A 115,343-nucleotide genomic window follows, 5' to 3' on the forward strand; every position below is an offset into this window, starting at 1 on the left:
GTTAATCGGCTCGTCTAGCATTACCCCGTCTTATCGCCAGCAACTCGTCGGTTTCCGACAACAACTTCAAGACTGGCGCGCCGCCCGCTCCACCCTCAGTCAGGGCAATAGCTGTAGCACTGTTGCGAATAATATCCCGGCACCTGAGCAAGTTGAACCCGTTGCCTGGTCGATGTAGGGACTGGGACATGGGAAAGCTTTGAGGTTTAAATTTAACAAATTTGCTATGGCAACCATCAAGGTTATGTGAGAGAGTCGCGCGGCGCGCGACTCTCTCACAACCATTGCTCCATCCTGCCATTTGCCACGTCTTCTAGCAGTTGCAAATGTTTGGGTAGGAGGGTGGTGCGAGCATAGTGATTTAGCACAGTCTGGCGAGCGTTGTCGCGAATGGATTGCAGACGGGTCGGGTGATCCAGCGCTTCATTGATGCGATCGCTAATGTCTTGGGGATTAAAGAAATCGACCAGCAGTCCATTTTCGCCATCGCGGATGACTTCGGTCACGGGTGGAGTATCAGACGCCACCAGTAAGCATCCGGTAGACATGGCTTCGAGCATCGACCAGGACAGCACAAACGGTCGAGTCAGATAGACATGCACCGACGAAGCCTGGATCACTTTGCGATACAACTTGTAAGGCAACGTACCAATGAAATGAACCCGCGACAGATCGAGGGGCACTTGTTGCAGCATCCAGTCTTTGTAGCTGGTGCCATCAGGACGAGGTTTGCCATACGCCACTCGATCCGCAGCAACGATCGCCACATGGCAATGGGGACGACGTTCTAATACATGGGCGATCGCCTGAATAAATTGGGGAAATCCGCGATACAAGTCCATTCCCCGTGCCACATAGGTCACCAGTTCATCCACCTGCGATAGGTCAAGATCATGGTCAGGCAAAACCAACTTAGCGCCGGGTGCGGGATGGAAGTAGTCGGTATCAATGCCATCGTGCAACACGCTGATTTTGGGGTGGTAGTCGGCAGGAAACTGACGGCGTTGCCAATGGGTGGGTGAAAGTCCCCAATCACAGCTATGCAAGTCCATCAAGATAGCCGCATTGCTGGCACGGCTGCGCAGAACATCATCCATGCTGGGCGGATCGCTGGGGTCAAAATCCAGATCTGTACCCCGTGCATGAACAAACCACTCGAAGTAGCACAACAACGGTACATCAGGAAACACATCTTTGATAAACATGGCGGACCCCCAGCCCGAATGACCGCAGATGATATCGGGAATAAACCCGATCGCCTTAAGTTGGTCGGCTAAGCGAAACACGGCTTGCCCATGCAACACTGCCGCTTCAAACGGACGCACATAAAAGTGAATGTTGGCATGGGGTTCACGGCTGGGTGCAAAGATGGCTTTCGGGATACCCGGCAGTTCCGTCTCTGTGTTTTTGGTCGCAAACACAATTTTGTTCCCCGGATCCTGTGCCAATGCTGTTGCCACAGAACGGTACTGAGCCGGGAAATTATTGTGCAAGAACAAAACCTTCACTTGCCGCCACTACCCAAAATAAACAACCCCAGCATCGTGACGCTGTTCCACAAACTATGGAGCAACATCGGTGCCAAAAGACTGCGCGATCGCGTATAGACCAGGCCCAGCACAGTACCCAATACGGTCAGCGGCAAAACTTCCGATAAGCTCAAATGGGCGATCGCAAAAATCAACCCACTCAGGGCGATCGCTTTACTAACCGAGACATAGCGAGTTAAGGAGGGCAGCAAAAATCCGCGAAACAGCAACTCTTCAAACACGGGCGCGGCGATCGCGGCGGTAAATAAGAAAATCCCTAACGCCACTGGATCATTTTCCTCCAGGACAATTTGCAATAAGGGATTGCTGCCCCCTTCGCCTTGCCAGATGCGCTGATTCACCAGCGATACCAAAATCATCAGCGGCAGTGCTATCAGATATCCGCCAATGCCCCACAGCCACCAGCGACTGCGCAGCTTCACACGAAACCATCCTTCCGGCAACGGCAGCTTGCTTCTGATCGACAGATAAAGAATCAGCAGCGTTGCCCCGGCGACAAACACATAAGATGTCAGCACCGAAACGGCCTGGGCACGGCTGCCAAACATCGTAAAGTTAAACCCACTGGAGAGAATCAAACGCAACAACCGGGGGACAAACAGTTGCCCAACAAAGAAAAACCCCACAACCAGGACTTGCACAATCGTTTCCCAGTCCCAGGGGGTTTCCCAGGCAGTTTCCCCATTTTGAGCCAAAACAGCATCTTTCCCTTTGACCCCGCGTTGAATCAACAAAATCACCAGCAAGCCAATCCCAACCACAAACCCCAACATTGGGAAAACGCTGACCAGTGCCAGTTTTAGCAACGTTTCCTGGGCAATTTGCTGTTCAGCCGCCTGTAACGGTGCGATCGCATCGTTGCGTTGTTGTAATTGGTAGAGGCGATCTAACGTCTGATAGCGAAACCAGCCATCCAACGTTTCCTCAATCGTTGCCTCAGCATCGGGCAATAACCGGGGCGGATCACTCCATAACCCCAGCAACACCCGTGCCGCTTCCACAACCGCGCGCGGTTTACTTTCGGTTGAAAATTGCTCGGCGTCCGTCCGGGGCGTTTTTTCAGTGAGGCTGTCCCATAGCGTTAATGCTGGATTTAAGTCTCCCTGTTCTGCCTGAATAATGCCAATACGTAAATCAATTTGGGCGATCGAAATCTGTTGTTGTTGCAACGCTTTTTGCAGCGACTGGGCGATCGCCGGGTCTGCCTCAGCTTGTTTTAACTGCCGCTCCAGCTTTGCTAAATTATCTTGAGCCGATTGCCGAACCGATTGATATTGTTCTAAAGCTGTTTTTAAAGGATTGTCTCCCAAAAACGCTTTAATGGCAGATTGTTCCTGGGCTTCTGAAACGTCGGGGGTCTTAAACTCGGAGGCATGAAGGATCAGATCGGTTTGATACAGTTGCAAACGGCTGGTAATTTGGGGAGCATCCCAACTGGCGAATAACGAGACGCTAACTTGAACCACGACAATAACAGTTAGCAGTAGTAAAACCAACCGTTTCAGGGACGTTACCGATTCCTGTGAGCTATTGACCATTGATAGAAATCTTGCCTCCACGAAACTCTCTGAAACCCGTTGCTTCTTTCCTGTCTGGCATTATCGCACTCTTCCCCCAGCGTTGCTGATTTTGCAGCGCTTTTGAGCATGAAACCTCTGCCTGTAGCGCTTCGCGGGTAGATTGTGTTTGTTGTGTGAGAGCCGCGCGGAGCGCGGCTCTCACACAACACCGTGTATTTCATGCCCTGAGAATTGCCGTGAACGGATCAACAGGTTAAGCCGATGCGCTTAAGACAGGTTAGAATGCTTCTGATTACCCTGTGAAATGGACTTAAAAGATCAGAAATTAAATAAAATGCAGAAGTTTATTTTTGGCAGTACGGCACTATCGTGCTGCCAGAGGTAAACTTTCGGTTTTATAAAATCCACGATCTCGACGCCCTATGCGAACAGGGATGAGAAGAAGGGATCGCTTAATATCCCAACCCTACTAAAAATCAGCCGTTTAGATCGTCTCTGAATCGACAATATGGGTTTGAGCGTGGCGATGCAGGTATAGCACGGCTGAGCTGCACTACACCCGCATCCTCGTTCACAATCCATAGCAGGGCAGCGATCGCCCAACAGCGATCGCACACCCGTGGTAGATGGATCGAGCCGCCTTTATCCCGCGTGACTCGAATCCCAACATGACTTATTTCAAGGAGGACACAGCCCTGGCTACTCGCGTTATTCTTGTGCGGCACGGCACCAGTACTTTTAATGTTCAGCGAAAAGTACAGGGTCATTGTGATGAGTCTAACTTGACAGTCGAAGGGCGTGAAGATGCCGTGAAAGTCGGTCTTGCGCTACAAGGCTTGCAGTTAGATGCAGCTTACAGCAGCCCGCTGCAACGGGCAAAAACCACCGCAGAACTGATTCTGGCAAATCACAATCAGACGGTTCCACCTGTGGGCGATCTCCACTTCAGTGATGATCTCAAAGAAATCAACTTAATGCTCTGGGAAGGAATGCCCTTTGATGAGATCAAAGAAAAATTCCCAGACCAGTATCAGGTGTGGCACGATCGCCCCCATGAGCTACATATGTCTGTGCCCACCGAGACAGGCACCCTTGAGTTCTATCCGGTGGTGGATTTATACGAACAGGCAAAGCGGTTTTGGCAAGACACGCTCGGCAATCATCCCAACCAGACCATCCTTGTTGTTGCCCATAGTGCTATCAACCGAGCGCTGATCTGCACGGCGTTGGGGTTGGATGTCACCAACTACAAATCGTTCTATCAAGCCAATTGCGGCATTAATGTGCTGAATTTTTCTGGCGTCTTTGGTGATCCGGCGCAGTTAGAATCGCTCAACCTGGTGACACATCTCGATAAACCAATGCCAGGGTTTAGGGGCAAGCAGGGGATTCGCCTGTTGTTAGTGCGGCACGGCGAAACGGATTGGAATCGGCAGAAAAAGTTTCAGGGTCAAATCGATGTGCCATTGAATGAGGAAGGGCGATCGCAATCTGCCAAAGCGGCGGCTTTCTTGCGTGACATTCCCATTCAACGAGCCGTCACCAGCCCGATGCTGCGTCCAAAAGAAACGGCTGAAATCATTCTACAAAAACATCCCGACGTGCAACTGGAACTGGATCACGAACTGCGGGAAATCAGTCATGGGCTATGGGAAGGCAAGCTGGAAGAAGAAATTAACCAGCTTTATCCCGTAGAACTGGAGCAATGGAAGCGATCGCCAGAAGTGGTGCAAATGCCCGAAGGCGAAAACCTGCAAGATGTTTGGCAACGAGCGATCGCATCCTGGGACGCGATCGTTGCCTCTACCCCGGTTGAGCCCGGTCAGGTGACGACTGTTTTGGTGGTGGCACATGATGCCATTAACAAAGCCATCCTTTGCCATCTGACGGGTAAGGGACCCGATTATTTTTGGACGTTTAAGCAAGGCAATGGGTCGGTTACGGTAATCGACTACGACAACAGCAGCAGCCAACCGTTGATCCAATCCCTTAATATCACCAGCCACTTGAGCGGTAGTGTCCTCGATAAAACCGCCGCAGGAGCGTTGTAGAGAGATCGTCTATGTCTAGCGAACTGCTCCGCCAAGTCCGACTGCTGGATCCGCTGAACAATGCCGATGGTGTGGCTGATGTCTGGATCGAAGATGGGCTGATCAAAGCGATCGCCGATTCGATTGAGTCGGTACCGGAGTCCGTTCACGTTTACGATCGCCCTGGGTTGGTGTTGGGCCCTGGATTAGTCGATCTCTATAGCCATTCGGGAGAACCGGGGTTTGAGTCCAGAGAAACGCTGTTGTCGTTGATGCAAGCGGCGATCGCAGGTGGGTTTACGCGGTTAACCCTGCTGCCCGATACCGATCCCGTCTTGGATCAGCCAGCGGTGCTGGATCTGTTTCGCAATGCCCTGAAGCGCTATCCCGATCTGCCAATTGCTCTATCCCATTGGGGTGCCTTAACCCTAGCCACCGAGGGCAAACAACTTACAGAATTGATGGAATTGTCAGACGCTGGGGTGGTGGGCTTTACCGATGGCAAACCGTTGCCCCATAGCTTACTGATTCGCCGACTGCTGGACTATACCCGTCCCCTCCATCATCCTCTGGCTTTCTGGTGTTGCGATCGCGATCTGGCTGCCAATGGTGTCGTCCGCGAAGGCAGCGAATCGATTCGTCTGGGTTTACCGGGTAGTCCTGCCAGTGCCGAAACAACGGCGATCGCCAGCTTACTGGAACTGCTCGACCCCACGGCTCCGCCCATTCACCTGATGCGGATTTCGACGGCTCGGGGAGTGGAGATGGTGCGGGCTGCCAAAGCCAACGGCTTACCCATCACTGCCAGCGCAACCTGGATGCATTTACTGCTGAACATTACGGCGGTTGGTAGCTACGACCCCAACTTACGTCTCGATCCTCCGCTGGGTAATCCCGAAGACCAGGAAGCTCTGATTCAGGGTATCCAAGACGGCGTGCTGGATGCGATCGCCATCGACCATAGCCCCTACACCTACGAAGAAAAAACTGTCGCCTTTGCCGAAGCCCCTGCCGGTGCAATCGGGTTGGAACTGGCACTGCCCCTGCTCTGGCAAGAATTCGTTGTTTCTGGCACATTATCTGCTCTCACCCTCTGGCGCAGTCTGAGTACACAGCCTGCCCAATGTTTGCAACAATCACCCGCCAGCATCGCCATCGGGCAACCCGCCGAACTCACCTTGTTTGACCCCCAAGCCTCCTGGGTCGTGAACAAATCCAACCTGAAATCGCTGGCGACCAATACCCCCTGGTGGGGACACGAAATCAAAGGTCAAGTCGTCAAGACCTGGGCAAAAACCACTTAACGCTTGAGAGAGAGACGCGCGGAGCGCGTCTCTCTCAACAACCACTCTTAATCTATCCAGACGCGAAATGCTATAGTTCAGCCCACCTTGAGGAAATTGGTATAGGCGGAGTTTAGACGAAATGCGCGTCTGAACCCCAGGAACCCACAAGAAAATAGGATCCCAGTTTTAGGGTGGCGCGGCTTCGCCGCGCCACCCTAAAACTGGGATTTTATTACTACGATAAAGCCGACTGGCTAACCTCATAGGGTTGGGATGGTGATTGCGGTAGTTTTCGCTTAAGATGATCTGCCAATCGCAGGGCTAAGGTGACAATCATGAAGGTTGAATTGGCTTGCCCAGACGTAACAAAGTTAGAACTGCTGGCAACAAACAAATCATCAAATCCATGAACGTTGCAATTTAGCCCAACCACACCATCACTGGGATGCTCTGACATTCGGGTTGTGCCAATTTGGTGAAAGCCATCAGAGGCTTGCTCCCACACACTTGCCTCAAGGTCATCCGTCAGATATTTCAAATACCCACACTTATGCTTTCTCAGGTGTTCATCCCAATAGCGATGGGCACGCACCACACTATCGATGTCTTGAGCCGTGTAACGCAAATCGATATTCAGCTTTCGCATGCCTAACGCATCCGTTTCTGAACTCAGGCTCACCATGCTGTTTGGGTTGGGCACCTGTTCGGCATGGTAATGCAAGTAGTACTCATTCGAGGCGCTATAGACAAACAACGCCGGAATTTTTCGTTTGGCAATATATCGCTTGTACCCAAACGTCGGTGCAAAGGTCAGAGTATTGCCGAGATCCTGTAATACATTGCGAATGTGTGCCCAGGTTTCGGGTTTGGCATTCTCTCCAATTGCTGACTTGGCGATCGCCTTTGCCGTAAGACGCTTCCCTAATACCGGCGAACTCAATGCCAGATACGCCAGAGACAAGACACCGCTACCGTGGGATGGATCACCAAATTTGGGAGTTCCTAACCACGCCACAACATTGCTTAGCTCTTTCTCGTGCTGAAACTCACGGGTAAAGGAAAATCGCCGTCGCAGATAAATCTGATCTGAATCCTGGTCAAACCCAAACACGGTCTCTTTGGCAGGGGTGGTGAAGTGCACCATGGCAATATCTCCCGACAGGTGCCCCATGTAAAATCGCCCCAGCAAGCCACTGTGGTTGCCAATGCCCCCAGCCTGTTGGCGATCGGAAGCCAACAACAATCGGGTGGTATTCAGCGCACCCCCGGCTAAGATATATTTGCGGGCTTGGATTTTTAGAGACTTACCGCCCAGAGTTTTAGCCTGAAGGGCAGTGACGTGGGTTCCCGATTCAGCGGCTGAAATTTCTGTACAGGTCAACCCATACAGCAGCTTAATCCGTTCCGATTGCTTTAAGTCCTGGAAATACTCTTTGCCAAAATTGGTAGGCAGTGACCACCGCTCTAGCGTAGACGTCAGCACATCGCCGTCTGGTAACCCCGGCACGATTGACTTCTGCGCGATCGTCGGAACATGGTGAGCATCAAATTCTGATGTCCCGCAGAAAAAATAATCGCAGGCTCTTGGGAAATACTCCGTAACCTCGTCATAGGTGATCGGCCAAGACGAATGGGGAATATAGCTGCGTCGGTCAAAATCAACCGGATCATACGGCAAGCACCGCCCACCCCAAATAACGGAAGCACCGCCAACTTGCAGACGCGTACATTCCGACATCGGCGCATGAAAGTTGGGATCGAAGTGATTGGCATCACTCAGCGTTTGGATAGGTTCAGAAAAGTCCGGTCGCCCACTTTCAATCAAGGCGACATCATACCCAGCCTTCGATAATTCCAGGGCTAAGACAATTCCTGCGGGCCCTGCACCCACAATGGCGATGTCTGAACGGACGGTCGATTGGTCTTGAATGACTTCGGCATCAATGAGCATCAATCAAAATAGAGATACGTCAAGGACATCAAAAGCGTTGAAATACAGAATCTCAGCTGAAACCTTAGCAAATCTGCTTAGAGAATAACAAGGCTGACCCGTCATCACTTACATGAACTTCACAAATCAAGACAGGGTTCTAGGGAGATTTCTGAAAAAGATGTTACCCCCTGTGAGGGCAAAGCATTCGTTGGATAGTCTTTGTGTAAATGACGAAAATCATGATCCGAATGCTTCACCCCTACGATTTGCTGGGATGACCTTTTCTAGAAATCGTCGAGGATCGTGGATTGAGTCAGCCCGACGATGTATTTTGGGCATCACAATAGAGCCGTGCTACCAAACGTAAACGTCTGAGAGTATTTCAGTCGTGATCCTCAGGGGTCAGATTACTCTTCTTGCTCACCCTCTTCCCGATACGGTGGCTCAGGACCGATCGTGCCAATCCGTGCAATCGGCCAGAAGCGAACAACAGCACGCCCAATAATGTTTTCACGGGGGACATACCCCCAGAAGTGGCTGTCATAGCTATTGTTGCGGTTATCACCGAGGACCAGATAGGAATCTGGCGACACAACCTCAGGTCCCCACTGATAATCTGGAGCCGCCGCAATATAGTTTTCGTCGAGTGGCTCGCCATTAACAAACACCAGCCCATCTCGAACTTGAATTTCTTCACCCGGTAAGCCAATCACACGCTTAATAAATGCGTCTTTCAAACTCGGATTTTCTTGTTTCAATTTGTCGGTAGGCCAAAATACCACGATGTCGCCCCGGTTGGGACCACCAAAGTGATAGCTAATTTTTTCAATAATCAGGCGATCGTTAACTTGTAAGGTCGGCACCATCGATTCCGAAGGAATATAACGGGCTTCTGCAACAAACTGACGAATGCCCAATGCCAGGAAAATACTCAGAGCAACCGTTTTTAGAGCCTCCATCCAGGGGTTTTCGGCAACCGCTTGGGAATGAACCGGCCGAGGATTGGGCGGCTGCGGATTAAAATTACTGGACTGGGACAACAACTCTGAATTCGGAGATTGAGGATGGGCAGATGTAGCGTCCGGATCCGATTGAGCGTCGTGATTGGATGGCATTGGCGTTGGCTCAAGGGGTTGCTCAGGCATAGTTGCAAATTAACTTTAAAGGAATGGGGGCTGACTGGGTGCAGAGAGCATCTGGATCATCAGTTTAATCGAGGACATACCCGGTCAGCGAAAGACTTCGCAACGGTGAAGAGTATAGCGCTTTGCGCCTGGATAAGTTGAGGTTTTTGTGAGAGAGCTGCGCGGAGCGAAGTTCTTTCACAGCAACTTGTACTTCACGCAATTGAGAATTGCAATCGCAGATTTGTAAGCGATTTAAGATTGAAGCTTAATGTTTCATCGACCCGAGTGAGAACGACGAGAGGACGAGTAACCTCCGATACTGGCAAATTCTTAACCGCTAACATCAATCATAGAATATCGATTTTAATCAAACGTTTTAGGGTATGACAGTAATCGAGGGTGATCGTGACCAAATGAGAAGGCACTCAGTATCCTGACAACTCTAAAACCCATGAATTTTCGGGAGAGTGCGGCTCCACCGCACTCTCCCAAAGTCATTATTTACAGCGCTTCGCGCTTGGATATATTCAGTTTTTTGTTGTGTGCCGCGCGGAGCGCGGCACACAACAAAAAAACTGTGGCTTAAGCAATTGAAAATTGCTGCAAGTTACGTCCATAGCGCTTCGCGCCCGGATAGATGACCGTTATTGTGTGAAAACGGCGCTCCGCACGGCTCTTACACAACAGATCGCACTTCACGCTATTGAGAATTGCGATATGCGAATCCTTAATTCAATTTGTTAACTTTAACTTTACAGATAAATATTGACGATTGATATAGCGTTCACACAGTTAGGTTGTAAATCAGGGCTATGTCTGTCTCACCGAGTCTGCTTATTCGTCATGCCCGCATCTTATTGCCCAACGGGGAATTTTTAGTGGGGGATGTCCTCACTCAAGGACGAGCTATTGTCCAGGTTGCCAGTGCGATCGCCCTTTCTGATATCGGTTCAGTCGATCGAGAAATTGACGCCACTGGGTTAACGCTGTTGCCGGGAGTTATTGATCCACAAGTCCATTTCCGGGAACCCGGACTGGAATATAAAGAAGACTTATTTACTGCCAGCTGTGCCTGTGCCCGAGGTGGGGTTACTTCGTTTTTGGAAATGCCCAACACTCGCCCCTTAACCACGACTCAGGCAGCCCTCGACGACAAATTGCAACGGGCAGCCGCAAAAAGCTTAGTAAATTACGGCTTTTTCATTGGTGCCACAGCAGAAAACCGACCTGACTTGCGAACGGCGAACCCCGTATCGGGGATCAAAATCTTCATGGGTTCGATGCATGGCGATTTATTGTTGGATGAAGAAACGATTCTCGACCAGATTTTTTACCGGGATGTAACGGCAAACCCGCCTGCGGAAAATCGGCTGATCGCGGTTCATGCGGAAGATCAGGCACGAATTCGGCAACGCCGCGAAGAATTTGCCGGTCGCACCGATCCGGCGGTTCATTCTCAAATTCAAGACAATCTGGCGGCGCTTCAAGCCACCCAACTGGCACTGAAACTCTCTAAGAAATATCAGCGACGGCTCCACATTTTACATATGTCCACTGCCGAAGAAGCTGAACTGATGCGGATTGATAAGCCTGCCTGGGTGACATGCGAAGTGACACCCCAACATCTGTTGCTCAATACCGATGCTTACGCCACCATTGGTACGCTGGCACAGATGAATCCACCGTTGCGATCGCATCATGATAACGCCGTCCTTTGGCAAGCGTTGTTAGATGGCATGATCGACTTTATTGCCACCGACCATGCCCCCCATACCCTGGAAGAAAAAGCCAAGGAGTATCCCAATACCCCCTCTGGAATGCCAGGGGTGGAGACATCGTTGCCGTTGATGCTGACCCAAGCCGCACAGGGACGATGCAGCGTTGCTCAGGTGGCAAATTGGATGTCAACGGCTGTAGCCAAAGCCTATAAAATTCCCAATAAAGGAGCGATCGCTCCTGGCTCTGATGCCGATTTAGTTTTGGTAGATCTGGAAACCTACCGCCCCGTCACCCGCGAAGAACTCCAGACCAAGTGCGGCTGGAGTCCGTTTGAAGGATGGAATTTAACCGGATTTCCCGTGGTGACGATCGTGAATGGGCAGGTCGTTTATGATCACGGCAACCTCAACACCGAGGTGCGTGGCGAAGCCCTGCAATTTACGGCTGTTTAACCGCTGTTTAACAAGAGAGGGTGAGCCGCATGGCTCACCCTCTCTTTCGTGTATCAAACCGTGCTTAATTCACCATTTCCAGATAATCGGAGGCGACCCAGTTTCCGTCTGCAAGTTCTGCCCAATTGCGTCCTGCACTCAACACCGTCGCTCCTGTGAGCCGCACTGTATTCCCTTGAACCAGGGTAGTGCCGGTATCTTGCCCGTTGGGGGCATCCCGCACAATTAACGCATCGGCGACAATGCGAGCCGTCCCGGCGCGGGCAATGGGTGGTGTGCTGGTGCGGGTGGTTGTGGGGGTGGCAGTTGTAGACGCAGCCGTTGGGCTAGTGGTGGCAGCGGGGCTAGCGGATGAGGCGCTAGAGGGCACACTGGCACGGGCAGACGTCGATGAACTGCCTGTCGAATTGGAAGCGATCGCTAAATATTGCGAGGCAACCCACCCCGGTTCGCCTGCCAACCGCACCCAGGTATAACCATCCAGACGCATCTCTTGACCTGTGAGTGACACCCTTGCCCCATCCGGTTTAATGGCGATCGCTGTAGAGTCTAAACCCGGATTCGCCCGCACAGTCAAGCCCCCTACGGCATCCACTACCGCTGCACGAGGCGTGCTGGTAGTTGAGGGAGAAGGTGTTGACTCAGTGGTCAAAATAATACCGGGAGCCGTTGTCGCCGTTGTACCGGAACCAGGCGTTGCGGTAGACGTTGAGGTTGTGGGAGACGCTGTGGTGGTTCTAGGTTGGGTGGTGGTAGCGGGGGGAGTTGCACTGGCGCTGGTAGCCTCTCCTAAACCCAATGCAGCCAGGGTTTGAGGACCGACAATGCCATCCGCTTCTAAGCCTTGCGATCGCTGAAATTGCACCACAGCACTTTCGGTCGCCGGTCCAAAAACGCCATCAATTTCACCCAGGTCAAACCCAGACTCAACCAACGCGGCTTGAACCTCTCTGACATCTGCGCCGCTATCTCCAGACCGCACTAACGCCAGAGCATCGGTAGAGCTTGTCAAGATAGAAACTGCTGCCACGACACCTGCTAAACCAACACCAGCCGATTGAGTCACGGCTGCACCCATCTCTTCAACAGATCGAAGTTGAGGGGTGGGGGTCAAGTCTTCGTAGGCGACAGACGCGTGAACAAATGCCATGAGTTCCATAAAATCCTCCAACAGGTAGACCGACAACTAACGGGCACTAGGCGGACAACAGGTGCTATCACTGTATCGCAATCGCTTATCTCATTTCTTATCGCAAAGGGTTCACATGCTCTACTCTATAGGGCTGAATTGTCGTACAGTTGCCATTCGCTCAACGCAACAGATGGAGCGCTCTGATGCAAGTTGATGGGAGCGATCGCCACTGTATTGGCATAGAGGGTATTTGAACTAAATTTTGCCAACAGATGTATTTTATAAAGTGTAATCTTGCATGGTCACATCTCTGAGAGATGCAAAGAATTTCAACGTTTATCGCCGCTCTATCAAGCTATTCCAGGGCATGGATACGTTTAAATTGGAAGCAAAATCATAATCATTAGTTCCCAACCGTAATGAATACAGCAGTCCTAAATGAGCTGTCAGATAAGCGGCTTGTGGGAGGCGCACCCCGACGGGGTGCGCCTCCCACAAGCCATTTGGGCTTGCCATAGCAATTCTCAAGTGTGTGACGTTCAAGTTGTTGTGTGAGAGCCGCGCGGAGCGCGGCTCTCACACAACAACCGCAGTCTATCTGGGCGCGAAGCGCTATCTATAGCCTCAAGCAATCCAGTTAAAACAGGGGATGGATTGAGACGCGACGCGTTTCAATCCATCCCCTGTCGGGTTCTAAGTGCGTCGTGCTATAGCGAGAAGTTTTTGGCGCTGAGACTGGTTGCCGTTACCCCTTCTAGCGTGGCTAACAGTTTCCACTGATCTGTGCGATCGCCGCCGACATCAAAACTAACTATAGTTTTCGTGCCACTCTGCTGAAGTTGCACATAGGTTGTAAATGGTGTCGCACTGCGAAAATTAGATCCTGTGGTTAGAGCGCTGAGATCGATGACATCACGACTGGGATCCATATCCTTGAGGGTATCGCCAAAGTCTTGGGTGCTTTCGTACAGGATGCGATCGCGACCGTTGCCACAGAGCAGCGTGTCCTTGCCAAACCCACCCGTCAGCACATCATTGCCATTTCCGCCCAGCAATCGGTCATTGCCGCTACCACCCAGCAATTCATCTGCCCCATCACCACCATTCAACACATCATTGGCGGCAAACCCCAACACCTCGTCATGACCGCCATTGCCACTCAAGGAATCTTGTCCCGAACTACCGCTGAGGAGTTCATCCTGGCTACTGCCAACCAAAACAAACTTTCCCGACAAAAATTCATAGGCTCCGATATCTGGAGTCCCTGGGCGACGCGTGCCCCGCTCATCCTTGGTGGGCGCACCTGCTGCGATCGCTGCATTAATGGCAGGGCTACCCGACAACAGAGCATGGGTGAGAACGCCGCCACCATTGTCTTTTAGCGCTCCCAACTGGGGATCGATGAGTTGAATGCTGCTCGTGGCATTGTAATCATTCCAGTTAGTCGTCTGTTTAGGCGGCCACTGAATATTGCCACCCAAATCGGTCAATTCGCGATTCGTGTGTTGCTCAATGCCCCAATCATTCGTGCCGTTGTCGGCAGTATTTTGATAAAAAATGGTGTTTTTGACGGTGACGTTAGAGCTATCCGCCGACACACCCCCGCCAACCCATCCGGCATGGTTATAAGCAATGGTGGAATTGACGATGGTCGTCGGTCCATAAAGCGTCATGCCACCCCCGACCCGGTTGTAGTCGGTTCCCAAGGTTTGATTGCCAGAAAACGTGCTGTTGGTAATGGTCGTGGGAGCATCCATCATCCACAACCCGCCGCCTTGATTGTTGGCGGTGTTATTGGCAAAGGTTGTAGCCGCAATGGTTAAGCCTTGATTTAAGCCATTACTCAGCACCACCAGTGCGCCACCGTTGCCATCGTTCCCTTGAGGCAGGTTGAACACGCGATTGTTTTGGAACAGGCTGGATTCGATCGCAACCCGATCCTGGGTTCCGGTATAGAGGTAAGCTGCGCCGCCTTCGCCCCGTCCCCGGTTGCCAATAAAACGGCTATTGCGAATCTGAATACTGCCAGAGGCTTCGCCGCTGGCACTGGCGCGATCGGTATAAATTGCACCACCATAGCCCCGCAGGGTTGGATTGGCTTGTCCGGCATCGTAGGTTGCTGCCAGGGTGCTGTTTTTGACAAAGCGCGACTGTTCGATGGTGAGTTTGCCATTGAGGCTATTGATCGCACCGCCATTGATCCCTTTATTGCCAATAAACTCACTCTTGCGAATCGTGCAATTGCCGGGTCCCCAAAATGCGATCGCCCCTGCCCCCCGTTCATCGTTACCGGCGATCGCCTGATTGCCCGTAAATTGGCTATCCGTTACTGTAAGGGTTCCTTCAAAGGCACTGAAGATGGCACCGCCCCCCAGATCTGCCACATTGTTTTTAAACGTCACTCCATTCACCGTCAGTATCCCTTGATGGGTCGTACTGATTGCCCCACCGCGATCGCTGGTATAGCCATCGACCAGAATCAAATGCTTGACCGTTAAGCGGGTTGGTGTTGCCGACGTAGAGTTGAGCCAAAAGATACGAGAGGCGTTGTTGCCACTAATGGTTAAATTGTCAGCATCAGCACCGTCAATCGTGAGATTTTTGCCGACACTGATTTCAATCTGTCCTTTGGTCAGGGTAATGGTCTGATTGGCTAAGGTGCTGGAAAAACGAACCGTGTCTCCAGACTGAGCAGAGGCGATCGCCGCCCGCAACGAACCCTTACCGCTGTCTGCGGTACTTGTAACGGTAATAATAGCCATGCGTAATGTCTCTTAGGGGTTGAGTAGTGATAAGCAACAGCGCAGGATTAACTGTTCAGGCAGCTTCCATCCTTCTTTCCTGGCTGACTCGACCCTATCTGGAAATCCCTCAACTTTGAGCCGGAATCCACTGAACTTCATCCGGCACTCTCCCAACTTGCCCTGATTTCTCCGTGATTCCTCCAATTACACCTGCCAGCCTCTGATGGCGTCCCCAAGACCTCCGAGGTTTTGGAAACCTCGGAGGTCTAGTATCTTGCGTAAGGTTGGGGGCGATCGCAAAAACGGGAGGCTACCCGTCCTGATGTGTTCAGGCTTGGCAACCTCCCGTATTCGTCGCTTGCATCAAAGAGCGTGAACGCCACTCTCTCACAGCAATGCGTTAAGGTGTGTTTTGCAGTTCGGGTCTTTCTTCAGGCACGATCGCCCCTTCTACAGGACAAACCTGAAGACAGATGCCGCAATCGATGCAGGTGGCAAAGTCAATCCAATACCAGTCTGTTCCTTTGGAATTTTTACCTGGACCATCATGGATACAGGCAACAGGACAGGCATCGACGCAATCTGCAACGCCTTCGCAGACGTTCGTCACGATCGTATGGGGCACAGTGTTCTCTCTCTCAACGATAGGCAGGTTTAGAGCCTGAGCTACGCAAACCCAGGTCTGGTGGTTAGCCTTGCTTGGAGATATTTTGACATGGGAAAGCGACACTTTCACCGCCAAAATCATCTTTCGATTAAGAATCTATCCGAAGCATGATGAGACAGGTGATTCCACACCCGTTAAGGACACGAACCATCAACTTTCTGGATAGATGCTCAGCAATGCTCTTTTTAGCCTATCAGCTGACTGAAGTTTCGACTACGAAAACAACAGCGCTTCGTGTTGTGAATTTGATCTGACTGACTGACTGACAAATCTTTGTAAGGGCAGGTTTAGCAAATTCCTGATCGGTTTACAGTCAGCTTTTCGGCAAAACCTGCCCTTACGGTGGAATACGCCTTCTGGCACTTTTGTCAGTCAATCAGGAATTTGATTCAACCCCCGTTGTTTGACAGAGCGACGGCTCGGTAAATGCGATCGCTTTATCTAGCATTTGCATAGGATTGCTATCCTGAAAGGAAGTTGCCTAATCGATCGCCTTTTTTCCTCCTATGACTCAACCATCTAATCGCATCTGTATTCTCGGTGGAGGCTTTGGTGGTCTCTACACAGCATTGCGTCTGAGCGAATTGCCCTGGGAAGCATCGGAAAAACCGGAGATTGTGTTGGTTGACCAGCACGATCGCTTTTTGTTTGCCCCACTGTTGTATGAATTGCTGACGGGCGAACTTCAGACCTGGGAAATTGCCCCGCCCTATGTGGAATTGCTGGCGAATACAGGCATTCACTTTCAGCAAGCGATAGTGGATGGCATTGATGTCGAGGCACGGCAGGTGCGATTACAGACAGGTGACTCTATCCCCTACGATCGCCTGGTGTTAGCTCTGGGAGGTGATACGCCGATGGATCGGGTGCCGGGAGTGGCAGACCATGCGCTGGCATTTCGTACCGTCTCTGATGCCTACCGTCTGGAGGAAAAACTACGCACGTTAGAAACATCGGACGCTGAGAAAATTCGGATTGCGATCGTAGGTGGTGGCTATAGTGGCGTGGAACTGGCATGTAAGCTGGCAGAACGATTGGGCGATCGCGGTCGGCTGCGGTTGATCGAGGTTCAAAACCAGATCTTACAGACTTCGCCAGATTTCAATCGCGAAACGGCAAACCGCGTCTTGCACGACAAAGGAGTTTGGCTTGACCTGGAAACCAAAGTAACGGCGATCGACGCCCAGCAGATGACCCTGGAGTATCAGGGGCAATCTGACACCATCCCAGTTGATATTGTGTTGTGGACGGTGGGCACCCAGGTAGCAGACGTGGTCAAAGATTTGCCCCTGAAACACAACGATCGCCAACAACTAGTGATTTTACCTACGCTTGAGGTAGTCGATCATCCAGAAATCTTTGCTTTAGGAGATCTGGCAGAATGCTATGATGCCGAAGGACAGAAGGTTCCAGCAACAGCCCAGGTCGCTTTTCAACAAGCTGATTACGCAGGCTGGAATATTTGGGCATCGTTGACGGGTCGCCCGCTCCTCCCCTTCCGCTATCAAGCCCTTGGTGAAATGATGACCTTAGGCAGCGACAACGCGACCCTTGCCGGGTTGGGGATTCAGCTAGACGGGCCGTTGGCACATGTCGCTCGTCGTCTTGCCTACCTCTACCGGATGCCGACCCTCGACCACCAAATTAAAGTGGGTTTAAATTGGATGGCGCAACCGCTACGCCAATTTCTCTCGATGGGTGGACAATGATAGCAAACTTGTGATTCCCCAACGTTTAGAGTTGCATGAACCCTCCCAAAGTAATCTTTCTCGATGCAGTTGGTACTCTTTTTGGTGTGCAAGGCAGTGTGGGACAGGTCTATCGAGAGATCGCCCAAAAATTTGAAGTGGATGCCGATGCCGACGCCTTAGAACAAGCGTTTTTTCAAAGCTTTCGCGCCGCACCACCGATGGCATTTCCGGGTGAAGATGTAACTAATATTCCAGGGCGAGAATATGCCTGGTGGAAGGCGATCGCCATTCAAACGTTTAAAAAAGTTAGTGCCTTTCAACACTTTTCGGACTTCGAAGATTTTTTTGATGCCCTGTATGTTCACTTTGCCACTGCTAACCCGTGGTTTGTCTACCGCGATATCCCCACGGCATTAGAACATTGGCGAAAAGAAGGCATTGAACTGGGGGTAGTGTCAAACTTCGACTCTCGCATCTACTTTGTTTTGCAGGCGTTGGGGTTATCGGACTTTTTTTCTTCGGTCACTATTTCTACCGAAGTCGGAGCCGCCAAGCCCAATCCTAAAATTTTTTTGGCAGCGTTAGCAAAGCACAACTGCTCGCCAGAAGACGCATGGCATGTGGGAGATAGCTTTACAGAAGATTATGAAGGGTCTAAAGCCGTTGGCATGAGAGGAATTTGGCTCAAACGCAGAGATGGCTAGCACATCAGGGATCTGCGGTTGAATTAACTCTAGTGATTTGTCCGCATTAAAGTTTAGGGTTGCCGATCTGATCGCCCTCAGACCTCCGAGATTTTCAGAAACCTCGGAGGTCTAATGTCTCCCCATCACCCCATCTCTGCGTATTGACAACGCATCCGGCTCTTGGCTCCGGGGTATTCGGTTGAAGGGCGGCTTCGCCACGCTCCAACCTTAGGCTTTTGGCTATTGAGTATTTTGCACAATCAGCACCGAACAGGATGCATGGTGCAAGACGTAATTACTGACGCTACCCAACACGATCTCGGCTAAGCCCCGGTGTCCCCGGCGACCCATGACGATTAGATCTGCCTCCCAACTGGAAGCCACTTTGCAGATCCAACTCCCTGCGCTGCCCAATTTCCAGTCCCATTCTGCGGCAACACCCGCGGCGATCGCCTGTTTGCAAAGCCCTTCTAACCATTGACGATTACTTTCTGTCTCGCGGTCGATCTGGTCTTGAATCAGGCGCGAAAACTGATCAATATTGCCTCCATAAATATCGCCGTAGTCGTATAGGGATGGTGATTCGATCGGCATACAGTGAAAGATCATCAGTGTTGCGGCATCGTTTTTTGCTAGTTCTAGAGCTTTCTCGAAAATACCGGAAACCTCGTTATGCCGATCGAGTGCAACAAAAATCTTTTGATATCCCATAGAGCCACTCTATTCAGGAGACGGTGATAGTCCTACCCTATCTTGCGATCGCCATCGTCCTTTTACTCTGAACACGATTCTTAATTGCCGATTCTGCCTGGATCGCGCTACGCATCTGGAACCCGGAGGGGGATGGTGTGAAATGCGGCACGCCGCATTTCACACCATCCCCCTACCGCAACCGTAAACGTGGCAACGTTCAGATCGGAAGAATCGCTTCGATCGCTTTGAGCAGATCCGCTTGGTGCCAGTTTTGGTAAAGAGACGCAGCGATCGCACAGGCCCCAGCACCCACCCCTTCTTTGACATAGCCTTGTTCGTAAGCTCGTAACGCCGGATATCGCGAGTCAGCAAAGCTCAACTGGGTAGCAATCAGAGGCGCTTGAATCAACTCAGCTAACCCTATAGTGTCTCCGGTCGGATCGTCTGCCACCCAGCGGGTGGTACCGACAACGACCTGTTGCGGCTGCCAATCCAGATCATAGGCAGTCGTCAGGGTTTGGATTAACGCATATACCGCTAACATCTGCGTGCCCCCTGCCAACAACACCCCCGCATGACGACTGGCGGCGATCGCCATCCCTGCCACCACAATTTGCATCGGATCACCCAGGGCAGCAACTACCTTGAGGGGATCGGCAGCCGTACCTGCAACCAATCCAGCTTTCTCTAAGCCAGCCTGAACGAGTGCCCACTTTTGCTGATGATTGCACGTGGGATGGCTGCTATTGACTTTTCCGGTGGCATCCCATCCCAATCCGCTCAGCACGGCTAACGCTGTCGTCGTCCCACCCACCACACATTCCGCCAAAATGACGTAGCGGTTAGGCACCCAGCCAGCCAGCTTTTCCCCCCAGACCAATCCCTGGTTGAGCAAATGATAGACCAACGCTAACTCCATGGCGCGCCCCTGACTCAAACAATGGGCAGGCTTACCGCCCAGATCGATCACCGGCAGGGGCGGTGGCACGGGCAATCCCGCATTAAACAGGTGAACTGGAATCTGGAGTGCCTCAACAATCGCACGGGTAATCAACACGGGTGAGGCTCCAGCTGCCAACGGCGGCAGGGGATAGGTGGGATGCGGTTGGGCACCGTAATACAAAAATTCGGCATCCGCGATCGCCGTATAGCGACGCGATTCAGGAGTAGCTCCGGCAGCAGAGATGCCGGGAATCAACCCCGTTTCGGTAAATCCTAAAACACAGGCAAATAACGGCGATCGCCCGCGAAATTGGTCAAGCCAGGGTTGAGCGATCGCAGAGTTGGTATAGATGCGGAGGGCGTCTGACATAGGGCTTAATCTTCATCCATTAACACTTGCACCCAATGGGGTGGCTCTGGAATGGGATTGCCCAACCGTTCTAACAACAACCACGACGCCAGATGCACGGTGAAGAGATAAATTAAATCGCTCAATAAAATCGTTGCGATCGTCACCAGTTGCACCACCGTGATATCAACCGGCCCCAACACGCCGATGCCCAATATGCCAAAATCAACGAACTTACTTAACCCCCACTGGACAAAATCAGCAATTCGCCCGGTGAGATAAACCCACAGATCTTCGTCCAGGAAAATGGAGAGTAACCAGATGCGAAAGAAAAAGCCAAACGTCGAAATGAGCATTCCTGTCGGAATCGAAAACGACCAGGGCGCACCCCTGCGCCACATTGCCCCCAACTGCACCCCCAACAATCCATAAGGCACGATAAACAGCAAACTGAGATAGGGCCCCATCAGCACCGACAGCAACAGCCCAGTGACCACCGTGCCAATCCAGGCAGCTCGACTGCCCCACCGTAGATAGATCAGGGCGATCGGTGCCGGAAAAAAGATGCGCATCCAGGGCACCAGGCTGAGGTAATAGCTAGCCAGCCACAACAAGCTAGCAGTGCTCGCCAAAAACGCCGTTTCGACCAGCGAAATCGGCGGCGTTGTGGTTTTGATCTGGGGCACAACCAGGTCAGGCTGATGGGGCTCTGGGGCGATCGCCTCAGCATTCATCTCATTGTTTGCATCAGGCTGAATCGGGTCAGTCAATGGGTCGTCCGGGGAACCGCTCATGAAAAATCCGTAAAAGTCGCAGATCCACTCTATCGCTATCTCAAGCAACTGGATTTGGCGACGTGGAGTTTTTCCGCCGGAAACCCTCCAGATCATCCATCCGCCACCGTAACGCAGTAATCGGCAAACGTCACCTCAAACCCATTGCCCTGTGGCGAAGCACACATCACCCCCACATGCAGGGGTGCCGGACTGGGCAAATAGGTCATTCTCAGGGGAATCGAGTCAGAGGCAGCATTCAGGTAGGCAATATGGATGGCATCCTGACGACGCTCGACGCGCAGATGCAAAACCTCCGGTGGAGACGCTAACGGAATCACCGACCAATCGGAATAATCGTGCGTGACAACGGCACTCAGGTGTTGAACGCCATCCACATATTCAATCCCGGTTTTAATCCAGTGCGTTTCATCCGCCCGCAGCATAATGCCTGCCTGGTCGTAGAGATCACGGTACTGACCTCCGATCTTGACCTCAACGGTGAAGTCTGTGGCGATCGCCTGCCAATAAAAATGCCCCGTATCTCGAATAAATCCGTAATGGGTTTTGCGCCAGAAATCGGTTTTGGGCGCAGTTTTGACCACTAATTGATTGCCCAATTCAGACCACTGGGCAGGTGGATTGAGCCATTGCATCCCTTGCTCCTTGTGCTATTTCACGCTTGTTTCTAGAGAAAGTAAAAATTGCCGCAACAGCACCGTCAGGGCATCTGCCTCCTGCGGTGTGGCAAATTCTGCCAGCAGCCTTTTTTCACTCGCCAATAAAACCGGCAGAACGGTATCCACCAGTTGAATACCCTTGGGCGTCAGTTGCACGATCACCCCCCGGCGATCGTCTGGATCGCGCAAGCGCGTCACAATGCCATCCTGTTCTAAGCGATCAATCCGGTTGGTCATGGCTCCAGAGGACAGCATCAGCACGCCATATAAATCCGTGGGTTTGAGTTGATAGGGCGCACCCTGACGCCGCAAGGTTGCCAGCACATCAAACGACCACACATTCAGCCCATAGTCTGCCAACACCGTTTCTCGATGCTTTTCCAGCAATCGGGCGATGCGTAGCACCCGCCCCACTACTGCCAGCGCAGAAGCATCCAACGACGGCGACTCCTGTCGCCACTGTTCCAAAATTTTGTCGATTCGATCCGTTTCCATAGCGCCATTATATCTTGATGTCGAGATTCTTGACATTTACCTTTATGTTTACTATCTTGATATCAAGATAAATCTTGACGACTCTTCACCTGGAGGCAGACACCATGAACGTTTTACTTACGAGCGCAACGGGTTACATTGGCAGTGCGATCGCCACGGCATTACAAACGGCGGGGCACAAAGTCGTGGGGCTGGCTCGATCGGAAGCAGCTGTCCAACGGTTGCACGCGGCTGGGCTGGAGTCCTATCGGGGTGATTTAGCCGATGCAGCACGTCTGCGTCAGGCAGCCCTGCACGTTGATGCGGTGATTCATACTGCTGCTACGAATGATGCGCAGATGGCAGCGGTCGATCGCTCGGCAGTAGAGACATTGCTATCGGCATTGGACGGAACCCAAAAACCATTCATTTACACCAGTGGCATTTGGGTCATGGGCAACACGGGCGACACCGTAGCCGATGAAACGATGCCCTTGCATCCGACCCCGATGGTGGCATGGCGACCAGCGATCGAAGATTTGGTGTTAGCCGCAGCCCAACGTCAGGTGAGGGCGATCGTGATCCGTCCGGCATTGGTTTACGGACAGGGGGGTGGCTTACTGGCAATGCTGATTCAGGCAGGACAGACGCAAGGAGCCATCCCTGTAGTTGGCGATGGACAGAATGACTGGTCGTTTGTGCATTTGCACGATCTGGCAAGTCTCTATGTGAAAGCGATGGAACATGCGCCTGCGGCAACGGTGTTGATTGGAACAAATGGGGAGCCGCTGTCTCAGCGAACAGTCGCATTGGCAATGGCAGAAGTGGCAGGGGTAAGGGGTGAGCTGCAATTTTTAGCCCTTGAAGATGCCCGCCAAACCTGGGGCAATCTAGCCGATGCCCTGGCATTACATCAACAGGTATCGAGCGATCGCGCTCAGACGTTACTGAATTGGATCCCCTCTGCTCCGTCCGTATTGGCAGACCTGACCCACGGGTCTTATCGGTCACTGCCGATCGCTGCCTGACCCATGCGACCCGATTGCCCCAACTCACTCTCTAACTCGTTATGATCTCACTTCGGTTTAGTCGCTTACGGGCGATCGCACTTCGCTTCTATCAGGCGATCGCCTCTCATTGCCACATCTGCTTATTTTTACTGCTGGCATTATTGAGCGGGGCAGTCTTACCCATTCAAGCCAGCTTCAACGCCCAACTGGCGCGTTCATTAGCATCTGTTCCCTTAGCTGCCGCTCTTTCTTATCTGGTCGGGGCACTGGCACTGATTGCGGTACTGGTAGCTGGGCACGGACGACAGACCGATTGGTCTGTTTTGCTCAAAGCCCCCCGCTGGAGCTTAATCGGGGGCATCCTGGGAGCCTGGTACATTGCCTCCAGTGCCTATTTCACGTCTATCTTGGGAACCACACTGACCCTGGGATTTGTCGTCTGTGGTCAGGCGATCGCTGGCATCATCACCGATCATTTCGGTTGGTTAGGAGTCCCACAACGTCGTCTCACGCCCCATCGGCAAGTAGCTGTAGGATTATTGGCGATCGCGCTCTTCTTTCTGGCACAGTAAATCACCCGTCTTTTCACCCTGAGAATCGTGGATTAAATAAAACCGAAGCTTTATTTTTGGAAACGCGGCGGAGCCGCGTTTCCAAAAATAAACGTCCGGGTCTTATTTAATTTGTGATCCTAAGCATCGTGGTTCCCAAGAAATGACAGGATTGGCATCAAGGTAAATGGTATGAATGACCTTTTCCCCCCAGTTTGGCAATGGTTACCTCCCGCGCAATTGCAGGGCGATCGCAAAATTTTGGCGACTCTTCTGGTTCAACTGGAGGCAGTCGAAGAACAGCTTGAGGGCTTGCAACAATCCCGGTTAGAACTGCTAGAACAAATTTTGACTTTGCAACCGCACAGCTTATCTGATCCCTCAGCATTGCTTAATAGTGAGATGAATTTGAACATAAACCCCAAGGGTTCACGTTTAAATTCATCTCCCAAATCAGTGACGCCTATCCCCTATAGCCATCGAGGGGTTGAGTAAGACCAAGATTATGTGAGAACCCGCGCTCTGCGCGGGTTCTCACACAGCCTCCTGATTTAACCGTCTCGACGGTTGCGATACATCTAAACATTACGGTCAATCTATGGACATCTTCGTTGCCTTCATTGGCGTTGGCTCAGCCGGAAGTTTTCTAGCAGTCGGGGCGGCAGCTAATGCCCGTCTCAAACAAGTGCTCCGATCTGCGATCGCGGCGGCGGCGATTAATTTCACGGTGGGTTTCAGTACTCTTGCCCTATTAATTGCCCTCGGCGTCTTCACTGCTCCTGATATCACCAAACTGGCAGATGTCCCTCTATGGGCATTTTTAGGGGGCTTTTTGGGGGCGCTGTTTGTCAGTCTCAGCACCTTGACTATCCCTAAATTGGGCTTAACCACCTCTACGCTGGCAGTCGTGTGTAGCCAAATGAGCATGTCACTGGTGATCGACCAACTCGGCTGGTTTGGCATCACCCCCCATAGCATCAATCCTTCTAGAATTATTGCCATTAGTTTGTTGCTAGTGGCGATCGCCCTGACGCAACTAGATAAACCAATGCCTCAACCCAAACCCTGAATGCCATCCTTGTGACATTCAATTGCTATAGCAATTCTCATGAGTGTGAAGTACTCGGTATTGAGTGAGAGCCGCGCGGAGCGCGGCTCTCACTCAATACCAGAATCTATCCATGCGCGAAGCGCCATAGTCGTTTACCCAGGCAACTCAACCACGACTGGCGTATGGTCGCTGGGTTGTTCTAGCTTGCGGGGAGCCACATCAATCGTACAGGCGATCGCCTTTTGATACAGTGAGGGCGATAGATAATGGTGATCGATCCGCCAGCCCAAATTACGCCGAAATGCTGCTGCCCGATAATCCCACCAGCTAAACTGCCCACCATCTTGATTAAACTTACGAAACCCATCTGAGAAGCCCAATTCCAGCACCCGTTTGAGCGCTTCTCGTTCGGCATCTGTTGCCATCACCTGCGTCTCCCGTCCAGCAGGATTATGGATATCTCGATCTTCCAGAGCAATGTTAAAATCTCCGCATACCAATACGTCTTCATGTTGACTGAGTAACGTTTTTAAATACTCATACAAAACGGTTAACCATTGGAGTTTATAAAGGTATTTTTCACTACCGATAGACGATCCATTCGGTACGTATAAGTTCACTAAGCGAACGCCATTGAATACGCCTGTGATCACGCGCTTTTGTTCATCAAAGGCAATGACGGATTCTCCCAAAATGCCGCTGAACCCCATGCTGACATCTTCTAGAGGCGATCGACTGATTAGCGCTACCCCGTTATATGACTTTTGCCCAGAGATATAGGTTTGATAGCCCAATTCTATAAATGGCGATCGCGGAAACATCTCATCCATGACTTTGGTTTCTTGCACACACAACACATCCACTGGATTGTCTGTTAACCAGTTGACGGTATGATTCAGGCGAGTCCGAATGGAATTGACATTCCAGGTAGCAATTTTCATGGAGCAAAATAAGAAAGAACGAGGAGTGCAACACTTAATTTTGCCCTATCAGGGGACGGCTCATTCCTCAGAAATTTGATATCAACACACGGTAAGGCGATCGCACATTGATCCCATCGCCGTGAATCACTGTCTTGGGTCATCGACCGGCGGATGCCATCCTCCTTTAAGCCATAAACGTCGAGCGACAACGATCGCGCCGTTGTTGTGACGATCATCATTTAAATCTAGACGATTGCACGTTGCCCGTCCGATTGGCGTGGTTCCTATAATTTTTAAGCCGTCACTTGTCCAAATAAAGTGATCTGCCCAACCCTGCTCACGCGGGTTAAATAAAGGGGTCATTGCTTGAGTTTCAGGATCAATGCCATCTGTAAAGTTGTAGCGATAACCATTGCAACGTTGACACGCTAAAGCAAGATTATTGATGGTATTTGAACCCCCTAAAGAACGAGGAATCAGATGATCGATGGCAAACAATGCAGCACTAGCTTCTTCAGAAGAGTGACAGTATTCACAGCGATACTGGGCTCGTTCTCGAACGAATTTTCGTACTGCTTCACTCAATGTCATGATTCAGAAATAATCCTGGCATTCAGCAGTGTAAAAATTCTATCGAGCTCTAAAATTCCGGTTAATTCTGCTTCGTCTTGTGCCGTCAGACTATTCGCTTTCTGATGCTCTAAAAGCATCTCCAAACGGGCTTGCAATTCATCTGTAAATTTGAATAGATATAAGTCTCTAACTTTACTAATTCTAATTCCAGACTCTACCCAAGACGAGGGTTGAACCATGAGCTGAGTAATCATTTTAACTATCACCCAAACGAGTAGAACACGAACATAGTTTGTGTAATCAACTATTAAAAGTAAATCGGTTTATCATGATTTATCTTGAAGTATTTTTTGGGCATTTTATTACTAACATTGTTATCTTTTGACTAACCTGAACTAATTATAACAATCCTATAGCGATCCTATTTGATTTGTGAATCTGATCAGTTATGAAAGCGCCCGCCCTTCGGGCGGGCGCTTTCATAACTGATTTAGGATTGCTATATATAGCGATCCTATTTGATCCGTGAAAATGATCGGTTGTGAGAGGCTCACCCCGACGGGGTGAGCCTCTCACAATCCATTCGAGATTGCTATATTTTTTGATGACTTCTATCGTGTTTGTGTTGAATGCTTTCCCGATTCCACACCGAGTTTAAATCCGGAGATGCTTCAACAGAGCTTGGGAGCGCAAATCAATTAAAACCCGAAGCTTTATTTTTGGAAGCGCGGCGGAGCCGCGCTTCCAAAAATAAAGCTTCGGGTTTATGAAATCCACGATCCTTATGCAACGTTTCCCATAGTTTGGAGAAGATTTTTGAGATCGACCGTTTATTTGAGAGAAGATCTGGTTTAGCCCATCTGGCGATTGATGGCATCACCCTTCTTGAGACGGTAGCAGAGAGCGATCGCCCCAGTTCTGAAAACCCCAGTTCTGAAAAATGGTCTGGTAAGTTTGAAGTAAAAGCAAATAGGATGATGAGATAGGCATCTTAAACCAGTTGCATGTCTAATAGCGATTCTCCTCTAATTCAAACGCTGACTCCAGAACGCTGGGCGGGATGGAGCATGGATTTTATTGGGGCAGGCTACATGGGTCTGCTGATTAAAAATGGACAATTGGTTCGTAAGCTAGAACCGGGACGCCATTTCAGTTTTGCCATTCCCTGGATTGAGCAATGTCAGTTAGTGCTGGTCGATACCAAGATCCGCAATCTAGATGTGGTCTCGCGGGGTGATTTTCTCTCAAGGGATCAATATTTGGTTAACGTGTCGCTCAACGTCATGTATCAGGTGATTGACCCCAAACGAATTGCCATCGAGCTGTCTGATCCAATCGGGGCGCTTACCAGTGCGGTTAAAGACAATTTGGGCGTGGTGATCAATCAACTACAGTTAGATGAGTTGACCCAGGAAGGCAGAATCAGAATTCGCGACTATCTCCTCAGTCATCTCGATAGCTTTTACTTATTGGGATTCAACCTCGAAGATGTGCGGGTCAGCGACATCAGTTTTCCTCAGAGTCGTGGGGTAGTGCGTCAGGTCGAGGGCATGAGCGCTCGCCAGGAAGCAGAGCATGAAGCCAGCCTGAAAGTCCAGATTGCCAATGCCGAACAACGCAATCTCCCCTTCCAGCAAATTCATATTAGTTCTAACGCACCTGCCCCAAACACCCCGTCGCTACCCCAAACTCCTGTTCAACCCACGTTTGTGCTGCCGGGAGATGCAACCCCGGTAAAATTGCCAACGGCATCCACACCTTCTGCCTTGCCGCCGACCACGCTGGTTTCACCCGCAGATAACCGGGCAACTGCTCACCTGGTGCATCGGACGACAGGCGCGATCGCCCCTCTATCAGCCAATCCCTTTACCATTGGTCGCGAACCTGGTCATCACTTTGTATCGGAAAGCGCCCTCTGCTCCCGCAACCATGCCCGCATCGAGATGACCCAAGACGAACAGGGCAACATTCGTTATCAACTGGTCGATCTGGGCAGTTCAAATGGTACCTTTCTCAACAATCAGCGTCTCATCCCCAATTATCCCTACCTGCTCAAGACGGGCTGTATTATCAAGATTGGCTCAGATGAATGGGTCTTTGAAGCATAATCAAGAGGAAAATTGGCATTTATGGCACGTCTGGCACTGCTGAGTACATCGGATAAAACGGGACTGGTAGAGTTTGCCCGTCGCCTGGTCGAAGAGTTTGAGTTTGAAATTATCAGCAGTGGGGGAACCGCCAAAACCCTGGCAGCCGCAGGCATCCCGGTAATGAAAGTCTCGGATTACACGGGATCACCAGAAATTTTAGGGGGACGGGTCAAGACCCTGCATCCTAAGATTCATGGAGGCATTTTGGCGCGGCAAGATTTAGCCGCCGATTTAGCCGATCTCGAAGCCAACGGCATTCGCCCGATCGCTTTAGTTGTGGTCAATCTTTATCCATTTGAACAAACGATCGCCAACGCCAACGTCACCTTGCCAGAAGCCGTCGAACAAATCGATATCGGCGGGCCAGCGATGTTGCGAGCATCGGCAAAAAACTTTGCCCACCTGACCGTACTCTGCAATCCCAATCAATACGATCGCTACCTACAGGAATTGCGCGATAACTATGGCGATCCATCTCTGGCATTCCGTCAGAGCTGCGCCCAAGAGGCTTTCTGGCACACAGCCAACTATGATCTGGCGATCGCCACCTATCTCAGTCAGCAGCCATCTTCTTTCCAGGGGTCAGGGACAGACGCAAACACCTTGCCCCAAAACGTTGTCTTGAGTGGGACGCAGTTGCAAACCCTGCGCTATGGCGAAAATCCACATCAGGCAGCAGGCTGGTATCAGACGGGAACCGTGGCAACGGGCTGGGCAGCTGCCGAAAAGCTCCAGGGAAAAGAACTGAGCTACAACAACCTGGTGGATCTGGAAGCCGCTCGCCGGATTATTGCTGAGTTTGCCGAGGCAGAACCGACTGCGGTGATCATCAAACACACCAATCCCTGCGGTGTCGCCCTGGGAGATAGCATTTCAACCGCCTATAACAAAGCGTTTGCAGCCGACTCAGTGTCTGCCTTTGGAGGCATTGTGGCACTCAACCGGGCAATTGATGGGGCAACGGCAACGGCACTGACCAAAACCTTTTTAGAATGTGTGGTTGCGCCAGCGTGCGATGCAGATGCTCGGGAAATTTTGGCTGCCAAAGCAAACGTGCGGGTGCTGGTGTTGCCCGATTTAGTCAGCGGTCCCAAACAACTCGTCAAAGCGATCGCCGGTGGTTTCCTGATTCAAGATGCCGATGATCCCCTGATCGATCCAACCCAATGGAAAGTGGTCACCGAAAAAAATCCCACCACCGATGATATCGAAGAATTGGTCTTTGCCTGGAGAGTGTGTAAACACGTCAAATCCAATGCCATTGTTGTAACAGGCGATCGCACGACGTTGGGGGTCGGAGCCGGACAGATGAATCGCGTTGGATCCGTCAAAATTGCTCTGGAGCAAGCAGGCGAAAAAGCCAACGGGGCTGTGCTTGCCAGCGATGGCTTCTTCCCCTTCGACGACTCCGTCCGGACAGCGGCGGCGGCTGGCATCCGTGCCATTATTCAACCGGGCGGCAGTATGCGCGATCAAGACTCGATCAAGGCTGCCAATGAACTGGGCATCGTCATGATGCTCACAGGTGTGAGACATTTCTCTCATTAAATCTCGATGAGTTTGTCCGGGGACAAAGCCCCCGGACAGGGGTTCCACCCCTGTACCCCGTCCTAATTAACTATTTAATTGCTAGATCTCCTGTCCTACCGTTTTCCCTTCATCCTTTCCCCGTTCCTCTCTCATGACCCAAACTTCCCAAACTCCCCAAACTCCCCAGGTAGTCGATGTCACCGTATTGCTCACGGGTGGGCATCAGTTTACGGTACCAATGCCACCGGATGCACCACTGCTGCATAAATTATTTCAAGTCGTGTTAGACCCCAGTGGCGATCGCCAGCGAGAAGCATTCCAACTACCCATTCACAAAGGTCATGCGGCGCTGTGTTTCCGGGGCGATCAGTTAGTGGGATTGGTCACCGATCCACCGATTGTGATTCAATCCCCTACCGAACCAGAGACGCCCTCAGCAACGGTAGTGAGACAAACCCCTGCACCCAGCAGCAAACCGCTGGTGACATCAGACTATGTTCAGCTGGAAACCTTCCTGACACCGGCAGAGCATAACGCTTTAGTTAGCTATGCCCTCAAACGAGAATCAGACTTTGTCTCGACCACCACATCTACAGGTGCCGCCGACTATCGCAAATCCGTTGTCTTACACTTTTTCCCAGAATTTTCTGAACTGCTTCTAAAGCGCATTCAATCTGTATTGCCCGATGTCTTAAATAAATTTGGCATTCCAGTGTTTACGGCTTCTCAAATTGAGTCGCAATTAACGGCGCACAATGACGGCAACTATTACAAAGTTCATAATGACAATGGCAGTCCTGAAACGGCTACCCGCACTCTAACGTACGTTTATTACTTTTATAAAGAACCCAAAGCCTTTTCGGGCGGCGAATTATTGTTATACGACAGCACGATTGAAAATAACTTCTACGTCAAAGCAGATTCCTTTCAAACGGTTGAACCCCGCAATAACAGCATCGTCTTTTTCCCCAGCCACTACATGCATGAAGTGCTGCCGGTCTCCTGTCCCAGCCGAGCCTTTGCCGATAGTCGATTTACGATTAATGGCTGGGTTCGTCGCTAAACCAGCTCAATTAAAATCATTCAGGGTTGGTGAGCTATGCTCACCAACCCTGAATCACTCTATCCGGACGACATCTTTTAACCCCAGCCAGTTATAGCGCTTCACTCCCCAGGGCACCACAATCAACACAATCAGAAATAGGGAGATGAACAAGACGGCGGTTGGTAAGCCCAATTTAAAAGATGCCCCCAGATAGGTGAGGAAGAAGGTGCAGGGAATGATCCCCAACAACGTCGTCGTGGCATAAATCGGCAACGATAACCCCGAAATACCTGCGCCATAACTCATCAAGTCAAAGGGTAAAACGGGCAGTAAGTGCGTGATAAACATCAACCAGCCCAGATACATTTCACCCCGGTTTTTAGAGAAATAGATAACTTTGCCGGTTAAGACCTGAACTGCCGATCGCCCCAAGGTTCTACCGATAAAGTAGGCGATCATACAGCCCAGAAAAATGCCAATGATGCCATAGATCCCCGCTTGCATCGGTCCCCAAACCGCACCACCCGCGATCGTCAACGGGGTGCCAGGAATCGGACTGATCACAATTGCCAGCACCTGGAGACTGATAAACAAAACGATCCCCAACATACCCAGATGGTTTAACGAAACAATCAACGTACTGGGTGTCGATAGATTGAGATGAAAATAGCTCATCATCCACCAACCGGCGAACCCACACGCCATTAAGCACAGGAAAGCGATCGCATTTTGCAGACGAAACAACGTTCGCAGTCTTTTCAGCCGACTCATAAAGAATGTCATCCTAAATCAGCCTGGTTTGACTAAAAACAGTCAACAAAACGGGTCCCAGCAGGTAATGATGCCCCAAACAGTCTAGCCCCACCTGTTCTCCCAGGGTTTCCCGTGCCGCAGGGCTATAAAACTTGACCCCACCGGGTGAAATAGGCATCGTACGAACCAACGTCTGACGTTTAGCTGTCAGATCGGCTAAATAAAACCGTCCGTTGGTTCGCAACACCCGACTCACTTCTGCAAAAACAGCTTCAGGATTGGGGTAATGCAAAAAGCTAATGGTATTAAAAACCGCATCAAATTGACCATCTGCAAACGGTAGGTGTTCGGCACTGCCTTGCAGATAGATCAACCGGGGACGATGGCGATTTTGTTGGCGGGCTTGACGCACCATTTCGGCAGAAAAATCTAACCCCGTTCCCCAAACGTTTGGGAATGTTGCTACCAGCCGATTGAGCAAACGCCCCGTGCCACAGCCTAAATCTAAAACGTTGACATCCTCGTTGACATCATCTGCCGGTAACTCGACGTAATCCAGCAATCGCTGATGAATTGATTGGTAGATCACCGACGGAAATAGCCAGTCATAACTGGGTGCCCAGCGATCAAATAAGCGTTGTTTTTGAGAAAGGGGTGCGGACGGCATGAATGGATCGTGTCCTGATATTGCAAACCTCATTGCCAATTGTGAGTAGTGGTATTCATGTCATGATTTTTTGTGGCGCGGGCGACGCCCGCGCCACAAAAAATCATGACTTTTTTAGGACTACCCAATTTTGTTCTGCTCGTTCTAAGACATAAGCTGCAACCTGCTGAATTTCTCCAGGCGTCAGCCGATCGCGATAGGCAGACATATTATTTTTACCCTGGGTGACCAACTCAGCGATCGCCTCTAGAGACGCCACACCATTTTTCTCCAGTGCTTTCTGCTTCAGGGTTTTCCCACGCCGCACAATATTGCCGCCGTTGAGATGACATCCTGCACAGTGTAGCTCAAAAATCTCAGCCCCATGAGGCACCTCTGCGGCGATCGCCACAGGCACAAATCCCAAAGTAAGTCCTATGAGAATTAAGCCAGTCAGAAAAAATTTGACCATGATTGTTTATCACGCTTGGGAGTAACAGGGGCAGCATTTAGAGAAGGAGGCAGTACTTTACCTTTTGGCTCTAAGGATCGTGGATTTAATAAAACCCAATTCTTTTTGAGAGAGCGACGGCTCCGCCGTCGCTCTCTCAAAAAGAATTACAGGTTATTTCATTTGCGATCCTAAACACCCTTCCTCAATGTAGGCACACTTTGTAAAAACGGACCTGTTAACAACAGTACCGTCTCCGCATCTAATTCGCCTGTCGCCTGCACACCCATGGCATTCTGAAACCGTTGGACAGCACTACTGAAGTCGTCAGAAGCACGCACATAACCCAATTTTTGCAGATAGTCACTCGCCTGGGTAGGGGTCAGCAAACGGTCTGTAGGTCGAAAGATGGGAACGTATTGTCGTCGCCAGATACGGTCAAATTGCGATCGCCGTACATAATAAATCCGCCCAAATGCCGGATCGGCGATCGCTGCCATGTCCTTATCGATGCCAATCAATGCCACCGCATGGGCTTGTTTGCCATTCTCGCCAAATAGCCAGGTTGCCAGCACCCCCGGTCGGTTGATCTGCTGCATTTGCTCCCAACTGGGCGATAGTTCCATTCCATCCATGCCTAGTGACCGGGCTGCCACAATCAATTGCGGCATCGAAGTCCCCAACCGACTTGTACCTGCCAAGCGCGCCACCCCAGACTCTGTTGCATCCAACCCCCACCGCCGCAAAACTGTTGCCAGGGCAGAAGGCGCACAGCTGCTGGAGGAGGTCTGCTGAAAAATACCATTGGGCTTCAAATTATCGTGTAGAGAAGCATAAATGGGCTGCAAAAAATATCCCTCAGCCGCATTAAATCCGGCTAACCCCAACCCACCAATCAACACCACCGCCAACACTTGCAACCGAGCGGTTCGCCAACTGACGACCAACATGACCCCACAGATACCCAATAACGTGACGCGCAAAATTAGCCAGGTGACCTGCATTCCATACACTCGCCACTCCAACGGCAAGCTTTGCAGTTGGGGTAAATAGAGGGCTACCAAAATCAACCCCAAATAGAGGAGCAAAAAAGCCAACGACGTTGAGTTTTTCCCCTGAAATAAATCGTTGGCAGTTGCCCCTTTACGCACTAACACCCGCCCAAATCGAATGCCCCACCAAAAAGCTAAGGCACCTAGCAGTACCGTTGCAGCAACGCCCAGTGTCATAACACGTCTTAACTCCGCCTTTAGCAATCCATCTCAGCGTTATAGCGCTTCGCGCTCAGCTAGAACCCAATTACGGTTTGAACGCCATGCAGAGCATGGCGTTCAGGGATAGAACCTCTGCGTAGGGGCAGTACCCCCACCCCCCATATTGCAAAATTTAGTCGTTGCAACACTGGTGATGCCCATTTAATTAGCGATCGCACCGGATACCGTAGGGGCGCATCGCGATGCGCCCTTACAGAAGATTGATGTACCGTGCAGTCTGTTTAAATCGACATGAGATATCGACGTGATTTAGGTCTTAAACCGCCGCAGACCTCTGTCTTTAGATACAGCAAAGCAGAAATTTCACAAGCTAAAATCTTCCGGAAGATGCCCCCCAGGGGGATATGGCTATGATAGTATGTTAAAAATCTTGAACTAAATTATTAGAAATCCTTTGTCTTCCTACACGCCTGTCTCAAACACAGTTTATCCAATTCAACTAGAGCCTGTTGGTGTTGATCCCGCTTTAGTAAGACAAAGTCGTCAGAATTGGCTCATTTTCGCAGGGGCAGCTTTCCTGGTATCGGTGCCTGTCTTCGTCCAAGCTCCCCTGGTTAGGGCACTTCCCTGGCTAAGTCTGATGCTGACGCTAGCCTGGTTTGGTCTTAGCTTAAAATTGCGATCGCACTACAAAACGCGGATTTGGGGCGATCTACTGATTGGGTTTAGCTGGACCTGGCTAGCAGGGTCGATCTATTGGGGCTGGTTGCGTTGGGAGCCCATGTTGCATCTCCCGATCGAAGCGATCGGCTTACCCTTTGCTCTCATCTGTCTGTTTTCAGGACGATGCAGCATTGGCAGCTTTTTCTATCTGGGTTCTCTGGTCGGCACAGCCCTTACCGATTTCTATTTCTATTTAGTCGATTTAATTCCGTTTTGGCGTCAGCTGATGGTGACCGATGTTGAATCAGCACAGCCAATTTTTGCAGATGCCCTGAGACACATGCACACGAACTGGGGTGTTTTTTGCGCTATCAATATAGTAGGGATTCTGCTGATTTTAGGTAGTGTGCCTTTACAGTCAAAGCAGTTATACTGGTGGGCATTTGGGGGCGCTGTTTTGAGTACCATCTTAGTCGATGGTTTATTTTGGTTAGCCGCCAGCCTCGCCTGATAGAGGATATGATAAAGCGGAATGTTCAATGTTGATTCGGTTCGGTTGATTCCTCTATCTACTCTCAATGAGTAAATCGAAATCTTTGAGATTTTGTTGAGAAAATTGGCGGATATCCATTCACTAAGCCTGTTTTCAGTAAGTGTTTAGTGAAGAGTACCGACAAACCGTCTCAAGAGGCTTAAACTAGCAATAGACCCGTTGAGGAATCCATCCTAAGCCCAGTCGATGGAAATTTTAGGATGATTGATTCTTAAATAGGTCTCACAGCTAGGATGCGACAGGATGCATCGTAGGGAAACGTTAGCGGTTGTTTCTAAATAGTGGTGACTGCACAACCTGTTCCCCATTTGATACTTCGGACTGAGTCAGGTAATCGTTATCTCTCTCTCACCAGTAGCAATTGCTGGACGGTGGGCAGAGGAGAAGATAACAATTTTGTGCTCCCTGACCGCTGGATTTCACGTAACCATGCGATGTTACAGCGCATGGAAACTGGGGAGTTTTATCTAATTGATCTGGGTAGCCGTAACGGTTCGTTTGTCAATGGGCGACGAGTCAGTGTTCCTGTGACGCTGCACAATGGCGATCGCCTTACATTTGGACAAACCGAACTAGAGTTTTATTGCCCACCGCCTGAGCACATGACCGACCCTTCGGTCGGTATCGATTCCCAAGAGTTTACTGCTACTGCGACCCTGCATGTCCGTCGTCTGATCTCGGTATTGGTCGTCGATATTCGGGATTTCACGGTGATGACTCGCCAACTGGATGAAAAAATTCTTTCAGAGGCGATCGGCACCTGGTTCCGTCATGCTGGGGATATTATTCGAGAATATGGTAGCTGGGTCGATAAATATATCGGCGATGCCATCATGGCAGTCTGGATTCATGGCGCACAAGGCGTCAGCCATGAAGAAATGGTTCGGATTGCTATGGCGTTAAGTGCGCTCCATAAAATGACCAGTCAATTGCACGAGCAGTATCCATTGCCGTTCCCATTACGGGTGGGAGCAGGGCTGAATACGGGCTATGCCATGGTCGGCAATACAGGAACGGGCGATCGCCCCGACTATACCGCGCTCGGAGACACCGTTAATGCAGCGTTCCGGCTAGAGTCTTCTACCAAGCAAATTGGCATGGATGTAGCATTTGGGGAAACGACCTATCGTTATCTGACCTCTTCGGGGCTCAGCGCCAAATTGTTCAAACAATACACCGTCAGTTTGAAAGGGTACGATACCCCGACTGTTACCTATGCCGGGTCATTTGCAGACTTAGACGCATTTCTAAGTCTGAGCAGCAAAGGCGTCTAATAAACCCTATCGATAAATGCTAAAGAGCGCTTGAGGGTTGCCCCAGCTGGGGCAACCCTCAAGCGCTCTTGCGTTGAAATAGTTCATTAAGTACAGAAGCAGTGTTGTGGGGCGCGGAGCGCCCCACAACACCGTACTGATACCAATTTAAACAAACCTTTGGGCACATCGAAGTTCTGTATGGGCTTGGCACTGCCAAGCCCGCACAGATATCTGCCGTGCTCCTAATTCAAATGGGGATGAATCAACCCGCACAGCACTTCCTCAAAGTTGCAGCTTCATATTTGATGGGCATGGTTCTACGCAATCCAGTTAGGACGTTAGGGGGGTGGGGGCTGTGCCCCCAGACAGGCGTAGAACCCCTGCACCCCGTCTTTATTAACCATGCAATTGCTATAGCGATCCTAAATCAGTTGTGAAAGCGCCCGCCCGAAGGGCGGGCGCTTTCACAACTAATTATTTTCACGAATCAAATAGGATTGCTATATAGGTTCAGTTATTCGGTGATCCCAAGCACTTTGGCAAGATGAACCGATGCATCTGAGTAAGTCCTGAGCAATAAGCTCAAAACTCTACCCCCAAAGTGGTAGTCTCTTATTTAAGAGGCTGTGTATATATTTTTGATGACTTTAAATAATTAGATTGGGAGGAATCTAACCGATGAAACGACTGGTTAGCGCGCTGATGGTTTTGATGTTGCTGGTGGGTTGCCTGGGTCTATTTGGGCTACCCCAAAAAGCACTAGCAGCTAGCCTGGGTGGTGTGCGTGTAAATGCGCTGCCTACTGTTCTGGCAGAAATGGAATACCGGAATACGGTCGATGATAAGTTATCAACCGAGTTTGGAGAGAAAATTGATCTCAACAACACGAATATCCGTGCCTTTCTACGCTATCCAGGTATGTACCCCAAGCTTGCAGGCATGATCGTGAAAAATGCTCCTTTTGAAAAAGTCGATGATATTTTCGATATGCCCGGTTTGACGGAGCGTCAGAAGGATATTTTGAAAGATAATTTGGGCAACTTTACTGTCAGTTCGCCTGAAGATGCTCTGGTTGAAGGGGGCGATCGCTTTAACAACGGCATTTACCGTTAGTCAAAAGCAGATCAGATATTCATTAGAAACGCTTTCAAAAATCTCTGATTTCTCCAATCGAGTTTCATGGATCAGCCGTTTATTTCTATGAATTTTTCTGATAGAAATTAGCGTTTAGCGAATGCCATGCAACCTAAACCAAATTTATTTTTGTAGATGGAGTTTTTTTGACCGAAACGCTCCATCTGCAAAATTGAAAGAGGGATTAATTACATATTGGATTTGAAACCACTGGCGATCGCTAGTGGTTTTACGTCAATTATTTGCATTTGGCATTGGCTGAATCAACGTGTGAGTTTAGCCGTTTGAGTTTAGCGTGCTTCATTGCCTGTAAAACACGCTCAAACATTAAACTCAAATCCCAATTTAGTAACACTAGTACAGCAAAACGAACGTTTTGTCAGGGGTGAAGGGGTGGAATCCCTTCTTGGGGGCTTCGCCCCCAACCCCCATGTTGCAAAATTTGGTGTTTGCAACACTAGTGTAGTTTCTTTAGAAGAAACACTGGAATTTCAGTAAAGACCGGAAAAATTGTGTCGAAACCTGACCTGCCCAACTATTTCGACGTTTTAATTGTGGGAGGTGGCGCTGCCGGACTGTATGCCGCTTTGTGCTTACCCAGCCATTTAACAGTGGGCTTGATTACTAAAGACACGCTCTCCCTGTCAGCTAGCGACTGGGCGCAAGGTGGAATTGCAGCGGCGATCGCCCCTGATGACTCTCCTACCCTGCACTTAGACGACACACTGAAGGCTGGGGCAGGGTTGTGTGAACTGGATGCCGTCGATCTGCTGGTACGGGAAGCCCCACAATGCGTACAATCGTTAGTGACCATGGGGGTCGAGTTTGATCGACACGGCAAAGATTTAGCATTAACTTTGGAAGCGGCACATTCCCGTCGGCGCGTATTACACGCCGCAGATACTACCGGACGGGCAATTGTCACCACCTTGATTGCTCAAGTCTTTAATCGCAAAAATATTCAAGTCATTGCTCAAGCCTTTGCTTTAGATCTATGGCTATCGCCAGACCAAACAGAATGCCTGGGGATCAGTTTATTTTTTCAGGGCAAACTACTCTGGCTCAGAGCGGGAGCAACCGTATTGGCGACCGGCGGCGGCGGACAGGTATTTGCCCACACTACCAACCCGGCACCCAGTACAGGGGATGGCGTGGCGATCGCATGGCGAGCGGGGGCACAACTAAGAGATTTAGAATTTGTCCAGTTTCATCCCACGGCGTTGTTTAAACCCGGTGCACCTCGCTTTTTAATCAGTGAAGCTGTTCGAGGAGAAGGCGCGCATTTAGTGGATGCAGACGGGCATCGCTTTGCTTTTGATTATCATCCCGATGGCGAATTGGCTCCCAGAGATATCGTCAGTCGTGCGATTTATAGCCACTTACAAAAAACAACCGCTGATCCAGCCACTGCCCATGTCTGGTTAGATCTACGCCCCATTCCGCCTGACCGGATTCAATATCGCTTTCCCAATATCATCCAGGTTTGCCAGCAATGGGGCATTGATGTATTTCGCGAACCGATTCCCGTTGCTCCGGCTGCCCACTATTGGATGGGTGGAATTGTCACCAATCCCACAAGCCAAACCTCGATTCCCAACCTATACGCCCTTGGGGAAACTGCAAATACAGGGGTTCATGGAGCCAACCGTTTAGCCAGCAATTCCTTACTAGAGTGTCTGGTGTACGGTGCACAGTTAAGGCATCTTAAATTGCCAGATGTTGCCGCTCACTTGGTTGATAACAAGCATTTAGATGCGTCGGCAACAGACAACACCCCGTCTTTGCCACCCGATAGTTTTGCGGAAGATTTAAGCCAGATTAAAATTTTGTCTCAAGAGTTACCTCGGCTCGTCTGGCAAAGTGCAGGAATTTGTCGTGAACAGCGATCGCTTGACGAGGCGATCGCCCAAGTCAAAACCTGGCGCACCTGGTTCGACCACTTACCCCTGAGCCAGTTTTTTCTCACCTTGCCCCCCCCTCAGTCCCTGGAAACCCAATCATGTCTGCAAGAGTCAGATTTAAGACTGTGGGGAGAAATCCGCAACTTATTAGATGTTGCCTATCTCATTTTACAAAGCGCTGCCTTCAGAACCGAAAGCAGAGGCGGGCATTATCGATCAGACTATCCTCAAACCGATCCAAATTGGCAAGTCCATACCCTGGTACAAGGCTCGACCTGGTCAAAATCTTGATCATGGTTGTGGTTCAAATTGGTATGTAATGGCTGTGCCAAGCTCACTGCGTGAGCTTGGCACAGCCATTACATACCGATCTGGAAGATCACAGATACTGACCGCTTCTAGCTCAATCGTTTTCCGGTTTCTGGATCAAACACAAACAACCGATCGCCATCCAAATACAGCAAAAGGCGATCGCCTATTTGGGGACGAATCTGGGGAGCCACCTGAAAATGAATCTCCGTTGAGGTTTCTTGAGATGAGTTGAGTAAAACAGCTCTGACCAACGTCTCTCGTCCCAAGGGTTCCACAACCGTCACGGCTACAGCCAAATGTGCCTTCCTGGGGTCATCCGTAAGCTGAATATGTTCGGGACGAATTCCTAAATTAACAGCAGTTCCACCCGATCGATCGATCGCTTTAGGTAGGCGATCGCCCCAGCGAAAATTCTGTGCCCCAACCCTATAGGTTTCACCATCCCAGATAGCAGGCAAAATATTCATCGGCGGACTTCCCAAAAAAGTTGCCACCATTTGATTGAGCGGTTCCGCATAAATCTGTTGCGGATCGCCAATTTGCTGCACTTGCCCGCGATTGAGCACCACAATTTGATCGGCAAGGGTCATGGCTTCGACCTGGTCGTGGGTAACATAGATCGTGGTGATCCCAAACTTATGATGCAATTGCTTGAGTTCAGCACGCGTATCGTCGCGCAACTGAGCATCTAAATTAGACAACGGTTCATCCAGCAAAAAAACCTGTGGCTGACGGGCGATCGCCCGACCCAATGCCACTCGTTGTTGTTGTCCCCCCGAAAGTTGCTTTGGCTTGCGGTCTAACAAATGAGCAATATCAAGCGATGCCGCCACTTCTTCAACTCGGGTTTGAATCGTCTTGCGATCGCTGCCTCGCATTTTTAAGCCAAAGGATAAATTATCCGCAACCGTCATATGGGGATAAAGGGCATAGTTTTGAAACACCATTGCCACATCGCGATCGCGTGCCAACACGCCGTTAACTAAGCGATCACCGATATAAAGATTACCGGAGGTGGCTGTTTCTAAACCTGCGATTGTACGTAAGATTGTCGATTTGCCACAGCCCGAAGGACCCACCAATACCCAAAAATCGCCATCGGGCACCTCAAAGGTAATGTCTTCAATTGCAGTAGCCGCATTAAATCGGCGAGAAATATTCTCTAAACAAACTCTTGCCACAGTTCAGCACATTCACCCAAATTGCCATACTTCCAATTGTGACAGTTTAACGCCTTTCCTCGCCGTACTTTTACTCAGGGTTATCGGGTCAAGGTATGAACTTCAAGAAATTTCGGCGTTATCCCCAAGTCTTTACCGCCCGTTAAAGTGATAGCTTACAATTCCTACCCAAACGACAACGCAATCTCCTGAGGCACTTCCCTGAGGAAAATGAAGAGCTATGATTCCAGCCCCAGAACCCACTAACGAGACGACAAGACTCAACGTCCTTTACCAATGCAATATCTTAGATACACCTGCGGAAAAGGCATTTGATGATATTACACGTCTGGCTAGCTACCTTTGCCAAACGCCGATTGCACTGATTAGTTTAGTCGATCGCGATCGCCAATGGTTCAAATCAAAAGTGGGGTTAGAGGTTCAGCAAACACCCCGCGATCTGGCATTTTGTTCCCATGCCCTGCTTAGTTCAGAACCTTTGATTATTCCCGACGCCTTACAAGACAAGCGGTTTGCCGACAATCCTCTGGTGGCATCCTCTCCTTTTATCCGGTTTTATGCTGGCATTCCTTTAACCACCCCTGACGGCTACACGCTGGGCACGTTGTGTACGATTGACTATGTTCCTCGCCAACTCAGCCCTGAGCAAATAGACGCCCTCAAAACGTTGGCACAGCAGATTATTAGATTGCTCGATCTACGCCGTAACCTGGCAAATCTACAACGCACTAGCATCGAGCAAAAATCACCCGGAAAACGGCATAAAGGTTTCTTAACGAAGGTCGCACTTGGGTTTGGCGGCGCTGCGGCTATTTTATTGGCAACAGGTGTGGTTTCGTATCAGGGAATCAAAAATCTCACCCATTCTGCCGAACAGCTTGCCTTACAGCATCACACCTTAGATCAGCTACACACCATGCTGGAACAGTTCAGCAGTATGGAACTGAGCCAACAGCGCTACATTTTATCGGGCGATCAAAAAGATTTGCAACCTTACAGAGTTGCGATTGAAGAGATTAATCAGACACTTAAAGAATTACAACAAAGTTCCCAACACACACCGCAGCAAAACGCCCAGTTGGATGCCTTACATCGAGCGATCGCCACCGAACAAGCGAATGCTGAGTTCCTGATTTCACTCAGACGACAGCAAGGACTAGAAGCCTCACGGCAACTTTATTTAGATCGCAATCACTCCACCCTGAAAGATGAAATTCAGCTCGCCATCACCCACCTTGAAACGGAGGAGGCAGCAAACTTAAACAATTGGTCAGAAAAAGTTACTCAAGTGGCTCAAACGACCCTGCGGAACTCATTCGGTGGGGTTGCCCTCGATCTAACGGTCTTAATCCTGGTGTTTGGCTTAATTTATAGTGAAATTGGCAAACGGTATCGCACCGAAAAGAGCCTAAAACGGGAACGCGACTTTACCAGCACGGTGGTTGACACCGTCGAATCTCTGGTCATGGTGGTTGATCATCAAGGGCGCATTGTCCGATTTAACCGCAGTTGTGAACAAACGACGGGCTACACCTTTGATCAGGTCTGTAACAAACAGTTCTGGGATCTATTTTTGCCAGCTGAAGACATTAAAGTAGCCCAAGCAAAATTTGCAAATTTACAAATTCGCGACTTTCCCAATAGCTATGAGGGCTACTGGATCACCCGTTCTGGAGACTATCGGCTGATTTCCTGGTCGAGTAAGGCGCTGACCGATGCCGAAGAACAGGTGGAATATATCATCAGCACAGGCATTGATATTACCGAGCAAAAGCAAGCAGAAGAGGCGCTGAAACGCCAGAATATGCGATCGCATCTATTTTCTGCGATTACGTTGCGCATTCGCCAATCTCTCGATCTACAAGAGATCCTGACAACAACGGTCGCTGAAGTGCGCGACTTCCTTCACACCGATCGCGTTGTCATCTATCAATTTCATCCAGACTGGAGTGGGCATATAGCAGTCGAATCGGTTGAACCGAACTGGACTTCTTCGTTGGGCATTAAGATCGAAGACACCTGCTTTATAAATGGGAATTGGCAGGAATACTATCAAGGGCGTCTGTTAGTAGTAGATGATGTGGAGAAATCTGACCTAACGGACTGCCATAAACAGTTGCTTGCCCAGTTTGAAGTCAAAGCCAATCTGGTCGTTCCCATCATTGAGAGCGATCGCCTGTGGGGCTTATTAATTGCCCATCAATGTTCTCAACCTCGCCATTGGCAACCCTTTGAGGTTGAATTACTCAGCCAACTGGCAAATCAGGTAGGCATTGCCATTGCTCAATCGGCTTTATTGGAACGAGAAACCAAACAACGACACCGACTAATCCGGCAACGACAACGACTGGTGCAGCAAAACGTTGCCCTCAAGCAAACCCAAATTGCAGCCGAAAAAGCGCGCAAAACTGCTGAAGAAGCAACCCGGATGAAAAGTGTGTTTCTGGCAACCATGAGCCATGAAATTCGCACACCCATGAATGCGGTTATTGGCATGGCAGGGTTATTGCGCGATACCCAACTTACACCCCAACAGCAAGACTTTGCTGAAATTATTCGCACCAGCGGCGATAGCCTACTAACGCTGATCAATGACATTCTCGACTTTTCTAAGCTCGAAGCAAATGAAGTGGAGTTAGAAGTGCTCGACTTCAACGTCATTACCTGTGCCGAAGAAGTCGTTGATCTGCTTGCCACCACAAGCTTTGCCAAGGGCTTAGATCTAGCAACACTGATCCATCCCAATGTTCCCAGATATTTAAGAGGCGACGTCAGCCGCCTGCGGCAGGTATTAACCAATCTGGTCAGCAATGCGATCAAATTCACGCACACCGGCGAAGTGGTCATTGATATTTCGTTGGTAGAAGAAACAGACACCTCTGCCACCCTCCAGTTTTCAGTCAACGACACAGGCATCGGCATTCCATCGGACGCTCGTCAGAAGCTGTTTCAACCCTTCTCTCAAGTAGATGCCTCCACCACCCGCAAATATGGCGGTACAGGTTTGGGACTTGTGATTTGTAAACAGATTGTCGAATGTATGGGTGGCAGCATCGATGTTATCAGCGAACCGGGTAAAGGGTCACAATTTTGGTTTAAGCTCCCATTTGAAAAACAGCGAGAGCCGGTCGATACTAACAGCGTTGAAACACGAGATGCCGCTGTGCTCAAGGGCTTAAAACTTTTAGTGGTCGATGATAATGCAACGAATCGAAAAATCATTTACTACCAGGTTTCGGGCTGGGGCATTGAGGTTGAGCAAGCCAGCGATGCAGCAGAAGCATTAGCAATGTTACAGGCGAGAGCAAGACAGGGACAGCCCTACGATCTAGCGATTTTAGATATGCATATGCCTGAGGTAGATGGCGAAATGCTGGGTCAGCAAATATCGGCAGATCCACTCCTGTCGTCAACCAAATTGATTATGCTGACCTCGCTAAATCAACAAAAAACGACTCAGCAACTCGTAGAGATGGGATTTTCAGCCTATCTGGTCAAACCCGTCAAGCAAAATCGGTTATTCGATTGTCTGTTACACGTAATGAATCAACAGACCTCGTTGGCGGTCACGGGGAATTTGTCCACGAATGGCGTCGTTCCTCTAGATGCGTCGGACAATTTAGACCCTGGTAAATTAAAAATTTTGCTGGCAGAAGATAGCCCGATCAATCAAAAAGTAGCGCTTAACCAATTATGGAATTTGGGATACGACGCCGATGTCGTGGCGAATGGGCAAGAAGTTTTGGATTTAATGCAAAAAATCAACTATGACTTAGTGTTGATGGATTGCCAAATGCCTGTGATGGATGGGTATACAGCAACGCAGCAAATCCGCCAATTAGAAGCAGGACAAAAGCATACCGTAATCATTGCGATGACAGCCAATGCGATGAAAGAAGATCGAGAGAAATGTTTGCAGGTTGGTATGGATGATTATCTTAGTAAACCCGTTCAAAAAAATCATCTGGCAGAAAAATTATCGTATTGGAATTGGATTATCCAAACCCAAGTGCCTGACCCATTAGCCGATGCATCACAAAACTTATTATCTGAGCAACAGATTTCTTTTGAACTACCTTTAATTGATTGGAACTATCTCCATGAAATTTCGGGTGGCAATCAGCAGTTTGAAGCAGATCTATTACATACCCTAGTTGCTGAAATACCTGCTAAAATCAGAAATTTAAAGCTCGCGATCGCAGCTCAAAACTATCACAATATTATTCGAGAAGCTCATTACATTAGAGGTTCTAGCGTCAGCATGGGTGCCGCTACTATGGCGGAATTGGCAGCTCGGATCGAGCAGCAAGCTTTGTCTAATGAACTGGAATCTATGGATTATTTGGTGCTAAGACTTGAGAAAGCTTTTAGCGAAGTTTGTACTCTTGTGACATAAACACAACACAATTTAAGCAACGTTACATTCATAGAAAATCGCGTCAACCATCAGAATCCTGTATAACTTGTGAGATAAGCATTTCAGGATTTTGGATCAGGGTTTCAACAATGAGTTTTAATAGGCTGGTTTCAATATTTTTGGGACGATGTGCATCTATCGCGATCGCAACTTAGCCAACAGATAGCAGCCGAAAGGACTGGTTAGGAACAGGGGCGTGGGGGCTGTGCCCCCGGACGGGGATAGAACTCCTGCACCCCTTTCTAATTAATCCTTCAACTGCTATGGAGTCTTCTTGAACTTTATTATTTATGGCTCATATTTTAGTGATTGATGATGATCCAATTATCCAATTAGTGTTAAAAAAAACACTCCAAGATCAGGGCTATGAGGTGAGTGTTGCTCCCAGTGGTGAAGAGGGTCTGACTCAGATTCAAAAAATACATCCATCCCTCATTATTTGTGATTGGTTGATGTCAGGAATCGATGGCTTAGACGTTTGTCGTCACGTCAAATCCGATCCAGATTTCGCCAATATCTTTTTTATTCTATTGACATCACGCACCAGCGTAGAAGATAAGGTGCAAGGCTTAGATCGGGGTGCTGATGACTTCCTTTCAAAACCGATCGAAGTTAATGAATTAAGAGCCAGAGTTCGAGCTGGATTGCGGCTCTGCAAAGCCAATCAAGACTTACAAAAAATATCTCAAGATTTAAAAGCACAGACTCAAGTTTTAGAGGCAGAGTTAGCGGAAGCCGCCGACTATGCCAAATCAATTCTTCCGGCTCCGATGCAGGGTGAAATCTCTATCGACTCTCGATTTTTACCCTCGCGTCAATTGGGCGGAGATTGCTTTGATTATTATTGGTTGGATGCCGATCATTTGGTCATCTATTTATTAGATATGTCAGGGCATGGGTTAGGTGCCGCACTGCCATCTATTTCGATCCAAACCTTATTGCGATCGCAGTCCTTACCCGATGTTAGTTTCTATCAGCCTGGTTCCGTTCTCAAGGCGCTAAATGAAGCATTTCAAATGACCCAAAAGAGCGATCGCTATTTTACGATTTGGTATGGTGTTTATAACCGCTCTAACCAACAATTGACCTATGCCAGTGCAGGGCATCCACCAGGTATTTTAATTACCGACGGTTCCATTCAACAATTAAAAACACCCGGCTTACCCATCGGTATGTTTTTAGAAGCCAAGTATTCGCCTAGTGTTTGTCAAATTCCTCCCTCCAGTACGCTGTATGTTTTTAGCGACGGATTGTACGAAATTGAACAAGCCAATGGCACCGTATGGACGATTGATGGCTTTATTCAACTATTAGCCAAACAAAATCACTGCCATGACGAAAATCTAGATCGCATTGTCCAAGCAGTGCGCACACTGCAAGGCTCAGACACATTTGTGGATGATTGTTCTTTGTTAAAAGTTCAATTCAACGTCAACTAGTGGTCTGTCCATTAAAAATTGACGGTTGAAATGGGTGATGTGCCGCGCTTCGCGCGGCACATCACCCGTCAGAAAATACTTGACACCGCACTCGTGTTGCAAACACGAAATTTTGCAACATGGGGGTTTGGGGGCTGCGCCCCCACGCAGGGGTTTCACCCCTGCACCCCGCTGTAAAACTTTTAATTGGATCTACTAGACCTCTTTCTCTGCCCGTTAAAAAATGCTAAAGATTGTGCAGACCTGATCAGCAGCCAACCGTCCATGCCTGGTATCCGCATCACCTCGTCTACCGTCAATTCAAACCCACGCCTGTTTTCAGATATCGATGACCATTGGGCAAAACACTGTATTGAAGAACTTGCCAGCCAAGATCTGGTAACAGGTGATCCGGACGGTCACTTTCGACCCGATGCCCCAATTACGCGGGCTGAGTTTGCTGTCTTGATGTATTGGCTGTTTCCCAAGGCTCTGCCGGTACGGGAGACTGCCAGTTTTAGTGATGTGCCGCCAACCCATTGGGCAAACAAAGTAGTGCAGTGGGTGTCTGAGCGGGGGTTATTTTCTGGATACCCTGACCAAAGTTTTCGCCCCGATGCGTCTATTTCGCGTGCCGATGCTATAGCCGTTGTGGTCAAAGGCTTGAATTACGTGGTGCCGCTCCAGTTTCAGCGGATTTTGGCACAGTATTTTGATGATGCGGCTGATATTCCTGCCTATGCCAAAGGGGCGATCGCTACGGCAGCCCTGTCCAGTCTGGTGGTCAACTATCCCGATGTGCGTAAGCTCCGACCTCGACAACCCATGACCCGAGGTGAGGTTGCCGCGTTAGTATGCCAAACTTTAGGGCGAACAGAAGGTGTACCCGCCTGGTATGTCACCTGGTCGAGCCAGCTCAAAGATATTCAAACAGAGACCGTCATTCCTTTAGAGCAAATCCGTGGCAATCCCACCTTAGTCAGAGAAATTCAGACCCGTCTCTATGCCCTGCGGTTGCATCCCGGTGACGAGGCGATCAATGGCATCTACAGTCCGCAAACCGAAGCTGCCTTAATCGAACTCTGCCAAATTTTAGAATTGCCCAATCGCTACACCTATGCCCTGGATCAGCCGCTTGCCCAAACGCTGCTTGCGATTAACCCAATTGAGTTTGTCCTGACCCAGGCGGGCGATCGCGAACGGGTATTTAATGAATATTTGCGCCATGAGGTCGGCTATGACTCATCCAAACTGGCGTTTTTAGACAAAGGCATTCAAACGTCGCCCTATCAATCTGAAATCAAAAACTATCCCACCTATCTCGCTCAAAAACTCACAGACCAGGCGATCGCCGTATCCACTGCCTCTACCATTCAACATGGATTGGATCAAGCCGTCAGCTTCAAACCCTTTCCCAAACGCGGGAGCCTACCGCAAATTGATGCATCGGGGCTTGCCTTTTTACATGCCGATGTGCAGCAAGCGTGTGTTTGTGTGAGCAACGTTGCAGATGGGCAACTCAAAGCCCGCTGGCTGGGCAAAGAGGGGTTAGCCAATGTCGAACTGTGGAGTGCGACCAAATTCATTCCTCTGCTCAATATTGTCTCTAAGGTCAACACCACCTTTGCTGCCGCTGATATTGATAACGAACTCATTCGCCCCGGTCGAAGCAGTAAAGGCTTCAGCTTTTACGACCTGGCAGTAGACATGATCAACTACAAATCTGCCATTGGTAGCTCTAATTCTCTGGCGGCAATGTTTAAGCAGTTCGAGACGCCGCAGAATTTAGAGAATTGGGTAAAAAATATTACCGGAAATACCCAATTGCAATTTCGCGGTCGCTACGGTGAGGGTGCCTTTATTCAAGTACCGCAACTGTGGGATCAGCGGTTACAAAAAGTCGTCTTGAGTGGGGCATCGGGTGGCTATGGCGGCAGCAATGCCGTTTCTACATACGACTTAACTCGACTGATCACCATGCTGGGGCTACATCCTCATCTGCCAATGGAGGCACGATTGCCCGGAGCGCAGTGGAATAGCCTCGAAAGTGTCATCAGGGCGATGGGGGCAGACTCGGCGCGTTATGTAGACGTGGCACTAGAGCGCTTGGGATTAAACGATGTTTTAGAAGCGCCGGTGATTATTTCTAAATTAGGGTTTGGTCGCAGTGGCATCCGCAACCGAACAGAGTTGGTCTACTCTGTCTTTGTTCGCTTTGTTGACAAGCATCGAGCGGCACTATCGGGGCAACCCCAAGCCGCTGAGGTAAGGCTGATCGGCATGACATTGCTGGTGGCGAAAAATTTGGGGAATGGCGATCGCGAAGCCATTGAACTCGACGCCAGAATGGCAGCTGAAGTGACCGAGATTTTGCGGAGATTTGTCTTAGGAACCCTGTAGCTTTTTTTGCGTCTGCATGGTGGGCAGTCACTTTCGTAGATTGACGCTATAGCAATTCTTAATGGCGTGAAGTCCAGGTTATGGCGAGAGCCACGCGGATCGTGGCTCTCACCATAACCGTAATCCATTCGGGTGCGAAGCGTTGTCTATAGCACTGTGCAGGTTGATTCAGTCCGGGGTTGTGGGGTGCGGAGCGCCCCACAACCCCGTTTCTGTACTGAACGAACTTGGACACCGCTATATCGTCAATACCAGGGATTTTACGAGGATTCATACGGAGTAACTTTATTACACCAAATTTTCAAACCCGTATTTGTACGTATTTGCTCTATCATTACTCTTAATACTGAGCCAACTTTATCCGAATTTTCTAGGACGCCAGAGCAATTTTGGCAGGATAGGCTGTAAGCTGCACCTCTTGTGAGGCTTTATCAATCATGAGTGATTTTACGGTAGCAATTCCTACCTATAACGGCGAGCATCGCCTTCCCGAGGTACTGGATCACCTGCGATCGCAAATCAATCTAGAACAATTACGCGTAGAGATCATTGTTGTCGATAACAACAGTAACGACGGCACAGCCGCCGTTGTGGCACGCTATCAACGCGATTTTCCTTTCCCTCTGCGATATTGTTTGGAAACCAAGCAAGGAGCTGCCTTTGCCCGTCAGCGTTCGGTAGAAGACGCCACGAGTGAACTCATCGGCTTTTTGGACGATGACAATATTCCTGCGAACGATTGGATCGCCCAGGCATATCGATTTGCCCAGCAACATCCCCAAGCCGGAGCCTGGGGTAGCCAAATTCATGGCGATTTTGAAACACCTCCCCCTGCCCACTTCAAACGAATTTTGCCATTTCTGGCAATCACCGAACGAGGTTCTCAACCCAGGCTTTATTTAACCAGTCAACGCATCTTGCCGCCCTCCGCCGGACTGGTCATTCGACGACAGGCCTGGCTCAACAGTGTGCCTGAGAAACCTGTCTTGTCGGGTCGGGTCGAAGGCAGTATGTTAACCGGCGAAGATTTAGAAGCGATCGCCCATCTGCAACGAGCGGGCTGGGAAATCTGGTATAACCCAGCGATGGCTTTAAGCCACAAAATTCCTCACTGGCGCTTAACCCGCGAATATCTATTGCCCTTCTTTCAAGGGGTTGGGCTGAGCCGTCATGTGATTCGCATGTTGAGGGTTGAACCCTGGCAACGGCCGCTGATGCTGCTGGCATATATGGCTAATGATCTGCGCAAAATTGTGTTGCACCTGGTCAAACATCGATTTAACGTCACCACCGACATCGTAGTCGCGTGCGAGATGCAACTGTTTGTCAGCAGTCTGATCAGTCCTTTTTATCTCTACACAAAAGGTTATTTAAAGGAGCCTCAGCCCCGTTCTGCTAATTCTATCGAAGTCAAGTCTGCGTAGGATGGAGAACGATACCTCTGAGTTAACACGATATTGCAATGACCATTGACTTTACCGTCGTGATACCGGCTTACAACGGGGCTGAGCGATTACCTCTGGTGCTAGATAAGTTGCGATCGCAGCTCAACCCCAGCCAAATTCGCTGGGAAGTCATTCTTGTTGACAACAACAGCAGCGATAACACTGCCGAATTGGTTCAACAATGGCAGACCCAATGGCAGGATGAGGTGCCGTTGCGATATAGCTTTGAGCCTCGCCAGGGGATTGCATTTGCCCGTCAACGGGGGGTCGAAGAGGCGCAGGGCACTTACATCGGGTTTTTGGATGACGATAATTTCCCAGCAGCAGACTGGGTCAGTCAGGCGTATCTGTTTGGGCAAAACTATCCCCAAGTCGGTGCGTACGGCAGCCAGATTCAAGCCGATCTAGAAGGTGAACCCCCAGAACATTTTGAAAAAGTTCAATCGTTTCTGGTCATTCGCAACTACAGCAAAACACCCAAGCCCTATGAACCTGAAAAACTTAGACTGCCTGCCGGAGCCGGACTGGTGGTTCGCAAACAGGCTTGGTTGGAAAGCGTACCCAACCAGTTAGTCCGAACAGGACAAGGTGGTGACGACTATGAAATTTCTCTGCGTATGCATAATCACGGGTGGGAGATTTGGCATAACCCAGCCATGAAAATTTCTCATCGCATCCCCGCATGGCGCATGGAAAAACAATATCTCTGTAAGCTTGCCCATCTCTATGGTCTTTGTACCTGCGATTTGTTGATGATTACGGTCAAACCCTGGTGGCGACCTTTCATTTGGTTTAAAAGTCTATTGGGAAGTCTCCGTCGAGTAGTGATACATCAATTGAGATATCATCAGCAAATAAAGACGGATCTCGGTCTTGCCTGCGAAATGGCATTTTTCATAGGCGGACTGATTAGTCCTTTTTATTACCTTAAAAAGCAACTCCTCAAGCCAATTTCTAGCTTTTTTAGCCAAGCTTCTCCGTTACAAGCCGACTCATCTTCTAACCCCCAACAAAAATCACGCGACTAAACCCCAATGCCCCTGATCTCGGTTATCATCCCGCTCTACAACAGCGAAAAAACGGTTCAGCAAACCATTGAATCTGTCCTCAATCAGACGTTTACGGATTTCGAACTGATTGTCATCGACGATGGCTCTACGGATGCCTCGTTGAAAGCTGTTTGTGCGATCGCAGACCCCAGGCTGAACGTTTTTTCCTATGCCAATGCAGGAGCTTCTGCAGCTCGAAATCGCGGCTTTTCTCACTCAACAGGCGAGTTTGTCGCGTTTTTGGATGCGGATGATTTATGGACTCCAGATAAATTAGCGGAGCAGTTAGCAGCCTTACAAGCCAACCCGGAAGCAGCCCTTGCCTATAGTTGGACAACCTATATCAATGAATCTGGGCAATTTATCTATTCGGGGCATCGAGTCACCATTAGCGATCGCGAAGCTGCCTACAACCAACTTTTAATCTTTAACTTTTTAGAAAATGGCTCTAACCCGTTAATTCGGCGTTCTGCCTTTGTCGAAATTGGCGGATTTGATGAATCTCTTAAAGGTAGTCAGGATCAAGATTTATATTTGCGTTTAGCCACCCATTATGACTTTGTAGCGGTTCCCAAGCAGCATATTCTATATCGGATGTCGTCCCAATCCATTTCTGCCAACATCGCTCGCCAGGAAACTCAATGTCTACAGTTTCTTGACCGGGCATATGCACAAGCCCCTGCCTCTGTTCAACATCTCAGACAACAAAGTCTGGCACATCTCTACAAATATCTGATGTTTAGAGGCTTAGAAGGGCAACTGACGCCGCTCAAAAGCCTTAAGGTGGCACGGCTGTTTTATTACGCGATTCACTACAATCCTGACTTAATCAAACAACACAAGCGGTTAATGTTGATTGTCTCCCTCAAAATTTTGGCGGGCATTTTGATTCCATTCCCCCAGATCCGCAACTTATGGACAAAATCTAAAACATCCCGGCTACAAACCCTGAAGGGATAAGAGACTAAAGATTGTAACGCGTCACAACTGGATAAATGACGTACAAGTTATTGAGAGAGCCGCGCTCCGCGCGGCTCTCTCAATAACTTGTACGTCACGTCTACGTCACACCATTGAGAATTGCCATAGTTTTGTGGTGGCGCGGCTTCGCCGCGCCACCGCAAAACCAGGAGTGTATTAAACCGCAGATTCCTCAGGAACCGAGATTGAGTAAAGCCGATTAACCATCAGGTTCAAACTGCCAGGGGTAAAGAAAACTTGAATGTTGTTCCCTGACCCACTTCGCTGTCAACCTTAATTTTGCCGCCCTGAAGTTCGACCAATCGATGACAAATGGCTAGCCCAATGCCACTGCCCCCCGAATGGCGATCGCGCGATCGATCGGCTCGCCAAAACCGTTCAAAAATATGGGGCAAATCTTCAGCAGAAATTCCAGTTCCGGTGTCAATCACCGCCAGCCAAACGGTGTTTACCTCTCGCCACACCTGAATCGTGATTGAACCCGTTGCAGTGTATCGCAATGCATTGCTGAGTAAATTCACCAAAATCTGCTCGACCCGCTCTGGATCTGCCAGGACGGGGGGTAGATCAGGTGGGTATTTCAGCTGAATAACGGGGCTATTTTGCAAAACCAATTGATCAGAAAAGCGGCGAACTAAAGACGTTAATAGGGGTTGCAGATCAAACGGACGGGCATCGATGGGCAAATACCCCGCTTCCATCTTGGACAATTCTTGAACATCATTCACCAGACGTTGCATTCTCGTGGCTTCTTTTGTAAGAATTTGGTACACCGTTGGGGAAGCCTCAATGGTGCCGTCTGCCAAGCCCTCCAGATATCCCTTTAAAACAGTCAGCGGGGTACGCAACTCGTGGGTGAGATCGCCCACCAATTCCCGCCGCCGATTTTCTACCCCTTCCAGACCCGCAGCCATGCGGTTAAAACTCGTTGCCAGTTGATCTAATTCTGGAATTTCGCTCTGGGGTACCCGCTCTTGCAAATGACCAGATGCAAATTTTTGGGTAATTTCTTCCATGTGCACCAAAGGGCGGACAATGCGCTGCGTCACCAGGTAACTCAGACCCGCCGCCGCACTCACCCCCGATAAAATTGACCACACTGCCCCCCGACTCCAAGCCAGCTCAAAACCGCGAACCAGTTCCTTGCGAATTTGTTGCACCCGAATGCCTTGAACTTCAATACTTTCCAGATACACGACAAAAAATCGGGGTGAAGAAATTTTGCCAATCACCGTTAGCGTAATCACGCCGACCAGCATGACAATTACATGAGAAAAAAACAAACGCGATCGCAACCCAAACTTAGACATGAATGGTGGGAAATTAGTGTTGAATTGTCAGTGTTGAATTCTAAGGATCACACACTCAATAAAATCTGGACGTTTATGGGTTTATGGTGCTGCGCACTTACGTTAGAAGGGGATGTAGGGGTGAAACCCCTGCGTGGGGGCTGCGCCCCCACACCCGCTTGTCCTAACTTGAATGCATCAGGCTATAGAAATGCGGCGACGTCGCGTTTCTACACATCAATCGTCAGTATTATTCAATTGATGATCCTTAAGGATGACAAATTAATTAAAACCCGGACGTTTAATTTTGGAAGCGGCGGCTCCCGCCGCGCTTCCAAAATATAAATCTTCGGTTTTATTAAATCCACGATCCTAAGTTCAGGTGTTGAATGCTATAGAGATTACGAAATCGCCAGATCTTCAAACTTATATCCCACGCCAATAACCGTTTTAACAAACATGGGACTCGCTGGATCTGGCTCAATTTTTTTACGCAGACGGGCAATATGGGTATCAACAACCCGCTCATCCCCAAAAAAATCATTGCCCCAAAGCTTTTCAATCAATTGACTACGATTCCAAACTCGACCAGGGTAACTCATAAATGTGGTCAATAGATCAAACTCTAGCGTTGTTAGATCCAATTCTTCCAGATCTTGCGGCTCTAAGCGACGATGGGCAATGCGCTGATCGATATCAACGGTAAAGTGCTGCGTTTGATAAATTTGGCTGGGATTGGCATGACGCAAACTCCGCCGCAACAGCGCTCGCACACGTGCTACCAATTCTCTAGGGCTAAACGGCTTCACCATGTAGTCATCTGCCCCGGTCGATAGCCCAATAATCCGGTCGATTTCTTCTCCCTTTGCCGTCAGCATGAGAATGTAAGGATCTTTAACGCCCGATTTTTGTCGAATCCGAGTACAGACTTCTAGCCCATCCATTTCTGGAATCATAAGGTCAAGGATGATGAGGTCGGGTTGTTGATCTTGAAAGATCTGAAGCGCTGTTAAGCCATCTCGGCAGGTATGGCAAGAAAACCCTTCCTTTTCCAAGTAAAGCTGAATCAACTGAGCGATTTCAGATTCGTCTTCAACAATCAAAATATCCATTACCGTCGCCATAACCTTCAAAGATCCAGTTTAATAGGCAAGAGAGGGTTAGCACGTTTTGTTCACGTTTGATCAAACAGGCGATCGCAATTCGGCATAAAACGAACCACTAGACGCAACAAGCCGTTAACCTTTCTAGACCATTTTCAGAACGAGAGAGTTAAAATGGCTCGATGAATCCATCTGTGCTCCAAAATCAGTTACACATTTTTGCTCAGCAGCTACAACGTCAGCTGACCGATATTCCTCAATACGCATCTTTGGGGATTCGTTCTACTATCAAGCAAAATATCTTGATGATTTTGATCCAGCATCCGCCAGATGTATCCGTCGATGCCTATCAGACGTTTTCAACCCTCGAACACGTCCTTCAACATCAGCCTTGGGATGAGCTGAAAGGCTGGCTGGGAGACGCTCAAAAATTTACCGTTCGGCTCTATTTGCGAGTATTAGGGCAACGTCAAGCCTACGATTCACGTCAATTTACGGTTGAACCCTTAGAATCGTTGCCAGAGTCTTTGCCGCTGCCATTACATCATCCTTTATCTGAAGAATTCACCTCAGCTCATTCCGAGTCAGAACTAGCTGAGTCAGAACTAGCTGAGTCAGAACTAGCTGAGTCAGAACTAGTTGAGACTAGGGCTGAACTTGAAACCCGCGAGGAAGCGGAGCATGAAGCAGAAGCCAATGACGAATTTCTAGCTTTATATGGAACAACGGATCAGGCGACATCAGACCTGGATCTGACAGAAACTCAGACCCTTGAGTCTAACGATCGGCGTTTGCGCTTGCCATTCATTCCTGCACACCTCGTTCCAGCAGCCGTTTTAGGTATTGCTATAGGTTCATTTGTGCTGGTCGGGGGCATATTTGCCTTGACTCGTCCGTGTGTATTGGGGCGTTGTGTGCAACTAGAAACGGCACAGAAATTGAGTATTCAGTCGATGCAACGCATTCAGACGACTAGTTCGGCAGATGAGGTCTTGGATGCCTATGATCAGCTGGTAGAAGCCAGCTATCTATTAGGCACAATTCCACCCTGGTCTAGTCATCATCGGTCTGCGCAACATTTGCTAGTAGATTATGAAGCAGAAACCACGGCATTGGAACGGGTTGTCGCTGCCTTACAAAAAGGTAATGAGGCTGCTCAGACTAGTCAGAATCCCCCCCACCCTCTGCCCGAATGGCAAACGGTAAAAAATTTATGGCAACAGGCGATCGCCCTGTTACACAATGTCCCCGCCAATAGTCCGGTGTATCCGTTAGCCCAGCGCAAGCTCAAAGAATATCAACAAAATTTAGCCGTCACCAACCAACGGTTAACGCTGGAGCAAAAAGCGCAACAAGAAGTTGTTAAAGCGCGCGCTATGGCACAACTGGCAGAAACCCAGGAAGGGATTGCGGTAGCATTGGCAGACTGGACGTTAGCCTACGAGACCTGGCAAACTGCCGTCAATCAGCTTCGGCAGGTACCCGACACGACGATGGCATATGCAGAAGCTCAGCAACTTCTAGATATTTATCAGGCAAAGTTGGCAAAAGTGGGCGATCGCCATACCCAGGAAGAAATTGCCCAAACTGCCTACACTCAGGCGATCGCTCTGGCAGAACAGGCACAGAATTCAGAACAAAATAACCAATGGTCGCAGGCAGTGGATGCCTGGCAAGAAGCCGTCACCCATATTCAGCAAATTCCTCAGGGTACGTCTTACGCTGCCCAGGCGCAAACGATGGCATCTTCCTATCAAACCTCGTTAACATCTGCTCAAGAGCATCTGCGGGTAGCCATGGCAATGCAGTTAGTCGCCAATGACCTGGAACGCGCCTGTTCTGGGATATCGCCTGTGTGTAGCTATGCACTCGTCGATAAGGTGGTTCGCCTGACGATCATGCCTGAGTATGTACAAACGGTAAAACAGGCAATGGTCTATGCCCAACCGGAGGCAGGAACCTCGTTTGAGGTCATTGCTCGATCAAACTATCTACTGAGAGCGATCGCTAGCATTAGTGAAGCGGCGCAACTCCCCATTGAGCTATATGACTCCAACGGAAGAATTTTTGGCAAATATGACCCAGACTTGTCGGGGTATGTCCAGCAATAAGCAACCGTTTCTGTTGAGAGAGCCGCGCGGAGCGCGGCTCTCTCTCAAGATTTCATAGTCGGGAGCGCGCGGCAAAGTCGCGCGCTCCCGAAAATTAGCGATCTTTAGTGGAGAATCAGCTGATCTGCTGAACTAAAAAACTGGCGATAAATTCCCTGGGTAATTAAAATTGTGACGACCAGGGTAGTAAACGCCAGCATAAACATAATCAACATTTGATAGGCAGCCGCATTTAGCGGACTGACTCCACTCAACATTTGTCCGGTAATAATTCCCGGCAACGTCACGACACCCACCACCATCATGGCGTTGATCGTGGGGATCAACCCAGCTTTAACGGCATCCTTGCGATACTGCGCGATCGCCTGCCAGGAGGTTGCCCCCAGACACAGGTGGGTTTCAATTTCTAATTGACTGCTATTCAGCGTATTGACAAAGCGTTCTCCGGCGATCGCCGCTCCATTCATGGCATTACCCAGCAAAATGCCCGCCAGCGGGATGACATATTGCGGCTCATACCAGGTGTCTGGATGGATGACAATGAAATTGACATAGGTCAACGTGATGACCGTGCTAATAAAAATAGACCCGCCAACAATGGGAATTAACCCCGGCACTTTTTTGCCAATGCGATTGCGCGCCACGACCGTCGCGATCGCCATCATTACCAAAATCACAGCTAACACCATCCAGGCACTACGCAACGAAAACACGATCGCGAGTAAATACCCCACAACCAAAAGTTGCACAACCGTGCGAGCCGTCGCGATCGCCAGATCCCCTTCTAATCCCAATCGTTGCCATGCCGATAACGCGATCGCCACAACTACCAAACCCATTGCCAGCAACAATTGCAGTAGATTTAGCTCGATTAACGAATCCATGGGTATCTCACGCAATTGAGATTTAGTATAGGTTCAACCGGGTGCGAAGCACGCCACTCGAAGCCGCAGGACATATCTATCGGGGCAGCCCCCAATAGGTGATTCGTTCCTGAAGCCACCCATTGTCGTACCACTGGGCGATCGCTCGATTCACCTGCTGCCTCAGATCGTCGTATTGTAAGCCGCGTGGCATAGCAATACAAACGGCATCCCCGTCCAGTAACGTTGGCAACAAATGATAGTTGGGATACTCTTGAATCCATCCGGCTAAGACGCTGGCATCTGCCGCAAAAGCACGAACCTGATTGGACTCCAGGAGTGCATACGCTGCTTGATAGGAATCGACGCCCACCAGGCGGGTACTCGGAAGTTGCGATCGCACGACAGCAATGGTGGCAGAGCCATTCAGCACCGCAATCGGCTGTTGTGACAGGTCAGACAAACGTTGAACGGCTGGATCACGCGCGACAAACGCCGTTCCGTCTAAATAATACGGCACACTAAAGTCTACTAGCCGCGACCGAGGTCCTGTTGAAGAGATATGGGCGATCGCTAAATCTACGGTGTCGTCTAAAACAACTGCCAATCGATCGGAATTGGCGACAGGACGAAACTCAACGGCTTGCGGATCGCCTAACAATTCCGCAGCCAGTTGTCTCGCCAGATCAATTTCCAACCCTTCTAACTGCCCTGTTTCTCCTCTAAAACCTAACGGACGAAGATTATCTTTGACCGCTACAATCAAATACCCTCGTTCCCGAATCTCATCTAACTCTGCCGTTTGGGCAGACGACAGCAGAAATAGAGGCGCAGCTACCTGCGCCCCTATCAACATTAATCGCATGACCCATTTTAGATGTCGGAAACGGTTTCGCATGAACCGCTTAACGTTTAGACTGATTAACTGCCGTTTCCACGACTTTACCAAAACCAGTCGGGTCTAAAATTGCCATTTGTGCCAGCATTTTGCGGTTGATCTGAATGTCAGCTTTTTTCAGGCTACCAATCAATTGGCTATAGCTAATGCCATGAGTACGAGCCGCCGCATTGATCCGAGTGATCCAGAGACGACGGAAATCGCGTTTACGCTTACGGCGATCGCGGTAAGCGTTCCGCAACGCTTTCATGACCTGCTGGTTAGCAGTCCGAAACAGCCGAGAGTGAGACCCTCGAAACCCTTTAGCCAGCTTGAGAATTTTTTTGCGGCGCTTCCGAGCAACATTGCCGCGCTTAACGCGTGTCATGAGATATTCCCTTATCTAAGATATTTAGCCATCATTTGGTATCTGGAATGAGTGCTTTGTCAATTCCCCTTACAGATAGGGGAGCATCAATTCCACATTTTCAGCATCGCGCTCATTCACCACAGCCGCCTTAGAAAGACGACTTCTGCGAGTTGCAGATTTGTGTTCCAACATGTGATTTTTGAAAGCCTTGCGGCGCATGATCTTACCGCTACCACTGCGTCTAAAGCGCTTCGCAGCAGCCTTACGAGTCTTGAGCTTGGGCATGAGCTTGCCTAAATTATCCAAAATTTTCCACAGTCTATAATCTTACTCGTAAGAGTTACTTTGCCGCAAGTCCAATTGAACAGCTTCAGCAATTCATCGATGTGTTGAATAGCGATCTTCAGTAGAGTAGGCTAGTTTGGGGGACGAGAACAGGAACAGGATTCTTAGCTTGACCGTCTTCGCCCTATCCGCATAACTACTTTCATTTCTTGCTCAAGCAATCACCATGCAAACTAGAGGTCTAAACGTTAAGGTCGGGCTTGCAGTTTTTGGGATGCTTCTGGGTTCTAATGCTTGGCTCAAGATTCCTGCATACGCTCAGTTTGGTCAGGAAGAACCTAGAACGATTTTTGAAAATGTGACGCTAAGTCCTGGTTTCACTCCCAATCCCACGACCGTCCATGGCATCAGTGGCGGACCTCAAGTTGCTAGTGAGGTTTCAAGGCGGACAGAAACAGCAACGGGCGCATGTGCCGGGTACATAGACAGAACCCCAGATCATGTCATGGTCTTGACTGAATTTTTTGACTATTTGCAGTTGCACGTTCAAAGCCCGGAAGACACGACACTTGTGATTCGAGGTCCCGGTGGCAGTTGGTGCAACGATGACTATGAGGACAAAAATCCTGGAATTGCCGGACAATGGCTGTCGGGAACCTATCAAATTTGGGTCGGCTCTCATGAGAACGATCGCTACGATCCGTATATCATTCGCATTACAACAACCCGCTAAGGAATGGGAATTAAATAACTCCGATAATTTGTTGTACGGGCGAACGGCCGTTCGCCCCTCCAAACGATCCAAATATTCGATCTTATTTAATCCACGCTCCTAAGGATCGTGGATTAAATACACCCGAAGATTTATTTTTGAAAGCGCGGCTCCGCCGCGCTGCCAAAAATAAACGTCCGGGTTTTAATTAATTTGTGATCCTAAAAACAAGTGCAGATTGCTTGAGTAACGATTGGTATCAAAAATGCTGAGGCAGAGGGGCGATCGCTGCAAAACTAGTTCATTCCTTAATTCATCAATTAGCCTAGTGCTGCGAACGCTGGCACTGTGCCCCTGACTGAATTCGCTTGCAACCTGATGCGATCGCGTTAAGCCAGGTGATGAGCTGAAATACTCTTTGCGCAACCCAATTGCGATTTAATTGACAGTACTGTGGATTATTGTGGCCTCGAACATTGCATTGCCAAAGGTTCAAGAGAATGACTCGCTCGTCGGATCGTCAGATTGCTTTATCTCCTACCATCCCATCTCCGTACCTCTGCAACGGGCTGATTTGCAGTAGCCTGCTGAGCTTCTTTGGGGTCTTCAGTCTCAACCTGCTCTATTCACCTGCCATCGGACGAGAGCTAAACGCTGCTCACCAAACCCAGATTGGGGGTCAACCGACAGCTGCATTAGTCTCCCAAACTAGTTCAGACACCGCCGCCGCTCGACCTATTTTGCAAATCGGTAGTACTGGCACGTTTGTTTCTGAAGTACAGGGGATGCTGAAACTGTTGGGCTACTACGATGGACCGATTGATGGTCTTTATGAGGCTGAAACGGCGCTTGCCGTTTCGAGTTTTCAGCAAGCCGCTGGTCTAGCACCCGATGGGATTGTCGGTCCTGTCACCTGGAGTCGGCTTTTACCGTCTACGTCAACCACTACGCCAGCGACCTCTGGCAGCAGTCCCTCATCCACACCCTCCGCTGATCCGACTTCCCCGTCTACATCAGAAACCCCGCCAACGGAAACAAATCCAACGCCTCGTCCTACCCCTAGCCCCAGCCCCAGTCCATCACCAGCGCCCACCCAATCAAATCCATCAGCCGCAACGGGCAACCCCAGCTATGTCGAATTGCCCATCCTCAGAGTGGGCATGAGGGGACCCGCCATTACCCGATTACAAGAACGACTCAGGGCGGCAGGTTTTTTTGACGGGGTTATCGATGGTGTTTTTGGTGCTGAAACAGAAGCTGCTGTGAGAGCCGTGCAACGGAATTATCAATTAGATCCCGATGGAGTAGTCGGACCTGCAACGTGGACTGTTTTACTCCGATGAGATCAATATCAGCAAGATTGCCACAGGTCAGTAGACAAACCCTTATGAACCAGTGTCAACAAAAGATTCAGCAACCCCACTGATTCTTATTTTTTGCCAAACATGTAAATCTGGATGAGAGTGGTTGTGTTGGGCATCACCGACAACACAACTGAAACTCTTTACGATGGATTGATAAAGACGGTAACAAGATGCTGCCCCTGTGAAGAAACTTCTTTTGCTATCTTTGCTTTTGCTGTTATCAACCTATAGTGTTCTGGGATATTTTTTGGCTTACTGGACTGTCCCCTGGATTGTCTGGTTAGCCGTTATGGTATTTGCGATCGCCCAGGCAACGCTATTGGCAAGTTTTTCTCAGGACTTTAAAGGATCAATTCGTCAATGGATTGATTCAGAAATGGGTCATTTTACAACGATTTCAATTGCTGCCCTGGGTATTGCCGTCGCCCTAATGTGGTTTCAACTGTTTCAATATGTGCTGATGATTGCCGCAACAGAGCTATTAGCACGGGTGGAACTGCAACACGCTGGCTACAATCGTTCGACAATTTTGGGGATATTGACGGGTCTATCTCTGGTCGGGCTAGGGGTTGGGTGGACGTGTAGCGGCTGGGTTTAGCCACCTGGAGAAGCGCTTGAAGAAACACTGATAGACATGACATTCTGTCAGGCCGTCTCCAGCCAATCAAACACTCGATCCAGTTGATCTAACGTAATCAGCCCATATTGCCACAGCACTAATGGGATTAGATTGGCGGAAAGAGGTTCTCGATGATGAAGAGCGATCGCGACAGAGTTCTCAGGAACTGCCAATTCGTCCTGCAAAAATAAAATGAGCCGAGAGTGAAGAGAGGAGTTCATAGCCTTTTACCGGAATAGATTAGAATCAAATTCGTACGGCCTAGGTCTAGCTCTCAAGCTCCCTCTGGTTCGATACTGATGTAGAGAACTTGAAACTTTATCAAGTTAATCGGTAAAAGACAATCTACTCATCCTTCTCATGGCTCATCCGATTGGATGATTATTGATCCCAGCGATGGACTATGCGATCGCAGTACACTACCTGAAGCAATCAGATCCAATATTAAGCGCCTTAATCGAACAGGTTGGGTGTTGTCAGCTCAACCCGTTGACGCGGGATAGCGACCTGTTTTTTGCACTATCCCGTGAAATTCTCTATCAACAGCTCTCGACCAAGGCGGCGGCTACGATTCACAGACGATTTCTCCAGCTTTATCCCCAGACCTCTTATCCCCAGGCGATAGAAGTACTCAACACTGCCGACGACGTTTTACGCAGCGCAGGCGTTTCCCGACAAAAAGCAGCTTATATCAAAGACCTGGCACAAAAGGTGTTGGATGGCTTACCGACCCTGACGGAACTGGCAGAGATGGACGATGAAATCATCATTCATACCCTGACTCAGGTCAAAGGGATTGGTCGATGGACTGTGCAAATGCTACTGATCTTTCAACTCGATCGCCTGGATATTTTGCCGACCGATGATTTGGGACTGCGATCGGGAATTCAAAAGGTTTATGGACTGGATAGCTTGCCCAACAAAAAACAAGTCGAGCAGTTGGGTGAAACCTGGAAGCCTTATCGGTCAGTAGCGTCCTGGTATTTGTGGCGCAGTTTAGAACTAAAAAGTTAGGCGCAAGCAGGTCTATCACCTACTCACGCCTAACTCAACATCACTTTAAATAATAAAAAAGTTCCTGGGCGTCTTGCCATGTTTCGACTCCAGGAACTTTTTCACCTTAGTTCACTCCTCACGCTTCTGAGTATAGTGCACAGGCTACGGAATGAAAAGCAAATGATGTGGAACTTCCGCAACTGTCACGTGACCAGGAATTGGCGTGAGCTTACTCAAGCGTAAAGCACTGTAATTGACAGACCACTGGAGACCTCAGCCTATTTCTCAGTCAGCGTCCAGACGCCTTCATCCCAGGTTTCATCGCTGGGCGGATTTTGTAGCCAGTACTGGCAGCGTTTGAGATGCATAGAAGCAGGTTTGTCGTGGCTATCAATTTCTTCTAAAATCGTGCCAAATTCCATCATAGCGCGGGTAAATTTGCGATTGAGATAGTTCTCTCTACCCTTGTGATAGAGCTCAATTAACTGCTTGGTCTCATCCGATACGGGAGCTTCGTTAAGTCCAACCAATTCGTAAATACTGACAGGTTGGTTTTTGCCTTTGACCCGAATGCGATCGAGTTCTCGAACCAAAACCTTATCTGCACAAGGTTTGTAGGTAGATTCGCTCAACAAAATATCGCAGCCATAAAGTTTGCTGGCGCTTTCCAAGCGGGAGCCAAGGTTAACACCATCTCCGATAGCCGTAAATTCCATGCGCCGACTAGAGCCAATATTGCCACTAATCACGCTATCGGAATTAATGCCGATACCAATTTTGATTTTGCGATTGTCTGGACGAGGTTCGTTAAACAGGGTCAGCCGCCGACGCATTTCGATCGCCGTTTGCACTGCCATCCAGGCGTGATCTTCAAGCGGCAAGGGTGAGCCAAAAACCGCCATAATGGCATCGCCAATATATTTATCCAGAGTCCCTTTGTACGTAAAGACGGCATCGACCATTGCCTCAAAGTAGTCATTCAGTAAGGCAACGACCTCTTCAGCTTCCATACTTTCAGTCAGCGTCGTGTAGCTACGGATATCAGAAAAGAGTACCGAAACTTCTTTGCGATCGCCTCCTAATTTGGCATCACCACTGCTGAGCAACTGCTCTGCCAATTCTTGGGTCATGTAGCGATACATCGTACTCTTCAGCCGCTTTTCATCGCTAATGTCATCCATGACCACCAGCACCCCAGACACCTTCTGGCTATCATTGGCATCGGCGATCGTGTTGATTGAAAGGTTGACGCTGTGCTGCTCCGCTTTGGTCACCGATTGCAGAGTCTGGTCAGGATAGTATTGCTGGCGACTTTTATCTTCTTTCGCTTCTAAGGCTGAGTTAAACCACTTTTGGAAATCACCCTTTTCCGTCCAGATCAATTCGCAGATCGAGCGACCTTCTAAACTCTTGTCATCTGAAAATCCTAAAATTTCCTTCGCACTTTCATTAGCGGCAATAATCAATCCCTGTTTATCGGTTGAGATCACGCCATTGGAGAGCGATCGCAAAATATCGCGCTGCATTTGCTCTTGCTGCTTGACCGTGGCAAATAGCTTGGCATTTTTTAGCGCCACCCCTGCCTGAATATTAAATGTTTCCATAAACTCTTGGTCGGTGCGGTTAAAGCTCGCCCGCCAACATTCAGGGGCTTCCGGCCAATTCACCGGATCGTAAGCCGGAAAATCGCCCTGTCTTTTCTTATTCACCAGCTGTGTCACGCCGATGAGTTCATCGTCGGCATAAACGGGCATACAAAGCAAACTACAGGTACGATAACCAGTTTGCTCATCGGTATGGCGTGCCGTATCAGAGTCGGGATTGGTGTAGAGATCAAAGGGAATATTCAACACATTCCCGGTTTCTGCCACTCTACCGGCAAACCCAACTCCCACGGGTAAGCGAATTTCTCGCAACGAGCCATCCTGACTCGGTAACTTTGTCCAGATTTCATTGCGATCGCGATCCAGCAACCACAGGGTACTGCGATCCGCATTCATCAGCTTTTTCGCTTCGTCCATCACCCGTTTCAGGGTGTCATCTAAATCTAAACTACTGCGGCTCAGCGACTCAGTCGCTGCAATCAGGGCACTGGCAGCCCGCTGTTTTTGGGTGGCTACATAAAATGAACGCGACGACTCTAAAATCAACCGAATCGAAGGTGCAAAATCTCGAAAGACCTGCTCATCTTCCGCCGTAAACCCTTCTAGATCAATTTTTTGATCAAGTGGCAATGCCGGCTCATTTCCGGGCTTCAGCTTGTTGATCAACTGAACCACTGCAACCAGATCATTCTGATCATTCAGCAATGGCAGTGCCAGCATCGTATACGTGCGGTATCCCGTTTCCAGATCTTTACTTTTAGCAAACGCTGAACGCGAATCATTATAAAAATCAAACGGAATATTGACGCCTTCCTTAGCCGTTGCCACTTCTCCAGCGATCCCCTGATCGGCAGGGATCCGGATTTCTAACGTGCCACCCCCTGCGCCCTGAGCAACGATGGAATAGAGTTCATTTTTTTCTTCGTCTAGCAAGAAAATACTGGCGCGATCGGCATTCAGCAATTCAGCGGTTTTGAAGGTAATGGAACTGAGCATTTCTTCCAGAATGGTTTCAAAGCCCTGTACGTCGAGCATCGACAGGGTTTGATTGACCACTCTCAGCTTTTGTTCGACATCACTAACAACTTGCTTGAATGTGTCTTGGGTGAGCGGCGCAAGAAACGACGAGAATGAGCCAGTCGAAGGTGCCAGCGCACTCCCTGGATCTTTGGGAGCGTTAAACACTTTAATCTCAGTCACCCGATCGGTAACCAAGCCAGAAAATATTTCTTGTTCGGAGGATGATATAACGTCGATCTCTACGGAGGCAACGGTTACGTCAACCACATTTCCAGCAGAGGCCTGTTTCGCATCTACTTTTCGAACGGAAACATCAACGACTTGATCGCTAGAGGAAATCTCAGCATTGATGGTCGGAACAGCATCGTCTGCGAGGTTAGAATTTTGTAGATGCGAGGAGGGAGCTGTCATAAATACTTACAAAGTAAGGAGCTTCCAATTAAAACTTACCCTAATCTTGCGGCTCACCCCACAAAGATGGCAAGCAACTCAGTAGAATTAGTGAGCCATCTTTAAGGGTCGCAACATAATTAGTCTTTCAATAAACTAAAAAATAAGATTTCCATTGGACTGATATGGGATCCCATTTTTTATGGGTCTGAGCCTTATCAGAATGGAGGACGAGATCTGCATTATTTAGGAGCTACTTTTTTGATCTTGTTGAGGATGTTGAGTGCCAGGCAAAATTAAGGGCAGATTCGTCGGTCAACTGGAAATGATCAATATATTCATGATTTTATAAGTTTGGCAAGCATGAACGGGATGGGGTAACCCTCATCTGCCACAGTTGCCAGGGTTGGAGAACCTCTCAAGATCTGATGATCCACAGCCGTTCTCACGCACTCACTATAACTATCTTGGCGATCGCTACAGAAGGTTGTAAACTCAGCTCCACTCGAGTTCGATATTAAAAATTTATATGCTCATCGGCTTTTTAACAAGCATATGCTTATACCAATCTCAATAATTTTGAGCACAGCCCTGCGATATCGAATCAGGCAGGGTGAAGGGTTGAGACGCGGCACGGAGTGCCGCGTCTCAACCCTTCACCGTTCAGCTTCTGGGCGTATTTTTCGTGCCTTTCGCGGATCAACAATATCTGTCTGACCTAGGTTTTGATTGCCGGGATCAGGTTATGCAGCCGTTTGCATGAATTGAGACGACAGCACGGTCTGGTAATAGCGTTTGAGTTGACGGGTTGCCGCTGCCCATCCCCAACGCTCGGCTTCTTGTCGAGCATTTTGGCGCATGATTTCGCGCTCTTGAGATTGATTGAGTAATCGTTGCGTTGCGGCGATCGCCCCCTGATCATCGTGGGGATCAAACAGGTAGCCATTCACTCCATCCGTCACGATATCTGGAATACCGCCCGCATTAGCAGCAATCACTGGACAACCCGCGGCCATGGCTTCGAGTAACACTAAGCCCAATGTCTCAGTGCGAGATGGAAAGATAAACGCATCCGCCGATGCAAAGACGGCTGCCAGGTCTTGCCCGGTGCGATAACCCGCAAAATAGGTGGGTGTACCCGCAAAGATTTTCTCTAAATCTTGTCGATAGGGTCCATCTCCAACCAGCGCCAGTCGAGCATTGGGGATCGCTTCTAAAACTGGCTTGATCCGATCGATTTCTTTTTCGGCAGACAGACGACCGACATAGAGCAAAAGCGGACTATCGGGATGACCTTGGGTGAGCTGCGATCGCACCTCTTGACTTGCCCAATGGGGTTGAAATAGTTCGGTATCGACCCCGCGTTGCCACAGTTCTACGCGCTCGATGCCGTGGCTCGTCAGCTCCTCTTGCATCGCCGTTGAGGTACAGAGATTGAGCTGAGCTTGATTATGCATTGCCTTGAGGATCTCCCAGAGCAACCCTTCCAGCATACCTAACCCATAATGTTCCAGGTATTTGGGTAGATGGGTGTGATAGGACGCAACTAACGGCACCCCCTGAGACTTGGCATAGTATAGACCCCCCAAGCCCAGCACCGCAGGATTGACAATATGAATTAAATCCGGGCGAAATTCTTCTAAAACTTGACCGATCGATGGTCGAGGTAATGCCAGCTTCAACTCTGGATACAGCGGCAGCGGAAACCCCGGAACCCCATAAATTTGAGCGCCTTTATATTCCCTCAATCCACCATCCGGAGACACGACCAGAACTTGATCTCCCATCCGTTGGAGATGTTCCACCGTGTGACTTAGGCGAGTTACAATGCCATCTACTTTGGGGAGAAACGTCTCAGTAAACAGGGCAATTCGCATATATTCGGGAAATAAAAATAGTGGGAAAAATCAGGCAGACAATCAGACCTTGAGGATGATTCATTAATGAACCTGTGATTGTGTTTGAGGGAGTGAGAGCAGAGCCGTCGCTCCCCCAAACATCATTAGGTTTTATTAAGTCCACGATCCTGAAGGTCAGGAAACAGCGGCACATGATCTATGAGGACGAAGGCTAAACGATCACACGTTATCCTCTACCTTTTAGCCTTGATCCTGGCAAACAGTACAGATCTAAGCACGCCATTTAACTTTGGGCAGAATCTCTTTGTGATCAACTCGGCTCTTATATTTGACGGCAAAGTTTAGCAGCGAGTCTAGCAAAGAATCAGAGAGATAATGCGGTTGCAGACCCAGATCAAGCAACTTCGTGTTCTTAGCATTGAAGTAGTGCTCTTCTAGCTCAACCCGTGGGTTTTCCAGGTGGTTGATTTCAATATCTAACCCCAAGGAGTTACCCGCTTGTTTCACTTTTAGCGCCAGATCGCCAACGCTAAACATTTCAGTGAACTGGTTGAAGACGCGGAATTGACCGGCATCTGCGGGAGTGGCGATCGCCAACTCTACACAACGCACCGTATCGCGAATATCCAGGAACCCACGGGTTTGTCCCCCCTTACCATAGACTGTGAGCGGATGCCCGATCGCAGCCTGGATACAAAAACGGTTCAAAGCTGTGCCAAACACACCATCGTAATCCAGGCGGTTGATCAACAACTCATCCATCCCCGTTTCTTCGGTCAGCACCCCATACACCACACCCTGGTTCAGGTCGGTTGCCCGCAGACCCCAAATTTTGCAGGCAAAGTGGATATTGTGCGAGTCGTGAACCTTGCTGAGATGGTAGAAAGAACCGGGCTGCTTGGGATAGGGAAGGGTATCTTTACGCCCATTGTGCTCAATGGTGATGTATCCCTCTTCAATATCAATATTGGGAGTGCCATATTCACCCATCGTGCCCAACTTAACCAGATGGCAATCGGGGAAATGCTCGTGCATCACGTAAAGCAGGTTCAATGTGCCGACCACATTATTCACCTGGGTTAGCACAGCATGTTCCCGGTCAATCATTGAGAAAGGAGCCGAACGTTGTTCGCCAAAATGCACGACGGCACCTGGCTCAAATTCCAGCATGGTTTTCTCAAGAAACCCATAGTTATTAATATCGCCAATAAAGAGGTCGATGGTTTTACCTGTCAGGTCTTTCCAACGTTGGAGGCGTTGTTGAATAGGGGCAATTGGTGTGAGCGTTTCAACACAAAGTTCTGCATCCCAGTGTCGTCGCACCAAATTATCTAAAATCGCAACCTCGTAACCCCGATTTGATAGGTGAAGCGCCGTTGCCCATCCGCAATAGCCATCACCGCCAATAACTAAGACCTTCATCTCTCGAACCTTGCTTACGGATACTCCGCTAAATCTATCAGGTTTGTGTCCCCTTTGAGTCACTTACGAGAGGAATTGATCCCAATCCCTGTTTAAGTAGATGAACGGAAATAATGACACGCCTAATTTGGAGGAAGTGCGAGCCTTCGGCTCGCACTTCCTCCAAATTCGATGATTTATTTTGTCTGGGCACTTCTTATTTTTTTAGAGGCTACACAACATCCCTTCGGGGGAAAATTAACCCTGTCTTAACCTAATGATCAGAACTTACGAATCCAATAGCTATGGAGGGTTGAAAACTTAACCTGATCGGGGGTTTTCCAGAGATACAAATGCGGTATAAATTTGCCATGGTGTTTAGTCTGAAGGCAATTTAAAAACCTGTCTAAAAGGCTAATGTTATAAATTCGTGGAACACATCCAATTCGCGTTATCGCCAGTTGTCATAAGAGGATGTTTAAAGCGTCCTACTATTAGCAGCAAACGAGTAAACCCAACTAAAAGTTTTACGACAGGGGTGCAGGAGTTCCATCCCTGCGTGGGGACTGCGCCCTCAGCCCCCATGTTGCAAAATTGAGGGGTTGCAACTCTAGTATTAATCTTGAACGATCGCTCAGCGTATCTACCATGCGTGAACAGGTCAAGTTTTGGCGATGGCAGAGTTCTTCTGGGTCAGGAACGTCTCAGGCTCCCCAGATAGAGTTGCTGCGAGCGCATTACATTACCCACTCGTTTAATCGTCATATTCACGACACCTTTGCGATCGGCATTATTCAACAGGGTGCGGAAGAATTTTCCTATCGGGGTGCCACCCATGTGGCTGGGGCAGGCAGTATTGCCCTGATTAATCCGGGTGAGGTTCATACCGGACACGCTGCCTCTGAAGCCGGTTGGATTTATCGGATGCTGTATCCCGATGTCAGAATTTTGCAGCAAGCCGCCTCGGAAGCAGCCGGGAAAGCCTGTGCGATGCCGTATTTCCCCAATCCTGTTGTCTACGATGAAGAACTGACAGGGCTGATTTTGCGGTTGCACATCGCGCTGGAACAGCAACCCTCTCAGTTAGAACAAGATGCTCGCGTGTTGTGGACAATGACCCAACTGATTGCCCGATATGCTGGCGATCGCCCTACGCTTAAAACAGCGGGTCAAGAAGCTCAAGCTATCCGCCATGTGCGCCAATATCTTGATACCCATTACGCCGACAATCCGGCATTAGCAGATCTGGCAGCGATCGCGAACCTCAGCCCTTACTATCTCCTGCGCAGCTTTCGGCAGCACGTCGGACTACCACCCCACGAGTATCTGACCCAGGTGCGGTTGTATCGAGCCAAAGATTTGCTGGCAGCGGGTTACTCAATTACCGACGTTGCCCAGCTCACAGGATTTGCCGATCAGAGCCACCTCACCCGACAATTCAAACGCATGATGGGCGTTACACCCGGTCAATATCGTCGCTGACGCCATAGTCCCCCTCAAGGGTGCGCAGTAGAAGGTATTGAGAGAGCCGCGCTCCGCGCGGCTCTCTCAATACCCCTAATCCAGTTAGACGGTCAGCAATACTTTTTTCCGATCAGCTTCAACAGGGGCAGACAGGGCTTCCTCTAGGGGCGCACAACCAAAGCGTTGTTCCAAAATCTTCATCACCTCGCGCCCAAAGTCGTCGGGATTTTGCCTCCAGGCTTGCAGACAGACGTCACCAAACATAGAACCGAGGGGTTCTGGATTCCACAGCAATTTTTTGGCAACCCAGGGCAAGTGAATCGCGAGGGGATCGTAGCCGCGCTTGAGAATGTTGTGTTCAAAAGCGTAGTCTTCTAGATGGGTGTGGGGTTGCAGCCCAATGAAGAAAATGGCTGGCTCTACTTTATCGGCACCAAAAATTCGCTCTAACTCGCGGTGATAGGCGATCGTCTGGCGAATCGTTTCCGGACGTTCATCGATCACATTAAAAGAATAGTTGACCGAAACCAGAGCATCGAAGCCTGCGGTTTTGAGATCACGGCAGTTTTCTAGCACTGTGCGCAGGTTATAGCCCATTCGCATCTTGCGCACCAGCTCTTGAGATCCGCTGGTAATGCCGATCTCAAAATAATTCATGCCGGTTTTTACCATCAGATCGCAGAGTTCGGGCGTGAGATTATCAGCTCGAATATAGGCTGCCCAGTGGATATCTTCCATGCCAGCCTCTAGAACCTTTTGCAGCAGGTCTACCGCATCGTCGATAAATTTACGGGCGGGGATGAACTGAGCATCCGTAAACCAGAAATTGCGCACACCCCGATCGTAAAGTTGGCGCATTTCTTTGACCACTTCGTCTGCCGGATTAATCCGAACTTGCTTACCCTCGACCACGGTATAAACGCAGTAGCAACAGTTATGAGGACACCCCCGTTTGGTTTGCACCCCGACGTAAAAGTCTTGTTCTTGCAGGTAATACTCAAATTCTGTCCAGATGCTACCGATGTAGTCGTAATCGCAAGCCGTTTTTTCAATCGGGGCAGGTTGTTCGTGAATCATGCGATCGCGAGGTTTGGTTTCGCCCACGACATAACACCGTTCACCCGAAAAATCGTCTGCGTTCAACAATTTTTCTAATAGGGCTTCGCCTTCACCCACGGAGATGATGGTGCCTTTGGGCAACATCGTTCCCAATTGTTCGTAAAACACACTGACCGCACCCCCACCGACGACGGTACGAACTTCGGGATGATAGCGCTTTGCTCGTTTGGTGCCGCGTCTGATCAGCCCTAAATTTTGCTGAAGTTCTGCCAGATAAGACGTCACCATCCTCAATCCCCCGATCGCACCCCGCAGTTTTACCAGAGGATTGAGGGCGTAATAAAATTCAAACGCGTTTTGTAGGGGATTGCCACCCCGACCCCCCACAGGCGCATAGATCTGAATATCGCGCCAGGAGAAGACCAGCAAAGTGGGGCGAAAGTCATCAATACAGCGATCGAGTGCCGAACCAAAATCTAGTGGCGGGATCGTTCCCAAATCAAAAATCCGTTGCTCTACGCTGGGAAACTGTTTGTGAACGTGATCTGCCAGATACACGACCCCGATCGGAAAGATCGGATTACAAGGAAGGCGGACGTAGAGGATACGATTTTCCATGGGGATTTATCCTGACTCACTATAATTTTGCGATCGCCCCAGGACAAACCAGGGAGGGGCAGTGCGCACACAACTCGTTTGCAGTCATCCGGTGGGGATGAGAATTCTGAAAGATTGTTTATATAACTTCACGATACCACCGACTCTCCGGGACTGCATGACGTTTCTGCGAAACCAGGAGTCTATGAAGCAGACTGTCAGGATAAATTGCTTTACTATTCTTAGTATCTTGTCAGCAGGAAGCGCTTGGTAGTCGGGTTTACAGCCCGTAGGGATCGCAGATGTTAAGGTTCATAGGTAAATGCAAATCTTAGATGAAGCTCCTCCTAAGCTTATGTCTCAAATCTTTGATCCCTTACCGTCTGATTTTGGCGACGGCGTCCTCTGCTGCTATGTCAATGCCACCAGCAAAATTCAGATCGTTCGCATCACCAATGTCCCTAATTGGTATTTTGAGCGGGTGGTCTTTCCGGGACAACGTCTAATTTTTGAAGCTCTGTCTTTAGCGATGCTTGAAGTTCATACAGGTATGATGGCAAGTGCAATCTTGTCAGATACGATTCCTTGCGAACGATTGCGGATTGAAGCTGAGCTAGAAAGTTCCCTCAACGTTCCCGATCCCCTTTTAAGCACCACTGATCTGGTACGAGAGTCGCTGGCGACTGCCGTTTCTGTCCCTGCGGAATAATATCTCAAGGCTATACAGAATCTCTTGATACGAGAAAACGTGTTTCCTGCTTCTGATTCTAAATTTGGTTTAACAGAAAAACATACCCCAACAGCGATCGCGCTTCAGCATCTCGTGAATACACCAATACCGTGTTAGGTGTCTTTAGAGATCAGCCAGATTGTTGAACATTGAGAAAACACTGAAATAAAGGGTGCCAGCGCCATCAGCGCTGGCATTGTTTTTATCAACGCGATCGGTTCAAAGCTAAATTAGACGGTGAACCCGAAGGGTTCACCGTCTAATTCACATCCAAAACCAGCAACACCGGATTTGGGGATGAGTTTGAACGTGAAACCTTTGGTTTCACGTTCAAACTCATCCCGTTATGAAGCAATGCCGCAAATTTTGACCTAAAACTAGCAACGCCGCAGTTTGGGATAATAAGTTTTGGGATGATAAGTTTGGGATGATAAGACCGATAATTTAGTAGAACACGCTCGCGTAGGGAGGCGATCGCCTTGGATCTGCCCTCATTTCTATGGTTATGGCGCATTGCCGCCTGGTCAATGGGGTTATCGACCACTGCCTATTTGATATTGGCACTCTCGGGTGGCTGGCTGATGTATAGCCGTCGCGCCGCACAACAACGCCCCAAATGGTTGCGCCCCTTGCATTACATCATTGGCGGCAGCTTAGTGGGTATGGTGCTGCTTTTGTTGTCCGTTGGCATAGTCGGCACATTGGGATACTACGGCAACCTCGGACATTCGTTTCATCTGCCCGCAGGTCTGGGCGTGGTGTGCTTAACCCTGCTGTCTGCCTGGAGTGCCAGCCAAATTAGCCCAAAACGTCCCTGGGCACGTACACTTCACGTTGGCACCAATATGGTTCTGTTCCTGGGATTTGTCACCGTATCCCTTACCGGCTGGGGCGTTGTCCAGAAATATTTGCCCTAGAATGCGATCGGGACTCTTCCCAGTCTTGTCCCCAGTCCCTATCACCCATTCCTCTTGATATTCATGTCCTCAGATCTATCTCCCCCACCTCAGCCCTTGGATGCGATCGCCTTTTCAGAAACCTATCGCATTTCTCCGCTGGTACGTTTGACCTTGTTGGCACTGTATATTTCGCTAACGCTGCCGTTGCCCTTTTTGGCGCAATTTACAGCCGCACCCGTTCCAGCCAGTGTGCTATGGGTGAGTCTGGCGTTGGGGTTTATCGCCTTGTATGGGGCATTGAGCGATCGCATTGTGTTGAATGAGCACGGCATTCAAGTCACCTATCCAAAATGGATCCCTGCGTTTTTTCGCCAAGGTTGGATGTTGCCCTGGGCTGACATTAAGGCACTCAAACCGCGCTCAACAGGACAGGGAGGGCTGGTTTACTATTTCCTCAGTACATCGGGAGACGCGCGACTCTTGCCGATGCGAGTTGCCGGATTTGCCCAACTGGTTCGTCGGGTACAAGCAAAAACGGGTATTGACACAACCGATGTGCGCCCGTTATCGCAACCCTGGATGTATTTGATCTTGCTGGGGTTGACAGTGCTATTGCTGGCGATCGATGGTTGGACGATTTGGATGGCACTGGGGCAGGGTATGTAGAAATTCGCAAGTGTGTGACGTACATGTTTTTGAGAGAGCCGCACTCTGCGCGGCTCTCTCAAAAATCGGAATCCATCCAGGCGCAAGGCGCTATAAAACCATCTTGAGTTTTTCAACCGTGTCAACCCATACCCCTGTTTTGCGATTACAACAGGTCAGCCTGAACGCCAAGTTAGGGGAACAGGCGTTGTTACAGGAAATATCCTGTGAAATTTTTGCGGGCGATCGCATTGCTATGGTCGGTCCGTCGGGAGCCGGAAAAACCTCTTTTCTCCGATTGCTCAATCGCCTGCACGAGGCAACCCAAGGAACGATTTATCTAGACGATCAAGACATTCGCCACATCCCTGTGCAGCAGTTGCGTCAACAGGTGATGCTGGTGTTACAAGAGTCTAAGTTGCTGGGCATGACCGTGCGAGAGTCGCTGAAATATCCCCTGAAACTGCGTCATCTCAGCGACAGTGTCATACAACAACGCCTGGTTAGCTGGATGGAACGTCTGCATTTGCCCTCAGAATGGCTCGATCGCACCGAATTGCAGCTATCGGTCGGGCAACGACAACTGGTGGCGATCGCTCGGGCACTGGTGACGCAACCGAAAATTTTACTGCTCGATGAACCCACGTCTGCGCTCGACGCCGGACGGGCAAACCATGTTTTGCAAGTGCTGGCAGAGTTGGCAGAAACCAACCCAACGGCGATCGTCATGGTCAACCATCAGTTAGATATGGCGCAGCACTTTGCCAATCGCATGTTTTATTTAGAATCGGGTCGGTTATTGATGGATACCCCCGCTCAGACGTTGGACTGGAGCAACCTGAAAACAACCCTCGTCCAGGCAGAACTGCGCGAGTCCCAAGAATGGGAATAAAAGCGGGCATTGCTTATCCCAAACGTTGAGCAAACTACACTCCGCGCAACTCGTTCAACACATCATCTGTTCTAACTGGATTGAGTCAGGCTATCGATCACTTCGCGCCTAGATGGATTATGGGTGTTATGAAAGAGCCGCGCTCCGCGCGGCTCTTTCATAACACCGTGTACGTCGCGCCATTGGGAATCGCCATAGTTCAAGAAAATTAATTGAAGATTAGCGATATAAATAATCTCAGATAGAAGCATTTGTATATAACTAAAGGCGAATCAACTCAAATCCAAACATAATTGAATGTGTCATCAAACTAAGTCGCTTAACTTGCATGATCTGCTCAAGTAGGGTGTTACGTTTGACTAGGTTTTCGATTTAGATCGTGATCCATCACGATTTCTGCACATTTTCTCTCCTGCTCTACACAATTTTTTGAGTGCGATCGCCCAACAGATAATGACGCAACATTATTGCGCAAATATGATCGTGAGCAGCTGGCACTTGATCCAAAATTCACGGAACCAGTTCTTCTAAATAAATATGGTATTTACCAATTTCAACCTTTCTTCACTCGACAGCAAAAACGGCTTTACGATCAACGGCATTGCAGGCAATGACCAGCTTGGCAGCACGGTCAGTGGTGCAGGCGATATCAATGACGATGGCATCGACGACATTGTGATTGGTGCGCCAGACGCAGATCCCAACGGCAATGCTTCCGCAGGGGTCGCTTATGTCATTTTTGGTAAGGAAAATTTCACCAATCCCCTTTTGCCATCCGCACTCAATGGCACAACAGGTTTTCGGATTAATGGCATCACGGCAGAAGATGGGGCAGGCTTCTCGGTGAGTAGTGCCGGAGACGTTAATGGCGATGGCATTGACGATCTCATCGTCGGCGCACCGGATGCAGACCCCAATGGGCTTTCGTCAGGACAGGCATACGTCATTTTTGGTAAGCGTAGTGGCTTTTCTGCCAGCTTAAATCTGTCTAGCCTTAACGGTAGTAATGGATTTCGCATCAGTGGCATTGCAGCAGGCGATCGCACAGGGTTTGCGGTTGGCAGTGCAGGCGATATTAACCGGGATGGACTTGGCGATGTTGTTATCGGTGCGCCTGACGCCGACCCCAACGGCAACGCGTCTGCCGGACAGGTGTATGTCGTATTTGGCAAGCGGACTGGATTTACCTCCAATGTCAACCTCGCCAGCCTCAATGGCAGTAATGGGTTTGCGTTGAATGGCATTGCCATCGATGATCGCACAGGGGCAACCGTCAGCGGTGCTGGTGATATCAATGGCGATCGCGTCAGTGATCTGGTGGTCGGTTCTGCTGATGCAGATTTTAACGGCTTTAACTCTGGCAAAAGCTATGTGGTATTTGGGCGATCGGGTACCTTTGCAGCCAGTGCCAGCTTCAGCAGTTTAGACGGCAGCAATGGCTTCACCATCGTTGGCAGTGCAGCGGATGACCACTTCGGCACATCGGTCAGTGCAGCTGGCGATGTCAACGGCGATGGACTGGGAGATCTCATTGTCGGAGCCAGCGATGTTGACCCCGGTGGCAAATTTTCTGCGGGGCGGAGTTATGTCATTTTGGGGAGTCGGGGTGGATTTGCCGCAACCTTTAATTTGACAGGACTGAATGGTCGCAACGGGTTTAGCATCAACGGCATTGCCACAGAAGATGAATCGGGGCTATCGGTCAGTGGCATCGGCGATTTCAACTTTGATGGGCTTGACGACTTATTAGTAGGTGCGCCTGCTGCCGATCCGGGGGGACGAGCATCTGCCGGACAGAGTTATGTGGTGTACGGAAGTCGCAGCTATGGATCGGCTGTCAATCTGTCGTCACTAAACGGCAGCAACGGGTTCACCATCAATGGCATTGGTGCAGGCAATGCCTCTGGTAGCTCGGTCAGTCGGGTCGGGGATGTCAACAACGACGGTATTTTCGACTTGATCATCGGTGCGCCCGGTGCTGCCGCCAATGGCAACGTTTCCTCAGGGCAAGCCTATGTGATCTTTGGCTTCTTTGGCACCATTCCAGGGTTTACAGCCAGCCCACCCACAGTTGATGCCAGCGGTGTGACGTTTGGATCTGTGCGCGCCAGTCTGGCACAACAACGAGTCGTGTTTAACTTCAAGCCGCGTTCGGTTAGCCGCGAACTGGTGGGCAAGTATGTAGATATTTATGGAACGGCGTTTGGCGATACGCTGATCGGTAACGGTCAAGCCAATATGCTGGTGGGCAATGGCGGCAACGATGAGATATCAGGGTTGGCAGGAGCCGATACCCTACGGGGTGGCACCGGCAATGACACGCTAGACGGCAGCACGGGGATAGACACAGTGGTCGAATTTGCTCAGACAAATTTGACGCTAACGAACCTCTATCTCACCGGCTTAGGGCGCGATCGCCTGATTAAAATGGAATCAGCTAAGTTAATCGGTAATGCAGCCAACAATACGCTCAATGCCACCTCCTACACACGCGGGAAAGTGCAGCTTTTGGGTAAAGCAGGGGATGACCGTTTGATCGGTGGCAAGCGGGACGATACGGTGTTGGGTGGTGATGGACGCGATCGCCTTACAGGAGGGGTCGGAGATGACACCCTGCGAGGCGGCAAAGATGCCGATCTACTGGTAGAAAAGGGCAATGTCAATTTCACCCTCAGCAATAAACGGCTGGAAGGGTTGGGGATCGATCGCCTGTTTGGACTCAACGGGGCCTCACTCTCTGCCGGAAATCGCAATAACAAAATGGATGCGTCTGCCTTTACCCTGGGTCGAGTCACGTTGGATGGCAGTAGCGGCAACGATACCTTGATTGGCGGCAGAAAAGGAGATGTGCTGATAGGTGGGACAGGGAGCGATCGCTTAACAGGTCGCTTTGGGCGCGATGTGTTAAATGGAGGCAGTGGACGCGATCGCTTTATATTCAATACCGACAAACCCTTCAGGCGTGCCACGATGGGCGTAGATGTCATTCAAGACCTGCGCCGATTACAAGACTGGATCGTGCTCGATCGCACCACGTTTACAGCCTTAGGAAAAGAATTGAGCTTTGCTGTCGTTAGCTCTAGAGCTGCTGCTCAAAAGAGCGACGCAGTCATTACCTACGTCCGTTCTACAGGCGCATTATTTTACAACCCGAATGGCGAGGAAATTGGCTTTGGTAAAGGAGGACGATTTGCCAGCATCACCGATCAACCTCTCCTGTCGAAACAAAACTTCCTGATTCAGGCATAACGAGTCGTGCTTCAAAAGCGTTTTAGATCATGACCCTTTTCACAAGACTATTCAGACTATGTCATTGCACCCCAGTTAGCCAGATTTCTAAATCAGCCAGGTTAGTAAAGTCAAGCAGTGCTTCGCCCAATACGTCTAGTTGGGTCAGCGTTAGTCTATCCACCAGCGATCGCACGGATTCAGGTAATTCTCCAAAGCGATGGGTTAGTTGACGCAAAATGAGCGATCGTTACCTCTCTTGCCGTCCCTCTGCCTTCGCTTCCTGATAAACCTGGGTTTCCTCAAGCTTTAATCCGAGCATTGCTTCTACCTCCACTCGACTCAATTAAGCAAACTTATACGCCTATCGCCGATACTCATCGCCACAGTCGCCAATGATTTGAAATAGATCGCGAGACTGGTTGACGACTGCCTCAATCTCTGCCAGATCTTGGGCATCCAAGGTCAGGTTAAACACGTTGGCATTATCTTGCAAATGTTCACTGATTCCCAGGCGGGCACCGACAATCACCCCGGCAACGGCAGGCTGATCTAGCACATACCGAACTGCCACGTTGGCGATACTAACCTGATGTTTTTGGGCGATCGCAGCTAGCGTTTTAAGCAAGGTTTGAAACAACCCCCACCCGCCCCAAGAATCGATCATTTGTTTATATTTGCGCTGCGATACCGTTTCCAGATCCCAATTACGAGGTTCCGGGCGACCAAGATATTTTTCTGACAGAAACGCACCGCAGAGGGTGCCATAGGTAAACAGTTGTACGCCTTTTTCCTGGCACAACTTTGCCATAGCAACTTGTGGACGACGGTCAACCAACGAATACTGCACCTGGTTGGATACAACGTTGATGCCATTTTCTAAAATGATCTGGAGGTGCTCCGTGTCAAAGTTGGTCAATGCCAGATGCTTGATTTTGCCCTCTGATTGCAACTCTGCCATATATTTCAGAGCATCTAGATACCCAGAATCGCGATACTCCCACCAATGAAATTGCATCAGGTCGAGCGATCGCACATCCATGCGACGTAACGAGATCCCAATATTTTCTTCAACGATGCCACGGGTCATACGACCGGGACGAGGTACCCACTTTGTAAACGCTTGCAAGTTAGATAACGCGGCTTCGCCCCGACTTGTCCGCAACTGTCTGCGAAATTCACCAATAAAATCTTCAGCCGGTCCATAGTGATCGGCTAGATCCCAGGTTGTGTAGCCTGCGTCTAGATATTGCATCATCATGGCGATCGCCTTTTGGGGGTCAATCCGTCCATGTGCCCCCGACACCTGCCACATTCCATTCAAGAGGCGACAGATGTTTAAATCTGACGTGAATTGCAATCGACTTGACTCAGGCAGACTCATTTCAGTATTTCAGTGCAACATCTACAATTATGTTGCCAATCTACAGATTTAACTGCGACCATCCACCAGGTCGTTCAGACACAAAATTCCCCAAGGGCGATCGCATGCTTACAGCACTTCGCGCTTGGGTGTGTTGAGATTTTGAGTTGTGTGCCGCGCGAAGCGCGGCACACAACTCAAAATCTGTAGCAGATCAAGAATCTTGTTGCCGCAATTTTTCTAACTCAAGCCGCAATGCCGCAATTTGCGCAGTCAAATCTTTTAGATCTGCCTGCACCGTTGGCGACGCCGCTGGCGTCGCAGCAGATGCGGAAGATGACCCCGTTGGGCTACCAGAGTGGGTGGGCTGATTGAGAATATTTTCAACAAAACTACGAGCTTCTTGTTCCGTCACTTCGCCTTTAGTCGCCCATTCTTCCATCAGCTGATTCAAGTCAGTTCTCAGGCGGGCAAGGTTTTCGTCACGTTGCTCTGGGCGTTGCACCAGGTCAATCATAAAAGAAGTCGCACCCAGGGTTGTATGAAACCCTTTTTGAAAGGATTGCAGAATAGTATCAGGATTCATAGAACGTTTGAGTCAGTGAGTAAAGGTAGGGGTCAGTCGAGAAACAGGATTTGTAGATAAAATCCCCTTGTGCTCTGTCCAATAGTATTCGCCAGTGATAGGGGTAAGAAATGTTACGTGCAGACAGACATTCTACCCCTGCATCCCATGAACAAAATTAACAGCTCACTAGTCGAAGCTTAGCGAATAAATTTGATTAAGAAAATTGTTCTAAATATTGATTGACATCTTCAATCACCCGCGTCAATTCGGCTTCTGTATTCAAGCGAATCCGTTCGTCTCGCAAAGTAATAAGGACTTTTGCCGCAAAAGGACTGGGCCAAATATTGGGATTACAAAAGATTTCTAAAAAAACATCTCCTGTAAATTGATATTCCATCGATTTTTGAGGACTGGGTCTACCTCCGGTAGCTCCATGAGCAGCTACAGCTTTAAGGCTACTCATCAGTGTTGCGATCGCCAGTTGCAATTGGCGAGCCGCATCCGGTGTAAAGCTAAATGAAACGGAACCTTCTACCAGGTTTAAGCGCAGTTGGGAAGAAGACATGGGTCGGCAGTATTTCCGTACAAATGAGTGGGATTGACCCCATAGTAAAGGGCGAAGGGGACACCCTGCTAGCGAATCAGGTGAGCATACCCTCTTTTGAAGAGAACCACCGCTTCACCGTGTCTCTTCAACAGAGTAACAGAATGAGAAAAAACAATGTGTGCAGAGCGGCGTTGCCGCTCTGCACACATCAAAGTCCCACTTTAGAATGAGTCAGCCGCTTAGTTAGCAACCGCTTTTGCAGCCATTTTGGTGTCAATTGCCGTTAAACGCTCATAGGTAGCGCGCATCTTCAAGCCCACTAACACCTGGAATAAACCACTGCCGTTGGTAGACCCCGGATAGTTTCTGTGCTTCAGCAGCAACTCAGTCATCTCACCATGAAAACGGGTCGAAGTATTGCTGAGATGGCTCTCGACATAGATCATTTCTTCCAGACGTTCGAAGTTACCATCAACTTCTAGAATGGAAACACTGTTCTTGTAGTAAACATCAGGACCGTAGTACATCCGAATACCTGGATACGAACAGGTCAACTTGCGACCGCAAGGAATCCAATCGATGGTCGAGCCTTCGTCAAACAAGTACACAGGCTCAAATCCTTCAACTCCGTCTTTCTGGACGAGACGAACCCGAAGAATCTTTTTCTCCTTGTCGTCTTTAATCAACTGAGTTGGCAGAATTTGGATAACCACATCAGCGTGTTGCTTTTGAGGATCGATGTATGCTTCAAAATCTGGACGACGAGCATTGATGGAAGCCAACACGTCTTCATAGGTATGACCCCGTTCAGACATATCTCGCTGAATCTTCCAGGCAATTTTAACTTCGTCATCAATGTCTAGATAGACGCTGAAATCAAGCAGCGATCGCACCCGTTCATCATACATGGGGTGCAACCCTTCAATCACAACAACACGATTGGGATGAACCACCTCTGGGGGGTCAATCATTCCCGTTTCATGGTTGTAAATGGGCTTATTGATGCTGTGACCTTCTTTCAGTGCCTTGATCTGCTCATACATCAGATCAAAGTTATTGGCCTGAGGGTTCAGTGCTGTTACCCCAGCTTCTTTGCGCCCCTTACGATCCAGACTGTGGTAATCGTCCAGACAAATCACTGTCATAAACTCTTCGCCAAATAAATCTTCCAGGCGGCGCAAAAAAGTTGATTTGCCACATCCGGAATCTCCGGCGACGCCAATTAGAACCACACGGTCTGGCTTACTGGTCATAAGTGCCCTCTAAAACAAAAATAAACAGTCTACTAAATCAAAATTTTGAGCAAACCCAACCCTTTGTTGCTAGCTTTGTCGCAACCACCTGAGCAGCTATGTCAAAGCTAAAGGCAACCCCCAAAACCATGAGCCGCAATAGGGACTCAAAACATGGTTCACGGAGTAATCCCGCCTAAAAAATCACCCCTTCAACGGGGAGACTCAAACCATTCGATAGGTATTTAGTCCTATCTCCTACACCAAAATCCTACCAGAAGGAAATCATCCCTACAAGCTTAAATTGGGGATGAAAGGCTATCAGATCAGCGTGAGCTATCTTCGGATCAACGTTATTATTTCTTCCAAAAAATAAGCCTGCTGCCTGAACGAGAAATTGATGCTTTAGTAACTATGCTAAGGGTAATTGAGCATTTAAAGAAAATAAAAATGATTCAATATTGACATTCTGTAACTAAATTGCTCGCTATTGTTAAGCCTGAGTAGGTGCTTATTTTTTCCTATCTTGCCTGCCCATAGAGGTTTGCATATGCCAGAGACGGTTGTGAGTCCGCACTCATGTGCTCTCAGCCAATTGTTTCTCAAAATTATGCAGCACTTGCTTTTAAGTGTAGAGAGACTCGCTGTGCAATGCTACGCTAATTAAAAGTCTGATCGAGTCTCAGGAGTTATTCCCGAGATTGGCTGACTTGTGGTGGAAGTAGCACGATCGAATGTGCTTAAGTCGGGTTCATTGAGTTACTGATTTAGACATGTACAATCCAAGCGCAGCGGGTGTATCCGGGAATACGCCCTCCGGTAGCCGCCTCTTTATATATGAAGTGGAAGGTCTACGCCAGAATCAACAAACTGACAATACAGACTATCCGATTCGGCAGAGTGGTAGTGTTTTTATCACAGTGCCCTATGCTCGGATGAATCAAGAAATGAGGCGGATCACTCGCATGGGTGGCAAGATTGTCAGTATCCGTCCCATGACTGTCGATGGCGTAGATAACGGTAGAGTCTCTGCTAACACTGCATCCCCGCAAACAAAGTCAGCAGAAGAAGCTAAGCCCATGACTCAAGCCAAAGAAAAGAAAAAGTCTGATATTCCTGTTAATACCTATCGACCCAATGCGCCGTTTATCGGCAAATGTATCTCAAACGAAAAGCTTGTTGGAGAGGGCGGTATTGGTATTGTTCAACATATTACGTTTGACCTATCAGATGGTGATTTGCGCTATCTGGAAGGTCAAAGTATCGGGATTATTCCAGAAGGGAAGGATGATAAAGGCAAGCCTCATAAGCTAAGACTTTATTCGATTGGGTCTACTCGTCATGGCGATAAACTGGACGACAAAACCGTGTCGCTGTGTGTTCGTCAGTTGGAATACAAACATCCTGAAACTGGGGAAACCGTTTACGGGGTTTGTTCAACCTATTTGTGCAATCTTCAGCCTGGGGCAGATGTAAAAATCACAGGACCTGTGGGCAAAGAAATGTTGCTCCCAGATGATCCTGAAGCTCAAATCATCATGATGGCAACGGGTACAGGAATTGCACCATTCCGGGCATTCCTCTGGCGGATGTTTAAAGATGAAGAACGGGCTTTAAATCCTGAGTATCAATTTAAGGGTTTAGCCTGGTTGATCTTTGGCATCCCCACCACACCCAACATTCTCTATAAGGAAGAACTGGAAGAGATGCAGGCAAAATACCCTGACAACTTCCGTTTGACCTGTGCCATCAGCCGTGAGCAGAAAAATGCTGAAGGCGGCAGAATGTATATTCAGCACCGGGTTGCAGAACATGCTGATGAACTCTGGAAGCTGGTTAAACAAGAGAAAACCCACACTTACATTTGCGGGTTGAAGGGTATGGAAGAAGGTATCGACGAAGCCATGACTGCTGCGGCTGCTAAAGAAGGAGTGGTTTGGAAGGATTATCAACGCTCCATTAAAGAGCGCTGGCACGTTGAAACCTACTAAGAATAGTAGATCTTAAAACCGGATACCCAGTTAAGGGGAACCGCAGCGTTCCTGCCTTTCCCTTTTATGCACTTCTGAGTTTTATAGCAGTGTGTCTACAGATCGCATCGTATAGATGTCAGGCGGGGTGCAGAGTTAGAAGCTCTGCACCCCGTCGAAATTTAAGCAGTGCTACATACATCAAAAGTCAGGGCAAATCGATCAATTTGCCCTGACTTTTGTCTTTAGAGAATGAAGTAAGAAGTCATAAGAGCTCATCGAAAAAAATTAGAGAATTTTAATTGGTTGTGCTCTTTAGTCATGAAACCTTAACAGTTTAGATTGACGCTTAAGGCGATCGCCCATTCGATTCAGTGCGGGGAAACCTTAATTTCTTTAGAGATAAGTTTTGCCTCTGCCTCCCAAACAACGCTTACAACTAAATCTGCCTGGGGATGTGAAAAATTTCTCCATGAGGGAGATTTTTTAACATCCTCAGGTCAAAGTAGCCTGCTGGATAAGATTTTACAGAAAGTACCAGAAAGAAGGATGGCGATCGCCCCAACTATCTCGCAAGGTGGATGTTAAGGAAAAGATTTCTTTACAAAAACTCCATTAAATTTTGGGAACTCATTTGAACAAGTTTTATGTCAGTTCGATCAGGCTTAAACCTACCCAAGGCAAAAAATTTGGAAGACAAGCCAGAATAAGGACAGCTTTGCTCGGTTTCTTCGTCTTTGCCCCGCCGACCTTTCCAGAACAGGTTGCTTTATGAATACGCTGTTCTTTGCCCCGCCTGCGATCGCTCACACCCTATATCCTCGACCATTGACTCAACGAAGAGCTCGATCTCCATTGTCCTGGAAAACCGTGTTGACCAGTGTCGGGGTTGGTTTATTACCTGCCACCTGGATAACGTTGGCACGTCCTGTCCTGGCTGCCGAGCGCATTTATGCAACCTACGGCATTTTAGAAATCAGCGTTTCTGTTGATTCGCTAGAAATTTTTGCAGACAAGGGAAAAGTTAAAGGCGATTTGTCTGCTTTCACTCGCTATGCCACACCTGAGCAACTGATAGAGCTACAAAGTTTTCTATCAACCCGTGCCCCGGTGAACCAAGTTGCGGTTGCCCAGTTTCTCTATACCCCTCAGGGAGAAGCGTTACTAAGGCGGGCAGGGGAAATTATTCAAACTGAAAGCAGACAATCGGGATTTTATGCGATTCGTGCCGCATTAATTCTGGCAGCCGCAGATCCAGAAATAGGACTGACCCCGATTAATGTGTTACGGCATTTTCCCTTAGCGGGTATCCGGGTTGATGTCGAACGAACGCTAGAAATTGCTCAGCAACTGGAACAATTAATTAGTCAGACCAATCGTGCGATCGCTGCTATTGAGCAACTTTCTGCTATCGAAGCTGCTTCAGAACCTACCGTTGACTTTACCACAATGGCAGATCTGCGGGTTGCAGGTCCGTTTACGTGGGACAAGGATGAGATTCACCTGTCTGATGTCAGTCGCGATCGCAATTTTAGTGCCGACATTTACCTCCCCACGGCTGCGGATGGCTCATTCCCCAAACAAGCCCCTGTTATCGTAATTTCTCACGGCTTAGGCTCCGACCGCACGACCTATGCCTATTTAGCAGAGCATCTCGCATCCTATGGCTTCGCGGTAGCCGTTCCCGACCATCCTGGAAGCAATGCCGAGCAACTGCAAGCCCTAATCGAGGGCAGAGCCAGTGAGGTCGCTGATCCCCAAGAATTTATCGATCGTCCTCTCGATGTCAAATTCCTTTTAGATTCGCTAGAAGCCGATCCAGATTCCAAGTTTAAAGACCGACTTGATCTACAAAACGTGGGTGTTATTGGGCAATCTTTTGGAGGCTACACAGCTCTAGTGTTAGCTGGCGCAAAAATTAACGTTTCTGCATTACAAACAAACTGCCCCGATGAGTCATTAAATTTGTCGCTTTTACTGCAATGTCGGGCGCTGGCATTGACTGATGTTCCCTCCGACTTCAGGGATGATCGTGTTAAAGCCGTCATTGCCATTAATCCAATTGGCAGCAGTTTATTGGGTGAAGCAGGGTTTAGGGATATTCAAATTCCCGTGATGCTGGTGACGGGCGATGCTGATACCGTTGCGCCTTCTTTACTCGAACAAATTTATCCCTTTACCTGGCTCAATGCCTCCCACAGATATTTGCTGCTACTGCGGGGCGCAACGCACTTCTCTACCATTGGCGAGTCAGACTCTGACAGCGGCAGTGTCCAACTGCCACCCGAAATCATCGGACCCGATCCGGCGATCGCCCGTCGCTATCTCAATGCTATGAGCGTTTCGTTTTTTGAGATTTTTGTGACGAAACAGATGAGCTATCTTGCCTATCTTGGGTCTGGTTATGCCAGATTTATCAGCCAAAACCCAATGCAGCTCAGGTTAGTCAGCTCGCTCAGCCCAACCCAACTATCAGATAGTCTGACCAACCCGTCCGATAGTTCCAACCTGTCAGATATTTCGATTCCTACAAATATTTCGATTCCTAACGACATTTCATTACAAGACAGGTCAGATCTGCGCACGTCCCCAGGAAACGCCCAGTAATACCAATTTTTTGTGAAGATGCGCTAAACCCATGACCCCCTGTAGTCCCCCTTGGCAAGGGGGACGGCGGCAGCCGGGGGTAAATCGGCGCAGCCTCATATATAGCGCTGTGCAGGTTGATTCAGTACGGTGTTGTGGGGCGCTCCGCGCCCCACAACACCGTTTCTGTACTTAACGAACTTGCATACTGCTATAAAAACGGTATAACCAGACTAATTAGAGCCATCAGTACAGGCTTAATGGCTCCGACACCCTATTCGCCAGCCTCAGGTATTGATTAATGTTCAGAATGAAGTTGAACGTGAAACCAAAGGTTTCACGTTCAACTTCATCTCTAAAATCAGCAACGCCCAGCATCAGCCTCTGATCATCGCAGGGTTGCCGCTCAAAACTGCCCTAAAAGCTTCACTTCAGGTTCGAGATGGATCGACCATTGCTCTTGCACCTGCTGTTGTACATAGCGAATCAGATGCAAAATATCCATCGCTTTAGCCGCATTGCAATTCAAAATAAAGTTGGCATGGCGTTGGGCGACCTGTGCCCCGCCAATCTGATAACCCTTTAGACCCGTCTGTTCAATCAACCACCCTGCCGAATAGGGCTTGGGGTTACGGAAAACGCTGCCACAACTGGGTAAGTTATAGGGTTGGGTGGTATGCCGCTGTTCTAAATATTGGCGAGTCGTCGCAATCACGCGTTGTGGATCGTGTCCGGGTTGTAGTTGAAACGTTGCCTGACTGACCAAACGGTGATCGGTTTGCAAAATCGAGGTGCGATAGCGATAGCCCATCTGATCGGGTAACAAAATTTCTGGCGTGCCATCTGGGTTTAGCACAAGAGTGCTGGCTAAAGAATCGGCAGCACACCCATCATGCGCTCCAGCATTCATCACAACGACACCGCCCACGGTGCCAGGAATGCCAATGGCCCACTCCAGACCGCTCCAACCTCGTTCGGCAGCTTGCCAGGCCAAACGGACAATCGGTTCTCCCGCTGCCGCCGTAATCTGAGCCGTGTCTGGGTCAAAGTGGCTATACCGCAGGTGACGAGTACAAATGACTAATCCGGCTAGCCCGCGATCGCTAATTAATAAATTACTTCCTGCACCTAAAACGGTGACGGGTAAACCGTGTTCCTGCGCCCAGAGAAAACTTGCTTGTAAGGTTTCTGAATCGCGGGGAGCAATGTAAAATTCTGCGGGCCCGCCCACTCGAAAAGATGTCAGGTTTGCCAACGGCATTTGGCGCTGGATAAAACTTGAAGTTTCAGGCAATCGAATGGGTTCAAGCGATGGGTCTAATGAAGAGATAGGACTGGATTTTGGGTGAGCGATCGCTACTCTAGAAGTCATTGCAGTTTCGGCAGTATTCCTGGCAGAAGATCTAGGCTTAGATAGAGTCATAGGTGATATGAAGCGAGAAGGCATTTAATTTAGCAGGAGCACCCTTGCAAGGCTGACCTAAGGTATTCACATCTAGTTTTAAAAACAAGGCAGCCAGAGCAAGCGTCTAAGGTTTCTTAAAACTAGGTGCTAATAAATGGTGATTAATAGATGGGTATAAAAGCAGACTTAAATACCCATTAGTTTGTTCAGAAAATCTAAAAAACAGCAATTGTGCTAAAGAAGCATTTTGAAGGGATTAGCATGGGGATCATTGAAAACGCTATTACAATATGAACCGGATCTAATGTTGATCCTGAACATTTGAGAGATTTCAAGCTCATCAATCAGCGCCATCAACTCGTTTAGCCAATCATCTCTCTTAGGCACAAGTGGTTGTAGAGTCTTGACTCTGTTCTAACTGTTGGAAAAACGTCATGAGGTCTGGAATAGTCCGGTTTAAATTACCGGCACCCAGAAACATGACTAAATCGCCAGGAATTAAAACATTTTTCAAATAGGTCACAACATCCGCCAGGGCAGGTTGATAAATCACGTTCGGATGATAACCCGCGATCGCATCGGCAACTTGTTGCCCACTAGTTTGCCCCAAATTTTGTTCGCTAGCACTATAAATTTCAGTCGTTACGACTAAATCTGCATCTCCAAAAGATTGGGCAAAGTCAGCTAAAAACGCTAACGTGCGACTGTATCGATGGGGTTGAAATACAGCTACAACGCGACCAAAGCCTTTTTTGGAGGTATCTACTTGCAATCGAGCCGCAGATAATGTGGCTTGAATTTCGCTGGGATGATGCGCATAGTCATCAACAAACACAATCTGGTTGTATTCTCCTCGTCGCTCAAACCGTCGTCGAGCACCCTCAAAGGTGGATAGAGCCGATGCAATTTCAGCAAACTCAAGCCCCAGCAACCGCCCCACCGCCACTGCTGCCAGTGCGTTACTGATGTTGTGCCGTCCCAATAGCTTCAAGCTCAACAGCCCCAAGACTTGACCTCGTTCCCAAATTCTAGCGGTCGTGCCACTGGCATCAAAGGCAATATGGTCTGCGATGTAGTCTGCACCCGAATCGGACTGTAGACTATAAGTAATAGTGGGTTTGAAGTCACTACGAACCGTTTCACAATCCAGACACCCAATCAAAATACGGCAGTGTTGGGCAAACGTTTTGAAGATGTCGATGACTTCATCCAGCGTATCGTAGTGGTCGGGATGGTCTAGCTCAATGTTGGTAACGATGCCAATTTCAGCAGAAAGTTTCACCAGAGAGCCATCCGATTCATCTGCCTCTGCGACCAGATAAGGACCTTGCCCCACTCGCGCATTTCCTTCCCAGGCATTGACTTCACCCCCAATCACAATGGTTGGGTCTAGCCCCGTTTGCAGCAGTAAATAGCCAATCATGCTGCTGGTTGTGGTCTTGCCATGCGTTCCGGCAACTGCGATGCTGCGGTAATCTTGCATTAACCCCGCTAATACATCAGAACGATGAAAGATAGGGCAACCCAGGTCTAATGCTGCTCGATATTCTGCATTGGCAGGGTTAATTGCCGTCGAGCAAATGACCTGGGGTAAGGTTCGGTCTGACGCTGCTGTTGTAACGGAACTGGTGGATGCAGGTGCATCTTTAGCGGTTTCAAGGGCAACTGAAGTGGCGATCGCCGTTGCAGACTTTGACTCAGATGTATCCGCTACTGATCGATAAAATTCTAAATTAGACGCATCTTGACTCCAAAAGATATGAGCACCCTGCTCTTGAAGTCGTTGCGTAATATGGTTAAGACAGATATCAGAGCCGCAAACTGGCAGTTTTCGCTTTGCAAGTATGTACGCGAGAGCCGACATTCCAATTCCACCTATCCCGATGAAATGGAACGGTTTCCCGCTAAAATCAACAGAACTCAGCATTTTAGCTCCTCAAACACCACACACCACACCAATATCACGCGATATCATAGCAAGAATTGTTTTGTCCCGATACAATTTGCGACGCAATTCATGCATTCTTCCCAAGAGTTTTCCCGGAAATTTCACTCCTCATTCATCTCAGGATCGGGGATTAACTAAAACCGAAGATTTATTTTTGTAAGCGCGGCGACGCCGCGCTTACAAAAATAAACTTCCAAATTTTATTTAATTTTTGTTCGGATCCCACGTGTGTCCATCAACCTTGCTAATTGAGTCTATGCAACGGGTAGCCATTTTTGGGGGCACATTTAACCCGATTCATTGGGGGCATCTCATTACAGCAGAAGCTGCCTTAAACCAGGCACACCTCGATCGCATCCTTTGGGTACCCAGCCATCGTCCGCCTCATCGCACCTACTCAGATGTAGTGAGTTTCCAGCATCGGATGGAAATGGTAAAACGGGCGATCGCAGATCACAACGCTTTTTTCCTTTCCACGGTTGAACTGGACAGACCCGGAAATTCATATGCGATCGATACATTTACTGAGTTGCAAATACTCTATCCCAATAACCAATGGTTTTGGTTAATTGGTTTAGATGCATTTCAAAGCTTGCCTCGCTGGTATCGGGGTCAAGAACTGGCAGCCCAATGCTCCTGGTTAATTGCACCCCGCGCAGCAACAGCCAGTTCCACTGCCGCCACCATGCCCACACCCGCTGGTTCAACAGCAGAAAATACATCAGCTGATTTAGCCTGTCAGCACATCGCACACCGCATGGCGCAGCAGTCAGTCCCACTTCAATGGCAATTGCTGGATATGCCATTCATCAATATTTCGTCCAGCATGATCCGTCGTTATAGAGGCGATCGCCATTCGATTCGCTATCTACTTCCCGACCCGGTCAACGACTACATCATCGAACACAGTCTTTATCTATAGAACTCGCCGTAGACACAAGGCGGATATAACGATCCTAAATCAGTTGTGAAAGCGCCCGCCCGAGGGGCAGACGCTTTCACAACTGACATTTTCACGAATCCAAAAGTATTGCTAATTGCTATAAGTTTTCGAAAGGCTGGCGAGCTTCTCAAACCATATCCGTCCTTCAGCTTTCAAATCGGCATGAGCTGGAATCAAGGAAATTCCGGGTGGGGATCACGCCTGTGATAGCAGCGGGGGCAGAAAAACTCATCGATAGGAATTTCTACCTACCAACTTTTTCATCGATAGGAATTTCTGCTTATCAATCAGGATCTCTTGAGTGCGTAACTCGCTAACGTGTATGATCTGACTCATTAATAACCTCTTGCAAAACTGGCTTATCTATCAAGGGATGCAGCCTATTGACAGTAGCTTTTGTAGGAGATTCCGCAGGTATTCACTTAAAGACAGAGGGCAAGACGCAGTGATTAGAGTAGCAATTAACGGCTTCGGGCGCATCGGGCGCAACTTTTTGCGGTGCTGGTTAACCAGACAAAATAGCGGTATTGAGTTGGTTGCAATTAATGACACATCCGACCCCAAAACCAATGCTCATTTGTTGAAATATGACTCTATGTTAGGCAAATTAAATGCCGACATCAGTGCCGATGATGACACGATTACCGTTAATGGAAAAACGATTAAGTGTACCTCTGACCGTAACCCTCTCAACCTACCCTGGGGAGCCTGGGATATTGATCTGATTATTGAATCAACGGGTGTGTTTGTTAGCAAAGAGGGTGCTTCCAAACATATTCAAGCAGGCGCTAAGAAAGTTTTGATTACAGCCCCCGGAAAAGGCGAAGACGGCACCTTTGTGATGGGCGTTAACCACCACGACTACGATCACAATCGGCATAACGTCATCAGTAATGCCAGCTGTACCACCAACTGTCTCGCCCCTATCGTTAAGGTCATCAACGATAACTTTGGCATTATCAAAGGCACCATGACCACCACCCACAGTTACACGGGTGACCAGCGGTTGCTGGATGCAAGCCATCGCGATGTCCGACGGGCAAGAGCTGCGGCACTCAACATCGTCCCCACAACCACAGGGGCAGCAAAAGCCGTTGCTCTCGTGATTCCTGAAATGGCAGGGAAGCTCAACGGCATTGCCCTTCGAGTCCCAACGCCGAACGTTTCTGTTGTTGACTTTGTGGCGCAAGTTGCCAAGCCAACCATTACCGAACAAGTCAATGAAGCTCTAAAAGCCGCGTCTGAAGGTCCACTCAAAGGATTCTTGGCTTACAGCGAGTTGCAACTCGTGTCTTGCGATTATCGCGGTACTGATGAGTCTTCGATTATTGACGCTAACCTGACGATGGTTATGGGCGGCGACATGGTCAAGGTCGTGGCTTGGTATGACAACGAGTGGGGTTACAGCCAACGGGTTGTAGACTTGGCAGAACTCGTTGCAGCTAAGTGGGCTTAAGTACTACACCTGCGGAAACTGATGATTAAGGTTTAAACTGCATCCCAGGTTAAACCTTAATCAGGTCATGGCTCGTTTGTCAGCGAGTCATGGCTTTGTGCGTTTAAAACGAAGACATTGCTGCAAGATGGGGATGGATTTGAATATGAAACCTTACGGTTTTACATTCAAATCCATCCCCATCTGTAGATTCAATCAAAACAGACTTCGTGAATCTGTTATCGCCTATTTCAGCAGATGGAATTTTTCCAAAGGAAAAGTTTCACCTGCCAAGATAGACGGGGTATATCAAGCCCAGTTCTAGCATCTCAGCGACGGTTAGACAAAGGTTGGGACAAGCCAGACACAGTAGAATTTACATAATTTAACCTATATTACATGACGTCTGTGCTCGCTTTTTGGCTTAGTTCTGGCGCTTCGAATTTGTAGCCGACTCCTCGCACCGTCTGAATCAGAGCAGGTTGAGAGGTATCGATTTCAATTTTCTTGCGAATTTGCCCGATATGGACATCAACGACCCGCTGATCGCCGACATATTCGTAATCCCAGACTTTTTGAATGAGTTCGGCTCTGCGCCAAACACGACCAGGATGGCTCGCTAAGAAGTGCAGCAGATCAAATTCTAAAGCCGTTAACGGAACAATACCGCCGTTAAGCGTGACTTCACGTCGTACCGGATCGATCACTAATCCGTTAAACGATAAGCATTGTTGTTCGGCAGTGGTAACTGGGCGTTGACGTTTGAGGATAGCCCCAACTCGAACTTCCAATTCTCCCAAACTAAACGGCTTTGTCAGATAATCATCCGCGCCTTGACTAAAGCCTCGAATTTTGTCTGCTTCATCAGTACGGCTAGTCAACATCAGTACAAAAACGCCGGTTCGGCTTTGCATCTCTTGGCAAAGTGCATAGCCAGTGGCGTCTGGTAGATTGACATCGAGGATAACTAAGTCTGGATTAAATTGCTCGAATATCGCCAATGCTGTTTTCCCATCTTCCGCAGATTCCATTTGATAGTTCTGCTTGGAGAGAAAACGATGAATGAGAGTTCGGATAGATGGATCATCATCTACTACGAGAATCTTGGCTGGGGCCATAACCTTTCGCTAGAGGGTTGAAGAACATCAACAAGCTTCAGATTGCACTGGGCAGTAACAGGATAACTCTGCCTTTGATAACTCGGTTTGCGATGTAACGCATGCACCCGACATATTTTAGTACCCATTAAAGCAATTATCGTCTAGAAAATAGCAATGAAAATACATTGTCGTGGCGAATTCTGGGGCGAATTCTTGAGTCATCGGGTAGATGGTGCAACTGTATGATCTTTATTTCTAACGCTATTTTCGAAAAACGAGCAGACAGTTACACTAATTGCTAACCTGATTACTGGCAATTCCCTGACTTCAGTTAGTTGCCCAACTTTCTTCTATTGCAATCATAATCAAATATAGTGGGGGTCTTCTGGAGGTTGCAAATGAGTGATCAAAATCACTATGCAAAGCTTGGGGTAGCTGAAGATGCTTCGTTCGACGAGATTCAAGCTGCTAAAGAGCGCTTGTCGAAAGAGCACAACAGCGATCGCAAACAGCTTGAGGCGATTGAGGCAGCATATGATGCCATTCTGATGGAACGATTGCGAATGCGCCAGGAGGGCAAAATCAAAGTGCCTGATCGCATTCGTTTTCCCGAAAAAGTAGCTGAGCCACCCCCCGACCTGATTCCTTCAGCCATTAATCAGACACCGGGCTGGTTTCAACGCATGATCGACACCCCTAGCCGTGCCGACATTCTATGGTCAGCAGGAATCTTTTGCGCGTTAAGCCTACTCAGCGTATTTCAGCCTCCTATTGCTTTGGCACTAGGTGTCGCCTGCACCATTTATTTTGTCAACCGAAAAGAGCATAAATTTGCTCGAGCGTTGCTGTTCACGGTGATCGGTTTGGTCGCAGGCATTTTTATTGGGGTGCAAATTGGCAGTTTGTTAACGGCTCAGCTAAGTGCAATTCAGCTTAGTGTCGATGCCTTCGCCGCCCTGATCACGTTTATTTTTCTCTGGATCATTAGCAGCTTTTTACGTTAATTGGCTTAGGCAATTGGCTTGGGCATAGCTTAGGCATAGCGGACAGAGGCTTGCTGCAAGACAATATCAACAGCTTCTCTGAGGTCATTTGCAATCCAGTCAGGCTGATGTTGCAACAACTGAGTCTGGTTGCGGATGCCACAGAGTACGGCAATTACTTTGATCCCGTGAGATTTAGCCGCTGCGATGTCTGCCTCTGTATCGCCAACCATCCAGGTGTCGGCGGCTGGGGGCAGCTCTGCCAGGGCTTTTTGCATCAGTAGGGACTTGTCTTTGACATCGGTAGTTTTTACGTAGTCATTGCTGAGGCAATAACGACGGTTGTCTGCAAAAAACAGCCCCAAGTCGTAACGTTGAAAAGCATTTTCCAACTCGCGCACTCGCCGCATGGTCATGACAGCCAGGTCTAGACCACTTGCCTTGATGTATTGCAGCGTGTCGATCGCACCTGGCGTCGGAGCGTCATATGCCAGATAAGGGAGAGTATGGACTGTTTGTTTACGCAGATGGGCGAATTCTTGCGCTTGCAGGTCGTCTAATCCGGACTGTGTACCAATTTGCCGTTCAGGGACTTGCGATCGCTTTAGCTGCCAAAATTCGGCTTTTGAGAGGATTTTTACACCTTGATTGGGTCGGCGTACCTGTTGGAGACAAAAACGGTAGACCTGGTAGTACCGTTCTGAAACGTCCATGACTGGACCATCGAAATCAGTAATAATTCTTATCATTTTTCCAAGCGTTGAATACTGAAATTATTTAAGTTTCATTACAGATTACAACAGCTTCCTTTAAAAACTAAAGACTCCTTAGTAATACTTTTGATAAAGTATCTGTCTCAACCAGACAGATCAGAGGCTGCAAATAACTTGGGCTCCCAATAAATTGCTCTGTCATCCTGTGTTGAGGGGGCGACGGCTACGCTGTCGTCCCCTCAATCGGAATGGGGTTTATTCAATTCACAATCTCTGGGTGTCTGGGCAAGGTTGAAGCCCTTCAATCCCATACAGACATGATTCGGGGCGTTGGTTTATCTCATAGGCAACCACGACCAATCAACGTTCGAAAAGCAGCGGTTTAGAACGATGGCGATCGCATTAACTGACGCTTCGTAGCTTGCGGGTGCTATCTACTAAACTCTGGGCAAATTGATCAAATCGTTTCGACAAATTCTCATCAAGAAGTTTGCCGTCTTCCCCAAATGCCTTCCAGGCTTGTCCGATGGCAACCTGTTCGGGGATTACCCAGGCATGAACCCAACGCATCACAACCCGTAAGTCATTCAGTGCATTGCTGTTGGGCTGACCTCCCAGAACACTAATTAAACCCGTCACTTTATTGGAGAGTTCCTCAAAACTCATCAGATCGAGGGCATTTTTCAGCACACCGCTCATACTGCCGTGATATTCCGGAGTCGAGAGGATGAGAGCATCGGCATCTTTTACGGTTTTTTGGAGTCGCTCAACATCAGGATAGGCTGCATAATCGTCGCCACCGTGACACCAGGGCAACTTGAGTTGTCGCAGATCTAAAATTTCAACGGTTGCCCCTAACGCCTCAACTCGTTGCCCTGCCAATTCCAGGGCTTGCTGGCTGTAGGAGCCAGATCTTAAACTTCCGCCAATACCGACGACTTTAATCATGGGATGAACCTTGAGATCAATGGATTAAGTGTGCCGTTCGCCAAAATTTATCCCCGCATTGCCTGACATCCATTCTCCAAATCTCACAACAGATCTGGCAAAAGCAGATTGGGCAACCGCAGTCCTCTGAACCTGCATCTGTAGCCAAAACTCAAGGAATGAGGATCAAAATCTCTATCCAAAAAGTTGTGGTCTATGCGTTCGGTTACAAAAAACCGTTCTTCTCATCACGTTTGCAGGGGTGATTCCAGAAGCAGTGGAGGACATCGAACAATGGTTTAGGGATGAATCAATCTAACGGTCGCTGGGACTCAAAATTGCTGTAAGTTCAGTATAGATCAAAAAGTGAAATCGTAACGACTTCGTTTTAGGAATTTTATTTAATTAAAAACCGAAGATTTATTTTTGGAAGCGCGGCGTCGCCGCGCTTCCAAAAATAAATCTTCGGTGATCTCATGCTGTCAACAATCTCTATCTACCTCACGATGAGGATAGGGTAGAGCTACACTAGTGTCAGAGATAGCAATCCTCTCTGGGTTGTGAGTACTGTTTCTACACAGCTCGGTGCTCGCTAACCGCAAAAGTCTGAGACATCACTTTGAGGACGATTAACAAGCTGGCTCGCACACATGGGAAAAGGCGATTGGGTTATGACGCACTTAGGCAAACGCTCGTTTAAGCAGAATACCGCTGGTCAAGGCAACCGATCGGTGAGCACAACTGTTGCCATGGGAGTGTTGACGGCTCTCTGGATGGCGATACAGGGAACATTGGCAACTCCTGCAACTCTGGCACAACAGTCTCCCAAACCGGATGACCCGCTCACCTATAGTGAGCTACTAGAAAAAATTGAGCAGGGTCAGGTGAATGAAATCACGCTTGATCCGGTGCAATCGATCGCCGAAGTGCAACTCAAAGGCAATGATTCTCGAACAGTTGAACGTGTGCAACTGTTTGCTGGCGATCGCAACTCAGAGTTAGTCGAAGCGGCTCGTGACAACAACGTAGACCTGGTGGTACAACCCTCGGCAGATCGCAATGCCGTCACCTGGTTGTTGACTAACGCGTTGTTGGCGTTTTTGCTCATCACCGTTTTAGTCATGTTTTTCCGTCGCTCTAGCAACTCGTCGGGGCAGGCGATGAACTTCGGGCGATCGCGCGCTCGATTTCAGATGGAAGCCAAAACGGGTGTGATGTTTGACGACGTTGCTGGGATTGATGAAGCCAAGGAAGAGCTTCAGGAAGTCGTCACGTTTTTGAAAAAACCGGAAAAATTTACCGCTATTGGTGCCCGCATTCCCAAAGGGGTCTTGCTAATTGGACCCCCTGGAACCGGGAAGACGCTATTGGCAAAGGCGATCGCTGGCGAAGCCGGGGTGCCTTTCTTTAGCATTTCGGGATCAGAATTTGTTGAAATGTTTGTTGGGGTCGGCGCGTCACGGGTGCGCGACCTGTTCAAAAAAGCGAAGGAAAATGCCCCCTGTCTGGTATTCATCGATGAAATTGATGCCGTAGGTCGGCAACGGGGTACGGGTATCGGTGGCGGCAATGATGAACGCGAACAAACCCTCAACCAATTGCTAACAGAAATGGACGGGTTTGAAGGCAATACCGGCATTATTATTATTGCGGCAACCAACCGTCCTGACGTGCTCGATTCTGCGCTGCTGCGACCGGGACGTTTCGATCGCCAAATCAATGTCGATCTTCCAGGCTATAAGGGGCGATTGGGAATTTTGCAGGTGCATGGTCGCAATAAAAAGCTAGATCAAAACGTTTCTTTAGAAGCGATCGCTCGTCGCACTCCTGGATTCTCTGGTGCAGAACTTGCCAACATGCTAAACGAAGCGGCAATTCTCACGGCACGACGACGCAAAGAAGCCGTTACCATGCTGGAAATTGATGACGCGATCGACCGTGTCACAGCAGGTATGGCACTGGCTCCGCTGATGGATAGCAAGAAAAAACGCCTGATTGCGTATCACGAAATTGGTCATGCCCTGTTGATGACCTTACTGAAAAACTCTGACCCGCTTAACAAAGTCACAATTATTCCTCGCTCCGGCGGTGTGGGTGGCTTTGCCCAACAAACTTTTAATGAAGAAATGGTGGATAGCGGTCTGTATACCCGTTCGTGGTTGCTCGATCGGATCACCATTGCTCTGGGTGGGCGAGCAGCCGAAGAAGAGGTCTTTGGGGATGCCGAAATTACAGTGGGTGCCAGCAACGATATCCGTGTGGTGGCAAATCTGGCGCGGGAAATGGTAACACGCTATGGCATGTCTGATCTGGGACCCTATGCGTTGGAAAGTGGCAACAATGAAGTCTTTTTAGGACGAGACTGGATGGCTCGTTCTGAATATTCTGAAGAAGTGGCAACTCAGGTGGATCATCAGGTGAGAGCGATCGCCACTCGTTGTTATGCCGATGCCCGTCGGATTTTGCGAGAACACCGGGAGTTGCTCGATCTTCTGGTCGAAGCGCTGCTAGAGCAAGAAACGATCGATGGCGAACAATTCCGCCAGATAGTCTCGCAGCACACCACCTTGCCCGAACAGCAACTCGTTACCCCAACCCTTTAAGGCTCGGCAATAGACTAAAATGCAATTCGTTTCTGAGAGAGCGACGGCAAAGCCGTCGCTCTCTCAGAAAATTATCCGTTCCAGTCGTGCGTCATCGTCGCGGGATGTGCCGCAATGACCCATTCCCCGTCCTTTATCCCAGCGCAACACGCTATTAACCCTCGATTTGTGGCAAAACCCGATCAAAACCAGGTCTTACGCAACCTACCGATTGTTGTGGGCATCTTGGCAAGTTCTTTGCTGATGTTCAACCGATTTCTGACGCCCAATCTGACCGATTCTCAAGCGCGATCGGATGCCTTGGGCGTAATTTTGAGTGCGGTGTTAGTGTTGGTCGGGTTACTTTGGCAACAGGTTCAACCCAAATCTGCCGAAGCCGTTGAGCTAATTGGCACGGAAGGATTTGAGTTAGCCGATGATCTGCCGGATGCTGTGAAAACTGAGCTGGCATGGGCATCGCATTTGTTGCTAACCAATACAGCAACGCGATCGCTCCTAATTTACTACAAACAACGAGTTTTATTACGTCGGGGCATTCTCGGCACGCAAGCAGAAGTGAAACCGGGAGAGATTCTCAAGCGGGTGATGGAAAAGCAAAAACCCGTTTATCTGGTCAAGTTGAGTTTGTATCCTGGACGAGTCGAGTTTGACTACTTACCCGAAAATACTCAGGGCGTGATCTGTCAGCCGATTGGCAGCCAGGGAGTATTAATTTTAGGTGCCAATGCACCGCGCAGTTATACCCGACAAGACGAAGTTTGGATCGAGGGATTAGCAGATAAACTAGCTAATACCTTTAATTCGATGTAATGCGTTGTGGATATTCAGGGTCACCAATAAACGAACTTACCATCCTGTCTGAGAAGACGACGGCTCCGATGCTGCCCTCTCAGACAAAACCGGGTCTTATGTCACCCCCGATCCTTAGCTGATGCAACGCTGAACGTAACTCAAGCAGCAACCTGGCAAAAGGAGTCTTATGAACCACTCACCCAGAGATGCAGAAGTTCGACAGTGGGCAATGTTTTTGCATTTTTCCTTGTTGGCAGGTTTTGTCGTTCCCTATGCCGGATTGGTAGCACCTATTATTATTTGGCAGATAAAGAAAAATGATCTGCCAGAACTCAATCCCCACGGCAAGATTGTAGTCAACTGGATCATTTCAGTTTTGATCTATGGAACGGTCTGTTTCACCTTAACGTGGCTCGTGTTCTTAGGAGGAATTCCTCTATTTGAGGGTGGCTATGCAGGTGCACCACTGTTTGCTATCTTTGGAATCCTTTGGATATGGGTCATGATCATTGGAATACTAAATATAATTTTTCCGATTATTGGGGGGCTTAAAGCAAATAATGGGGAAATTTGGGAATATCCATTATCGCTACGGATCTTGAGGTAAATCAGTGCCTCAGCACGGCTAAGCCCAGGGGGAATAGTATTCATGTGATGGTTTTTTGTGGCGCGGGCGACGCCCGCGCTACAAAAAACCATCACGTTCCCAGGACTAACAACCCAAGATCTGAAGTTGCGTTTCATATCTTGAGGTGATGTGTTGAGTCGCGTCGCAGCTCAACACATCACCCGTCCTGGCTCAATGGCGTCAAGATATGAGCATCTCTACATTCCTTTAATGGGCAGTTGTGGATTCTGGCGTTATCGCTTCTCGCGGGGCAGTAAATGCCCAGGTGTTGGCCTGAACGTGGATCTGACCCTTAAGAGTAGGATTTGCAACACTGTTGATCTCTCCGGATAAAGAGATTGGCGCAGCCGCAGTCATAGGGGTGCAGGTCGAGAGGTCGGGAGCGGAGCCAGACAGAAAAATTTGCTGATCGTGCCACTCGCCAAAGAGCAGGGAATGCGGGTCGGCAGCATTGGGAGTTTCAGTAGCATTGGGAGTTTCAGTAGCAGGCGATCGCTCTAAAGATTCTGCCTGTTCTACCTGCAACAGCCCGTTTAAGTAAATGCCCGATTGTTGGATGGTCAACACCAGGCGAGATGAACTAGGACAACCAGGAAACGGCATTTCGGTGGTATACCGACCATTGAGATTAGGGGGAGCCTCAAGATTTTTTTCCCCATACTGGCTAATCACACGAAATAACAGGGTTACAGAGCCGATCATGACCCCATAAAACAACAACGATTTGGGCTTGAAGTGATTCATAGCGCTAAGGATTGGGCAGGGTATTGGGCAGAGTAGTATTCGCCGTCAACAGCGCGGCAAGATGAGAGGTGACTTGGCTATAGCGACGGGTGATTAATAGAGAAGAGTGACATCGCACTGCCAATTCGTCGGTATATTGTCCCAATGTTTGCCGTTCGATACCCCACTCGCGGGACGCTCCAGCAATGGTGAGATTAACCCCCTCTGAGGCACGGATAGCCGCTTCTAGAGGATTGTTGGACTCAACAACGGGCATTGTGATGCGATCGCGCACATGGGTCGGCAACTGCTCCAGCACTTGACGAAACTCATAGCTCAGATCAGCTACAGGCTGATTCAACGATGTCACTCGCAGCAGCGTTAAGTGACTGTTTTCTTGACTGGAAATAATCCGGAGCGCCAGTTCTAGCCCCAGATCATTATGAAGACCGGCGACGTAGGGAACCAGGATTTTGTCAAGCCGCTCCGATTGCCGATCGAGAAACACCGCAACATCCGTTTTTGCCATGCTCAGGATTTGCCCGACCCTGCCGCCCAAACGATTGCTGCTAAAGGCTGGACGGTGCCAACCGACTAAAATCAAATCGGCATGATCCAGTTCAGCAATTTCTGTGGTTTCAAAGGCTACATCGTTGGCAATTCGGACGATGGGGTGAACCAGCGATCGCACATGGGGTGGCTCCAAAATATCTACAACAGCCTGTAAGCGATCGCGTTGATTTGCCAGCAGTCGTTCCGCTTCCAGCGGCATACTATCAAACGCATAGTCTTCCTCAAGCTGAATCAGACTGAGCGGATGGACAACCGTGGGTTGAGACGGGTTACTGGCGATCGCCACTGCCAATTTGATTAAACCTGACTGGGTTGTGGGATTTGCCACAGGCACCAAAATCCGATAAGTCGAGGTGGTCGCTGTTGGCAGGTCTGTCTCAGATTCTAGAACCGTCTCGACCAGATCTTGTCGGATCAATTTCTTGGAATACGTCCACTCTAACAACGGCGACGTCATCACCGTGGTCACCAACGCCATGATCACCAGCATGGTAAACAGCAGCGGTGAAATGACGCCCAGAGACAAGCCAATATTGAGAACGATCAACTCCGTCAAGCCGCGTGTGTTCATCAACCAGCCCAGCGCCGATGCTTCACGATGCGATAAATTGCTGACCCGACCTGCCACATACGTGCCAACGTATTTTCCGGCGATCGCGACCAACAGCACGGCACCACATAGCAGCCAGAGAATCGGACGATTCAACAAACCAATTTCGGTGCGTAACCCACTGTAGGCAAAAAAGATGGGTAACAAAAACGTCAATACAAAATCTTCAGTTTTAAGCGCCAGTTCACGGGTCAAGCCCGCGTTCTTGGGCATCACGGCACCCAATAAAAATGCTCCAAAAATCAGGTGAATCCCGATGATTTCAGTCATCAACGCCGAGGCGACGACCCCCATGTAAATGCCCGCAAGCACCAATTGTGTCAGGCGTCCTGTCCGTTCATAGTGAATTGCCAACCGTTTAAGAAACAGCCGTCCGACCGTCACCATCAGCGTAATGTAGATGGCTGATGCCAGAATCGTCGGCAGAGCACCTATCATACTGTTGGTTCGGGTAACGGCGATCGCCAATGCCAGCAAACACCAGGCCGTCACATCATCCACCGCCGCACAGGTCAGTGCCAATGTTCCTAGTCGGCTACCTTGCAAGTTATTTTCAGTGATAATCCGTGCCAACACTGGGAAGGCAGTGATCGACATAGCAGATCCCAGAAATAGCGCAAAAGCCGTGAAAGACACATCGCCATTCGACACCAGCGGATAGAGTATCAAAGCTAGTAAACTGCCCAGGGCAAAGGGCGTCACAATACTGACATGAGAGGTGAGAATGGCAGTTTCTAATTGACCTTGAAGATATCTAGGATTCAGTTCCAACCCAATTAAGAACATGAAAAAGATCAGCCCAATTTGGGAAAGAACATACAAAAAGGGACCCGTTTCTACTGGAAAGAGGGTAGCTTCTACAGTGGGTGCAAGCAGTCCCAGCAAAGAGGGTCCTAACATAATCCCAGCCACAATTTCCCCAATGACCAGGGGTTGCTTCAGCCACCGAAATAACATTCCCACCAATCGGGATAATCCGATGACCAGCAAAACTTCTAGCAAGACCAGAACAATGGTTGACATAACGGATATGCGCCCAGAAGGAAATAAACGGAACGAATAGTGCAAACACTAAAGACCAGACATTAAACAAAACCCGGACGTTTATTTTTGGCAGCGCGGCGACGCCGCGCTGCCAAAAATAAATCTTCGGGTTTGTTAGATCCACGATCCTAAATTTGGCAACATAGGAGGTGGGGGCTGCGCCCCCAAAAAGGGAGTAAACCTAATGCATGCATTCGATACATATCTTTATTTTTAATTCTGTAGCTAGAATTACATTTCTCGACGGGGAACTCTAGACTAGAAAGTAGGACTTGCGCACGTTGCCGAACAGGGCGATCGCTTACCTCCCAGGCAACCGCTGGCAGTCTTCCATCCTCCTCCCCACCTGACACACCCCATGGGCAAACCTCAAACACCAACCAATCGTTTCCTTGAACCTGGAGATGTTATCTATGCATCGGGTTGGGATTTTTGCTATCACATCGTATCGGGTCCTTTCTGCCGTATTCACTATCTCCATTGGAAAGGGACTATCAGTACGACCCCTTCTGATCCACCCCTCTTCATCAGTTACTTAATTCGGGTGCTGGGTGGCAAAACCACCTCTCGCATTATTATCAAATCGTCTTTGCTCGATCTGCCCCTGTTGGATGGCGATCGCTAAGAGCCCATTGGGAAAGTTGATGTTGTGAGTTTTGCGAACACACACAATCACCTTATCTGATCACGTTTTTGCCGACCAAAAACGGCTCAATTCACGCTCTAAACCTGACGCCAGACATAATGTTGTTCGGGAACCGGATAACCCGCATCACCAAACGATTCGCAGATGATTTTGTTGGTGTCGAAATACACTTGCCAGTAGTTATCGTTGTGGCAATAAGGACGAACTGCCAGAACAGGGCCGGCAAAATTAAACTCTAGAATCTCTACATCTGGAGCTGGCTCAGCCATCACATTGGGGATCTGGCTCAGTTTTTCCTTCAACAGACTGATCGCACTGCGATGATCAACGCTATGGCTGAGCTGGGCAACCAGTTCAACCCGTCGATAAGGATTGACCGAATAATTTTGAATAGTGTCAGAGAGAATTTTGTTATTGCCGACAATAGTCATGACATTGTCGGGGGTATTGATTGTAGTAACAAAAATGCCAATTTCGTGAACGGTACCTGTGACACCCCCAGCAGTAATAAAGTCACCGACTTTGAAGGGACGGAACATGATGAGGAATGCTCCGGCGGCAAAGTTTGCCAGCAACCCGCTCCAGGCAGCCCCAATTGCAATACCAGCTGCTGCCAACAATGCGGCAAATGAGGTCGTCTCAACGCCAAAGAAGCCCAGAATGGCGACGACTAGAATGATCTTCAACGTAACCGAGAGAATAGAGCTGATGTAGTTTAAGACCGTCGGATCGATGGGTTGATTTCTCAAACTCCGTCGAGTGATGCGCACCGCAAAATCGATCAACCAGCGACCGACAAACCAAAGGGCGATCGCCCCTACAACCTTTAAGCCAAACTGAGTCAGCAGAGCCAGAACATCTGCCGACAATTCTGTAAAGTCCATCGCTTATTTTTAATCCTTGATGCAAACATGAATGCTGTCATTCTGGATGATTCTAAGCATGGGGCAACGTATTGTGAATAACTTGATAACTAAAATCAACAGCTTGTCCCTGGTTTGTAAATAAAGCTATCAAACGCTCTCATTTAATTCAGGGTTATAGATACGTCAATGAAGGAACCAGACACAACCATTAAGTCCCAGTTTTAATCGAGCGCAATTGTGGCACGGCGGAGTCGCGCCACAATCAACCTGCAATTTATAGCAGTGTGCACGTTCGTTACAGCGCTTCGCGCTTGAATATGTTTAGATTTTTTGTTGTGTGCCGCGCTCCGCGCGGCACACAACAAAAAATCTGTGGCTTAATCAATTGAAAATGGCTGTAAGTACAGAAACGGTGTTGCGGGGCGCGGAGCGCCCCACAACACCGTGCTAAATCAACCTGCATAGCGCAATAATCCTCAGACCGTCAGTTGAGACAATTTGGACTCCATTTTTCAAGCTTTCACGCATTATGTTGCAGCGTGTAGCAAAATCAAAAACTCACGCGTGGTATGGTTGAGCCTTGCATTTTCGGCATCAACTTTCGCTGTGTTCAAAGAAGGAGTCGAATAGCCATGAGGCTGATTAACTTTTCATCTGTGGTGGCATTGGGGCTAGTTTCATTCGCAGGCTGTAATATTCATGCCGCAATGGCAATGGAGGAGCCAGAATCGTTCGTTGCTCAAGAGCTAACCGATTCGGGTTTGAGCAACTCGACCATCGTCGATCTGAATGATGTGACGGCAAATCCGAGCAATTACGACTTTTTCAACTTCAGACCTAACCTAGAAAAGCTGATTCTTTCCGGTACTCCCGATGCCCAACACATCAGCATTTTGTGGTACACCGTCCCAGATGGCAGCGTCGGGCTGCACTACCATTCCATGACCGAGTCTGTCTATGCCATTGATGGCACCCAGACCGATGCAAAAGGCGTTTATCCGACTGGATCGCTTTACTTTAACCCGCCTGGTAGTGGGCATCAGATCTCAAACAGCACGGGTTTCTTTGTTCTTGCCTATGCTGCACCACCCGATTTCACGCATACTGACTTGATCCAAGACTATACGCCTGTTCAGATCAACACCGCCGATCCCAATCTTGAGACGATCTACCCATTTGAGACAGTGCAAGACGGCGTTTCAATCTACAGTATCCCCCTCGATCCGCAAGGTGGCATGAGTTCTGAGTTGATCAACACCACCTCATCTGAGGCATATGAATACACTGGCAATTATCTGCTGGTGCTCAGGGGCAGTTGTGCGATCGATGGCACAAACTTCGACGAGAGAAAGTTAGTGGTTGCCACAACAATTGAGACTCAGTCCTATAACGTTAGTGCAGCAGACGGTAATTCCTGCTTGGCGTTAGGTCTTTCGTTCTAGCGTCGCCAACACTAGATTTTGCAGCCTGGGGAATTGGGGACTGCACCCCCACCACCCCCTGCAAAACTTTTAGGTTGGTGTACCAGTATCCCAAATCATCCGTTGATTAATGTTCAGCAGCGAGGCAACGCCTTGCTGCTGAACATTATTTTTTTATTGATAGCGGTACGCATTAGGGTTTAGGACGGGGTGCAGGGGTTTCACCCCGGCGTGGGGGCACCGCCCCCGCCCCCTAATGTCCTAACTGAATTGCATAGAGCCACAGTCAATGAATACGGCACTACATGAGTTGATTCAGCACGGTGCTGTATGAGAGCCTCGCTCCGCGAGGCTCTCACACAACACCCATGATTTATCCAGGTGCGAAGTGCTCCAAAGTGCATCCAAACTCTCTGCGTCTGCGTAACTTCAAGACATAGATCTGAGAGTTACTGTATGTAGATCAACGGAGCCTTGCCCAAAACCTACCCGACATCTATTCTGCTGTGGATTTACCTCAGTAAAACCACGTAAAAACAACCCGATCGAATAAGGTCATATGTTGCTTAATTCGTTGACTGTATCTCGGAAGTAGCAGGAACGAACTGCTCTGTAACGCCCTCAGATACTTGATAATACCAACCCTTGCCAGACTTTTTATCCTGCGCCTGATCATGCCTGTAGATGTTCGTATGAGATCGAACAACGAACTAAAAAGAAATGTTTCTAATTAGTTACTTTTCTGTCATATGCGAAATGTTATGCAATTATTAAGTTTAGACCTGTGGTCGGTTTTGGAGGAAAGCATCACCCCTCAGATCGCAACATTCCAAGAGAGTTTCGTCGAACGCCATTGATATCACATCCAGCGATCGCCCACTCCCTTCATCAAAACCTCCTCCATATTAAGTTCCTGCAATAAGCTCCTCCTGATCTGAGTTTGACGATCAAGTGTTTACAGGTTTTCGGCTACATTTGTTTTCACTCATCTACTTTTTCACTCATCTACTACTTAATAAAATCTCGACTGTTTTCTTTTACCCCCTTTTTTTATCTTTGTTTTCGACTGAGCCTAACCCTGAGAGGTAACGCTATACGGCATACCCCTCACGTTGGCTTGCTTTCAGGGTGTAGTCATCTAGATTGTCCAGACTCTTTTTTTAAGATCTAGTCTTAAGTCTGCAACCCATGCAAAATACTTTTTCCATAGATGAAAATAGTTTGCTGCATCCCCTACTTCACCACGTTACCTGCCGCATCCACGCCTCTCTTGATGAAGCCGAAGTGTATCGGGCAATTGTTAAGCAGCTTTGCTGCGCTTTAGAAGGGGACTATGCCGGACTAATTTTATATAATCTCGATACCCAAACCATTACGGTTGCGGATGCCTATCAGCGGACTCAACCGGAAACCCATCAATCGATCGAGATGTCGATCGGCTCTATTCTGCACCTGGGATTAGATCTAAAGCAACAAACGATGAAGCACAATCTCACACCCTGGATTGTGCAAGACATCGACACGGCTCAGATTCCAGAAGCAGAACGGTTGTTGTTGCAAACGGCAAATTTGCAATCGTTGTTAATGGTGCCTATTGTCTTCGCTGGGGAATTATTGGGGACGGCTTATGTTGGGCAAAATTTGTCGTGTCGTCTCTGGTCAACGGCTGAAATCAGTCTGGCACAATGGATTGCAGCACAAGCGGCGATCGCCATCAAAAACGCTCGGCGGTTTAGTGACGTTCAACATCAGGCACACCGAGAGCAAGTGCTCAATCGGATCGCTCGACGCATTCGGGTCTCACTCGATATTGACACCACGATTAATTCAGCGCTAAAAGAATTACTTGATCTAACCCAAGCCAGTTCCCTTTTTTTTGCCAATCTATCGTCCGATCGCCCTAACCGGCTGTGTGTGTCACACCAAATTCAACGGCAGATTCAGGTCAAACCACCCCAATCTCAATCGTCTCCATACTGGACAACGTCTTGTCAAGCCTGGGAAGAAACAGTGGTGGCAATCGATCCAGAGCTTAATCTAGACAGTTGCGGTCATGAGTTTTTGCAAGCGTTGATCAGTCAGGACATGTTAGCGATCGCCAATACTCAAGCGATCGCGTCTCCTCAAACCCTGACCATTGCCGAACAGGGGCGCGCCAATTTTCAGCAACAACAAATTGGTGCATGGCTCAGTGCAGCGGTTTGGTACCAGGAAAAACTCTTAGGGTATCTGGTTGCCGTTCGTCCCGATCCACATAATTGGTCGAATGATGAGCGATTAGCCGTCGGAGAAATGGCAAATCAATTGGCGATCGCCATTTCCCATCGGCAACTCTATGCCGCAACCCAACGGCAGGCAGAGCGATCGCGCCGCCAAGCCGAACGGCTAGCCCAAACCCTGCGACAACTCTATGCCACCCAGACGCACCTGATCCAAAGCGAAAAAATGTCGAGCTTGGGGCAAATGGTGGCGGGCATTGCCCACGAAATTAATAACCCGATCAATTTCATTCAGGGTAATATCCCCTACCTTGCCAAATATGTAGAGGATTTGCTGACCTTACTCAATCTGTATCAAACCCACTTCCCAGACCTGCCCGAACCGATTCGAGCCTTTGTTTCAGATATTGAGCTGGAGTTCGTTCAATCTGATCTCACCAAAATTCTTAGCTCCATGCGAACCGGGGTCGAGCGGGTCGGTGATATTGTTGCTACCCTGCGCAATTTTTCACGGTTGGATGAGGCAGAAAAGAAAATTGTCAATTTACATGAGGGCATCGACAGCACACTGTTGCTACTCAAGCATCGCTTAAAACCCCATATTGAGGTGGTTCGACGCTATGGCGAGTTACCCCCGATCGATTCGTATCCGGGGCAACTCAATCAGGTGTTTATGAACATTTTGAGCAATGCCATTGATGCCATTAACGAAGTGCATTACACCCAGGCAGATAAAGGCGATCGCTCTCGTCAAATCACGATTACGAGCTGTCTGGTGCCGACCGAGGATAATACAGGCGATCGCGTTCAGGTACGGATTCGTGACACAGGGTCTGGCATTTCGCCCGAACATCACAGCAAAGTTTTTGATCCGTTCTTTACGACCAAGCCCGTTGGTAAAGGCACTGGCTTAGGGCTATCGGTGAGTTATCGCATCATTGTGCACTGGCACAAGGGCGATCTCTGGTTTGCATCGAGCGATCAGGGCACCGAGTTTGTGATCGAACTGCCGATTCATCAAGAAGAAAGATCGGCAGTCCCCCCAGTCACTGTGTCAAATCGCTTTCCAAGTGCCGTGAAATCCCAACGGGATTACTTGCGGCAATCGCAGACGACAAATCGGTTCGTCAGCTAGGCGATCGCCATCCCAGATCCAGACCTCGCTTTGGTTACGATTGCCATCAAAGACAACCGTCATCACCCACCCCTGATCGGGATGCTCTCGATCAGGCGCATACAGGGGTTCCATGACATAACAGTTTTCCCCCAAGTCAGCCTCGGTAAAGGTTTCGGTTTGATAGTCAAATCGAGCGATCGCCCCAAACGTTTCCTGACCGATATCGACTCCCGGACGCCGCAACGTGACATACGTAAATCGGGATGGCTGACCCACCTCTTGAGGATTGACCACTGGAAACTCTGCCGTACGGTCGATCCGTTCTGCCGCTTCTAGTAACCGCCCTGATTTTGGATCGACGCGCATCTGCCAGAGTGTCCCTTTAGCACGAGTCTGACTGTGCCCCGTGGCAATTTCTGCCAGATAGCGATTGGTCTGAAAGTCGTCATAGCGCACCAGATCGACGACCAAATTGCCGTCTCTATCTTCGTAGCCATTGCCATAATGCCATTGATACCAGGGCTCAGCCGTACTGCGGCTGACCACCGCCAAGGTCTCCCGATCAATCACTACCACCTGTGTGCCTAACTCAGGCCTCCAGGAAACGGCATCGCTGTAAGATTTGAGGCGAGCCAATAATGCCAGCGGACTCAGGGCAACCGGCGGCACAAAGAATAGTAAATATCGACCTGCCAGAACAAAATCATGCACCATCGGCAATCCTTCCAGGGCGATCGCGGCTTGTTTTAGAATTTGCCCCGACGCATCACTGCGATAGATATTCAAAACGCCTGATTTGCGATAGGTCAAGCCAAAATTGTAGATGTCTCCGCTGATCGGATCGCGCTTGGGATGAGCAGAATAGGGTTGTTCATGCGGCAGGACAGATAAATCATCCAGCCCGATCGTATCCAGCGTTTCTAAATCGAGTGCATGGGGCAGTCCGCCTTCCCACAATGCCAGCAGCTTATCGGGGAGTGCCAAAACCGACGTATTTGCCGCATTTTTTACAGGCTTCAACAGCCGTTGCCAATAGGGACCCGATGGCAACATGCCATAGCCACCCCACAAAAATTTGCCCTCAGCTTGCTCTTTCACGTACCCCGCCGTTTGAACGAAGCGATACGTTCCGGTTGCCCCTGTATCGGTGAAATGAACAGCTAAAATTGCGCCATCGCCATCAAACCAATGACCGACCCGTTGCCCGTTGCGCTCTAATCGTGCGGGTCCATTGCGATACAACGAACCCCGTAATCCGGTTGGAATTGCCCCTGAAATCACCTCTAAAGGCGTCAGCGGAAATTCTGACACGGGACAGGTCGCCGCATTGGTCGCGGTTTGCGGAATAATTTTTGCCCAATTACCTAAAGGTTTGGGCTGAGTCGCTGTGATCATGCGAAGCTCTCCAGCGTAAAGGAGTTGAATTCATGTGCCATCTATTCAACGGTATCGCGATCGCAGGGTTGATGGAGATTAGATAGAGGCATTTCAAGCTTCGAGAGGGTTGCCATATGAGGACGTGACGATATCCAACGGTGTCACATAGCAGAATCTCGAATGTGTTCCAACGTCAGCATCCCGACCGCTGTGCCGTTATCAAAAACGGTGAGATTTCGGGCTCCGGTTTTGAGGATCAACGATAGGGCTTGACGCAGGCTATCTTCACGGGCGATCGCCGGTTCACCGTTAGGAGAATAGTCCGCAGGCAACTGCATCATCGCCGTTCCGACGCGGAGCAAACTGAGTTGCCGCACAATATCATCGGCACCAATTAAGTCATAGACAAACGCATTCGCTGGTTTCGTCAAGATGTTAAACGGGGTGTCATATTGAACGATCGCACCTTCTTTCATAATCAAAATTTTGTCCGCCAGCCGTAACGCTTCTTCGACGTCATGGGAGACGAACAAAATGGTCTTTTTTAGGTGCCGTTGTAAGCGCAAGATTTCGTCTTGCAAGCCGGTACGGGTGATCGCATCGATCGCCCCAAACGGTTCATCCATCAGCATCACCTGCGGATTGCCTGCCAAAGCTCTGGCTAAGCCAACCCGTTGTTGTTGCCCACCCGACAGTTGAGCCGGATAGCGATCGCGGTACTCTTCAGGGGGCAATTTCACCAGCGTCAATAGTTCCTCAATCCGCATTTGGATTTGAGGTCGCGACCAGCCCAATAGCTTGGGTACGACTGCAATATTTTGCGCCACCGTCATATGGGGAAATAGCCCCGATTGCTGGATCACATAGCCAATCTGTTGTCGTAACCGAGTTGCTTGTATTTGACGGATATCCACCCCATCCAGCAAAATTCTGCCCGAAGTTGGCTCGTAGAGGCGATTGACCATTTTGAGTAACGTCGTCTTGCCACACCCAGAAGGCCCCAACAGCACCACCAGATTCCCGGCTTCAATCTCGCAACTACAGCCATCGACGGCAAACCAAGACGCACCGGGAAAGCGCAGAGAAGCCTGCTCAAAACGAATTGCACTCACAAAAAAATCCCATCGAGGTTAGTTACCAGGGTACCAACTTAACGCAAGAAGGTGGGACGCAGAATGCCCCACCCTCAATAGCGCTTCGCGCTCAGCTAGAATCAAAATTTTTTGTAGGGCTTACAACATGCCCTGTTGAGTCAAAAATTCCTTGGCTACGTCGGCAGGTTCCCGTTGATTGCCACTGACTTCATAGTTAAGTTGCTGCATAGTTTCATTCGTCAGTTTGCTAGACAACACGTTCAGGGCATCGGCGATCGCTGGATTGGCATCTAAGGTATCTTGTCGAACGACGGGCGCGACCTGGTAGGGCGGGAACAACTGTTTATCATCGTCTAACACCACCAACTTGAAGGCGCTAATCTCACCATCCGTGCCAAAGGCAACGGCTACATCCGCTTCCCCATCCGTAAGACCCTTGTAGCGCAAGCCTGCATCAACGGCTTTATATTCCTTTAGCTCAAAATTACCGTAGGCAGCTTGCAACCCCGGCAATCCATCTTCCCGTTCTTGAAATTCCGGTGGTCCAATCATCACCAGTTCGTTGGCTTTAGCTGCCATGTCGGAGATCGTTTTAATGCCAAACTTTGCCGACCCTTCCTGGGTCATTGCCAGTGCCTGGGTGTTGTTCATTGGCGCAGGCTCTAACCAGACCAGGCTGTATTTTTCTTTGTATCCCTCAGATACTTTGCTAAACACTTCAGCGGGGTCATTGGCTGCCGGTAACTTCAACACCGTCAGCAAACCCGTGCCCGTGTATTCGGGATATAGATCGATTTCATTGCTTTCCAGTGCTGCCTGGGCAACCGGCGTGCCCCCCAGATTTAACTTACGTTCTACCTGAAACCCGGCTTTCTCCAACACTAGCGCATACATTTCGCCAATGATGAACTGTTCGGTAAAGTCTTTCGACCCGACTCGAATTGTGCTGTTAGACCCCGACTCACCTCCTGTACCCCCTGTACAGGCAATGATGGTGACGGCAGTCAATAGGGCAAGTAAGGGCAAGATGAAGAGGCGATGAATTGACTTCATAGTAAGCGTCTCAAGGAGCAACGGCAGCGGTTGTCGGAAAAGATTATTTCAACCATAATACCGGACGGGTGCTGCTGCTACTGTCGCCTGGGAACTTAGAGATTGACGGTTGCGATCGCCGCGGGTTGTACTCCCAGCAAAAGCGCTATTTTTTCTGAACCGACTCGAATTACGGTGCCTCGACTGGTAAAACTAAACGATAGATCTGTCGAGCGAATGCCACCCATCAGACCGATGCGATCCTGCGATCCAAAATCTTGAATCAGCTCAAAGCCACCCCCCTTCTCAAGCACAAACGTATCTCGCCCCTCGCCCCCCCTGACTTTATCCTGACCCACCCCGCCAACCAGGATGTCATTCCCCCAATTGCCCAACAGCGTGTCTTGACCCTGCCCGCCCACGAGAATGTTTTGACTTGCATTGCCAACTAAGCGATCGCCATGATTGGTTCCAATCAAACAATCGCGGTTGATGTTCCCTTTCTGCAAAAAGGTAGGAATCGTCATCCCTTGGGCGATCGCATTATTGCCTAGCTTGACCTGTTGTGACGTGGCGATCGACAGCTCGGCATCTTCGATCAGGGGATGTTGGGAATTATCCGTCAGCGTATTCCCCACCAGCTCAATATTGCGGCTGCGATAGAGATGGATGCCCCGCCCACCATTGCCATAGACCGCATTATTGGCAATCAACGTTTGTCCCGTATACGCATCCAAGGTCGAATCAAGCAACGTTTGCTGGGAGTCATCGACAATAATGCCATTGCCATCCGTGATATAACCTTGAGAGAAAAAAGGAATACGATTGGCATTGCCATACACCGTATTTCCCCGGATCACCATCTTGGTCGCTGTACTCTGATCCGAATTCCAGTTTTGTAAGGTTGAAATGCCACTACAGCCGTAGGGCGAATACCAGGCATTGTCATACACCTGGTTATTTTCGATGGTGATGTAGTCGGCACGAAAACTATAAATGCCACCGCCACCAAACCCATGCACCTGATTGTTGCGAATCACGACATGGTGAGAATAGGTCTTGCCATCTAACGACGAACCCACGCCAATGCCATTCCCCGACGTCAATGGATTATTGAGATTGGCTTGTTGGGCGATCGCCTGTGACTGCGTCATATTGGCATTATTGCCTTCCAGGTCAAAGCCATCGATTTTGATATAAGCCGCGCCCTGCACCGAAAACCCATGCCAATTGTGCGACTTCAGCTTAGGAAAGTGTCCTGGATATGCCTGATAGGTAATCCAGGCATCGGGTTTACCCGATCGGGTAATCGTCACAATATTTTTAAACGAATTGGCTTCGGTATAAGTGCCGTTCATCACATAGACGATATCCCCTGGCAAGGTTAAATCGGCAGCTTTCTGAATCGTCCGAAACGCCGATGAAATCCCTAAACCCGTATTAGAA

General features: G+C 49.1%; 95 protein-coding genes and 1 pseudogene (2 of these 96 running past the window's edge). 46 read left to right on the forward strand and 50 right to left on the reverse strand.

Annotation, left to right across the window (positions count from 1 at the left end):
* Positions 1 to 178: the 3' end of a hypothetical protein gene (locus tag ACR6Z4_RS03420; protein WP_479715815.1), read on the forward strand. 464 nt of this gene lie to the left of the window's left edge; only the last 178 of its 642 coding nucleotides appear in the window; the start codon falls outside the window, past its left edge; its stop codon occupies positions 176 to 178.
* 97 nt (positions 179 to 275) lie between these two features.
* Here ACR6Z4_RS03420 and ACR6Z4_RS03425 read toward each other — a convergent pair whose 3' ends face one another.
* On the reverse strand, positions 276 to 1,508 hold the full coding sequence (locus ACR6Z4_RS03425; protein WP_479715816.1) for a glycosyltransferase family 4 protein: 1,233 nt from the start codon (positions 1,506 to 1,508) through the stop codon (positions 276 to 278).
* On the reverse strand, positions 1,505 to 3,088 hold the full coding sequence (locus tag ACR6Z4_RS03430; RefSeq protein ID WP_479715817.1) for a lysostaphin resistance A-like protein: 1,584 nt from the start codon (positions 3,086 to 3,088) through the stop codon (positions 1,505 to 1,507). The genes ACR6Z4_RS03425 and ACR6Z4_RS03430 overlap by 4 nt, the downstream gene beginning before the upstream one ends.
* A 650-nt stretch (positions 3,089 to 3,738) precedes the next feature.
* Here ACR6Z4_RS03430 and ACR6Z4_RS03435 point away from each other — a divergent pair.
* Together ACR6Z4_RS03435 and ACR6Z4_RS03440 are read left to right on the forward strand one after the other, a co-directional pair.
* Positions 3,739 to 5,121 carry a histidine phosphatase family protein gene (locus tag ACR6Z4_RS03435; RefSeq protein ID WP_479715818.1) on the forward strand — a complete coding sequence of 461 codons (1,383 nt, stop codon included), beginning with the start codon at positions 3,739 to 3,741 and terminating at the stop codon, positions 5,119 to 5,121.
* A gap of 11 nt (positions 5,122 to 5,132) precedes the next feature.
* Complete coding sequence (locus ACR6Z4_RS03440; RefSeq protein WP_479715819.1) at positions 5,133 to 6,404, forward strand: dihydroorotase; 1,272 nt, start codon at positions 5,133 to 5,135, stop codon at positions 6,402 to 6,404.
* Between the two features lie 217 nt (positions 6,405 to 6,621).
* Here ACR6Z4_RS03440 and ACR6Z4_RS03445 read toward each other — a convergent pair whose 3' ends face one another.
* Both ACR6Z4_RS03445 and lepB read right to left on the reverse strand, forming a co-directional pair.
* The gene (locus ACR6Z4_RS03445) at positions 6,622 to 8,337 is read right to left on the reverse strand and encodes an FAD-dependent oxidoreductase (protein WP_479715820.1); all 1,716 of its coding nucleotides are present in this window, start codon (positions 8,335 to 8,337) and stop codon (positions 6,622 to 6,624) included.
* 389 nt (positions 8,338 to 8,726) lie between these two features.
* A complete protein-coding gene (lepB, locus tag ACR6Z4_RS03450; protein WP_479715957.1) occupies positions 8,727 to 9,359 on the reverse strand; it encodes a signal peptidase I in 633 nt (210 codons plus the stop codon).
* A gap of 899 nt (positions 9,360 to 10,258) precedes the next feature.
* Here lepB and ACR6Z4_RS03455 point away from each other — a divergent pair.
* Positions 10,259 to 11,617 carry a dihydroorotase gene (locus ACR6Z4_RS03455; protein WP_479715821.1) on the forward strand — a complete coding sequence of 453 codons (1,359 nt, stop codon included), beginning with the start codon at positions 10,259 to 10,261 and terminating at the stop codon, positions 11,615 to 11,617.
* A 64-nt stretch (positions 11,618 to 11,681) separates the two neighbouring features.
* Here ACR6Z4_RS03455 and ACR6Z4_RS03460 read toward each other — a convergent pair whose 3' ends face one another.
* From ACR6Z4_RS03460 to ACR6Z4_RS03480, 5 genes are all read right to left on the reverse strand, one after another.
* A complete protein-coding gene (locus ACR6Z4_RS03460) occupies positions 11,682 to 12,767 on the reverse strand; it encodes a peptidoglycan-binding protein (protein ID WP_479715822.1) in 1,086 nt (361 codons plus the stop codon).
* A gap of 125 nt (positions 12,768 to 12,892) precedes the next feature.
* Positions 12,893 to 13,018 carry a hypothetical protein gene (locus ACR6Z4_RS03465; protein WP_479715823.1) on the reverse strand — a complete coding sequence of 42 codons (126 nt, stop codon included), beginning with the start codon at positions 13,016 to 13,018 and terminating at the stop codon, positions 12,893 to 12,895.
* Between the two features lie 67 nt (positions 13,019 to 13,085).
* Positions 13,086 to 13,265 (reverse strand): hypothetical protein, encoded by a 180-nt coding sequence (locus ACR6Z4_RS03470; protein ID WP_479715824.1) that lies wholly within the window; start codon positions 13,263 to 13,265, stop codon positions 13,086 to 13,088.
* Positions 13,266 to 13,456: 191 nt separating this feature from the next.
* Complete coding sequence (locus ACR6Z4_RS03475) at positions 13,457 to 15,511, reverse strand: choice-of-anchor Q domain-containing protein (protein ID WP_479715825.1); 2,055 nt, start codon at positions 15,509 to 15,511, stop codon at positions 13,457 to 13,459.
* A 382-nt stretch (positions 15,512 to 15,893) separates the two neighbouring features.
* On the reverse strand, positions 15,894 to 16,118 hold the full coding sequence (locus tag ACR6Z4_RS03480) for an indolepyruvate ferredoxin oxidoreductase subunit alpha (RefSeq protein ID WP_479715826.1): 225 nt from the start codon (positions 16,116 to 16,118) through the stop codon (positions 15,894 to 15,896).
* A gap of 548 nt (positions 16,119 to 16,666) precedes the next feature.
* Between ACR6Z4_RS03480 and ACR6Z4_RS03485 the strand changes: the two genes are divergently transcribed.
* Both ACR6Z4_RS03485 and ACR6Z4_RS03490 read left to right on the forward strand, forming a co-directional pair.
* Positions 16,667 to 17,869 (forward strand): NAD(P)/FAD-dependent oxidoreductase, encoded by a 1,203-nt coding sequence (locus tag ACR6Z4_RS03485; protein ID WP_479715827.1) that lies wholly within the window; start codon positions 16,667 to 16,669, stop codon positions 17,867 to 17,869.
* Between the two features lie 35 nt (positions 17,870 to 17,904).
* A complete protein-coding gene (locus tag ACR6Z4_RS03490) occupies positions 17,905 to 18,555 on the forward strand; it encodes an HAD-IA family hydrolase (RefSeq protein WP_479715828.1) in 651 nt (216 codons plus the stop codon).
* Between the two features lie 222 nt (positions 18,556 to 18,777).
* Here ACR6Z4_RS03490 and ACR6Z4_RS03495 read toward each other — a convergent pair whose 3' ends face one another.
* The 5 genes from ACR6Z4_RS03495 to ACR6Z4_RS03515 form a co-directional block, all read right to left on the reverse strand.
* Positions 18,778 to 19,248 carry a universal stress protein gene (locus tag ACR6Z4_RS03495; protein ID WP_479715829.1) on the reverse strand — a complete coding sequence of 157 codons (471 nt, stop codon included), beginning with the start codon at positions 19,246 to 19,248 and terminating at the stop codon, positions 18,778 to 18,780.
* Positions 19,249 to 19,447: 199 nt separating this feature from the next.
* Positions 19,448 to 20,542, reverse strand: coding sequence for a nicotinate mononucleotide-dependent phosphoribosyltransferase CobT (cobT, locus tag ACR6Z4_RS03500; protein ID WP_479715830.1), 1,095 nt, complete (start codon positions 20,540 to 20,542; stop codon positions 19,448 to 19,450).
* 5 nt (positions 20,543 to 20,547) lie between these two features.
* Positions 20,548 to 21,315, reverse strand: a complete 768-nt coding sequence (locus tag ACR6Z4_RS03505) for a DUF2232 domain-containing protein (protein WP_479715831.1) — start codon at positions 21,313 to 21,315, stop codon at positions 20,548 to 20,550.
* A gap of 92 nt (positions 21,316 to 21,407) precedes the next feature.
* Positions 21,408 to 21,950 (reverse strand): DUF1349 domain-containing protein, encoded by a 543-nt coding sequence (locus tag ACR6Z4_RS03510; protein WP_479715832.1) that lies wholly within the window; start codon positions 21,948 to 21,950, stop codon positions 21,408 to 21,410.
* 15 nt (positions 21,951 to 21,965) lie between these two features.
* Positions 21,966 to 22,469 (reverse strand): MarR family winged helix-turn-helix transcriptional regulator, encoded by a 504-nt coding sequence (locus ACR6Z4_RS03515; protein WP_479715833.1) that lies wholly within the window; start codon positions 22,467 to 22,469, stop codon positions 21,966 to 21,968.
* A gap of 104 nt (positions 22,470 to 22,573) precedes the next feature.
* Here ACR6Z4_RS03515 and ACR6Z4_RS03520 point away from each other — a divergent pair, with 104 nt between their 5' ends.
* The 4 genes from ACR6Z4_RS03520 (at position 22,574) to ACR6Z4_RS03535 (ending at position 25,078) form a co-directional block, all read left to right on the forward strand.
* On the forward strand, positions 22,574 to 23,476 hold the full coding sequence (locus ACR6Z4_RS03520; protein ID WP_479715834.1) for an NAD-dependent epimerase/dehydratase family protein: 903 nt from the start codon (positions 22,574 to 22,576) through the stop codon (positions 23,474 to 23,476).
* Positions 23,477 to 23,517: 41 nt separating this feature from the next.
* On the forward strand, positions 23,518 to 24,030 hold the full coding sequence (locus ACR6Z4_RS03525; RefSeq protein WP_479715835.1) for a DMT family transporter: 513 nt from the start codon (positions 23,518 to 23,520) through the stop codon (positions 24,028 to 24,030).
* Between the two features lie 171 nt (positions 24,031 to 24,201).
* Entirely contained in the window at positions 24,202 to 24,504 is a 303-nt protein-coding gene (locus ACR6Z4_RS03530) for a hypothetical protein (protein ID WP_479715836.1), read from the forward strand.
* Positions 24,505 to 24,607: 103 nt separating this feature from the next.
* Entirely contained in the window at positions 24,608 to 25,078 is a 471-nt protein-coding gene (locus ACR6Z4_RS03535; protein ID WP_479715837.1) for a DMT family transporter, read from the forward strand.
* A gap of 134 nt (positions 25,079 to 25,212) precedes the next feature.
* On the opposite strand, the gene xth is transcribed toward ACR6Z4_RS03535, so the two are convergent.
* The 3 genes from xth to ACR6Z4_RS03550 form a co-directional block, all read right to left on the reverse strand.
* The gene (xth, locus tag ACR6Z4_RS03540; protein WP_479715838.1) at positions 25,213 to 26,001 is read right to left on the reverse strand and encodes an exodeoxyribonuclease III; all 789 of its coding nucleotides are present in this window, start codon (positions 25,999 to 26,001) and stop codon (positions 25,213 to 25,215) included.
* A 126-nt stretch (positions 26,002 to 26,127) separates the two neighbouring features.
* Complete coding sequence (locus ACR6Z4_RS03545) at positions 26,128 to 26,574, reverse strand: HNH endonuclease (protein ID WP_479715839.1); 447 nt, start codon at positions 26,572 to 26,574, stop codon at positions 26,128 to 26,130.
* Positions 26,571 to 26,810, reverse strand: coding sequence for a hypothetical protein (locus ACR6Z4_RS03550; protein WP_479715840.1), 240 nt, complete (start codon positions 26,808 to 26,810; stop codon positions 26,571 to 26,573). Before ACR6Z4_RS03550 ends, ACR6Z4_RS03545 begins: the two co-directional genes overlap by 4 nt.
* A gap of 549 nt (positions 26,811 to 27,359) precedes the next feature.
* On the opposite strand from ACR6Z4_RS03550, the gene ACR6Z4_RS03555 reads away from it, so the two are divergent.
* From ACR6Z4_RS03555 to ACR6Z4_RS03570, 4 genes are all read left to right on the forward strand, one after another.
* On the forward strand, positions 27,360 to 27,542 hold the full coding sequence (locus ACR6Z4_RS03555) for a hypothetical protein (RefSeq protein WP_479715841.1): 183 nt from the start codon (positions 27,360 to 27,362) through the stop codon (positions 27,540 to 27,542).
* 18 nt (positions 27,543 to 27,560) lie between these two features.
* Positions 27,561 to 28,664 carry an SPFH domain-containing protein gene (locus ACR6Z4_RS03560; RefSeq protein WP_479715842.1) on the forward strand — a complete coding sequence of 368 codons (1,104 nt, stop codon included), beginning with the start codon at positions 27,561 to 27,563 and terminating at the stop codon, positions 28,662 to 28,664.
* Between the two features lie 21 nt (positions 28,665 to 28,685).
* Positions 28,686 to 30,254, forward strand: a complete 1,569-nt coding sequence (gene purH / locus ACR6Z4_RS03565) for a bifunctional phosphoribosylaminoimidazolecarboxamide formyltransferase/IMP cyclohydrolase (protein ID WP_479715843.1) — start codon at positions 28,686 to 28,688, stop codon at positions 30,252 to 30,254.
* Positions 30,255 to 30,387: 133 nt separating this feature from the next.
* Positions 30,388 to 31,299, forward strand: a complete 912-nt coding sequence (locus tag ACR6Z4_RS03570) for a 2OG-Fe(II) oxygenase (RefSeq protein ID WP_479715844.1) — start codon at positions 30,388 to 30,390, stop codon at positions 31,297 to 31,299.
* Positions 31,300 to 31,353: 54 nt separating this feature from the next.
* Here ACR6Z4_RS03570 and ACR6Z4_RS03575 read toward each other — a convergent pair whose 3' ends face one another.
* From ACR6Z4_RS03575 to ACR6Z4_RS03590, 4 genes are all read right to left on the reverse strand, one after another.
* Positions 31,354 to 32,052 (reverse strand): TVP38/TMEM64 family protein, encoded by a 699-nt coding sequence (locus ACR6Z4_RS03575; protein ID WP_479715845.1) that lies wholly within the window; start codon positions 32,050 to 32,052, stop codon positions 31,354 to 31,356.
* 13 nt (positions 32,053 to 32,065) lie between these two features.
* Entirely contained in the window at positions 32,066 to 32,701 is a 636-nt protein-coding gene (locus ACR6Z4_RS03580; RefSeq protein WP_479715846.1) for a class I SAM-dependent methyltransferase, read from the reverse strand.
* A gap of 103 nt (positions 32,702 to 32,804) precedes the next feature.
* Positions 32,805 to 33,152 (reverse strand): c-type cytochrome, encoded by a 348-nt coding sequence (locus ACR6Z4_RS03585; RefSeq protein WP_479715847.1) that lies wholly within the window; start codon positions 33,150 to 33,152, stop codon positions 32,805 to 32,807.
* A 170-nt stretch (positions 33,153 to 33,322) separates the two neighbouring features.
* Entirely contained in the window at positions 33,323 to 34,360 is a 1,038-nt protein-coding gene (locus ACR6Z4_RS03590) for a cysteine peptidase family C39 domain-containing protein (protein ID WP_479715848.1), read from the reverse strand.
* Positions 34,361 to 34,799: 439 nt separating this feature from the next.
* On the opposite strand from ACR6Z4_RS03590, the gene ACR6Z4_RS03595 reads away from it, so the two are divergent.
* The 4 genes from ACR6Z4_RS03595 (at position 34,800) to nadB (ending at position 40,143) form a co-directional block, all read left to right on the forward strand.
* Positions 34,800 to 35,519 (forward strand): DUF3120 domain-containing protein, encoded by a 720-nt coding sequence (locus tag ACR6Z4_RS03595; protein ID WP_479715849.1) that lies wholly within the window; start codon positions 34,800 to 34,802, stop codon positions 35,517 to 35,519.
* A 323-nt stretch (positions 35,520 to 35,842) separates the two neighbouring features.
* Positions 35,843 to 36,835: an FHA domain-containing protein gene (locus ACR6Z4_RS03600; protein WP_479715850.1), complete on the forward strand. Its 993-nt coding sequence runs from the start codon at positions 35,843 to 35,845 to the stop codon at positions 36,833 to 36,835.
* Between the two features lie 660 nt (positions 36,836 to 37,495).
* The gene (psbU, locus tag ACR6Z4_RS03605; protein WP_479715851.1) at positions 37,496 to 37,930 is read left to right on the forward strand and encodes a photosystem II complex extrinsic protein PsbU; all 435 of its coding nucleotides are present in this window, start codon (positions 37,496 to 37,498) and stop codon (positions 37,928 to 37,930) included.
* A 533-nt stretch (positions 37,931 to 38,463) separates the two neighbouring features.
* Complete coding sequence (gene nadB / locus ACR6Z4_RS03610; RefSeq protein WP_479715852.1) at positions 38,464 to 40,143, forward strand: L-aspartate oxidase; 1,680 nt, start codon at positions 38,464 to 38,466, stop codon at positions 40,141 to 40,143.
* Between the two features lie 107 nt (positions 40,144 to 40,250).
* Here the strand turns inward: nadB and ACR6Z4_RS03615 are convergent, their stop codons facing one another.
* Complete coding sequence (locus tag ACR6Z4_RS03615; RefSeq protein WP_479715853.1) at positions 40,251 to 41,345, reverse strand: ABC transporter ATP-binding protein; 1,095 nt, start codon at positions 41,343 to 41,345, stop codon at positions 40,251 to 40,253.
* 220 nt (positions 41,346 to 41,565) lie between these two features.
* Between ACR6Z4_RS03615 and ACR6Z4_RS03620 the strand changes: the two genes are divergently transcribed.
* The 6 genes from ACR6Z4_RS03620 to ACR6Z4_RS03645 all read left to right on the forward strand — a co-directional run bounded on the left by ACR6Z4_RS03620 (position 41,566) and on the right by ACR6Z4_RS03645 (position 53,034).
* A complete protein-coding gene (locus ACR6Z4_RS03620) occupies positions 41,566 to 45,741 on the forward strand; it encodes a response regulator (protein ID WP_479715854.1) in 4,176 nt (1,391 codons plus the stop codon).
* Positions 45,742 to 46,052: 311 nt separating this feature from the next.
* Positions 46,053 to 47,201: a SpoIIE family protein phosphatase gene (locus ACR6Z4_RS03625; RefSeq protein WP_479715855.1), complete on the forward strand. Its 1,149-nt coding sequence runs from the start codon at positions 46,053 to 46,055 to the stop codon at positions 47,199 to 47,201.
* A 264-nt stretch (positions 47,202 to 47,465) separates the two neighbouring features.
* Positions 47,466 to 49,580 carry an S-layer homology domain-containing protein gene (locus ACR6Z4_RS03630; RefSeq protein ID WP_479715856.1) on the forward strand — a complete coding sequence of 705 codons (2,115 nt, stop codon included), beginning with the start codon at positions 47,466 to 47,468 and terminating at the stop codon, positions 49,578 to 49,580.
* 434 nt (positions 49,581 to 50,014) lie between these two features.
* On the forward strand, positions 50,015 to 51,004 hold the full coding sequence (gene hpsE, locus ACR6Z4_RS03635; protein ID WP_479715958.1) for a hormogonium polysaccharide biosynthesis glycosyltransferase HpsE: 990 nt from the start codon (positions 50,015 to 50,017) through the stop codon (positions 51,002 to 51,004).
* 38 nt (positions 51,005 to 51,042) lie between these two features.
* Positions 51,043 to 52,053, forward strand: coding sequence for a hormogonium polysaccharide biosynthesis glycosyltransferase HpsE (gene hpsE, locus ACR6Z4_RS03640; protein WP_479715857.1), 1,011 nt, complete (start codon positions 51,043 to 51,045; stop codon positions 52,051 to 52,053).
* Positions 52,054 to 52,059: 6 nt separating this feature from the next.
* Positions 52,060 to 53,034 (forward strand): glycosyltransferase, encoded by a 975-nt coding sequence (locus ACR6Z4_RS03645; protein WP_479715858.1) that lies wholly within the window; start codon positions 52,060 to 52,062, stop codon positions 53,032 to 53,034.
* A 233-nt stretch (positions 53,035 to 53,267) separates the two neighbouring features.
* On the opposite strand, the gene ACR6Z4_RS03650 is transcribed toward ACR6Z4_RS03645, so the two are convergent.
* Both ACR6Z4_RS03650 and ACR6Z4_RS03655 read right to left on the reverse strand, forming a co-directional pair.
* The gene (locus ACR6Z4_RS03650; RefSeq protein WP_479715859.1) at positions 53,268 to 54,365 is read right to left on the reverse strand and encodes a sensor histidine kinase; all 1,098 of its coding nucleotides are present in this window, start codon (positions 54,363 to 54,365) and stop codon (positions 53,268 to 53,270) included.
* 380 nt (positions 54,366 to 54,745) lie between these two features.
* Complete coding sequence (locus tag ACR6Z4_RS03655) at positions 54,746 to 55,456, reverse strand: response regulator (RefSeq protein ID WP_479715959.1); 711 nt, start codon at positions 55,454 to 55,456, stop codon at positions 54,746 to 54,748.
* Between the two features lie 173 nt (positions 55,457 to 55,629).
* Here ACR6Z4_RS03655 and ACR6Z4_RS03660 point away from each other — a divergent pair, with 173 nt between their 5' ends.
* Complete coding sequence (locus ACR6Z4_RS03660; RefSeq protein WP_479715860.1) at positions 55,630 to 57,558, forward strand: hypothetical protein; 1,929 nt, start codon at positions 55,630 to 55,632, stop codon at positions 57,556 to 57,558.
* 104 nt (positions 57,559 to 57,662) lie between these two features.
* On the opposite strand, the gene ACR6Z4_RS03665 is transcribed toward ACR6Z4_RS03660, so the two are convergent.
* The 4 genes from ACR6Z4_RS03665 to rpmI all read right to left on the reverse strand — a co-directional run bounded on the left by ACR6Z4_RS03665 (position 57,663) and on the right by rpmI (position 59,953).
* Complete coding sequence (locus ACR6Z4_RS03665) at positions 57,663 to 58,442, reverse strand: ABC transporter permease (RefSeq protein WP_479715861.1); 780 nt, start codon at positions 58,440 to 58,442, stop codon at positions 57,663 to 57,665.
* A 76-nt stretch (positions 58,443 to 58,518) separates the two neighbouring features.
* Positions 58,519 to 59,286 carry a transporter substrate-binding domain-containing protein gene (locus tag ACR6Z4_RS03670; RefSeq protein ID WP_479715862.1) on the reverse strand — a complete coding sequence of 256 codons (768 nt, stop codon included), beginning with the start codon at positions 59,284 to 59,286 and terminating at the stop codon, positions 58,519 to 58,521.
* Positions 59,287 to 59,326: 40 nt separating this feature from the next.
* Positions 59,327 to 59,686: a 50S ribosomal protein L20 gene (gene rplT / locus ACR6Z4_RS03675; protein ID WP_479715863.1), complete on the reverse strand. Its 360-nt coding sequence runs from the start codon at positions 59,684 to 59,686 to the stop codon at positions 59,327 to 59,329.
* 69 nt (positions 59,687 to 59,755) lie between these two features.
* Positions 59,756 to 59,953 carry a 50S ribosomal protein L35 gene (gene rpmI, locus ACR6Z4_RS03680; RefSeq protein WP_479715960.1) on the reverse strand — a complete coding sequence of 66 codons (198 nt, stop codon included), beginning with the start codon at positions 59,951 to 59,953 and terminating at the stop codon, positions 59,756 to 59,758.
* Between the two features lie 274 nt (positions 59,954 to 60,227).
* Here rpmI and ACR6Z4_RS03685 point away from each other — a divergent pair, with 274 nt between their 5' ends.
* The 3 genes from ACR6Z4_RS03685 to ACR6Z4_RS03695 all read left to right on the forward strand — a co-directional run bounded on the left by ACR6Z4_RS03685 (position 60,228) and on the right by ACR6Z4_RS03695 (position 62,627).
* Positions 60,228 to 60,686 (forward strand): hypothetical protein, encoded by a 459-nt coding sequence (locus tag ACR6Z4_RS03685; RefSeq protein WP_479715864.1) that lies wholly within the window; start codon positions 60,228 to 60,230, stop codon positions 60,684 to 60,686.
* 479 nt (positions 60,687 to 61,165) lie between these two features.
* Positions 61,166 to 62,008, forward strand: a complete 843-nt coding sequence (locus tag ACR6Z4_RS03690) for a peptidoglycan-binding domain-containing protein (protein WP_479715865.1) — start codon at positions 61,166 to 61,168, stop codon at positions 62,006 to 62,008.
* Positions 62,009 to 62,225: 217 nt separating this feature from the next.
* Entirely contained in the window at positions 62,226 to 62,627 is a 402-nt protein-coding gene (locus ACR6Z4_RS03695; protein WP_479715866.1) for a hypothetical protein, read from the forward strand.
* Between the two features lie 47 nt (positions 62,628 to 62,674).
* On the opposite strand, the gene ACR6Z4_RS03700 is transcribed toward ACR6Z4_RS03695, so the two are convergent.
* Entirely contained in the window at positions 62,675 to 62,869 is a 195-nt protein-coding gene (locus ACR6Z4_RS03700) for a DUF2949 domain-containing protein (RefSeq protein WP_479715867.1), read from the reverse strand.
* Positions 62,870 to 63,044: 175 nt separating this feature from the next.
* Here ACR6Z4_RS03700 and ACR6Z4_RS03705 point away from each other — a divergent pair, with 175 nt between their 5' ends.
* Positions 63,045 to 63,662: a DNA-3-methyladenine glycosylase family protein gene (locus ACR6Z4_RS03705; RefSeq protein ID WP_479715868.1), complete on the forward strand. Its 618-nt coding sequence runs from the start codon at positions 63,045 to 63,047 to the stop codon at positions 63,660 to 63,662.
* A gap of 260 nt (positions 63,663 to 63,922) precedes the next feature.
* Here ACR6Z4_RS03705 and ACR6Z4_RS03710 read toward each other — a convergent pair whose 3' ends face one another.
* From ACR6Z4_RS03710 to ACR6Z4_RS03720, 3 genes are all read right to left on the reverse strand, one after another.
* Positions 63,923 to 66,679: a GAF domain-containing protein gene (locus ACR6Z4_RS03710; protein ID WP_479715869.1), complete on the reverse strand. Its 2,757-nt coding sequence runs from the start codon at positions 66,677 to 66,679 to the stop codon at positions 63,923 to 63,925.
* Between the two features lie 722 nt (positions 66,680 to 67,401).
* A complete protein-coding gene (locus ACR6Z4_RS03715; RefSeq protein WP_479715870.1) occupies positions 67,402 to 68,535 on the reverse strand; it encodes a glycosyltransferase family 4 protein in 1,134 nt (377 codons plus the stop codon).
* A gap of 252 nt (positions 68,536 to 68,787) precedes the next feature.
* Complete coding sequence (locus ACR6Z4_RS03720) at positions 68,788 to 69,939, reverse strand: NAD-dependent epimerase/dehydratase family protein (RefSeq protein ID WP_479715871.1); 1,152 nt, start codon at positions 69,937 to 69,939, stop codon at positions 68,788 to 68,790.
* 627 nt (positions 69,940 to 70,566) lie between these two features.
* Here ACR6Z4_RS03720 and ACR6Z4_RS03725 point away from each other — a divergent pair.
* On the forward strand, positions 70,567 to 71,400 hold the full coding sequence (locus ACR6Z4_RS03725) for an AraC family transcriptional regulator (protein WP_479715872.1): 834 nt from the start codon (positions 70,567 to 70,569) through the stop codon (positions 71,398 to 71,400).
* Between the two features lie 84 nt (positions 71,401 to 71,484).
* Here the strand turns inward: ACR6Z4_RS03725 and ACR6Z4_RS03730 are convergent, their stop codons facing one another.
* Complete coding sequence (locus ACR6Z4_RS03730; RefSeq protein ID WP_479715873.1) at positions 71,485 to 73,059, reverse strand: photosystem II high light acclimation radical SAM protein; 1,575 nt, start codon at positions 73,057 to 73,059, stop codon at positions 71,485 to 71,487.
* A 334-nt stretch (positions 73,060 to 73,393) separates the two neighbouring features.
* Between ACR6Z4_RS03730 and ACR6Z4_RS03735 the strand changes: the two genes are divergently transcribed.
* The 5 genes from ACR6Z4_RS03735 to ACR6Z4_RS03755 all read left to right on the forward strand — a co-directional run bounded on the left by ACR6Z4_RS03735 (position 73,394) and on the right by ACR6Z4_RS03755 (position 79,453).
* Positions 73,394 to 73,747, forward strand: coding sequence for a DUF1830 domain-containing protein (locus tag ACR6Z4_RS03735; RefSeq protein ID WP_479715874.1), 354 nt, complete (start codon positions 73,394 to 73,396; stop codon positions 73,745 to 73,747).
* A 500-nt stretch (positions 73,748 to 74,247) separates the two neighbouring features.
* On the forward strand, positions 74,248 to 74,685 hold the full coding sequence (locus tag ACR6Z4_RS03740; protein ID WP_479715875.1) for a DUF4079 domain-containing protein: 438 nt from the start codon (positions 74,248 to 74,250) through the stop codon (positions 74,683 to 74,685).
* Positions 74,686 to 74,748: 63 nt separating this feature from the next.
* Complete coding sequence (locus tag ACR6Z4_RS03745; protein ID WP_479715876.1) at positions 74,749 to 75,333, forward strand: hypothetical protein; 585 nt, start codon at positions 74,749 to 74,751, stop codon at positions 75,331 to 75,333.
* Positions 75,334 to 75,451: 118 nt separating this feature from the next.
* A complete protein-coding gene (locus ACR6Z4_RS03750; RefSeq protein ID WP_479715877.1) occupies positions 75,452 to 76,204 on the forward strand; it encodes an ABC transporter ATP-binding protein in 753 nt (250 codons plus the stop codon).
* A 537-nt stretch (positions 76,205 to 76,741) separates the two neighbouring features.
* Positions 76,742 to 79,453, forward strand: a complete 2,712-nt coding sequence (locus ACR6Z4_RS03755; RefSeq protein ID WP_479715878.1) for a beta strand repeat-containing protein — start codon at positions 76,742 to 76,744, stop codon at positions 79,451 to 79,453.
* A gap of 61 nt (positions 79,454 to 79,514) precedes the next feature.
* On the opposite strand, the pseudogene ACR6Z4_RS03760 reads toward ACR6Z4_RS03755, so the two are convergent.
* The 5 genes and pseudogenes from ACR6Z4_RS03760 to ACR6Z4_RS03780 form a co-directional block, all read right to left on the reverse strand.
* Positions 79,515 to 79,778, reverse strand: a pseudogene (locus ACR6Z4_RS03760) (DUF4351 domain-containing protein); the annotation flags it as partial.
* A gap of 18 nt (positions 79,779 to 79,796) precedes the next feature.
* Positions 79,797 to 80,816, reverse strand: a complete 1,020-nt coding sequence (locus tag ACR6Z4_RS03765) for an aldo/keto reductase (protein ID WP_479715879.1) — start codon at positions 80,814 to 80,816, stop codon at positions 79,797 to 79,799.
* A gap of 193 nt (positions 80,817 to 81,009) precedes the next feature.
* A complete protein-coding gene (locus ACR6Z4_RS03770) occupies positions 81,010 to 81,381 on the reverse strand; it encodes a hypothetical protein (RefSeq protein WP_479715880.1) in 372 nt (123 codons plus the stop codon).
* Positions 81,382 to 81,577: 196 nt separating this feature from the next.
* Entirely contained in the window at positions 81,578 to 81,928 is a 351-nt protein-coding gene (locus tag ACR6Z4_RS03775; protein ID WP_479715881.1) for a hypothetical protein, read from the reverse strand.
* Positions 81,929 to 82,149: 221 nt separating this feature from the next.
* Complete coding sequence (locus tag ACR6Z4_RS03780; RefSeq protein WP_479715882.1) at positions 82,150 to 83,163, reverse strand: phosphoribulokinase; 1,014 nt, start codon at positions 83,161 to 83,163, stop codon at positions 82,150 to 82,152.
* A gap of 752 nt (positions 83,164 to 83,915) precedes the next feature.
* Between ACR6Z4_RS03780 and petH the strand changes: the two genes are divergently transcribed.
* Positions 83,916 to 85,133 (forward strand): ferredoxin--NADP reductase, encoded by a 1,218-nt coding sequence (petH, locus tag ACR6Z4_RS03785; RefSeq protein WP_479715883.1) that lies wholly within the window; start codon positions 83,916 to 83,918, stop codon positions 85,131 to 85,133.
* A 750-nt stretch (positions 85,134 to 85,883) separates the two neighbouring features.
* Positions 85,884 to 87,719, forward strand: coding sequence for an alpha/beta hydrolase (locus ACR6Z4_RS03790; protein WP_479715884.1), 1,836 nt, complete (start codon positions 85,884 to 85,886; stop codon positions 87,717 to 87,719).
* 385 nt (positions 87,720 to 88,104) lie between these two features.
* Here ACR6Z4_RS03790 and murB read toward each other — a convergent pair whose 3' ends face one another.
* On the reverse strand, positions 88,105 to 89,070 hold the full coding sequence (murB, locus tag ACR6Z4_RS03795) for a UDP-N-acetylmuramate dehydrogenase (protein ID WP_479715885.1): 966 nt from the start codon (positions 89,068 to 89,070) through the stop codon (positions 88,105 to 88,107).
* Positions 89,071 to 89,482: 412 nt separating this feature from the next.
* On the reverse strand, positions 89,483 to 91,030 hold the full coding sequence (gene murC, locus ACR6Z4_RS03800) for a UDP-N-acetylmuramate--L-alanine ligase (protein ID WP_479715886.1): 1,548 nt from the start codon (positions 91,028 to 91,030) through the stop codon (positions 89,483 to 89,485).
* 277 nt (positions 91,031 to 91,307) lie between these two features.
* On the opposite strand from murC, the gene nadD reads away from it, so the two are divergent.
* The gene (gene nadD, locus ACR6Z4_RS03805; protein WP_479715887.1) at positions 91,308 to 91,973 is read left to right on the forward strand and encodes a nicotinate (nicotinamide) nucleotide adenylyltransferase; all 666 of its coding nucleotides are present in this window, start codon (positions 91,308 to 91,310) and stop codon (positions 91,971 to 91,973) included.
* A 466-nt stretch (positions 91,974 to 92,439) separates the two neighbouring features.
* Positions 92,440 to 93,450 carry a type I glyceraldehyde-3-phosphate dehydrogenase gene (locus ACR6Z4_RS03810; protein WP_479715888.1) on the forward strand — a complete coding sequence of 337 codons (1,011 nt, stop codon included), beginning with the start codon at positions 92,440 to 92,442 and terminating at the stop codon, positions 93,448 to 93,450.
* Between the two features lie 374 nt (positions 93,451 to 93,824).
* Here ACR6Z4_RS03810 and ACR6Z4_RS03815 read toward each other — a convergent pair whose 3' ends face one another.
* On the reverse strand, positions 93,825 to 94,547 hold the full coding sequence (locus ACR6Z4_RS03815) for a response regulator transcription factor (protein WP_479715889.1): 723 nt from the start codon (positions 94,545 to 94,547) through the stop codon (positions 93,825 to 93,827).
* A 380-nt stretch (positions 94,548 to 94,927) separates the two neighbouring features.
* Between ACR6Z4_RS03815 and ACR6Z4_RS03820 the strand changes: the two genes are divergently transcribed.
* Positions 94,928 to 95,533 carry a CPP1-like family protein gene (locus ACR6Z4_RS03820; RefSeq protein ID WP_479715890.1) on the forward strand — a complete coding sequence of 202 codons (606 nt, stop codon included), beginning with the start codon at positions 94,928 to 94,930 and terminating at the stop codon, positions 95,531 to 95,533.
* A 29-nt stretch (positions 95,534 to 95,562) separates the two neighbouring features.
* Here ACR6Z4_RS03820 and ACR6Z4_RS03825 read toward each other — a convergent pair whose 3' ends face one another.
* On the reverse strand, positions 95,563 to 96,261 hold the full coding sequence (locus ACR6Z4_RS03825; RefSeq protein ID WP_479715891.1) for an HAD family hydrolase: 699 nt from the start codon (positions 96,259 to 96,261) through the stop codon (positions 95,563 to 95,565).
* Positions 96,262 to 96,627: 366 nt separating this feature from the next.
* Positions 96,628 to 97,173, reverse strand: coding sequence for an NADPH-dependent FMN reductase (locus tag ACR6Z4_RS03830; protein WP_479715892.1), 546 nt, complete (start codon positions 97,171 to 97,173; stop codon positions 96,628 to 96,630).
* 650 nt (positions 97,174 to 97,823) lie between these two features.
* Between ACR6Z4_RS03830 and ftsH the strand changes: the two genes are divergently transcribed.
* The 3 genes from ftsH (at position 97,824) to ACR6Z4_RS03845 (ending at position 101,154) form a co-directional block, all read left to right on the forward strand.
* A complete protein-coding gene (ftsH, locus tag ACR6Z4_RS03835; RefSeq protein ID WP_479715893.1) occupies positions 97,824 to 99,755 on the forward strand; it encodes an ATP-dependent zinc metalloprotease FtsH in 1,932 nt (643 codons plus the stop codon).
* 168 nt (positions 99,756 to 99,923) lie between these two features.
* Positions 99,924 to 100,565 (forward strand): cofactor assembly of complex C subunit B, encoded by a 642-nt coding sequence (locus ACR6Z4_RS03840; protein ID WP_479715961.1) that lies wholly within the window; start codon positions 99,924 to 99,926, stop codon positions 100,563 to 100,565.
* Positions 100,566 to 100,734: 169 nt separating this feature from the next.
* Complete coding sequence (locus ACR6Z4_RS03845; RefSeq protein WP_479715894.1) at positions 100,735 to 101,154, forward strand: DUF4870 domain-containing protein; 420 nt, start codon at positions 100,735 to 100,737, stop codon at positions 101,152 to 101,154.
* Between the two features lie 228 nt (positions 101,155 to 101,382).
* Here ACR6Z4_RS03845 and ACR6Z4_RS03850 read toward each other — a convergent pair whose 3' ends face one another.
* A complete protein-coding gene (locus ACR6Z4_RS03850; RefSeq protein WP_479715895.1) occupies positions 101,383 to 101,919 on the reverse strand; it encodes a hypothetical protein in 537 nt (178 codons plus the stop codon).
* 4 nt (positions 101,920 to 101,923) lie between these two features.
* Positions 101,924 to 104,104, reverse strand: coding sequence for a cation:proton antiporter (locus ACR6Z4_RS03855; protein WP_479715896.1), 2,181 nt, complete (start codon positions 104,102 to 104,104; stop codon positions 101,924 to 101,926).
* A 379-nt stretch (positions 104,105 to 104,483) separates the two neighbouring features.
* Here ACR6Z4_RS03855 and ACR6Z4_RS03860 point away from each other — a divergent pair, with 379 nt between their 5' ends.
* A complete protein-coding gene (locus ACR6Z4_RS03860) occupies positions 104,484 to 104,750 on the forward strand; it encodes a hypothetical protein (protein WP_479715897.1) in 267 nt (88 codons plus the stop codon).
* A 98-nt stretch (positions 104,751 to 104,848) separates the two neighbouring features.
* Here ACR6Z4_RS03860 and ACR6Z4_RS03865 read toward each other — a convergent pair whose 3' ends face one another.
* Positions 104,849 to 105,655, reverse strand: a complete 807-nt coding sequence (locus ACR6Z4_RS03865; RefSeq protein WP_479715898.1) for a mechanosensitive ion channel family protein — start codon at positions 105,653 to 105,655, stop codon at positions 104,849 to 104,851.
* Positions 105,656 to 106,269: 614 nt separating this feature from the next.
* Between ACR6Z4_RS03865 and ACR6Z4_RS03870 the strand changes: the two genes are divergently transcribed.
* Both ACR6Z4_RS03870 and ACR6Z4_RS03875 read left to right on the forward strand, forming a co-directional pair.
* A complete protein-coding gene (locus ACR6Z4_RS03870; protein ID WP_479715899.1) occupies positions 106,270 to 107,079 on the forward strand; it encodes a cupin domain-containing protein in 810 nt (269 codons plus the stop codon).
* 1,167 nt (positions 107,080 to 108,246) lie between these two features.
* Complete coding sequence (locus ACR6Z4_RS03875) at positions 108,247 to 110,412, forward strand: GAF domain-containing sensor histidine kinase (RefSeq protein ID WP_479715900.1); 2,166 nt, start codon at positions 108,247 to 108,249, stop codon at positions 110,410 to 110,412.
* Here ACR6Z4_RS03875 and ACR6Z4_RS03880 read toward each other — a convergent pair.
* The 4 genes from ACR6Z4_RS03880 to ACR6Z4_RS03895 all read right to left on the reverse strand — a co-directional run.
* A complete protein-coding gene (locus ACR6Z4_RS03880; protein ID WP_479715901.1) occupies positions 110,332 to 111,789 on the reverse strand; it encodes a carotenoid oxygenase family protein in 1,458 nt (485 codons plus the stop codon). The genes ACR6Z4_RS03875 and ACR6Z4_RS03880 overlap by 81 nt on opposite strands.
* A 143-nt stretch (positions 111,790 to 111,932) precedes the next feature.
* Positions 111,933 to 112,883: an ABC transporter ATP-binding protein gene (locus tag ACR6Z4_RS03885; protein WP_479715902.1), complete on the reverse strand. Its 951-nt coding sequence runs from the start codon at positions 112,881 to 112,883 to the stop codon at positions 111,933 to 111,935.
* A 120-nt stretch (positions 112,884 to 113,003) separates the two neighbouring features.
* A complete protein-coding gene (locus tag ACR6Z4_RS03890) occupies positions 113,004 to 113,918 on the reverse strand; it encodes a glycine betaine ABC transporter substrate-binding protein (protein ID WP_479715903.1) in 915 nt (304 codons plus the stop codon).
* A 95-nt stretch (positions 113,919 to 114,013) separates the two neighbouring features.
* Positions 114,014 to 115,343: the 3' portion of a right-handed parallel beta-helix repeat-containing protein gene (locus tag ACR6Z4_RS03895; protein WP_479715904.1), read on the reverse strand. The gene runs 38 nt beyond the window's last position; the window shows 1,330 of its 1,368 coding nt (coding positions 39–1,368); its start codon lies beyond the right edge, outside the window — the gene reads right to left on this strand; it ends in the stop codon at positions 114,014 to 114,016.

Source organism: Calyptranema fuscum S582 (assembly GCF_055793305.1).

Coding starts and splice junctions, on each gene's coding strand:
- ACR6Z4_RS03430 (WP_479715817.1), bottom strand. CDS start 3,088: ATGGTCAATAGCTCACAGGAATCGGTAACGTCCCTGAAACGGTTGGTT.
- ACR6Z4_RS03435 (WP_479715818.1), top strand. CDS start 3,739: ATGACTTATTTCAAGGAGGACACAGCCCTGGCTACTCGCGTTATTCTT.
- ACR6Z4_RS03440 (WP_479715819.1), top strand. CDS start 5,133: ATGTCTAGCGAACTGCTCCGCCAAGTCCGACTGCTGGATCCGCTGAAC.
- ACR6Z4_RS03445 (WP_479715820.1), bottom strand. CDS start 8,337: ATGCTCATTGATGCCGAAGTCATTCAAGACCAATCGACCGTCCGTTCA.
- ACR6Z4_RS03455 (WP_479715821.1), top strand. CDS start 10,259: ATGTCTGTCTCACCGAGTCTGCTTATTCGTCATGCCCGCATCTTATTG.
- ACR6Z4_RS03460 (WP_479715822.1), bottom strand. CDS start 12,767: ATGGCATTTGTTCACGCGTCTGTCGCCTACGAAGACTTGACCCCCACC.
- ACR6Z4_RS03470 (WP_479715824.1), bottom strand. CDS start 13,265: ATGGCAAGCCCAAATGGCTTGTGGGAGGCGCACCCCGTCGGGGTGCGC.
- ACR6Z4_RS03475 (WP_479715825.1), bottom strand. CDS start 15,511: ATGGCTATTATTACCGTTACAAGTACCGCAGACAGCGGTAAGGGTTCG.
- ACR6Z4_RS03485 (WP_479715827.1), top strand. CDS start 16,667: ATGACTCAACCATCTAATCGCATCTGTATTCTCGGTGGAGGCTTTGGT.
- ACR6Z4_RS03490 (WP_479715828.1), top strand. CDS start 17,905: ATGAACCCTCCCAAAGTAATCTTTCTCGATGCAGTTGGTACTCTTTTT.
- ACR6Z4_RS03495 (WP_479715829.1), bottom strand. CDS start 19,248: ATGGGATATCAAAAGATTTTTGTTGCACTCGATCGGCATAACGAGGTT.
- cobT (WP_479715830.1), bottom strand. CDS start 20,542: ATGTCAGACGCCCTCCGCATCTATACCAACTCTGCGATCGCTCAACCC.
- ACR6Z4_RS03505 (WP_479715831.1), bottom strand. CDS start 21,315: ATGAGCGGTTCCCCGGACGACCCATTGACTGACCCGATTCAGCCTGAT.
- ACR6Z4_RS03510 (WP_479715832.1), bottom strand. CDS start 21,950: ATGCAATGGCTCAATCCACCTGCCCAGTGGTCTGAATTGGGCAATCAA.
- ACR6Z4_RS03515 (WP_479715833.1), bottom strand. CDS start 22,469: ATGGAAACGGATCGAATCGACAAAATTTTGGAACAGTGGCGACAGGAG.
- ACR6Z4_RS03520 (WP_479715834.1), top strand. CDS start 22,574: ATGAACGTTTTACTTACGAGCGCAACGGGTTACATTGGCAGTGCGATC.
- ACR6Z4_RS03525 (WP_479715835.1), top strand. CDS start 23,518: ATGATCTCACTTCGGTTTAGTCGCTTACGGGCGATCGCACTTCGCTTC.
- ACR6Z4_RS03530 (WP_479715836.1), top strand. CDS start 24,202: ATGAATGACCTTTTCCCCCCAGTTTGGCAATGGTTACCTCCCGCGCAA.
- ACR6Z4_RS03535 (WP_479715837.1), top strand. CDS start 24,608: ATGGACATCTTCGTTGCCTTCATTGGCGTTGGCTCAGCCGGAAGTTTT.
- xth (WP_479715838.1), bottom strand. CDS start 26,001: ATGAAAATTGCTACCTGGAATGTCAATTCCATTCGGACTCGCCTGAAT.
- ACR6Z4_RS03545 (WP_479715839.1), bottom strand. CDS start 26,574: ATGACATTGAGTGAAGCAGTACGAAAATTCGTTCGAGAACGAGCCCAG.
- ACR6Z4_RS03550 (WP_479715840.1), bottom strand. CDS start 26,810: ATGATTACTCAGCTCATGGTTCAACCCTCGTCTTGGGTAGAGTCTGGA.
- ACR6Z4_RS03560 (WP_479715842.1), top strand. CDS start 27,561: ATGTCTAATAGCGATTCTCCTCTAATTCAAACGCTGACTCCAGAACGC.
- purH (WP_479715843.1), top strand. CDS start 28,686: ATGGCACGTCTGGCACTGCTGAGTACATCGGATAAAACGGGACTGGTA.
- ACR6Z4_RS03570 (WP_479715844.1), top strand. CDS start 30,388: ATGACCCAAACTTCCCAAACTCCCCAAACTCCCCAGGTAGTCGATGTC.
- ACR6Z4_RS03575 (WP_479715845.1), bottom strand. CDS start 32,052: ATGAGTCGGCTGAAAAGACTGCGAACGTTGTTTCGTCTGCAAAATGCG.
- ACR6Z4_RS03580 (WP_479715846.1), bottom strand. CDS start 32,701: ATGCCGTCCGCACCCCTTTCTCAAAAACAACGCTTATTTGATCGCTGG.
- ACR6Z4_RS03585 (WP_479715847.1), bottom strand. CDS start 33,152: ATGGTCAAATTTTTTCTGACTGGCTTAATTCTCATAGGACTTACTTTG.
- ACR6Z4_RS03590 (WP_479715848.1), bottom strand. CDS start 34,360: ATGACACTGGGCGTTGCTGCAACGGTACTGCTAGGTGCCTTAGCTTTT.
- psbU (WP_479715851.1), top strand. CDS start 37,496: ATGAAACGACTGGTTAGCGCGCTGATGGTTTTGATGTTGCTGGTGGGT.
- ACR6Z4_RS03620 (WP_479715854.1), top strand. CDS start 41,566: ATGATTCCAGCCCCAGAACCCACTAACGAGACGACAAGACTCAACGTC.
- ACR6Z4_RS03625 (WP_479715855.1), top strand. CDS start 46,053: ATGGCTCATATTTTAGTGATTGATGATGATCCAATTATCCAATTAGTG.
- ACR6Z4_RS03630 (WP_479715856.1), top strand. CDS start 47,466: ATGCCTGGTATCCGCATCACCTCGTCTACCGTCAATTCAAACCCACGC.
- hpsE (WP_479715857.1), top strand. CDS start 51,043: ATGACCATTGACTTTACCGTCGTGATACCGGCTTACAACGGGGCTGAG.
- ACR6Z4_RS03645 (WP_479715858.1), top strand. CDS start 52,060: ATGCCCCTGATCTCGGTTATCATCCCGCTCTACAACAGCGAAAAAACG.
- ACR6Z4_RS03650 (WP_479715859.1), bottom strand. CDS start 54,365: ATGTCTAAGTTTGGGTTGCGATCGCGTTTGTTTTTTTCTCATGTAATT.
- ACR6Z4_RS03655 (WP_479715959.1), bottom strand. CDS start 55,456: ATGGATATTTTGATTGTTGAAGACGAATCTGAAATCGCTCAGTTGATT.
- ACR6Z4_RS03660 (WP_479715860.1), top strand. CDS start 55,630: ATGAATCCATCTGTGCTCCAAAATCAGTTACACATTTTTGCTCAGCAG.
- ACR6Z4_RS03665 (WP_479715861.1), bottom strand. CDS start 58,442: ATGGATTCGTTAATCGAGCTAAATCTACTGCAATTGTTGCTGGCAATG.
- ACR6Z4_RS03670 (WP_479715862.1), bottom strand. CDS start 59,286: ATGCGATTAATGTTGATAGGGGCGCAGGTAGCTGCGCCTCTATTTCTG.
- rplT (WP_479715863.1), bottom strand. CDS start 59,686: ATGACACGCGTTAAGCGCGGCAATGTTGCTCGGAAGCGCCGCAAAAAA.
- rpmI (WP_479715960.1), bottom strand. CDS start 59,953: ATGCCCAAGCTCAAGACTCGTAAGGCTGCTGCGAAGCGCTTTAGACGC.
- ACR6Z4_RS03685 (WP_479715864.1), top strand. CDS start 60,228: ATGCTTCTGGGTTCTAATGCTTGGCTCAAGATTCCTGCATACGCTCAG.
- ACR6Z4_RS03690 (WP_479715865.1), top strand. CDS start 61,166: ATGACTCGCTCGTCGGATCGTCAGATTGCTTTATCTCCTACCATCCCA.
- ACR6Z4_RS03700 (WP_479715867.1), bottom strand. CDS start 62,869: ATGAACTCCTCTCTTCACTCTCGGCTCATTTTATTTTTGCAGGACGAA.
- ACR6Z4_RS03705 (WP_479715868.1), top strand. CDS start 63,045: ATGGACTATGCGATCGCAGTACACTACCTGAAGCAATCAGATCCAATA.
- ACR6Z4_RS03710 (WP_479715869.1), bottom strand. CDS start 66,679: ATGACAGCTCCCTCCTCGCATCTACAAAATTCTAACCTCGCAGACGAT.
- ACR6Z4_RS03715 (WP_479715870.1), bottom strand. CDS start 68,535: ATGCGAATTGCCCTGTTTACTGAGACGTTTCTCCCCAAAGTAGATGGC.
- ACR6Z4_RS03720 (WP_479715871.1), bottom strand. CDS start 69,939: ATGAAGGTCTTAGTTATTGGCGGTGATGGCTATTGCGGATGGGCAACG.
- ACR6Z4_RS03725 (WP_479715872.1), top strand. CDS start 70,567: ATGCGTGAACAGGTCAAGTTTTGGCGATGGCAGAGTTCTTCTGGGTCA.
- ACR6Z4_RS03730 (WP_479715873.1), bottom strand. CDS start 73,059: ATGGAAAATCGTATCCTCTACGTCCGCCTTCCTTGTAATCCGATCTTT.
- ACR6Z4_RS03735 (WP_479715874.1), top strand. CDS start 73,394: ATGTCTCAAATCTTTGATCCCTTACCGTCTGATTTTGGCGACGGCGTC.
- ACR6Z4_RS03745 (WP_479715876.1), top strand. CDS start 74,749: ATGTCCTCAGATCTATCTCCCCCACCTCAGCCCTTGGATGCGATCGCC.
- ACR6Z4_RS03755 (WP_479715878.1), top strand. CDS start 76,742: ATGGTATTTACCAATTTCAACCTTTCTTCACTCGACAGCAAAAACGGC.
- ACR6Z4_RS03765 (WP_479715879.1), bottom strand. CDS start 80,816: ATGAGTCTGCCTGAGTCAAGTCGATTGCAATTCACGTCAGATTTAAAC.
- ACR6Z4_RS03770 (WP_479715880.1), bottom strand. CDS start 81,381: ATGAATCCTGATACTATTCTGCAATCCTTTCAAAAAGGGTTTCATACA.
- ACR6Z4_RS03775 (WP_479715881.1), bottom strand. CDS start 81,928: ATGTCTTCTTCCCAACTGCGCTTAAACCTGGTAGAAGGTTCCGTTTCA.
- ACR6Z4_RS03780 (WP_479715882.1), bottom strand. CDS start 83,163: ATGACCAGTAAGCCAGACCGTGTGGTTCTAATTGGCGTCGCCGGAGAT.
- petH (WP_479715883.1), top strand. CDS start 83,916: ATGTACAATCCAAGCGCAGCGGGTGTATCCGGGAATACGCCCTCCGGT.
- ACR6Z4_RS03790 (WP_479715884.1), top strand. CDS start 85,884: ATGAATACGCTGTTCTTTGCCCCGCCTGCGATCGCTCACACCCTATAT.
- murB (WP_479715885.1), bottom strand. CDS start 89,070: ATGACTTCTAGAGTAGCGATCGCTCACCCAAAATCCAGTCCTATCTCT.
- murC (WP_479715886.1), bottom strand. CDS start 91,030: ATGCTGAGTTCTGTTGATTTTAGCGGGAAACCGTTCCATTTCATCGGG.
- nadD (WP_479715887.1), top strand. CDS start 91,308: ATGCAACGGGTAGCCATTTTTGGGGGCACATTTAACCCGATTCATTGG.
- ACR6Z4_RS03815 (WP_479715889.1), bottom strand. CDS start 94,547: ATGGCCCCAGCCAAGATTCTCGTAGTAGATGATGATCCATCTATCCGA.
- ACR6Z4_RS03820 (WP_479715890.1), top strand. CDS start 94,928: ATGAGTGATCAAAATCACTATGCAAAGCTTGGGGTAGCTGAAGATGCT.
- ACR6Z4_RS03825 (WP_479715891.1), bottom strand. CDS start 96,261: ATGATAAGAATTATTACTGATTTCGATGGTCCAGTCATGGACGTTTCA.
- ACR6Z4_RS03830 (WP_479715892.1), bottom strand. CDS start 97,173: ATGATTAAAGTCGTCGGTATTGGCGGAAGTTTAAGATCTGGCTCCTAC.
- ftsH (WP_479715893.1), top strand. CDS start 97,824: ATGACGCACTTAGGCAAACGCTCGTTTAAGCAGAATACCGCTGGTCAA.
- ACR6Z4_RS03845 (WP_479715894.1), top strand. CDS start 100,735: ATGAACCACTCACCCAGAGATGCAGAAGTTCGACAGTGGGCAATGTTT.
- ACR6Z4_RS03850 (WP_479715895.1), bottom strand. CDS start 101,919: ATGAATCACTTCAAGCCCAAATCGTTGTTGTTTTATGGGGTCATGATC.
- ACR6Z4_RS03855 (WP_479715896.1), bottom strand. CDS start 104,104: ATGTCAACCATTGTTCTGGTCTTGCTAGAAGTTTTGCTGGTCATCGGA.
- ACR6Z4_RS03860 (WP_479715897.1), top strand. CDS start 104,484: ATGGGCAAACCTCAAACACCAACCAATCGTTTCCTTGAACCTGGAGAT.
- ACR6Z4_RS03865 (WP_479715898.1), bottom strand. CDS start 105,655: ATGGACTTTACAGAATTGTCGGCAGATGTTCTGGCTCTGCTGACTCAG.
- ACR6Z4_RS03870 (WP_479715899.1), top strand. CDS start 106,270: ATGAGGCTGATTAACTTTTCATCTGTGGTGGCATTGGGGCTAGTTTCA.
- ACR6Z4_RS03875 (WP_479715900.1), top strand. CDS start 108,247: ATGCAAAATACTTTTTCCATAGATGAAAATAGTTTGCTGCATCCCCTA.
- ACR6Z4_RS03880 (WP_479715901.1), bottom strand. CDS start 111,789: ATGATCACAGCGACTCAGCCCAAACCTTTAGGTAATTGGGCAAAAATT.
- ACR6Z4_RS03890 (WP_479715903.1), bottom strand. CDS start 113,918: ATGAAGTCAATTCATCGCCTCTTCATCTTGCCCTTACTTGCCCTATTG.